The following is a 115,343-nucleotide window of genomic DNA, read 5'->3' on the forward strand; positions in this document are numbered from 1 at the left end:
ACAGATTTGAGTACCTTGATGAACGAAACGTAATGGATTATGGAGCTAAAGGAGACGGGGTCACAGATGATACGCAAGCATTTCATGATGCGATGGCCGAAGGTGGCTATCTCATAAAAGTCCCTGCAGGCGTATTTAGGGTATCTGGCTTGCTCGTTCCTTCGAATACAATGCTGGTTGGAGCGGGTAAAAAAAGGACCATCATCAAGTTATTAGACGATACGCCAGTTGGTCACTCTGTACTCACCAATAGTGATCATACAAATGGTAATGAAAATATCTACATTGGACATTTGACACTGGACTGGAATAAAGATACGCGTCCTGCTGGATGGAAGATCCCTAAGGGGCCCACTTCAAGCTGCTTGCTTTTTGCAAATGTGGATTACTCTTTTGTAGAGCATGTTTTTGCAAAAAATGCCGGCCTTCACGGGTTTGATGCTACAAGCCCTAATTATAACAGACACGGAGAAAATGATGATCCTACCTTTTATCAGCCTGGTGGCTGCAACTTTGTAACCTTCTCATATTGCGAAGCAACAGGCTCTGGCGATGATAATTTCACATGTCACTTTGGAAAGCATACGACTTTCAGTCATTGTCTTTCTTACCATCCGATGGGGTTAAATGATGGGTCTTCAAATACAAACTGTTTTGAAATCGATGATGGCTCTCAGGATGTAATGGTTGATAGCTGCATCGCAATTGGAGGAGTTCGAGGATTTGAAATTAAAGCTCATGATTATGCTCCGGCCGCAAAAAGAGTTCAACTTGTGAACTGCCGCGCCTATGAAAATGCAATTAGTTTTTGCATTCGGCATATAGGACACCACACAGCAAGTGATCCTCAATCAGCATCAGCTCATGACGTTCAGCTGGCTAACTGTATCGCATATAACCCTAAGCCGAGTGATCTGTACAAAGGGGCAGGGCCGAATGCATTGCAAATTTCAGGTTACGATGGCGTCAATGTGGTTAATTTTCATGCTATATGCGATGATTCCTCCATTAACTATAAGGGAAATTCAGTCGTAAGCGTGTATTATAAAGGGCGTCTAATCAATTTAAAGAATATAACGATTCGAGGATTTAAAACTGCTGATAATGATCTTTATATTGTAGGTGGCGACAATTCCGTCGGCAAGGTAATGATTGATGGTGTGACATTGATCGATTCAGCCGAAAAGGGTGTTGTTTTTGGGAGCGGTATGTACGAGTCTGTAGTTAGTAATGTATGGGGGCAAAGATCGCCTAAAAATAACAGTGGTACAGTTGGGATTTTTTCTGTTGACCCTGATCTTAATGTTTCTAATTGTGACTTTTCAGGCTACGAAACAGATTTTAAGATTGGCGGCGTTGTGACGCCGTACTTTTTGTTTAAACATAAAGGAAGCGGGATTATTGGCTCTCGTGATTCCCACGCTACTGGAAATAATAATTTTGTAGCTGGATCTGTTCGAAGCAGAGCAACTGGGGCTGCTCAATCTTCTGTGATAGCCTCATATAATACGATCAATCCGAACTCAGACTCAGTTGCTCTAGGATGGGCAAGTGGGAGCACACCATCCTCATCAAACAGAAAGATAGAATTTCATGCAAAAGATGGAACGATTAAGGCTTCAGGAAGCATAAAAAGTTCCCAAACGTTCTCGGATTACGCTGAATATTTTGAGAGCCTAAGCGGTGAAAAAATTCCGGCAGGAACCCTAGTTACATTGGAGGGTGATAAAATTAGACCTGCAAAAAAAGGTGACTTTATGCTTGGAGTTATTTCTGAAACAGCTGGTGTGATACTTGGTGAGTCAAGCTTCCATTGGTCTGGAAGATACCTGAAGAATGATTTTGGCGGGTATATTTATGAAAAACAGAAAGGTGCCAATGGCCAAATCGTCATGGCGCCTATGGAAAACCCTGATTATAAGCCAGATAAGAACTATGCCTCTAGGGAAGAGAGGGATGAATGGAATGTTGTGGGCCTTGTAGGACAGGTTTATGTAAGATGCGACAGCACAGTAGAAGCCGGAGACTTTATTCAAGCGCATAACAACGGAATTGCTACAAAAACGGTATCTCCTAAACAAAGGTGGCAGGTCATGAGAGTCATCAAAGAGTTCGACAAAAGTAAGGGATATGGAGTGGTTTTAGTTTTTATTCGGTAACATTAAAATGTACAGATTCTAAATAGAGTGCTTAACAATGCACTCTATTTAGAGTTTTAATTAGATTTTAGAAATTTTTCACCGCATTTTTATGAGATTATATTCCTCGCAAAAAGGTCTTCATTTTAAAATTTATCTTTTTCATTATTCCTACGGTTCCAGCAATCTTCCTAATTTATCTAAGTCTATCCAGCACCTCAACTTGAGTAGAGTAAAATCTTTGATATTTTTTAATGAACGCAGATCAGCAGTGAATAGCTCTCGAATAAAAGATAAAGTGATTTTGGTTATAGATAAATTCAGTGCTTTTCTATGCTTTCATAACACTTCATGACAGTAAAATTCTTTCATCAAGCCCTATAAACAATTAAAATAAAAAGTACATATTGCTAAAAGGGGTTTGGAGGCTTTTACATGCAAAAGGCTTTGTCGTTTTTAAAACCACATTCATTGCTGGCGGGAATTGCTCTGATTCTTATGCTGACGGAGCTTGCAGTTGAACTGATGCAGCCTTTATTGATTGCAAAAATCATCGACGATGGGATATTGAAGCAAGATCTGCGGCATGTATGGATATGGGGCACGGTCATGATCGGGCTGACCGTGTTATCCTTTGCGGCGGGGATGCTGAATTCCTTTTATGCCGCCCATGTCAGCCAAAGCTTTTCCTATGATACGAGAAAAGGGCTTTTTCAAAAAATCCAGTCCTTCTCCTATTCCACATTTGGACAGTTTTCGTCCTCTTCTTATATTACAAGGCTGACAAACGACGTCACACAGGTTCAAAATATGATTTTTATGAGTTTGCGGTTTATGCTGCGGGCTCCCTTAATGATTGCAGGCGGCATTGTGCTGTCGCTTGCCGTTAATGTGAAACTCGGCTTTTTTCTGCTTGTGACCATTCCGATCCTGATCTTGTTTTTGCTATGGGTATTAAGGAAAGGCGGGGCACTGTTCCGCTCAGTGCAGAAAAGGCTGGATCAAGTGAACACCATCATGCAGGAAAATTTAATTGCAATCAAGCTGATCAAAGCGCTGCTTCGCGGCAGCCACGAAGTCAAACGATTTATCAAAGCCAACACAAGGCTGATGGAAAAAACGGTTTCGGCCTTTCAGCTTGTGGAATTCACGATGCCTGTACTGATGCTTTTGATGAATCTCTGCATCCTTTTGATTTTGTGGGCGGGGTCCTACAGTATTACGAGCGGAAGCACTCAGGTTGGCGATGTTGTTGCGATAATTAACTACGCAACACGAATTACAGGCGCGCTTTCGATGTTTCCGTTTTTGATTATGATTTTCACCAGGGCGAAGGCTTCAGGGGATAGAATTGGCGAGGTGCTTGAAACAGAAGGCGACGAGCGGGAGGAAGGCATCATATCTGATCGTTTGTCAGGACGGATGGAGTTTCAGCATGTATCCTTTCGCTATCCTGAAATGGACAGAGAAGCGCTCAGGAATGTCTCATTTTCCGCAAAGCCAAGAGAAACGATCGCGATTCTCGGTGCGACGGGCTCGGGCAAGTCCACGCTTTTTCAGCTCATTCCGCGGCTTTATCAGCCGGATTCAGGCCGCATTTACATAGATGAAAAGCCGGTTCAAGATATTCCGGCTGAAGGGCTGCGCAGGCAAATTGGATATGTACCGCAGGAAGTCCTCTTGTTTTCCGGCACAATCAAAGAAAACATCGCTTGGGGCAAAGAAAATGCTTCACTAGATGAAATAATGGATGCGGCCAAACATGCGCAAATTCATGAAACGATTTTGAAGCTCCCAAATGGATATGACACAGTTTTGGGACAAAGAGGCGTCAACCTGTCCGGCGGCCAAAAACAGCGAATTTCCATTGCGCGGGCACTGATTCGAAAACCGGCTATCCTTCTATTAGATGACAGCACAAGCGCGCTTGATCTGCAAACGGAGGCGAAGCTGCTTGAAGCAATCAGCACATACCATTGCACAACTTTGATCATTACACAAAAAATAACCACGGCGATGAAAGCTGATCAGATTTTGCTGCTTGAGGACGGCGAACTGATTGAAAAAGGCACTCACAGTGAGCTGCTTTCTGAATCTCAGTTATACAAGCGCATTTACGAGTCACAATTCGGAAGGGAGGGGAGCGAGTCATGCTAAAAGACATCCGCAAGCCTTTCCAATATCCCAAACTGCCAATTGACAAAAAAGAAGGCGCGAAAAAGCGGGCGAAAGCAAAGGATACAAAGGGCACACTGAGACGAATCTGGTCTTACTTGGCTGAAAGAAAAGGACTGCTCATACTTGTCATGCTGATGGTTGTCATCAGCGCCATATTCGGGCTCCTTGGTCCCTTTGTGATCGGAAAGGCCATCGACCATTTTATCGTCGGGAAAACGGTCAGCGGCTTGATTCCTTTTTTGCTTCTTCTGCTCGCTATCTATATCATTCAGTCCCTGTCGCTTTGGTTTCAAAACTATTGGATGATTACGATCTCGCAGGGCACGGTTTTCAGAATGAGAAGCGAATTGTTCACCCATCTGCATGAGCTGCCGATTCCATTTTTTGATAAACAGCGGCACGGCGAGCTGATGAGCCGGGTGACGAATGACATCGAAAATGTCAGTTCTACCTTAAACACGTCAGTCATTCAAATTTTGTCAAGTGTGATCACCTTTGTCGGGACGATTGCGGTGATGCTGTACATGAGCCCGCTCCTTACATTGATTACGCTGACCATTATTCCGGTGATGGCAGCGAGCCTGAAATGGATCACCAACCGAACGGGAAAGCTGTTTAAAGAACAGCAGAAAAACCTTGGTGATCTGAATGGGTATATTGAGGAATCTGTTTCAGGCGCAAAGGTCATCAAAGCATATTCACGTGAGAAGCAGATTACTGCTGAATTTCTCGAAAAAAACGCTGCACTCAAGACGTCGGGCTTTTGGGCGCAGACGATTTCCGGGTTTATCCCGAAGGTCATGAACTCTTTGAATAACTTAAGCTTTACAATGATAGCGGCAATCGGCGGTTTGTTTGCGCTGAAAGGCTGGATCTCGATCGGCTCCATCGTCGTCTTTGCCGAGTATTCAAGACAATTTACACGCCCTTTAAACGATCTGGCCAACCAGTTTAATACGATGCTGTCCGCAATCGCCGGCGCTGAACGGGTGTTTGACGTGCTTGATGAAAAAGAAGAGCGCGAGGATGAAGAGAACGCCGTGCATCAGCCCATCCAAACAGGCAGCATTGAATTCCGCGATGTGTCCTTCGGTTACGATAAAGGGCAGCAGACACTGAAGCATTTACAGTTTACCGTGCCTGCGGGGCAGTCCATCGCGTTTGTCGGACCGACGGGGGCGGGGAAGACAACCGTCACTAACCTTATCGCCCGTTTTTACGAGCCTAACGATGGAAAAATTTTAATCGACGGTATAGATATTAAAACCCTTACTAGAGCAAGCCTCAGAAAAAACATGGGGTTTGTTCTTCAGGATTCTTTCTTATTTCAGGGAACGATCAGAGAAAACATTCGCTACGGCAGGCTCGATGCTTCTGATCAGGAAGTCGAAGCCGCTGCAAAAACAGCGAATGCCCATAGTTTTATTGAAAGGCTACCAAAAGGGTATGACACCGTGCTGACGCAAAACGGTTCGGGCATCAGTCAAGGACAGAAGCAGTTGATTTCTATAGCGAGGGCGGTGCTTGCCGATCCGGTTCTTCTCATTTTGGATGAAGCGACAAGCAACATTGATACCGTTACAGAAGTCAACATTCAAGAAGCGCTCGCCCGTTTAATGGAAGGAAGAACAAGCGTCATCATTGCCCACAGGCTGAACACCATTCAAAGAGCGGACCAGATTGTGGTGCTAAAAGATGGTGAAATGATTGAAAAAGGCAGCCATGACGAGCTGATTCGGCAAAAAGGATTTTACAGTGACTTATATGAAAGCCAATTTGAGAAATAGACCTTTGTCCTGCACAGAGGTCTTTTTTGTTACAGTTTTATAGTACTTTTATTTCATTTTCGTAAAATGTAACGAAATTACTTGACGTAAACAAGTTATGTATATATACTAGCTTACATTAAGTAAGTGATAACTTTTATCAAGGAGGATAAAATGAATAAATCATTTGAAATTGGCACATTACTTTTAAGGCTTATTACAGGTATTATCTTTTTTGTTCACGGTTTATCAAAGTTTCAGGGAATGGAGGGCACCATCCAATTTTTCGGCAGCATAGGCCTTCCAAGCTTTATGGCGTATGTCATCGCAGCGATTGAACTCATTGGCGGAGTGCTTGTCTTCTTCGGATTGGCTACACGTATTGTCGGTGTACTGTTCGCTCTTACACTGATCGGCGCCATCATCACTGTTAAGCTGAAAGTGCCATTCATGGGCAATGCAGAATTTGATTACCTTCTGCTTTTGACATCCATTCACCTGGCGCTTACTGGAAGTCGATTCCTGGCGCTGGACCCATTTGTGTTTAAAGGAAAAAAGAACGGAAACGTTTCAGCATAAGAAAAGAGGCATGCAGCATGACCAGCATTCATGAGGATACACACATTGGCTATGCCAAACTCACAATTCGCAGTCTGGAGCGTTCGCTTCAGTTCTACTGTAACGTCATCGGTTTTCAAGTCTTAAAAAAGACGGATCGCCAAGCTGAATTAACGGCTGACGGGAAACGCGTACTTCTTATTCTTGAAGAAAATCCGAGCGCTGTCGTCTTGCCTGAACGGTCTGTGACAGGCCTTTATCACTTTGCGATTCTTCTTCCGGACAGGAAGGAACTTGGGATCGCGCTCGCCCGCCTGATTGAACACGGCATTGCTATCGGGCATGGAGACCATGCTGTCAGCGAAGCGCTCTACCTGTCTGATCCTGACGGAAACGGCATTGAAATGTATGCTGACCGCCCCCGCAGCACGTGGCAGCGTGATCTGGAAGGCAACTACGTCATGACGACAACCGCTGTTGACATTGAAGGCCTTCTGGAAGAGGCAGAAGATGAGCGGAAAACATCGCTTCCGAACGATACAATCATCGGACACATTCATCTGCATGTCAGTGATTTGAAAGAAGCAAAGGCGTTTTACACAGATGTACTGGGCTTTGACATTGTCGGAAACTATGCGGGCATGTCCGCCCTCTTCGTTTCAGCCGGGGGGTACCACCATCATATCGGCTTAAACATTTGGGCGGGAAGAAATGCGCCGCCTAAACCGACAAATGCCAGCGGACTAGACTATTACACTGTTGTCCTGCCTCACCAAGAGGAGCTGGTTTTAGTGGCGAACCGAGTCAAACATGCCGGGTATTCGATTGAAGAGACGGAAAACAGTTTTCGTGTGAAAGACCCTGTTTCCGGCGCCTATATTACATTTGTGATTTAACTGCAATCCCCTTGCCGAAAAAACGGCAGGGGGATTTTTTATTTTCCAGAAACTCCTGTCAAAAATGCCCTCAGGCAGGTATGATAAGAAGGGAATTGGGTATCGGGAGTGATGAGCGTGAAGGCTCTTTTTTTTACTAGGATTTTCACCTTAATGGTAAGCTGTTCGGTTTATTTTTTTCTTGTAGAGGATGACAGCTGGTTTGAGTATTTGTTCATCGCTGGCGGTGCGAGTGTATTCTTAGCAAATCATCTCTTATTAAGGGTACAGAAATATGCAATTATTTTTTGTCTAATTGATATTGCAGTTGGCTTTTCGTTCGGTTTCATGTTTCCGGGTACAGGTTTATATATTACATTGCTCAGCCCGGTTGCTGTTACCTTTTTTCTGAAGGGATTTGACCGAAAAACGGTATGGTCTGTCCTGTGTTTTTGTTTTATGATGTGGCTGATTGTTCTATTACGCACATATCATATGCTTGGTGATGAATATGTGATGGATCATTGCATCAGCATGACATTCGTTGTCTTCTGCGGTGTCGTGGGCAAATTAATCCGCAAGCTGTTGGAGGCTCAGGATACGGCAAAACAGCAGTTTCAGGAACTGACGGAGTCCCATCTGGCGCTGTCTGCCGCACATCAGGAGCTCCATTTATATGCGAAGCAAGTTGAAGAGCTGACTGCCATTTACGAGCGGAACAGAATGGCGCGGGAAATCCATGATACAGTGGGGCATAAAATGACGGCCCTTCTTGTCCAGCTGCAGCTTTTGCGTGAATGGCAAAAAAGAGACAGCCAAAAAGCGGATGAGACAGTAGGTGTCTGTGAAACACTTGCCCGTGAAGCGCTTGATGATGTCCGCTTATCAGTACGCACTCTGCAAACTGAAAACGATCCTTCGCTAATCGAATCGCTGAAACAGCTGACAGAGGACTTTTGCAAAAATGCAGGAGTCACAACAGAATTTGCGGTCAGCGGCGATCCTGCAATCATCCCGCTGTCTCTTCATCCGACCCTGATCAGAACGGTGCAGGAAGCACTGACCAATGCCAAACGGCACGGCGGCGCCACAGCTTGTTCGATACAGCTTGCCTGCACAACGGACAGCATCAGCCTTGTCATTAAGGATGACGGCAAAGGCAATCCCGAGGCAGCACTTGGTTTTGGCCTCTTGAATATGAAAAAGCGGGCAGCGGAACATGGCGGAATGATCCGCTTTGAAAGCGAACAGGATCAAGGATTTACTGTGAATGCAGAATTTTCACTTGCCAATAAAAAATGGAGCTTCAGGCCCGTGCAGCAAAAGGAGAGTTTATCATGATTAAGATCATCATTACCGACGATCAGGATATCGTCAGAGAAGGGCTGGCATCCCTGCTCCAGCTCCGAGAAGAGCTCGATGTGATCGCAACGGCGCGAAACGGACAGGAAGCATTCGAAAAGGCGAAAGAGCTGGAGCCGGATATCGTATTAATGGACATCCGCATGCCGGTTTCCAACGGGGTGGAGGGAACAAAATTAATCACAAGCTCGCTGCCCGGTGTAAAGGTTTTGATGCTGACAACCTTTAAGGATTCAGCGCTGATTGCTGAAGCGCTTGAAGAAGGAGCAAGCGGGTACCTGCTGAAGGATATGTCGGCAGATACGATTGTAAAAGCGGTGATGACTGTTCATTCTGGCGGAATGGTGCTTCCGCCGGAATTGACTGCCCAAATGCTGAATGAATGGAAGCGTGAAAAACAGCTGAAAGGAATAAATGAGATAGAAAAACCTAAGGAGCTGCTCGGCCTGACCGAGCGCGAAATCGAAGTTCTGGCTGAGCTGGGGTACGGGCTGAATAACAAAGAAATTGCCGAAAAGCTTTACATTACAGAAGGCACAGTCAAAAACCACGTTTCAAATATTATCAGCAAGCTGGCTGTCAGGGACAGAACCCAAGCCGCCATTTACTCGGTCAGATATGGTGTATCTGTCTTTTGACATATGACGTTTTGCATATACGCTTCTCTGAAAAGGCCTTTTACAGGCCTTTTTTTCATGCCCTATGTTCTATCTGCCGCTACATGCCGCACGCCTTTCCTTCTTCTACAATGGCAATGGATCAAAAAAGGAGTGAGACGACGTGCTGCAAGCAGAAAATATCAAAAAGGCATATGGGAAAAAAACAATCGTGAAAGGTATTTCTTTTTCCCTCCAAAAGGGGGAGTCGTTCGGTCTGCTCGGGCCAAACGGTGCGGGGAAGTCCACAACCATCTCGATGATTTCCGGCCTTGTGCCGCATGACAGCGGGAACATCACGGTGGGCGGCTATGTCATCGGAAAAGAAACGGCCAAAGCGAAACAAAAAATCGGCATTGTTCCGCAGGAAATTGCATTATATCCGACGCTGACGGCTCATGAGAATCTTATGTTTTGGGGGAAAATGTACGGACTTACGCATGGTGAGGCCAAAAAAAGATCGGCAGAGGTCCTTGAATATGTCGGTCTGGCTGAGCGGGCTAAAGATAAGATTGAAACATTCTCCGGGGGGATGAAACGAAGAATCAACATCGGTGCGGCTTTAATGCATAAGCCCGAGCTGCTGATTATGGATGAACCTACTGTCGGTATTGACCCTCAATCGAGAAATCACATTTTAGAAACGGTTAAACAGCTCAACGAAACGGGCATGACGGTGATCTATACGAGTCATTACATGGAAGAAGTTGAGTTTTTATGCGACAGGATCGGGATAATTGATCAGGGGGAAATGATTGCGATTGGCACAAAAACTGATTTGTGCAGCCGCCTTGGGGGCGATACCATCATTCAGCTCACGGTCAGCGGGATCGATGAAGCGTTTCTTTTGGCGATCCGTTCCCTGGCTCATGTGAATGATGTAACAGTCCAAGAGTCAGAGCTCAAAATTGACATTTCTGCGGCCCATCATGAGAAAGTCGTCACAAGTCTGCTTGCTGAAGCCGCTGCTCATCATATAAGCCTGCTGTCTCTTCAGGTGCAGGAACCGAATCTGGAGCGACTGTTTCTGAATCTGACCGGCCGCACGTTGCGGGATTGATGAGGGACGGCCATGAAAAAAAGCATATGGATCGCATGGAAAGATGTGAAAATCAGAATCACGGACAGAAAAGGGTTTATGATGCTTATCCTAATGCCGCTCATCCTAACCTGTATTTTAGGCGCAGCGCTCGGATCAGTTGTTGACGGAGGCAGCCGGATTGATGACATCAAAGTCGGCTACATTCAATCAGACCAGTCAGATGCAGCAAACATGTTTACAAAAGATGTTCTCAAAAAAATGAAGTCGATAAAGGTCACAAAAGCCGGCAGCGAAGACAAGATGAAAAAACTGCTTGATGAAAAGAAAATCGATGTAGGTATCGTCATCCCCAAAAATTGGGAAGCCGGCAAAACCTCAGCTGTTGTTTATGCCGCTCCTGATCAAACATTGAAAACTTCCATCATCGAAACAGCTGCAAGCTCTTTTATAGAGCAATATAAAGCGGTAAAGGAAGCCGCGTCAGCCTCAATGGACTACATCAGCAAAACGGAAGCTGTAAAGCAAGGAAAACTTGACCCTGCACAGTTTGCAGAAAAGCTGGTAAAGACGCTTGAAAAAGAAACAGGTGACAAGCTGACTATTGCAGAAAAATCTGTCGGCAGCAAGGCCGTTACCAGTTTTCAATACTATTCGGCGGCAATGCTTTGCATGTTTATGCTGTTTCATATGACAGTCGGGGCGAAATCGTTTTTACAGGAAAAGGATACGGAGACGCTTGCCAGAATGCTGATGACGCCTGCGCAAAAATCCGTCATTCTCTTCGGAAAATGGTTTGGGACGTATCTGTTTGCCATCATACAATTTTTCATATTTCTGATCGTCACAATCAATGTATTTGGTGTGGACTGGGGCGGTAATCTGCTTTTCGTGAGTGTACTCGGGCTTTCTTACGCCGCAGCTGTATCTGGTATTTCAATGCTGCTCTCGTGCATCAGCGATATGAAAACTGCAGATGCGATAGGCGGCTTCGGCATTCAATTGCTTGCGGTTCTCGGCGGGTCCATGCTGCCGCTGTACCAATTTCCGGACGTCTTGCAGTCTGTATCCAAAGCGGTGCCAAATCGCTGGGCGCTTGACGGCTTTCTTTCTTTAATGGAAGGGGGAGGCTGGGCTGACCTTCAAAAGCCTGTGCTTCTTTTTGCGGCGATCGGCTTTTGTTCACTTGTAATTGGTATCAGACGGCTTCATACAAGATAAGGAGGTACAAAAGGTGAAAAAAATTCTAGCCATTTGCGGCATTGAGCTTTCTCTCATTTTTAAGAAGCCACAGAACTATTTGATCATGTTTGCTGCCCCGCTTTTGCTTACCTTTGTATTTGGGAGTATGCTCAGCGGCAATGATGATAAGGTGCGGCTTGCAATCGTTGATCAGAACGATACGATTCTCTCACAGCATTATATTCGGCAGCTGAAGGCACACGATGATATGTATGTATTCGAAAACATGTCTGAAAGCAAAGCGTCAGAAAAGCTGAAACAAAAGAAAATTGCCGGGATCATCGTCATTTCCCGCTCGTTCCAGACACAGCTGGAAAAAGACAAACATCCTGAACTGATTTTCCGTCACGGCCCTGAGCTGTCGGAAGCGCCGATGGTCAAACAATATGCAGAAAGCACATTGGCAACGCTCAATATTCAGGTGACCGCGGCAAAAACGGCATCGCAGACAGCTGGAGAGAACTGGAAGGCTGCGTATAAAACCGTTTTCGCCAAAAAACATGAAGATACAGTTCCGGCTGTAACACGACAGACGCTCAGTGATAAAAAAGAGGGTGCGGAAGCAAGTGACACAGCCTCCAGAGCAGCAGGGTTTTCCATCCTGTTTGTCATGCTGACCATGATGGGAGCGGCTGGAACCATTTTAGAAGCAAGAAAAAACGGCGTATGGTCCAGATTGCTTACAGCCTCTGTCAGCCGAGCCGAAATCGGTGCTGGGTATGTGCTGTCCTTCTTTGTCATTGGCTGGATTCAATTTGGCATATTGCTTCTCGCAACCCATTGGCTGTTTGGCATCAACTGGGGGAATCCGGCTGCAGTTATTGTATTAGTGTCACTTTTTCTATTGACCGTTGTCGGCATTGGATTGATGATTGCGGCCAATGTCAGAACGCCAGAACAGCAGCTTGCGTTCGGCAACTTGTTTGTCATCGCAACATGTATGGTTAGCGGGATGTATTGGCCGATCGACATTGAACCGAAATTTATGCAATCCATCGCTCAATTTCTTCCGCAAAAGTGGGCGATGAGCGGGCTGACGGAGATTATCGCTAACGGTGCCCGCGTCACAGATATTCTCGGAATCTGCGGCATCTTGCTTGCTTTTGCAGCAATCACTTTCGCAGCGGGGCTGAAAGCGCTCCGAGCCTAAAAAACATCTGCCGTTTAGGCAGATGTTTTTTTGCATGTGGGTACATTCGTATGGGTGCAGCCTGAACTGCGGTTAATCCTTATCTATCATAGCTAAAATTGATTCCAGCCAAGAAACGTAATTTTTCTCCCGCTCCAGCGCTTTCGTCAGCACAAGATAGTGGCCGAAGTCCGGTGAAGAAAATGACATCGGCTCTGCTGAAGCCATAAGCTTTTCATAGCTTCCCTGTAAGTCAGAAAGCTTGGCCTGGCGTTTTTGCAGCTGGTCTTTGAACAAATCAGAAGCCTCCTGGCGCGATAGACAAGAAATGAAATAAGCCTTCAGCATAAATTCATCCTTCACCGTCTCGGGTATCGGCTGGTGGCGGATCAGCCAGTCATGCAGCTCCTGCTTTCCGCTGTCTGTCAGGGTGTACATCTTTTTCTCCAGCTTTGTGCCCTGAATCGTTGTCCGGAACGTGATAAATCCTTCATCCGTCAGCTTTTTGAGCTCAGGGTAAATCTGGCTGTGCTTGGCGCTCCAAAACTGGCCGAGCTCCTCTTTAAAATAACTCGTAATATCGTATCCACTCAATTCGCCTTTTCGCAAAAGCCCTAATATGGCGTATTTTAATACTCTCATGCTATCCTCCGTGTCTGGCTGTTTCGCAAAACAGATGAGCCGGTGCTCAATGTGATTCTAACTGCCTATTCCCCTTATTATAGAAAAGGGAGGAAGGGAACACAACCGGGCTCTTTGGAAATGAAGATAAAAGGTTTGTCAGAAGGTATCCGATTTATCTCCGTCAATATAAAAGAGATTTAAATTTAATTTTCAGAAAAAATATTAACCATATTGATTTTTTATGTATAATAGGAAATTGGTGGTATAAACATTTTAAGGGGGAATAAACGTGAAAAAAGTACTTATGGCATTCATTATTTGTTTATCGCTGATTCTATCTGTTTTAGCCGCTCCGCCGTCTGGCGCAAAAGCTGAATCAGTACATAATCCTGTCGTTCTTGTTCATGGAATAAGTGGTGCATCATACAACTTTTTCGCTATTAAAAACTACTTAATTTCTCAAGGCTGGCAAAGCAACAAACTGTACGCAATTGATTTTTATGATAAAACAGGAAATAACCTAAATAACGGCCCGCAGCTTGCTTCATATGTTGACCGTGTTTTAAAAGAGACGGGGGCAAAAAAAGTAGATATTGTGGCTCATAGTATGGGAGGCGCCAATACGCTGTACTATATTAAATATTTAGGCGGGGGCAATAAGATTCAAAATGTCGTAACGCTTGGAGGGGCTAATGGTTTAGTGTCATCAACGGCGCTGCCGGGTACAGATCCTAATCAAAAGATCCTCTATACATCTATTTACAGTCTCAATGATCAAATTGTCATCAATAGCTTGTCTCGGTTACAAGGAGCGCGAAACATCCAGCTTTATGGCATCGGTCATATTGGCTTGCTCTCTAATAGCCAAGTGAACGGCTATATCAAAGAAGGGCTGAATGGCGGAGGCCTCAATACAAATTAATATCTTCATAAAAAACCTGCAGTCTCCGTTACGGCAGGTTTTTTGCATTTTTCTAGCAATCTCGTCTGAGAAAGATACACCAATAAGCCAGAGGGGTTTATGACCTTAGTCTATCATGCATACGTCAATTTATGACATCAGGCACTTTTTCAAATAGAGCGGACATGTTAAGGTACAACCATCGATTTCTATCAATTTGAAATAAAAGGAGCGCTGTTATGCAAATTAAAGAAATTTTTATGATCCGCTGCATTTCGTGCTTAAGTGTCGTCTTGCTCCATATCATTTCAATGGTCCTGATGCTTCAGGCAGAAGCTCTTGCAGATATTTCTCACACTGTTGATTCTTTCCGAACACTCCTGATGTTCAGCACGCCCGCTTTTATTTTCATCTCTGAATTTTTACTGGCCCGTTCTTATCCTGATGGGGTGCCTGACGGTTTTTTAAAGAAGCGGGGAAAAGTGATTTTTGTTCCTTTTTTATTTATCGCGGCCATCGATGCGCTGCTGATGACCAGTGCGATGGGGGGAGAGGTAACCTTTCTCGCGTTTGTGCAAAAATATCTGGCGAACGTATTCTTAGGAAACTTTATCGGATACTTCATTCTCGTCATCTTTCAATTTTACATGCTGCATATGATGTTTCATGAGTATTTGAAAAAAGCATCGCCGAAATGGGTGCTGTCTATCTCATTTGTGGTGACAGCCGCTTATTTAGGCTATTTCTCCGCAGCCAGCCCGGCTCCTGCTTCTGAAGAGGGCGGGGCATTTCCGTTCTTCTGGGTTCCGTTCGCAGGCTGGCTTTTCTACTTTTGTCTAGCCTACTATTGCGGAAAAGAATACAAGCGTTTTTTAGCGCTGCTGAACCAATACCGCTGGGTGGTGTACGGCGCCGCAATTGCTTCTGGGGCGCTGGTTGTCACTGTTTCTTATGTCGGTGAAATCGGCATGATCAGCTCGAAGCGACCTGATATCATGCTGTATTCAACAAGCATGATTTTCCTGTGTTTTCACTTGTTTTCCAAAATGAAGCATGTGCCGAAAATCATGATGTTTATCAGCAACTATTCCTTTTCGATTTATCTGCTTCATGCTTATTTTATGATTATAGGCTACGTGTTGCTTTTGAATATGCCCGACATTCCTGCCGTACCGGCTGTTCTCCTGCTGTTTGCCGTGTGCACAGCCGGCCCGATTCTGACCTCGTGGGCACTGAATAAATTCAAATACGGGTATTTATTTGTGGGGAAAATTTATCAGCCAAAACAGAAGAAGGTAACAGTCGAAGTGCGTGATCACGCAGGGTGAAAAGCAAGCGGCAGGAGGGCTCCTGCCGCTTGTTGTGTATTAAATCATACAGCATACACAATCTTTTTCTTGTAAAATAAAGGAGAAGCTTGAATAGAAGGGAGAACATGCATGACATCAGTCAATCTAAGCTACCCAATAGGAGAATACAAGCCGAGGGAATCCATATCGAAGGAGCAAAAAGATAAATGGATTCAAGTGCTTGAAGAAGTGCCGGCAAAATTGAAACAAGCTGTAGAGGGCATGACGGACAGCCAGCTTGACACACCGTACCGGGACGGTGGATGGACCGTTCGGCAAGTTATTCATCATCTGGCTGACAGTCATATGAACAGCTATATTCGTTTTAAATTGAGCTTGACGGAAGAGACACCGGCTATCCGTCCGTATGATGAAAAAGCATGGTCGGAGCTAAAAGACTCTAAAACGGCAGATCCGAGCGGCTCACTCGCGCTTTTGCAGGAGCTTCACGGAAGATGGACGGCTCTGCTCCGCACCCTGACGGATCAGCAATTTAAGCGCGGATTTTATCACCCTGATACAAAGGAGATCATTACTCTGGACAACGCGCTCGGCCTGTATGTCTGGCACTCACATCACCATATCGCTCATATTACGGAGCTTTCCAGACGAATGGGGTGGTCTTAACGCTTTTGCCGGCGGAAAGCCGGAATACTGATAGCAGCAATCACCAGAAGTGAGATCACAGCAGCCGCTGCATATAACTGATCATAGCCGCTGGCGACACTCGCATGAATGGCGTCGCTTATCGCGGTTTTGACTTCAGGAACGGGAATGCGTTCGATTTGTTCTTGTAAAGAAGAAACATCAGAACTGTCGATCTCCGGAATGATCTGCATCGCCTTTTCTGAATATCCGCTGTCCGATAAGCGGCTGCTGATCTCATCACCTATTTGGTCAAACCCGGCTGTGATAAAACCTGCATAAAGAGTAGGCGCCAAGGTCAGTCCAATTTGTCTTACTAATGAAAGCGTGCCAAGAGCTGTACCCTTATTTGTTTTTGCCGCTTCTGATACAAGGACGTTCAGCGGAGCGCCTAACAGAAAGCCAAAACCGATGCCAGCGACTACACTAGCGATTACAAACTCCCATTTTTCCGTCACCCAGAGCGGAAATAAAGCAAACCCCGCACATGAGATGATTCCCGAAAGAATAACGGTTTTTACAGGACCTTTTTTGTCGGTAAGCGCTCCGCCAAGCCAAGCGCCGATTCCGGAAGCCAACGCAAGCGGTGTCATCCAATAGCCTGCTTTTGCGGCAGGGACACCCAAATACTGCTCGACATATGATGGGATAAAAATAACTGCCGCCAAGAGCCCCCCGGATAACAAACCGATGATAAGCGTGCGCTGAAACATATGGTTTCGCAGCAGAGAATACGCCAAAATGGGATCGCCTCCTCGCATTTCAACTCTCTTTTCATACGAGATAAGCGCTGCAAAACAAAGTATGCCAAAAATAATACATCCATAAACCTCCGGATTCCCCAAGCTGTGTAAGAGATTTGCCCCGTCAAGGTTCGTCATGCCGTACATCACGGCTAAAATCGACAGGGATAGAAGGAAGATTCCGGCCGTGTCGAGGCGCTTAGCTTCAGGTGCTTTTGTTTCCGCGATAAAGTATGCGCCGAAAACAACCAATAGCACGGCAATCGGCAAATTAATCAAAAATAGCCAATGCCAAGACCCGGTCCAATCAAGCAGAAAGCTTCCGATATTTGGCCCGAGCACAGCGGCCATCCCGTTCATTGCGCCAAGCAGCCCAAGGGCCTTCCCCTGTTTTTCCTTTGGGAGAGTCGCGAGAATGTGAGAGCTGCCGATGATGAAAATCCCGCCGCCTCCAAGCGCCTGAATCAGCCGCGATATCAGAAAGAGCGGGAAGCTTTGGCTCAAAGCAACAAGCAAAGAACCAAGTCCGAACAGGCAAACCTCAATGAGAAAGAGTTTTTTTCTGCCGTAGCGGTCGGAAAGCTTTCCGACGATTGGCACACTGACGCTAAGACCAAGCGTATAAAGGGTAATGCCCCATGATCCCCAGGAAGGAGAAACGGAAAACGACTCGTTTATCGTTGTTAAGGCAGCTGAAATAATTCCGTTATCTAGCGCAGCCATAAATACACCAATCGTAAACAGGCTGATCGCCCACTTTTGGCCTTTCTGCTCTGTTAATGCTTCAGACATATTCATCAACCCCTTTTTATTCATTCAAAGTATATTATTCATTTTAAATGAACTAAATGTCAAATAAAAAAAGCCTGCTCCCGCAGTTTGCGGATGACAGACTTACAGATTTATTCTTTTTTCGCTTTCTCTAATGCTCTTGAAAGGATAGACAGCCCTTCGGAAACAGCCTGCTTTTCTTCAGGGGACAGCAGCTCTAATGAACGCTTCAATTTCAGGTGGCCTTTTTCATACAAACCCCGGAAAATCTTTTTCGCATTCTCTGTCAACTGAACAACTACAGAGCGGCGGTCCTCTTCAGAATGTGAGCGTTTGACAAATCCTGATTTTTCAAGCCGGTCAAGCAGCCCAGTTGTATTGGACAGGGAAGCCCCCATTTTTTCAGCAATGTCGCTCACTTTCAATGTTCCATGGTTGTTTAATAGCATCAGCACCTTCATTTGCGGCATGCTCATATCCAGCTTCATCCACTCGGACACATCACCGAGCCCGGCGGACGTTAAGACTTTCATATAGAGCACCCATATTTCCCGTTCCTCCGATGAAAGAATGTTTTCGTTTAATACTGTTGTATCGTGTAAATTATATTCCATTTCATCACTTCCTCATCATTCACTCCTCTTACCATATTACTCGATTTTCACTCCAGAAAGAAAGTGAGCAGAAACCGCATGCGGGACTTTGTCCGAAAAATAACGGTAGTGTATAATGAGTTGGAGATTATTGGGGGAGAGGATCGAACTAGAATATGATTGGAGAGACCATTGCTGATTAAAAAGAATGCTTTATCAATATTAAAAATCGTTTTTCCTATTGCTGTTTTGCTATTTGTTATTTATCAATCGAAAAAAGAACTGACAAATCTGTCTTTCAAACGTACGCTCATGGTCATCAACGGACTGGAACGAACGGACTTATTCATGCTTGTGTTGATCGGCTTGCTGGCTGTTGCGGCCATGTCGCTGTATGATTACGTCCTGAAATACTCACTGCGCCTATCGATCACAAACGGAAAAGTATTCAGGGTTTCCTGGATCGCCAATTCATTTAATAATGTGCTGGGCTTCGGCGGTTTAGCCGGCGTCGGGTTAAGAATGATGTTATATAAGGAGCATACGAAAGACCATAAGGCACTCGTGAAAGGAATCGCCTGGCTCACATCATCTATGCTGCTCGGATTATCTGTTTTCAGCATTTTCGTCGCTGCGAGAGTGCTGCCAGTGGATGAAGTGATTCATGAAAAGCCTTGGCTATGGGCGGTCGTTATCGGTTTTGCGCTGATATTGCCGCTGTCTTTGGCGGTGTCCAAAATAAAAGACCGCAAAGCTGGGGACGAAGAGAATGCGGATAAAGTGAAAAATCCGATTTTCGCATATATTGGAGCTTCAGTTGTTGAATGGCTCATGGCCGGGATCGTCATCTATTTTGCTTTGTTCGCTATGGGCATTCATGCAGATATCAGGTATGTGTTCGGGGTGTTCGTCATTGCGGCGATCGGAGGAATGATCAGCCTCGTGCCGGGCGGCTTCGGCTCGTTTGACCTTTTATTTTTGCTGGGGATGGAGCAGCTTGGCTATCATCAGGAGGCCATCGTTACTTCTATTGTGTTGTACAGGCTCGCCTACTCATTTATCCCATTTATCTTGGGGCTGTTCTTTGCCGCCGGCGACCTGACGGAAAATACAATGAAGCGGCTCGAAACGAACCCGCGCATCGCACCGGCAATTGAGACGACAAACGTTCTGCTTGTTGTTCAGCGTGCGGTATTAGTGAGAATTTTGCAAGGCTCGCTTTCCCTTATTGTGTTCGTAGCAGGTCTGATTGTCCTGGCCTCAGTTTCCTTGCCGATTGACCGGCTGACGGTTATACCGCACATTCCGCGCCCGGCGCTTTTGCTGTTCAACGGCCTGTCCTTAAGCTCAGCACTCATTCTGCTAATTTTGCCGATCGAGCTTTATAAACGGACAAAACGTTCCTATACGATGGCCATTACAGCGCTTGTCGGCGGCTTTGTGTTCAGCTTTTTAAAAGGGCTTAACATCAGCGCGATATTCGTACTGCCGATGATTATCGTATTGCTTGTGCTATTGAAAAAACAATTTGTCCGCGAACAGGCATCCTATACACTGGGACAATTGATATTCGCTGTGGCGCTGTTTACTGTGGCGCTCTTTAACTACAATCTGATCGCGGGCTTTATTTGGGACCGGATGAAGAAGGTGCTGCGTCACGAATATTTCGTCCACAGCACCTCGCATATTACACATGCAACCATCATGGCGATCATCATTGTGCCGCTGTTCTTCTTTATATTTACAGTGGTCTATCATAAGAGAACGAAACCGATCGGAGAGCAAGCTGACCCTGAGCGTCTTGCTGCGTTTCTTAATGAAAAAGGCGGCAACGCGCTGAGCCATCTTGGTTTTCTTGGAGATAAGCGGTTTTATTTTTCCAGCGATGGGAATGCACTGCTTCTATTTGGGAAAATCGCCAGAAGGCTGGTCGTGCTCGGCGATCCATCTGGCCAAAGAGAATCATTCCCGCTCGTGCTGGAAGAATTTCTAAACGAAGCGCATCAGAAGGGATTCAGTGTTTTGTTCTATCAAATTGAACGAGAGGACATGGCGCTGTATCACGATTTTGGCTACAACTTCTTTAAACTTGGCGAGGAAGCATATGTAGATTTAAATACATTCACCTTGACTGGGAAGAAAAAAGCCGGCCTTCGGGCAATCAATAACCGCTTTGAGCGGGAGGAGTATACTTTCCATGTGGATCATCCCCCATTTTCTGATGCGTTTTTGGAGGAGCTGAAGCAAATCTCAGACGAATGGCTCGGCTCGAAAAAGGAGAAGGGATTCTCGCTCGGATTTTTTGATCCTTCCTATTTACAGAAAGCGCCGATCGCCTATATGAAAAATGCAGAGGGAGAGATCGTTGCATTCGCAAATGTCATGCCGATGTACCAGGAGGGAGAGATATCGGTTGACCTAATGCGCTATCGCGGCGACGCTCCAAATGGCATTATGGACGCATTGTTTATCCGTATGTTTTTATGGGCAAAGGAAGAGGGCTGCACGTCATTTAATATGGGGATGGCACCCTTGGCTAATGTCGGCACTGCCTTTACATCCTTCTGGTCCGAAAGGTTTGCCGCTGTCATTTTTAATAATGTCAGATACATGTACAGCTTCAGCGGCCTAAGAGCCTTTAAAGAAAAATACAAACCGGAGTGGCGAGGGAAATACTTAGCGTATCGGAAAAACAGATCTCTTTCTGTCACCATGTTCCTCGTTACACGTCTGATTGGCAAAAGCAAAAAAGACTCCGTCTAATAAGACGGAGTCTTTTTTTTATTTCGTTTTTAAGAAGTAGGTTTCAATATCATCAAGCAGGTAGTTTGCGGCTTTAATTCCGCCTGCGGTTGTCCATACGACGTCATCGACTTCATGCGCATTACCTGATTTCACGGCCTTTAGGTTTTTCCATAGTGAACTGCTTGTCCACTGATTGGCCCATTTTTCATTTTCCTTTGCATTATCGGCTTTATAAGTGAAATAAAACAGCACATCAGCATCCATATCAGGAATAGATTCTTTACTGTCAGTTGAGAACGTAAATTGGTCCTTTTGTTTCTTGAACAGTTCTACTTGTTTTTCAGGGCGTTTGAAGCCAAGCTGGTCTAAAATAATCCCTGAGAATGAATCGGTATAATAGATTCTTGATTCACCGGATAAAAAGCGTACGACTGAAACGGTTTTGTTTGTCTGGTCGCCCAGCTTGTTTTTTAAATCAGAAACACGTTTATCAAAATCGGCAATGACTTCCTTGCCTTTGTCCGCCTTATTCACCGCGTTGGCGTATAGAGTCAGGTTATCCTTCCAGTTCCCGGCCAAAGATTCAGCAAAAACAGTCGGCGCAATCGCATTTAACTGATCATAAATTTTTTCCTGGCGCACTTTGTTTCCAATAATCAAATCAGGCTTTAATTCTGCGATGGCTTCCACATTCGGTTCCGTTTCAAGACCGACGTTTTTAACACCTTTCATGTCATCTTTCAGATAGTCATACCACGGGTCGCCCTTCCATGACTTTACGGCTCCGACCGGCTTAATGCCAAGCGCTAAGAGCGCCTCTGTTCCTTCATTAGTTAAAACAACAATCCGTTTTGGATTGGCGGGGATGTTGTCTGATGTCCCCATTGCATGTTTGACCGTTCTTGTTTTACTGCTTGACCCCTCGCTGTTGCTTGAACTTTCTGAACTATTACAGGCAGAAAGTACCATAACGGCCATTAAAAATACGAATAGCATGCTGATATGCTTTTTCATCTTTTTCCTCCCGATATTGAAATTCATTATCATTTAGATCATAATAAGCAGTGTTAAGAGTGTCAATCCCTAATTGAGGATTATTCTCAAAAACAAACATTACATAGTAAATAACTAGGAGAATTAGATCATGATCTGCAAAAAGGCATCTTCAAAATGGATTGTGTTAGTATGTCTGATTTTCATTTTACTGGCGGCTGTCTGCGCAAGCGTCGTGTACGGCTATACAGGTACGTCATGGAGACAGGTCTATCAGGCATTTACTTCCTTCAACGGAACAAATGAGCATGTCATCATCAAGGATGTCAGGCTTCCGCGCGCTTTGGTTGCGACAGTCGTCGGCGCCTCGCTTGCAGCCGCAGGCGCTCTCATGCAGGCGCTCACAAAAAATCCGCTTGCGTCACCGGGGATTTTCGGGATTAACGCCGGTGCAGGTTTTTTTATTGTTGCCGGATCGTTTTTTCTGCATATTCAGTCACCTCAGGCATTAGTATGGAGCTCGTTTCTGGGGGCAGCATTTACCGCCGCGATCGTCTATGCAGCAGGCTCGCTTGGGAGGGAAGGGCTGACGCCAATCAAACTGACGCTGGCGGGAGCTGCCATGGCAGCCATGTTTTCTTCTCTGACACAGGGCTTGCTGTCTGTCAACGAACTCGAGCTTGCCCAGGTGCTTTTTTGGCTGACTGGCTCTGTGCAGGGCCGGAGTCTGGATCTGTTGATGACGATGTTTCCATATGCAGCGGCAGCGCTGGTAATCTGCTTCTTTCTCGGCCAAAAAATTAATCTCCTCGTTATGGGAGAAGATGTGGCAAAAGGACTCGGCCAAAAAACAGGCCTGCTGAAATTTGTGATGGCGCTTTGTGTTGTCATGCTTGCAGGGTCCGCTGTCGCCATTGCCGGGCCGATTTCTTTTATCGGCATCATTATTCCGCATTTTGCCCGCTTTGTCGTTGGTAATGATTATCGCTGGGTTCTGCCATTTTCCGCTGTTTTGGGTGCCATTTTGCTTGTTTGCGCGGATATCGGTGCGCGATATATCATTATGCCTCAGGAAGTTCCTGTCGGGGTCATGACCGCCATCATCGGAATGCCTGTGTTTGTGTACATCGCAAGAAGGGGGGCGAAGCTATGAAACTTCGTTTTGGCGTTACTGCGGCTGAAAAGAAAGCATGGATCGTCTTTTTAATTTTACTAGGGTTAACAGCTGCTGTACTCATCATAAGCGCAGGTCTCGGACAAAGGTTTATTCCTCCCTGGGATGTAGCAAAAACATTCTTTGGTGCAGGTTCCAAGCTGGATGAACTGATGATCATGTCGTTCCGCATGCCAAGAATTTTGACGGCTTTATGCGCCGGTGTCTGCTTGGCAGCGGCAGGCGCGATATTGCAGGGGCTCGTCAGAAACCCTCTCGCATCTCCGGATATTATCGGAATAACAGGAGGAGCGGCGGTAGCGGTCGTGCTTTTAATGATGTTCTTCTCAGACCGCAGCAGTTCACTTACGATCAGTCTGTCATGGCTTCCAGCAGCCGCATTTATCGGCGCATCGGCTGTCGGGCTCATCGTCTATTTACTGGCATACAAAAATGGCGCCTCCACATTTCGGCTGGTGCTTATCGGAATCGGATTTTCAATGTCGGCGCAGGCGATGACTACCCTGTTGATGATCAAAGGCCCGATTTACCGGGCATCACAAGCCAATGTATATATCACTGGGTCAGTTTATGGGTCAAACTGGCAGCATGTAAAAATAGCTATTATCTTATCTGTCATTCTCTTATTCATTTGTTTTGTCGCGCTAAAAAATATGAATATACAGGTGCTGGGTGAAGATATTGCGGCGGGTGCAGGAAGCGCTGTGCAGCGAAATCGTTTTTTCTTGCTACTTTTGAGTACGGCACTTACTGGTTGTGCAGTTTCAGTTGCTGGCACAATCGGTTTTGTCGGGCTGATGGCGCCCCATATTGCAAGACGGCTTGTCGGCTCATCTTATGGCGCGCTGCTCCCAGCGTCGGCACTTATTGGAGCTCTGCTCGTTTTAACAGCTGATATCGTCGGCAGAACCTTATTTGCTCCGGTGGAAGTGCCGGCCGGCGTCTTTACAGCGGCTATCGGCGCACCTTATTTTATTTATTTGCTCTATAAAACAAGAAATTCTTAATCGTTACACCCATTTTCTTAAAAAAGAAAATGGGTTTTTTTGATAATGACTGAAGATTCGTAATTATTTTTGCTATACTGACAGAGACATTGATAAAGAAAGGGCGGCAGATGAATGAAAGAAGCAGAGGTATTAAAATATGAAGCATTTACAAGCAGTCCCGGCAAAGGAAACCCCGCAGGCGTCGTTTTGCAGGGAGACGATTATACGGAAGACGAGATGCAGATCATAGCTGAGCGTGCCGGGTATTCAGAAACCTCCTTTATCCGAAAAAGCGAGTCGGCCGATCTTGAACTCCGTTACTTTACACCTGGACACGAAATGAATTTGTGCGGTCATGCGACAGTTGCGTCTCTTTACGCATTATGTGAGAAAGGAATGCTGGAGAGCGGTAAAACGTACAGCATCCAAACGAAAGCGGGTATCCTGCCTGTGAAGATTTCTGAAAAAGATGGCCGTATTCATATCACGCTTGAACAGGCCTCTCCGCAATTCAAACCATTTACAGGCGATCGGAGAAAACTTGCGGACGCACTGGGTATCACCGAAGAGGATTTTCATGAAGACCTTCCGATTGTGTTTGGCAGCACTGGCATATGGACAGCCATCGTTCCGCTTAAATCATTGGAGGCTTCCAAAAAAATGGTGCCAGATAACAAACAATTTCCGGAAGTGCTAATTGATCTGCCAAAAGCTTCAGTCCATCCGTTTACCTTTGAAACCGTTCATCCCGACAGCGACCTGCACGGACGCCACTTTTCATCCCCGTATTCGGGAACGATTGAAGACCCCGTGACCGGCACAGCATCCGGCGTGATGGGGGCTTATATGAAACATTATGGCAATGCCGAGCAGCATAAATTTATCATTGAACAAGGGCAGGAAATTGGAAAAGACGGAAAAGTGGAGATCGAAATGAACGAAGCCGGCGGCCATGTGAAAGTGAACATGACAGGAACAGCCGTTTACTCAGAAACCCGTATTCTTAAAATCTAATACGGATGATTGTTTACAAAAAGATGCACTTTCCGTTATCATTATGAAATGATAATCATTTTCAATTGCATAGGAAGGTGAGACGGTATGCCTCAAACCGAACAAATACATCAGCATTCAGTACTGCGGGACATCATACGCAGCAGAAGATCGATTCGAAAGTTTAAACAAGAGCCAGTACCTTCAGCAGTCATTCTTGACATGCTTGAAACGGCAAAATATGCGCCAAATCACAGAGTGACAGAACCATGGAGATTTATTTACGTTTCCAGTGAGTCAGGTAAAGCGAACCTCATCAATACATTTGCAGCGTTCTCTAAGAAATCCAAGCCGGATATGACAGAGGAAAAGCTTCAAAATTTCAAAAACACACTTGGGCGCGTTCCGGGATTTCTCCTCGTCGTGTTTCAGGAAGATGAAAACGAAAGAGCGCGGGACGACGATTTTGCGGCAACAAGCTCGTTGATTCAAAATCTTCAGCTTCTTGCTTGGGAAAAAGGAATCGGCATGGTTTGGAAAAGCGGAAAAATCCTTTATGACAAAGAAGTCCATCAGGCCTTTGGTTTGCAGGATAATGAGCGTTTCGCCGCCATCATACAAACAGGTTATCCTGACGAGGCGCCGGAAGTGAAAAAACGCACACCGATCCGCGACCGGTTCACTGAAATGTAAAAAACCCCTTGTCTCAAACGGAGACAAGGGGTTTTTCATTAACGAGATTTCTTTTTCGCTCTGTTGTCGGCTGCTTTCGCACGCTCTTGCGCTTCGCGGTCATCTGTATCAGCAAGCTCGGTTGAATATTCTTCGTAAACGCCGTCAGTTTCCCTTTTTAATGCATCGGGAACTTGTGGAAGCTTTTGTTTGTTTTTATCACGGTTTTTGTGGATATGATTTCTGCCCATATCAAATTCCCCCTAAAAAGTGATATCAAACAAAGATAGTATTTGGTTTTAAGGAGCTATGTATTCCTACTTTCGCTTAGCAGCTTTTTCCGCTTTTTTAAATTCGCCTGAATAAAGAACTTCCTGCATTTTTTTCAGGTTGGCGCCTTGCTGGTGCTTCTCCCTCTTTTTTTCCATATAAAGGACCTCCTTCAACCATGTTATTCTTAAGGTTGACGCTTCCTGCTGTTTTTATACAGTCTTTCGGTCCGCTATCAGCTGTGAGAGTGCAAATTCAAGATCCGAATATGTAAAACGAAATCCAGAGGTTATCGCTTTTTTAGGAAGAGCGCGCTGTCCTTTCACAATCAAAAGACTCATTTCACCCAATGCTTTTGATAAAAAGAATTCCGGGACGGGGAGCCAGTGCGGGCGGTGCTTCACCCGTGCAATCGCTTTTCCGAATTGCTTTATGTCCACAGGATTGGGTGCGGTGACATTCATTGGGCCTGAGATGCCGGCGTTTTCCACCGCATATCGGATCATCTGGGCCGCATCCTCGACATGAATCCATGACAGCCACTGCCTTCCCGTTCCAATCGTTCCGCCGGCCAGAAACTTATAGGGGAGAACCATAAGCGGTAAAGCGCCTTTTTCTCCAAGCATCACGCCAAATCTCGCATAAACTGTCCGGATACCCATCGCTTCAATATGCTGTCCTTCCTTTTCCCACAGGTGTGCAGTATGACTGAGAAAATCCTCATCTGACGTTGCAGAATCCTCTGTGAAAGTTTTCTCAAGGCTTGTGCCGTAAATGCCCACGGCACTGGCTTGGATCAATGTCTTCGGCTTCTCCTTCTGTTTCTGAATAAGCCGCTGCACTTCACGCGTCGCATTGATACGGCTGGAGAGAATGTGCTGCTTTGTTTTATTTGTCCAGCGGCCAAAAATCGATTTTCCCGCAAGGTTTATCCAGACATCAATATGAGGAAGTTCCTGCTCCGGGGCGGCTCCTTCCGTCAGCCATTGGACATATGTCATATTTTTTTGTTCAGTTTCCCTTGCGTTTCTTGATAAAATATAAACATGGTGTCCCTGGCGGGTAAGAACGCCTGTCAGATGCTGGCCGAGAAAACCGGTTCCGCCCGTCATTGCGATATTCATGAACATCTCTCCTCATCGTTCTAATAAATATACTTTACCTCATTGTAATAAAAGAAAACGCGTTTCAGGCCTGAGAAGGGAGATTAAGATGCCGTTTATTACAAAAATATCAACGCAAAAAAAGAATACGGAACGCTTCAATATTTTTCTGGATGATAAATACGCCTTCAGTGTGGACGCGGATGTGCTCGTGAAATTTGAGCTCAAGAAGGGAAAAGAACTCGATGATCTTGACATCATTGAGATTCAATACGGCGATGAAGTGAAGAAAGGCTTCAACCGTGCGCTTGACTTTTTATCCTATCGAATGCGGTCGACGAAAGAGGTCGAGGACCACTTAAAGAAAAAAGAAACCTCGCCCCCCGTCATTGCGGAAGTCATCCATAGGCTTAACGATTACAAGTACTTAAACGACCAGGAATTTGCCGCAGCCTATGTCAGCACTCACAAAAAAACAAACGGAAAAGGCCCTGATGTTTTGTTCAGAGAGCTAAGAGCGAAGGGAATTGATGACGATACAATTAAGGAGGCGCTAAGTTCCTTTTCCTTTGAAGATCAGACAAGAGAAGCGGTCAAGCATGTTGAAAAGCTTCTCAAAAAAGATAAAAAGCTTTCGACGAAAGAATTCAAACAGCGCGCCCAGCTGCAGCTTCAGCGCAAGGGCTTCTCATTTGATGTTATCAGCGCGGCGATGGATCAGATTGAATATGAAAATGATGAAGACACAGAGAAAGAAGCGCTGCGCCTTCACGCGGAAAAAGCGTTTAGAAAATACCGCTATGACGGCTCATATGAAAGCGCCATGAAGGTCAAACAATTTTTATTCCGCAAAGGATTCTCACTCGATTTAATCGAGCAATTACTGCAGGAAGAGGAGTACTGAAATGGAGAAACGATACAGTCAAATGACACCTCACGAACTCAATACCGAAATCGCATTACTTTCTGAAAAAGCAAGAAAAGCCGAACAGCATGGAATCATAAACGAACTGGCAGTGCTCGAACGGAAAATTACGATGGCAAAAGCATATTTGCTGAACCCGGAAGATTACTCACCGGGAGAAACATATCGTGTGGAAAACACTGAGGACGAGTTTACCATCAGTTATTTAAATGGCGTTTTCGCATGGGGATACAGGACCTCTTCCCCTCAGCAAGAGGAAGCGCTGCCAATCTCAGTATTGCAAGAAAAAGAATAAAGCGTAACAGGAGGCTGATGATCAGCCTCTTTTTGTTTGCAGCACATTTACACGAATTCTTAAAGAAAAAATCATTGAATTCACTTGAAAAATCTTTTAAGATGAAACTCGTTGTTTTTTAAAATCAAAGGAGGCGATGACGTTGAGTATCAAAAACCCATCTGTAAAATTTATTATATTTGTTCTTATGATTTGTACATTTTCAATCGGCTATACAGAATACGCGGTGATGGGTATTTTGACGTCGATTGCCAATGACTTTCATATACAGGTTTCATCCGCAGGGCTTCTTGTCACGGCTTATGCGGCAAGCGTTTGTTTGACAGGGCCGCTCGTCACCATCATTTCCGTCAAGCTTCCGAGAAAGCCTGTGCTTCTTGGGCTGATGGCGATATTTATCCTTTCCAACCTGATGAGCGCACTGGCGCCGAATTTTGCGGTATTGGCCATTTCAAGAATTTTATCTGCGTCCATTCACGGCGCTTTCTTCGCGATTGCCATGGTATTCGCAAGTGAAATGGTTCCGCCGGAAAAGCGTGCTGCAGCTGCTGCTTCAATGAACGGCGGACTGACAGTGGCTCTAATGCTTGGTGTTCCATTCGGCTCTTATCTCGGAGATGTCCTGAATTGGAGAGCGGTGTTTTCCATCATTACGGCACTTGGTGTCATCGGATTTTTAGGCCTTATGGCTGCCGTGCCGAACAGAAAACCAAAAGTGATCCCAATGCTTATGAATGAGTGGGGTGTTTTTAAACACAAACAAGTGCTGTTTTCCTTCGCGATTACCATTTTAGGCTATTCCGGTGTCTTTATCGCCTACACCTTTATCGAACCCATTTTAAGGCATTCAGCCGGATTCAGCACGGTTGGCATTACAGGTGCTCTCTTTGCGTATGGATTGGGAGGCGTTGCCGGGAATTTCTTTGCTGGAAAGGTACCGCTGCCTTTGCTGACTCGGACGATGATCGGCGTAATGATCGGTTTAATCGGTGTTCTGGCTGTATTTCCTTACATCGCCATTTACCCGGCTGCAGCCATTGTGGCAACGTTCCTATTCGGGGCATGCGCATTCGGCACGCCGCCTCTTCTGCAAACAAAGGTCATTTCCTCATCTGAGGGCGGCACAACCATTGCCGCAGCTGTCAGCGTATCAGCATTTAACCTTGCCAATGCCCTTGGTGCATGGATCGGCGGAATGATTTTAAACGGAACAGGCTCTTATTCCTGGCTGTTTGCAGGAGGTGCGCTTATGACTGCATGCGGACTTGTGCTTTCTACCTTCGCACACTTATCAGAAAAGAAGAGCGTCTACGAATATCAAGTCAATAAAGGGTAAAAACAGCTGCAGTGTATGCAGCTGTTCTTCTTTACCGTTTGCCTGAGGCTCTCATTCTTTCTTGAGGATGCTGATTGATAGATCCGTCAGCACGCTTTGAAGCATAATCGTCCTTTGCTCTCGGTTCACCCTGAAATTTGTTTTCGTTTTCGTAAGGAAATCCTTTTTCTTTATTTCGGACCATGTCATATCCCCCTAGATTCGAGATCAAAAAGTTGCGTCTTTCCAGATGAAGACGTAAGGTTAGTATATGGAGAACACTACGTAATAAAGCGTTATTTTTTTCCTGAAGAAAGGAGACTGCACACATGAATATGTACATTGAGAAACTGACTAATCTGCTTCTGGAAAAGAACGAGATGATCAGCTATATACAGGCAAAAACGTGGGTGGAATTGTTATGGAGCGATTTCGAAGCAACCTATGCAAAAGCCGGACACGCCTATCAAGGTGAAAAAATGACTGAAAAAATCGTCACACAATGGATTGAAAACTATGGCGGCCAGCTCCACCTTTTTCAAAGCTCCCGTAACGACGTGAATGATTACTTAAATCAAAGCAGAGGCCTTTTGCATTAAAAACCTGCCGTTAACGACCGGCAGGTTTTTTCATTTTCTTAAAATTACCTTAACAGGAAGAAATCATAAACAAAACATGTTTCACCAGCCTGTCAATCAGGGAATACCACTTATATCTTGTCAAAATGCGAGGAGGAGCTTTATATGAAAAAGAAACAAGTAATGCTCGCTTTAACAGCTGCCGCAGGACTGGGTTTGACAGCACTTCATTCCGCTCCCGCAGCAAAAGCTGCGCCCCTTCACGACATATCTGTCAGCATGCCATCATCCGATTCTTACATCATAAAAACAGGAAAGCTGAATGTCCGGACTGAGCCAAATCATAAAGGTGACATTCTCGGCACTGTATCATCAGAACAAAAAGTAAAAGTCTATGGATTTGTAAATGCCGATTGGGCTCAAATTCATTTCAAAGGAAAAAAAGCGTATATTTCAACCCACTTTTTAATGAAAACCGCAAGCCAAGCGAAAACAATGAAACAGACAGCCTTCTATGCACCGACGCCCGAAAATGGAAAAGCTAAACAGCTCTCATCTGGAACAGAGGTGACAATACTTGGGTGGGGATTCAGTGAAAACGGCGGATTTGACTTCACTTGGGCGTTCGTGGATTATGGCGGAGTTAAAGGCTATATTCACACAAAGGATTTACAAATGCGATAAAAAGGCAGGCCGAGGCTTGTCTTTTTGCCTATGCATGAAACATTTCTCCTTTCTGCACGTAACAATGAGAAAGGAGATGATGATATGACGGGTTTAGTCGGCGGAGGGCTTATGATCATTGCGGGCATACTGATCAAACTGTTTCCTCCCAAATCGATCAACAGTGTGTACGGATACAGAACGAGACGCTCAATGTCAGATCAAAGATTATGGAATGAAGCGAACCGTTACAGTGCATCATTAATGATCCTGTCAGGCTTGGTGATTGCGGGAATGGGTTTGCTGCTGGGATCAAACTTGTTTATTCTTCAGCTTATCCTGCTGATTGCCGCCTGTGTCATAACATTTATGCTAACGGAGAAAAGGCTGAAAATCATGACGCACAGTCAAGGAGGAGATAGAAGTGGACGGAGTTAAATGCCAGTTTGTCAATACGAACGGAATCACGCTCCACGTTGCAGCCGCAGGACCGGAAGACGGCCCGTTAATTGTCCTGCTCCATGGATTTCCTGAGTTTTGGTACGGCTGGAAAAATCAAATCAAACCGCTTGTTGATGCGGGTTACCGGGTCATTGCTCCTGATCAGCGGGGCTACAATCTCAGTGACAAACCGGAAGGAATTGATTCATATCGGATTGATACATTAAGAGATGATATCATCGGGCTTATTACGCAATTCACTGATGAAAAAGCAATTGTCATCGGTCATGACTGGGGAGGGGCTGTCGCATGGCATTTGGCTTCCACACGCCCGGAATATCTTGAAAAACTGATCGCGATCAATATCCCGCACCCGCACGTCATGAAAACCGTAACGCCGCTTTATCCGCCGCAATGGCTGAAAAGCTCGTATATCGCATACTTCCAGCTCCCCGATATACCGGAGGCATCACTAAGGGAAAATGATTATGAAACATTAGACAAAGCGATTGGATTATCCGACCGTCCCGCGCTTTTTACATCCGAGGATGTCAGCAGGTACAAAGAAGCGTGGAAACAGCCGGGCGCGCTGACAGCTATGCTGAACTGGTACAGAGCCCTCAGAAAAGGAAGCTTGGCAGAGAAACCCTCTTACGAAACAGTACCTTACCGAATGATCTGGGGAATGGAAGACCGCTTTTTGAGCAGAAAGCTTGCTAAAGAGACGGAAAGGCATTGCCCGAATGGACATCTCATCTTTGTTGATGAAGCTTCCCATTGGATTAACCACGAAAAGCCAGCCATCGTCAATCAGCTGATTTTGGAATATCTTAAGAACCAATAAGCTAAAATTTCTCTCCATCCGTCTGTCATAATGGCAGACTTTTTCTGTGCGTTTTTTTCATAGTCTGTTTTAAACATGACAAAATAACATTAAAAATCATGCATGTCACCATAAAATTGTAACAAAAAACAGGTTTAAACGACTTTAAAAAAAGGAATAGCCTTACTGAAGATTTGTGTAAAACTCCCCTAAGGCAATACTTAAAAAGAATAATAAAAAGAAGGTGCCTTAATGAAGCAAGGATTAATCTCGATTATTATCCCGTCTTACAATGAAGGGTATAATGTCAAACTCATTCATGAATCTTTAAAAAAGGAATTTAAAAACATTCATTATGACTATGAAATATTCTTCATAAACGACGGAAGTGTTGATGACACGCTTCAGCAGATCAAAGACTTGGCAGCGACGTGCAGCCGGGTAAAATATATATCTTTTTCTCGAAACTTTGGAAAAGAAGCCGCAATTTTGGCGGGCTTTGAACATGTTCAGGGCGAGGCGGTTATTGTAATGGATGCCGATCTGCAGCATCCGACATATTTGCTGAAAGAATTTATCAAAGGCTACGAAGAAGGGTATGACCAAGTCATTGCCCAAAGGAACAGAAAAGGGGACAGCTTTGTCCGCTCACTCTTATCATCTATGTATTACAAGTTCATTAATAAAGCGGTGGAAGTCGATTTGCGTGACGGTGTCGGTGACTTCAGATTGTTAAGCCGCCAAGCTGTGAATGCACTTTTGAAGCTGAGCGAAGGAAATCGCTTCTCAAAAGGCCTTTTTTGCTGGATTGGCTTTGATCAGAAAATTGTATTTTATGAAAATGTCGAACGAAAAAACGGCACCTCCAAATGGTCGTTCAGCAGTCTGTTTAACTACGGAATGGACGGCGTCGTTTCATTTAATCATAAGCCGCTGAGATTATGTTTTTATACAGGCATTTTCATCCTGCTGCTTTCCATCATTTATATCATTGCCACATTCGTTAAAATTCTGACTAACGGTATTTCTGTGCCTGGGTATTTCACCATTATCTCAGCAGTGTTATTTCTCGGCGGAGTACAGCTGTTAAGTCTTGGAATAATAGGTGAATATATCGGCCGAATCTATTATGAAACAAAAAAACGCCCGCATTATTTGATCAAAGAAGCGAATATCCCGAACAAAGACCTGCCTGAAACGAACGAATTAAAAAGCATGCGGCGTCTGACAAAAATGCACTGAAAATACCAAGCGCCATTGGCAGTGCTTTTTTTGCGTGTCTATTATCTTAAAAGCAAGACTGGAGAATTTATATGAAAAGAAAACATATCATGATCTATGCGGCCAGTTTGCTGGTGTCCGTTCTGGCACACGCTTTTTTTGTGAAAGAATGGGCGGAAGGCAGGTATATGACAGGTCCGGGTGACGGGCTTGCGCAAATGATCGTATTTAAAAAATTATTATTTGACCAATATACACACGGGAATTTTTTCTACAATTATTCATTCGGACTTGGCGGCGGCACATTCAGTCAGCTCGGCTATTATTTTTCTGCGTCTTTTCTTTTTCTTGCTGTGTCTGCCGCTGTTTGGCTGCTTCAAGCCGTCCAGCTGATCGGAGAAGCGGATACGCTTTTTTGGGCAGAGTCAGCTGTTTTTATCAGTATTTTCAAATTGAGCTTGATCATCTTTACGTCCGCTTCTGTTTTTCATTATCTTCTCAAGCACAGGGCGGCATCGTTCACGGGAGCTGTGTTATACGGCGTCTCAATTATTTATTTCCGTCACGAAGCGTATTGGGAATTTTTCACCGATACAATGGTTTGGCTTCCGCTGCTTGTTTTCGGCGCAGAAAAAATTATTAGAGAGCGGCGTCCGGCGTGGTTTATCGTTGCGTGTTCGCTGACGTTAATCAATAACTTTTACTTTGCATACATAAACCTTATATTCATCGGAATCTATGTGCTGTTCAGATGGCTGATCCGTTTGGAACCACATGAAGAGAAAAGATGGATTCAAATCAGATTATTTCTCGTTTCAGGCTTCATTTCTTTTGGCATCAGTGCGGCGGCGTTTGTGCCGGTAGTATACGGTTTTTTAAACAACCTGCGCCCTCCATACAGCCAGAAAATAGAGTGGCTCAATTTCGATGATAATATCTTATTTTCGAGCCGGATCATCATTGTGCCGGCCGCTTTTCTGCTGTTTTTGTTTATGATTTCTTTTTACAAAAACCGTGTGTTTCGTCTCTTTGCCGGGTTGAGCCTGCTGTTTATTCTGTTTCATTTCAGTCCGTATGCGGCAAGCGTCTTTAACGGTTTTTCCGCCCCGCAAAACCGGTTTGAATATGTTCTGGCCTTTACCATTGCAGGAGCAGCTGCGGCTGGTTTGTCACAGCTGTCTGAATTGAAACGGAAAGAACTGCTCCCGGCCGCAGCTATCGTCCTGCTTCTTTACTTGTATCATATCCAAAGGTATAAGCTCGATATATGGAAGCCTGCGAATGAAAGTATTCTATTGCTCTTACTCATGACAATCGCAGCCTTGTTTGCTGCAGCTTTTGCGAAAAAACGGGCAAAAATGGCTGTGTACGGTATAATCATTCTTTCTTCGCTGTTTGTCGCCAACTCCTATCAAAAATACGCGCTCTCAGAAGGCGGCGATTTGGACAGTGTGACAAAAGAATATCTTACAAGTGAGGAATACAGAGGGCGGGAATCATCTGAGCTCATCAGACGTTTACAGAAGGAAGACGATGATCCGCTCATGAGAATCGACTGGATGAACGGGGTCCGCAATAATACGCCAATCATTTACGGATTTAATGGCTTCAGCGCGTATTCCAGCATTTTAAACAAAGATCTGCTGGCCTTCTATTGGAATGATTTAAGCATCGATATGGGCAGGGAAAGCGTCAGCCGTTACGCGTCATTGGGAGACAGGGCGAATTTATACAGCCTGCTTTACGGCAAATATTATATGACCGAAAAAACAAACGAAGCCAGCGTCCCGTACGGCTTCAAAAAGCATTTAGAAACAGAGCATTATGCAGTTTATGAGAATCAGTACATGCTTCCATTCGTCAAAACAGCGGATGCCATATACAGCGAAAGTGAGCTGGACCGATTGCCCGCTCTTGCGAAAGAACAGGCGATGCTGAAAGGAATCATATTAAAAGATCCATCAGGAAAAACGGAGCAGACACCAAAACCGTCCAATTTGATCACCAAGTCGGACATTACCGCAAAACAAGCCCAGTATCAAAACGGGCTGCTAACCGTAACTGGAGAAAACGGAGGAGAGCTGATCATCACCCCGAAACAGCCATCATCCGCTCCGGGAGACTACTATGTCAGCTTTTATTTGAAAAGCAAAGCAAAAGACAGAGGATTTGCGTTAAAGGTAAATGATTATGTCACAACAAGGAAATCGAACAAATCGATATATAAAACCGGAGTAAATAATATAACGGTAAGAGTGCCTAAATCAGGCCATATCTCAATCAATCTTCCGAAAGGAACCTATGAGCTGAGAAACATAGCGCTCTATGAAGAAAATTACCAAACGCTGAAAAACGCTGTAATGCAAAATAAAACAGAGAAAGCAGACAAACTGAATTGGAACAAAAATCGACTGACCTTTGCCTATCATCTGTCAAAAGATCAGTACATCATGCTTCCGATCCCATATGAAAAAGGCTGGGAGCTGAAGATCAACGGAAAAACACAGAAGATCGAAAAAGCGGATTATGCTTTTATAGGCTTCAAGGCGCAAAAGGGAGACAATCACATTGAGCTGACTTACTATCCGCCATACTTCAAAATATCGGCGATCATATCTCTCGTCAGTCTGCTGCTTGCTGTTTTCTATATAAGACGTAAAAAGCCCGGCTCTATATAGAGCCGAGCTTTAATTTTTTCTGAAGTTTTTCTTCGCTGAATATCCATCCCGTATAGGACGAACGAATCGTGAGATCATGGCCGATATGAACAATTGCGACAAACGGATAATGGCCTTTGCTCCGATAACGCAGGTCGATAAATCTCACCTCATAATGATCTTTAAACGTATCCACTTCCCACCGGTATACCGGAGAAAAGGACAGAAACGCCGCGATGTTATCATCCTGCTTTGCCGCATGCATTACATCGGTTTCAGGAACAGGCACCCGATTAAATGTATCCAGAATCACGACATGTCCTTCCATGCTTCTTCCTACATAGAAAGCATGTGCTGTCGTCACTGCGATTCGCCATTGCCTGAATTTCATCGTTGGAGAAATAATAATGCTTTCGATCTCATCATGAATCATCTCATGAAGCTTCCGTTTAATTCTCAGCTGCATGATCAGGCGCACCAAGTAGTAGCCTGCCAATATGATATATAAGCTGAGAAACGTGATGCCGGGACTGCCGCCTGCATACCAAATCGCGATAGCTGCCAGATGGCTGATAAAAATAAACGGATCAAACGTATTAATCAGCCCGAGCGCTACCCATTTTTTCGAAAACGGACGAATGGCTTGTGTTCCATAGGCGTTGAATATATCAACAAAGACATGCAGAACGACTGCCAGCAGTGTCCACAGCCACAGGTGCAGAAAATCAGCCTGAGGATAAAATAAATACAGAATCGCCGGGATGATGACAGACCAAAACAAAACGGCGGGAATTGAATGGGTAAATCCTCTGTGATTCCTTATATAAACAGCATTGTTTTTAAGCTTTAACACAGTATCAATATCCGGAGCCTGAGAGCCCGCAAGCGTTGCGATCATAACAGCGTGAGCCATTGCCGGATCTGATCCGACAACAGGATCAAGCGTCGCAATACCGCCCAGTGCGATGCCCATAACGACATGTGTGCCCGTATCCATAGGTGACCTCCTTGCAGGATGATCCTGCACATTCACTTTGTAAGAAATTCCCCATTTTCATATACCCAATTTTTAAACTGATTCAATCGTTCTCATATGTTTCCGCTTTTTCTTTATTACTATTTAATGTAACATATTATCGTACTGTGCCCTTAGTGTACAACAAAAAACAGTCTAAAGAAAAGCGGGGCGCGAAAGACTGGGGAGAAACACATATGAACGTACTTGAAGACAAATTAAAACAAAAAGACATACAGCAATTTCGCGATGATTTAATCTCATGGTTTGAACGAGAGCAGCGCGTTCTGCCGTGGAGAGAGGACCAAGATCCATATAAGGTGTGGGTATCTGAAGTGATGCTGCAGCAAACGAGAGTAGAGACAGTGATTCCTTACTTTCTCCGGTTTGTGGAACAATTCCCGACAGTGGAAGCGCTCGCTGATGCTGATGAAGAAAAGGTGCTCAAAGCATGGGAAGGGCTCGGCTATTATTCGCGAGTTAGAAACCTGCAAAGCGCGGTAAAAGAAGTGAAACAGGAATACGGCGGCATTGTCCCTCCAGACGAGAAAGATTTTGGCGGGTTAAAAGGCGTCGGCCCTTATACAAAGGGAGCGGTGCTCAGCATTGCCTACAATAAACCCATTCCCGCAGTTGACGGAAATGTGATGCGTGTCATGTCCAGAATTCTTTCTATTTGGGATGATATTGCCAAACCAAAAACAAGAACGATCTTTGAAGACGCCATACGAGCTTTTATTTCCAAAGAAAAACCATCTGAATTTAATCAGGGCTTGATGGAGCTTGGAGCCTTGATCTGTACGCCAAAATCACCCTCATGCCTGCTATGCCCGGTTCAGCAGCATTGCTCAGCATTTGAAGAAGGCACTGAACGGGAGCTTCCGGTAAAAAGCAAAAAGAAAAAGCCCGGGATCAAAACCATGGCCGCGATCGTACTGACTGATGAAGACGGACAAGTGTATATCCACAAACGGCCGTCTAAAGGTTTGCTCGCCAACCTGTGGGAATTCCCTAATCTTGAAACACAAAAAGGGATCAAAACTGAGCGTGAACAGCTCATTGCTTTCTTAGAAAACGAATATGGCATACAAGCTGATATCAGTGATCTGCAAGGTGTAGTCGAGCATGTTTTCACCCACCTGGTATGGAATATTTCAGTGTTTTTCGGTAAAGTAAAACAAGTGTCGGATACCAGCGAGCTGAAAAAAGTAACGAAAGAAGAGCTCGAACAATTTGCGTTCCCGGTGTCACATCAAAAAATCTGGAAGATGGCAGTAGAAGCAGCCGCCATCTCGGCTGCTCCGTAAACCATTCTTAATCGTAAGAGACGCGCGTGCCGTGGCTGTAGTCCGCTTCATTGCGCTTCATTCCGCCGCGCGCTTCAATTTCTTGCGTTAATTCCCGGTATTTTGATTGGCCTTCTTCGTTCAAATAAGGCATAATTTGCTGAAAGGCATGATGAAAATAAGCGAGTTCACTGTTCTTCCAATCTTTTTTGGAAACCATGTTCAATTCGCTCATATCACGTCCGACATACATAACAGAAGACCCCCTTTAAAGTTCTTGCCATTATTGTTTGTGGAAATAAAAGAACTATACGCTACAAGGAGATGAGGAAAAATGGAACAAAATAAATGTGCACTCGTAACAGGAAGCAGCCGCGGTGTCGGAAAAGCGGCCGCGATCAGACTTGCTGAGAACGGCTATAACATCGTCATTAACTATGCACGCAGCAAAAAAGCAGCATTAGAAACAGCGGAAGAAATCGAAAAGCTTGGCGTTAAAGTTCTTGTCGTAAAAGCAAACGTAGGACAGCCTGCAAAAATCAAAGAAATGTTTCAGCAAATTGATGAAACGTTCGGCAGACTTGATGTTTTTGTAAATAATGCCGCATCAGGAGTACTAAGACCTGTCATGGAATTAGAAGAAACACACTGGGACTGGACGATGAACATTAATGCGAAAGCATTGCTTTTCTGCGCTCAGGAAGCTGCCAAGCTAATGGAGAAGAACGGTGGCGGACATATTGTCAGCATCAGTTCATTAGGCTCTATCCGCTATCTTGAAAACTACACCACGGTCGGTGTATCAAAAGCAGCGTTAGAGGCTTTAACCCGTTATCTTGCCGTTGAGCTTTCACCAAAACAAATTATCGTCAATGCTGTTTCAGGCGGAGCGATCGACACAGATGCGCTGAAGCACTTCCCGAATAGAGAAGATCTGCTTGAGGATGCGCGCCAAAATACGCCGGCGGGACGCATGGTCGAAATTAAAGACATGGTTGATACTGTGGAGTTTCTAGTGTCTTCCAAGGCTGACATGATCCGCGGACAGACAATTATCGTTGACGGCGGACGCTCACTGCTCGTTTAAAAATTTTTAAAAAAGAGGAATAGCTATACGATCACCTGCACATTCTAATGACCGTGGAGGTGATAACAATGGCTAACTCAAATAACTTCAGCAAAACAAACGCTCAACAAGTTAGAAAACAAAACCAACAATCAGCTGCTGGTCAAGGTCAATTTGGCACTGAATTTGCTAGCGAAACAAACGCTCAGCAAGTCAGAAAACAAAACCAGCAATCAGCTGGCCAACAAGGTCAATTCGGCACTGAATTCGCTAGTGAAACTGACGTACAGCAGGTAAGACAGCAAAACCAATCTGCTGAACAAAACAAACAACAAAACAGCTAATCACTGAAACAGAAAAAAGCACTTCATCTTCGGGTGGAAGTGCTTTTTTCTGTTTGAAAAACGACAAAACTTGTGGAAGGTCTACAGAATGAGTCAAAGGGTTTGCTTTATGGAGATCGAAATGATTAAAGGAGGAAATGTTTATACTTTCATCAGGCTGAAGGAGGAACCGATGACGGAATTTGAAAAGCTGGTAAGTGAACAGATGAAAACGATGGATAAGCTTCTCGATCTCCAATCAGAGCTCGACCGCTGCAAACAAATTGAGGCGGAACTCCGGCATTTGGAAAGGGATGCAAAGCTGCGTGGGATTCAGGCTGAAATTGCGGTAAAACGGAAACACCTTGCCGATATACAGGATATGTTTCAAAAGCAGACAGAGCAGGTCATTCGTTCATATCGCAGCTCAGAAAAGCCGTCTTCCTTTGTGTAGTGCAGGAATGTGCCATTCCCCGGCCGGAATGGCTCTTTTATTTTCATTTTTCAATTTGTAACGTTATAATAGGTAAAAGACGTTGTCGGTAAGCAAATTTGGACATACTAACTGTAGGGCTTTATAGAAAGTAGGGGAGAAATATGGGCTATCCCAAGGAAGGAGAAACCATTCAAATTCACAGCTATAAGCACAACGGGCTGATTCATAGAATTTGGAATGAGACAACAATCTTAAAAAGTACAGAAATGTGTGTCATCGGAGCCAATGACCGGACGATGGTAACCGAATCAGACGGCCGGACATGGATAACCAGAGAGCCCGCAATCTGTTATTTTCACGCAAGACAATGGTTTAATGTCATCGGGATGCTGAGGGAAGACGGGGTTCATTATTATTGCAACATCAGTTCTCCGTTTGCCTATGATGGCGAAGCAATTAAATATATTGATTATGACTTAGATGTTAAGGTTTTTCCTGACATGACCTACAATATTCTCGATGAAGACGAATATGATGATCATCGGAAAGCCATGAATTATCCAAAAGAAATCGACAGTATTTTAAGAGACTACTTAAATACGCTGCTCCATTGGATTCACCAGCGTCAGGGACCGTTTGCACCCGAGTTTGTCGATATGTGGTATGAACGGTATTTGCGCTACACAAAATAATGGTTACGTAAAAACCTGTTGCGGGGTACAACAGGTTTTTCACATGGGCTCACACACATCATGATAAAGAGAGAGGGGGAATCAACGTGGGGGTTATGAAACGCTACATGCAATTCGTCAAACCTTATAAGAAGCAAATTTTCGTTACAGTGTTAATCGGGATCGTAAAATTCTCCATTCCGCTTGCTCTCCCATTGCTTCTGAAGTACGTAGTTGACGACATTATTCAAGGAGGCGGCACGGCTAGTGACAAAACAACGTCATTGTTCACGATTATGGCGATCATGTTCGCCTTATTTTTAATTTTGCGCCCGCCTGTTGAATATTACCGGCAATATTTTGCCCAGTGGACTGCCAGCAAGGTGCTTTATGATATAAGAGCTAAGCTGTTTGACCATATACAAAAACTGAGCCTGCGTTTTTACGCGAATACAAGAACAGGGGAAGTCATTTCCCGAGTGATTAATGATGTAGAACAAACAAAGGATTTCGTCATCACAGGGCTGATGAATATATGGCTCGATATGCTGACGATTTTGATTGTAATCTCTATCATGCTCACACTGGACATTAAATTAACGCTGATCTCTATCGTTTTATTCCCATTATACGGAATATCAGTGAAGTATTTTTACGGCCGTTTACGAAAGCTGACAAGGGAGCGCTCACAGGCTCTTGCTCAAGTGCAGGGGCATTTGCACGAACGCATTCAAGGCATGCCTGTCATCAGAAGCTTTGCGATAGAAGATCATGAACAGGCTCAATTTAATGAGAAAAACGGTCATTTCTTAGATAAAGCCATCCGACACACGAATTGGAACGCCAAAACCTTTGCGGTCGTTAATACCATTACAGATTTGGCGCCGCTCATCGTCATAGCGTGCGCCGGGTATTTTGTCATTAATGGACCGCTGACAGTCGGAACAATGGTCGCGTTTGTCGGATATATTGACAGAATGTACAACCCTGTTAGAAGGCTGATCAATTCCTCTACAACTTTGACACAGTCAATCGCATCAATGGACAGGGTATTTGAATTTATTGACGAGCCCTACGAACTCACTGACAAACCAAATGCGATAAAGGCCGATCAGATTCGCGGAGGAGTGGAGTTTCAAAACGTTTCGTTTCAATATGAGAAGGACAAAGAAAATATTCTTCATGATGTATCCTTAAAAGTAAATAGAGGAGAAACTGTAGCTCTCGTCGGCATGAGCGGAGGAGGAAAATCAACGCTCGTCAGCCTGATCCCAAGATTTTATGATGTAACAAGCGGCAGACTGCTGATTGATGGGACGGATATTCGCGATTATGAAGCAAGAAGCCTTCGCAACCAGGTTGGTATGGTGCTTCAGGATACCTTTTTATTTAGTGAAACGATTCGGGAAAATATCGCGATCGGCAAGCCTGATGCCACACTTGAAGAGATAATCGAAGCCGCCAAAGCTGCAAATGCCCATGAATTTATCATGAGTTTTCCAGAAGGATATGAGACCCGGGTGGGGGAACGAGGCGTTAAGCTTTCAGGCGGACAAAAGCAGCGGATCTCAATTGCGCGGGTATTCCTGAAAAATCCGCCGCTCCTCATTTTAGATGAAGCTACATCAGCTCTGGATTTGGAAAGTGAGCATTACATTCAAGAAGCGATGGACAAACTGGCGAAGGATAGAACAACTTTTGTTGTCGCCCACCGTTTATCGACAATCACCCATGCGGATAAGATTGTTGTCATGGAAAACGGGACAATCATTGAAATCGGAACCCATGATGAACTCATGGACTATGAGAGCCAATACAAGCACTTATTTACCATTCAAAATTTGAACTAAAACCAATCTTATATCCTTTTAACGAAGGATATAAGATTTTTTTGTATATAAAAAAACCCGGCTGTTTAACCGGGTTACTCTTCTGTTTCTATTTCGCAGTCTTTCGGATGATACGTTTGAAAACTTGTGATAAGTGTTTCTAAATGTTCAAGCTGCTCGCGATATTCCACGGCGCTTGCCATAATATTGAGCATGTTGTAATCAATAAGCTCCTCATCCGTATTCTGCTGATTTTTTAAAAATGACTTTGTTAAAAGCTGCTTATACCGGATGCCTTCTTCAACCGCGTCATCATGCGGCTTGATTTTTCCGACAAACCTCATCAAAATCCGTTCGTGCCAGTAAAGCAGGTAATCAAGTTCTTCAGTCAATGTTTCCTGAAACTCTTCCGGCATATGATAGATCTCGTTTTCCAGACGATGCAGCTTCTTCAATGTATCAAGCGCCCGATTTGCAGTAATAATGGCCTGTCTGAACAGGACAAGCTTTCTTGATTTCACATAAGTCGTTTTCTTAAAGTAACTTCTTTCTTCTTTATATAGAAGATATGTCTGATCAAGCTTGATCATTTTTTCTTTCAGTTTTTCAATATCCTCTTTCAAAATCGAATGCTCTGTCGACTGCCGCATGGACAATCTGATCCACTTCATAATTTCTTCGGTGTTTTCGACGGTATTATGAATCAGTTTTGTTTCGTACTTAGGAGGCAAAAACACAAGGTTGACGATAAAGGAAGAAAGCACCCCTAAGATGACTGTGCTTGTTCTGATCAGCGCGAACATTAAAAAGTCGTCACCGGCAGATTCTAATATCGCAATGACTGTTACAAGAGCAATTGAAATTGTATGTTCAATTTTAAGTTTCAGCATGATTGTAATGACAATAACTGCTGTTAACCCGATCATAATCGGGCTGGGTCCGAAAATAAGGCCGAACACTGTGGCAATCACAGCTCCGATGATATTTGCTTGAACCTGGTCAATAATAATGAGAAAAGAGCGGTAAATCGACGGCTGGATCGCAAATATCGCTGCAATTCCAGCGAAAATCGGCGCGGGAAGCCCGATCCACGAAGCCAAATAAAGAGCAAGTGTAATCGCAATCCCGGTTTTGAAAATGCGGGCACCAAGTTTCATTGGTTTGTGCGTGCATTCCTTTCTATAGTAAATTGTGTGACATAGCAAATGGGCTAATCCTTAAAATTCCCGGTTAGTTTATTTGCTAAACAATTAAGTAATATACAGGGATCGATACAAATATTCAAGCTATTTTTCTAGAAAAAGACCAAAATCTTACACGTTGTTTGATTCCATAAAAAAACAGGAGCCCAAAGCTCCTGTTCAAAGTATCTGATTCTAGTTTTTAAGATGTTTAAAAGCATCCTCGACCGCTGCAAGCGTGTCTTTAATATCCTGCTCTGTATGTGCTGTGGTAATAAACCAAGCTTCATACTTAGAAGGTGCTAAATTAATTCCGCGTTCCAGCATCAGCTTGAAAAACGTAGCGAATGTTTCTCCGTCACTCCGTTCAGCCTGCTCGTAATTTTCCACTTTCTCATCAGAGAAGTATACCGTGAGCGCACCTTTTAACCGGTTGACCGTAATGGTGATGCCGTGTGTTTCTGCGTGCTTCAAAATGCCTTCCTCAAGCATAGCGCCAAGGTGATCAAGCTTTTCATACACGCCTTTTTCTTTGAGCACTTCCAGACAAGCGATGCCTGATAGGATGGAAGCGGGGTTCCCTGCCATTGTTCCTGCCTGATAAGCAGGCCCTAGCGGAGCTACCTGCTCCATGATTTCTTGTTTGCCGCCATAGGCGCCAATCGGAAGTCCGCCGCCGATAATTTTCCCGAGTGCTGTTAAATCTGGTTTCACCTGTAAGAGATCCTGCGCGCCGCCATACATAAAGCGGAAAGCCGTAATGACTTCATCGTAAATAACGAGAGCGCCTGCATTATGTGTCAATTCATTTACTTTTTCTAAGAAGCCCTCTTTCGGCTCGACGATACCGAAGTTGCCGACAATCGGTTCAACGAGAACTGCCGCGATTTCACTGCCCCATTTATCAAGAGCCGCTTTATAGCTATCGATATCATTAAATGGTACTGTGATCACTTCGTTTGCAATGCTTTTCGGTACACCGGCTGAGTCTGGTGTGCCGAGAGTAGACGGGCCGGAGCCTGCGGCGACAAGCACAAGGTCCGAATGCCCGTGATAGCAGCCCGCAAATTTAATGATTTTTGTCCGGCCTGTATATGCGCGAGCCACGCGGATGGTCGTCATAACGGCTTCTGTACCCGAATTGACGAATCTTACTTTGTCCATAGCGGGAATGGCTTCTTTGAGCATCTTTGCAAATGTAACCTCGTGTTTCGTTGGTGTTCCATACAATACACCGTTCTCTGCCGCTTTTTTAATCGCTTCTGTAATATGTGGGTGGGCATGTCCTGTAATAATCGGACCGTACGCCGCTAAATAATCGATGTATTTGTTGCCGTCCACATCCCAAAAATAAGCGCCGCTTGCTTTCTCCATTGCAACAGGAGAACCGCCGCCGACTGCTTTATATGATCTAGACGGGCTGTTTACACCGCCGACAATGTGCTGTAATGCCTCATTGTGAAGTTCAATTGATTTTGTATGCAAGAATAAAAACCTCCTATATCTCCATGCGTCCTTTCTATTGTAGCATGCTTCCGAACAAGAACAATGGCTTCGGGCTTCAGATTCAGCTGAGATGGTTGTAATCCGGACAAGAATTGGATACGCTTAATAAAAAAACATCCGGAGGTAACGTAATGACTATAGAAATCGGACAAAAAGCGCCTGATCTTGAGTTAAAAGGCGATCATGGGGAAACAGTAAAATTATCGGATTATAAAGGAAAGTACATCGTGCTTTATTTTTATCCAAAGGACATGACACCGGGATGTACAACTGAAGCATGCGATTTTCGGGACAGTCACGAAAGCTTCGCCGAACTGGATGCCGTCATTATTGGCGTCAGCCCGGACAGCCAGGAAAAACACGGAAAATTTAAAGAGAAGCATAACCTGCCATTTCTGCTTCTTGTTGATGACGAGCATAAGCTGGCGGAAGCGTTTGATGTGTGGAAGCTGAAGAAAAACTTCGGAAAAGAGTATATGGGAATCGAACGTTCCACTTTTTTAATTGATAAAGAAGGCCGGCTCATTAAAGAATGGAGAAAAGTAAAAGTAAAGGACCATGTAGCCGAAGCGCTTCAAACCCTCAAAGATATGTCGGAAAAGTAAATCTCTATGAGCCTATGCTTACTTTTACCCTGATATCAATTGACAAATTATCGTAGAAAGAGTTACACTAATTATAAACATTACAATGTAAGAATTTTTTTTAGAAGAGAGGTGCATGACGGATGGCTGCACATGAACTAAAAGAAGCCTTAGAAACGTTGAAGGAAACCGGAGTTCGCATTACTCCTCAACGTCATGCGATTCTGGAATATCTCGTTAACTCTATGGCTCATCCAACAGCGGACGATATATATAAAGCTCTGGAAGGGAAATTTCCTAACATGAGCGTAGCGACGGTATATAACAATTTGCGTGTGTTCCGAGAATCAGGTTTGGTAAAAGAGCTCACATACGGTGATGCTTCCAGCAGATTCGATTTTGTGACATCTGATCACTATCACGCGATTTGCGAAAACTGCGGTAAAATTGTGGACTTCCACTACCCGGGCCTTGATGAAGTGGAGCAGCTCGCTGCCCACGTCACGGGCTTCAAGGTCAGCCACCACCGTTTAGAAATTTACGGCGTCTGCCAAGAGTGTTCGAAAAAAGAAAATCATTAAAAATAAGCTGACCGCACGAAACGGTCAGCTTATTTTATTTCGACATTTTCTTTTTATTATAAGACTCATCAAATTCTTTTCCTTCTAATCCCTTATCTAAAGTCAGCGGCTCTCGGCAATGCATGCACATATCGACTCTTCCTAAAACCTTTGTCTCTTTTTCACAGCCCGGACAAATGACGCGAACCGCTTTGGTCGAAAGCATTCCGATCCAAAAGTAAACTACCGTGCTGAGACCGATGGATAAAAGCCCAAGTATCATAAACAAACTAGAAAGCAAAACTGACTCTTTGAAAAAGATCCCGATGTACATAATGATAAACCCAACGAAAACCAAACTTAACGCAAATGTTCTGATTTTATTAATTTTGCTGGAGTATTTCGCCATGTCCATCCCCCTCTGATTTAACTATAGCACAAACCCGATGGGATTTTCTTCATGTTTTCGGTTGAACTGGAATTTACATATGGAGAGTTACTGTGAAATTGTTTATAATAGTTCAATGTGTTTAGAAAAAAGGAATTTCGTTTTAACCATAGAATTGAATCAAATAGAGAATAAAAAAATTTGAACAATTGCATTGGAGGAATAGTGATGGAAAATCTTCTCCGTCCAATTTACCAAGAAAGAGCAAGTCACCCCAATACATTGGCTGTCATTATGATTGAGAGAAGAAACAAAACATCTTCCTTAACAGATAACTTTGATGCAGCTTTGCTGGTGATTGTAAAGGATGCTGATGAGCCAGTTTTTATAAAGCATTATGAATTTGATCATCAAACAGCTTCTTTGCATGTGGTAACAGATTCTCAGATTCAAGAATGGATTTTGCTTGGAACAAATAGAAGAATCATAGATTGGATTGTAAATGGCAGAGTCTTGTTTGACCGTAATGAATACGTAGTTGAACTGATTGACAGGCTGAATACATTTCCGTTTGCCGAACGTAAACTGAAGATCGGACTCGAATACGGCAAATTAATCAGAAGGTATGTTGAAGGGAAAGCTTTTTTTGAAGCCAATCAATTTTTAGATGCCTACAACGCCGTTGTTCATGCGCTGCATCATTTAGCACGTATTGAAGTAATCGACAGAGGATTCCATCCCGAAACCACGGTGTGGAGCCAAGTGCGCCAGATGGAGCCGCAAGTGTACAAGTTATATTCCGAGCTGATTGAAAGTCACGAGAGCCTGGAAAAAAGACTTGAATTATTATTCTTAGCAAATGATTTTCTCATCCATTCCAAAGCCGAGATCGGTTCGGCGCATCTTTTCGAAGTAATGAAAGAAAAAGACATTTGGCAATTCGGTGAGCTTCTTCAACATCATGACCTAAAGCACTTTACCCAAGATCTTGGCGTTATGCTTGATTACTTGACAGAAAAGGGACTTATCAACGTCTGCCAGATAGAAACGAAAGGACAGGCTGTCTATCACCGAGGATATTCTTTTAAAAAAGGTGTTGACTCTGATTCTTGACCGTGTTATATTATTAAACGTCGCTGATGCGCTTCTGAGAAAACAAGCTCACAGCGGCGGGAAAATAAATCAAAAAAACATTTGACAAAAGAAAGTCAAAATGTTATATTAATAAAGTCGCTTCAACAAGAAGTGAAAATGATCTTTGAAAACTAAACAAGACAAAACGTACCTGTTAATTCAGTTTTTAAAAAATCGCACAGCGATGTGCGTAGTCAGTCAAACTAGGGCCTGCATGACGCAGGTCACACAGGTGTCGCCGCAGGAAGCGGTGGACTTAACCTGTGATCCATTTATCGGAGAGTTTGATCCTGGCTCAGGACGAACGCTGGCGGCGTGCCTAATACATGCAAGTCGAGCGGACAGATGGGAGCTTGCTCCCTGATGTTAGCGGCGGACGGGTGAGTAACACGTGGGTAACCTGCCTGTAAGACTGGGATAACTCCGGGAAACCGGGGCTAATACCGGATGGTTGTTTGAACCGCATGGTTCAAACATAAAAGGTGGCTTCGGCTACCACTTACAGATGGACCCGCGGCGCATTAGCTAGTTGGTGAGGTAACGGCTCACCAAGGCAACGATGCGTAGCCGACCTGAGAGGGTGATCGGCCACACTGGGACTGAGACACGGCCCAGACTCCTACGGGAGGCAGCAGTAGGGAATCTTCCGCAATGGACGAAAGTCTGACGGAGCAACGCCGCGTGAGTGATGAAGGTTTTCGGATCGTAAAGCTCTGTTGTTAGGGAAGAACAAGTACCGTTCGAATAGGGCGGTACCTTGACGGTACCTAACCAGAAAGCCACGGCTAACTACGTGCCAGCAGCCGCGGTAATACGTAGGTGGCAAGCGTTGTCCGGAATTATTGGGCGTAAAGGGCTCGCAGGCGGTTTCTTAAGTCTGATGTGAAAGCCCCCGGCTCAACCGGGGAGGGTCATTGGAAACTGGGGAACTTGAGTGCAGAAGAGGAGAGTGGAATTCCACGTGTAGCGGTGAAATGCGTAGAGATGTGGAGGAACACCAGTGGCGAAGGCGACTCTCTGGTCTGTAACTGACGCTGAGGAGCGAAAGCGTGGGGAGCGAACAGGATTAGATACCCTGGTAGTCCACGCCGTAAACGATGAGTGCTAAGTGTTAGGGGGTTTCCGCCCCTTAGTGCTGCAGCTAACGCATTAAGCACTCCGCCTGGGGAGTACGGTCGCAAGACTGAAACTCAAAGGAATTGACGGGGGCCCGCACAAGCGGTGGAGCATGTGGTTTAATTCGAAGCAACGCGAAGAACCTTACCAGGTCTTGACATCCTCTGACAATCCTAGAGATAGGACGTCCCCTTCGGGGGCAGAGTGACAGGTGGTGCATGGTTGTCGTCAGCTCGTGTCGTGAGATGTTGGGTTAAGTCCCGCAACGAGCGCAACCCTTGATCTTAGTTGCCAGCATTCAGTTGGGCACTCTAAGGTGACTGCCGGTGACAAACCGGAGGAAGGTGGGGATGACGTCAAATCATCATGCCCCTTATGACCTGGGCTACACACGTGCTACAATGGACAGAACAAAGGGCAGCGAAACCGCGAGGTTAAGCCAATCCCACAAATCTGTTCTCAGTTCGGATCGCAGTCTGCAACTCGACTGCGTGAAGCTGGAATCGCTAGTAATCGCGGATCAGCATGCCGCGGTGAATACGTTCCCGGGCCTTGTACACACCGCCCGTCACACCACGAGAGTTTGTAACACCCGAAGTCGGTGAGGTAACCTTTTAGGAGCCAGCCGCCGAAGGTGGGACAGATGATTGGGGTGAAGTCGTAACAAGGTAGCCGTATCGGAAGGTGCGGCTGGATCACCTCCTTTCTAAGGATATTATACGGAATATAAGACCTTGGGTCTTATAAACAGAACGTTCCCTGTCTTGTTTAGTTTTGAAGGATCATTCCTTCGAAACGTGTTCTTTGAAAACTAGATAACAGTAGACATCACATTCAATTAGTAATACAAGATATCACATAGTGATTCTTTTTAACGGTTAAGTTAGAAAGGGCGCACGGTGGATGCCTTGGCACTAGGAGCCGATGAAGGACGGGACGAACACCGATATGCTTCGGGGAGCTGTAAGCAAGCTTTGATCCGGAGATTTCCGAATGGGGAAACCCACCACTCGTAATGGAGTGGTATCCATATCTGAATTCATAGGATATGAGAAGGCAGACCCGGGGAACTGAAACATCTAAGTACCCGGAGGAAGAGAAAGCAAATGCGATTCCCTGAGTAGCGGCGAGCGAAACGGGATTAGCCCAAACCAAGAGGCTTGCCTCTTGGGGTTGTAGGACACTCTGTACGGAGTTACAAAGGAACGAGGTAGATGAAGAGGTCTGGAAAGGCCCGCCATAGGAGGTAACAGCCCTGTAGTCAAAACTTCGTTCTCTCCTGAGTGGATCCTGAGTACGGCGGAACACGTGAAATTCCGTCGGAATCCGGGAGGACCATCTCCCAAGGCTAAATACTCCCTAGTGACCGATAGTGAACCAGTACCGTGAGGGAAAGGTGAAAAGCACCCCGGAAGGGGAGTGAAAGAGATCCTGAAACCGTGTGCCTACAAGTAGTCAGAGCCCGTTAACGGGTGATGGCGTGCCTTTTGTAGAATGAACCGGCGAGTTACGATCCCGTGCAAGGTTAAGCAGAAGATGCGGAGCCGCAGCGAAAGCGAGTCTGAATAGGGCGCATGAGTACGTGGTCGTAGACCCGAAACCAGGTGATCTACCCATGTCCAGGGTGAAGTTCAGGTAACACTGAATGGAGGCCCGAACCCACGCACGTTGAAAAGTGCGGGGATGAGGTGTGGGTAGGGGTGAAATGCCAATCGAACCTGGAGATAGCTGGTTCTCTCCGAAATAGCTTTAGGGCTAGCCTCAAGGTAAGAGTCTTGGAGGTAGAGCACTGATTGGACTAGGGGCCCCTACCGGGTTACCGAATTCAGTCAAACTCCGAATGCCAATGACTTATCCTTGGGAGTCAGACTGCGAGTGATAAGATCCGTAGTCGAAAGGGAAACAGCCCAGACCGCCAGCTAAGGTCCCAAAGTATACGTTAAGTGGAAAAGGATGTGGAGTTGCTTAGACAACCAGGATGTTGGCTTAGAAGCAGCCACCATTTAAAGAGTGCGTAATAGCTCACTGGTCGAGTGACTCTGCGCCGAAAATGTACCGGGGCTAAACGTATCACCGAAGCTGCGGACTGTTCTTCGAACAGTGGTAGGAGAGCGTTCTAAGGGCTGTGAAGCCAGACCGGAAGGACTGGTGGAGCGCTTAGAAGTGAGAATGCCGGTATGAGTAGCGAAAGAGGGGTGAGAATCCCCTCCACCGAATGCCTAAGGTTTCCTGAGGAAGGCTCGTCCGCTCAGGGTTAGTCGGGACCTAAGCCGAGGCCGAAAGGCGTAGGCGATGGACAACAGGTTGATATTCCTGTACCACCTCCTCACCATTTGAGCAATGGGGGGACGCAGGAGGATAGGGTAAGCGCGGTATTGGATATCCGCGTCCAAGCAGTTAGGCTGGGAAATAGGCAAATCCGTTTCCCATAAGGCTGAGCTGTGATGGCGAGCGAAATATAGTAGCGAAGTTCCTGATTCCACACTGCCAAGAAAAGCCTCTAGCGAGGTGAGAGGTGCCCGTACCGCAAACCGACACAGGTAGGCGAGGAGAGAATCCTAAGGTGATCGAGAGAACTCTCGTTAAGGAACTCGGCAAAATGACCCCGTAACTTCGGGAGAAGGGGTGCTCTGTTAGGGTGCAAGCCCGAGAGAGCCGCAGTGAATAGGCCCAGGCGACTGTTTAGCAAAAACACAGGTCTCTGCGAAGCCGTAAGGCGAAGTATAGGGGCTGACGCCTGCCCGGTGCTGGAAGGTTAAGAGGAGCGCTTAGCGTAAGCGAAGGTGCGAATTGAAGCCCCAGTAAACGGCGGCCGTAACTATAACGGTCCTAAGGTAGCGAAATTCCTTGTCGGGTAAGTTCCGACCCGCACGAAAGGCGCAACGATCTGGGCACTGTCTCAACGAGAGACTCGGTGAAATTATAGTACCTGTGAAGATGCAGGTTACCCGCGACAGGACGGAAAGACCCCGTGGAGCTTTACTGCAGCCTGATATTGAATGTTGGTACAGCTTGTACAGGATAGGTAGGAGCCTTGGAAACCGGAGCGCCAGCTTCGGTGGAGGCATCGGTGGGATACTACCCTGGCTGTATTGACCTTCTAACCCGCCGCCCTTATCGGGCGGGGAGACAGTGTCAGGTGGGCAGTTTGACTGGGGCGGTCGCCTCCTAAAAGGTAACGGAGGCGCCCAAAGGTTCCCTCAGAATGGTTGGAAATCATTCGCAGAGTGTAAAGGCACAAGGGAGCTTGACTGCGAGACCTACAAGTCGAGCAGGGACGAAAGTCGGGCTTAGTGATCCGGTGGTTCCGCATGGAAGGGCCATCGCTCAACGGATAAAAGCTACCCCGGGGATAACAGGCTTATCTCCCCCAAGAGTCCACATCGACGGGGAGGTTTGGCACCTCGATGTCGGCTCATCGCATCCTGGGGCTGTAGTCGGTCCCAAGGGTTGGGCTGTTCGCCCATTAAAGCGGTACGCGAGCTGGGTTCAGAACGTCGTGAGACAGTTCGGTCCCTATCCGTCGCGGGCGCAGGAAATTTGAGAGGAGCTGTCCTTAGTACGAGAGGACCGGGATGGACGCACCGCTGGTGTACCAGTTGTTCTGCCAAGGGCATCGCTGGGTAGCTATGTGCGGACGGGATAAGTGCTGAAAGCATCTAAGCATGAAGCCCCCCTCAAGATGAGATTTCCCATTCCGCAAGGAAGTAAGATCCCTGAAAGATGATCAGGTTGATAGGTCTGAGGTGGAAGTGTGGCGACACATGGAGCTGACAGATACTAATCGATCGAGGGCTTAACCATATTTTTGAATGATGTCACACCTGTTATCTAGTTTTGAGAGAATAAGTTTTTCAAAAAAACACTTGATTTTCTCAAGAATACATAGTATAATGTTAAATGTCACTGAAATTGTCTGGTGATGATGGCGAAGAGGTCACACCCGTTCCCATGCCGAACACGGAAGTTAAGCTCTTCAGCGCCGATGGTAGTCGGGGGTTTCCCCCTGTGAGAGTAGGACATCGCCAGGCAGACTTCATTCCGCAGTAGCTCAGTGGTAGAGCTATCGGCTGTTAACCGATCGGTCGTAGGTTCGAATCCTACCTGCGGAGCCATTATTGGAGAGCTGTCCGAGTGGTCGAAGGAGCACGATTGGAAATCGTGTAGGCGGTCAACTCCGTCTCAAGGGTTCGAATCCCTTGCTCTCCGCCACTGATACTTATACATAATTACAATTGAAAGTCTGGGCCCGTTGGTCAAGCGGTTAAGACACCGCCCTTTCACGGCGGTAACACGGGTTCGAATCCCGTACGGGTCATTATATGATGGAGGATTAGCTCAGCTGGGAGAGCATCTGCCTTACAAGCAGAGGGTCGGCGGTTCGAGCCCGTCATCCTCCACCATTATATCATCGCGGGGTGGAGCAGTTCGGTAGCTCGTCGGGCTCATAACCCGAAGGTCGCAGGTTCAAATCCTGCCCCCGCAACCAAATTTTAAAATGGTCCGGTAGTTCAGTTGGTTAGAATGCCTGCCTGTCACGCAGGAGGTCGCGGGTTCGAGTCCCGTCCGGACCGCCATTTGAATACTTAGGCTCGGTAGCTCAGTTGGTAGAGCAACGGACTGAAAATCCGTGTGTCGGCGGTTCGATTCCGTCCCGAGCCACCACCTATGCCGGTGTAGCTCAATTGGTAGAGCAACTGACTTGTAATCAGTAGGTTGGGGGTTCAAGTCCTCTTGCCGGCACTGTTTTTTAAAAATTTAATGTGGAGGGGTAGCGAAGTGGCTAAACGCGGCGGACTGTAAATCCGCTCCCTCAGGGTTCGGCAGTTCGAATCTGCCCCCCTCCATCATTTATAGGGGCATAGTTTAACGGTAGAACAGAGGTCTCCAAAACCTCCGGTGTGGGTTCGATTCCTACTGCCCCTGCCAAATTTATGACATCTTGAGATTATGGCGGTTGTGGCGAAGTGGTTAACGCACCAGATTGTGGCTCTGGCACTCGTGGGTTCGATTCCCATCAATCGCCCCATATTATCATTGGGCTATAGCCAAGCGGTAAGGCAACGGACTTTGACTCCGTCATGCGTTGGTTCGAATCCAGCTAGCCCAGTCTCACTTTTTATATCAACTGCATATAATGTATTAAGTCCATTAAAAATGCGGAAGTAGTTCAGTGGTAGAACACCACCTTGCCAAGGTGGGGGTCGCGGGTTCGAATCCCGTCTTCCGCTCCAATTACGGCGGCATAGCCAAGTGGTAAGGCAGAGGTCTGCAAAACCTTTATCCCCGGTTCGAATCCGGGTGTCGCCTTCTTATTGCCGGGGTGGTGGAATTGGCAGACACACAGGACTTAAAATCCTGCGGTAGGTGACTACCGTGCCGGTTCAAGTCCGGCCCTCGGCACCAATTTTACTTACATGGTAAGTTGAATTGGTGTTTGTGTTTTATCATTATAACTAATCATATTAATGATCTACATAAGTAGATCATTTTTTTAATGCTTTGATTTATCATAACAAGTTAAGTTCCGAGGCCTATTATAAAGCGGCTGTATAGCTAGTCTTTCAACACTTTTATTTTATATTTCCATAAAAACTTTTTTGAAATACGTTGACACTTTATGAGATCCATGATATATTTATATTCGTCGGTTAGATACGACGTAAAACTTGCCGGTGTGGCGGAATTGGCAGACGCGCACGACTCAAAATCGTGTTCCTTCTGGAGTGTCGGTTCGACCCCGACCACCGGTATACTGAAAAACCCGTTTCTTAACAGAAACGGGTTTTTATTTTTTATTAAAGAAAAGGAGCCGAGGCTCCTTTTTATACTTACTCAGCGTATTGGTCTAGGATCTCTTCTAGCACCTCTTCTAGCTCTTCTGTATCTTCAAGCTCTGATTGGCTGAAACGGACGCGTACAAGCTGTTCTCCGTCATTATACATCTCTTCCAACCACCCTCGGAGTCCTCTTGCTCTGCGGTCGACTTCGAAAATGATTTCCAAACCGTCTTCGTCTAAAAGGAAAATGAGCTCTAATTCATCAAGCATCTGACGATAATATCCGGAAGTCGGAACGAATTCGAATTCTTGAACGAACGGAAGACGACGCTGGAAGTAGGGCGCTTGTTCGCAGTCTGCTTCGTTAAGATGGAAGCCCAGGTTTTCGATTGCTTCAAGCACATTTTCAATCCAAGGGTGCGCTTCAACGAAAATGCGGTCATGATCGGATTTATCGATACCGCCTTGAATGTCAAGGTCTGTCACCACGGCAACCTCTACTTTCCCTACAGTGATCGGCGTATCTAGAGGCAGAGTGAATGTGAACGGAAATTGATGCTCTTCACCAGGCTGAATGGTAAATGAACCAGTGACCCGGAAAGAATGAATTGTAGCGTATTTCCGGTGCTCTTCATCGTCTTTTACAATGACATACCGTGTACTAAGCTGTAAATCGATATAACGGATGTCCTGAGCGATTTTTCCGCCTTTGACATGTACCGTTCCCCGTACTTCTTCTCCAGGAAAATATGCGTCTTTCTCTAAAATAGTATCAACTTTTGCTGCTCCAATTCCGGCACTTGCCGCAAGCTTCTTAAAAAGTGACATGTTAGATCTTCCCCTTTTTCTTTTTTCTCAACAGATATACGTAAGAAGGAGGAAAAAAGATTCATCTGATTCATACTTTTTTCCTATTATTCGTCTCGGCCTAGGGACAGACTAAGAATAATATTGAAAATAAAGGAGTGGATGGAAGTGAATAAAGAAAGTTTGGTTGCAGATGAATTACACAGAATGTTTTTGGCTGGTGAGCTGCAAATCACAGTAGAGGAGGATATAAACAGTATTTCCGAAAGGCTGAGAAACGGTGATCTCAGTTTAGACCGATTAAGCGGTGAAGACGTGTTTATAAAAGAAACGGTAAATGAGGCTTTAAGAAGAGTGGAGCAATAAAAAAGAGACGGCATCTCATCTTTGAGATCCCGTCTCTATTTGTGGTCTTTGCTGTAAGATAAAAGCGAATCGATTTGGAATTGCTCACCCGAGCCACCCCTTTTCTAACAGAAGATCTGACAGTTCATCATGGAGATAAACAGCTGTATCTAATTGATCATGCAATGCTCTTCTGATGTGGGGATTTTCGGTTGCTGTTGTTGCGACAGTGTATTTGTTAATGCTGGTTTTTATTGTTGTTAACAAATCAAGAATATCTTTGGGACAAAGACTTTGTTCAATGGGAAACCACCTCCTTTGTTTTTTTAGCAGCTCCTGATAAGAAAGTATTTGGCTTTGTTTCTTGCTTCTATACAAAATGCTATAATAAGCAACAAATTTTGTTGGGGGGTGTGATGATGAAGCAGATTATTGCGATGGGGGGCGGGGGTTTTTCGATGGAGCCGGATAATTTGTCCCTCGATCAATATATCCTCAATCAATCAAAACGAGAGCAGCCTCGTATTTGTTTTTTGCCGACGGCGAGCGGAGATTCCCAAAACTATATTCAGCGGTTTTATCATGCATTTCAAACATTGGATTGCGTGCCGTCTCATTTATCTTTGTTTAAGCCACCATCATCAGATTTAGCTTCTTTTGTTATGGAAATGGACGTGATTTATGTTGGCGGGGGAAATACGCGGAATTTACTTGTTATGGAAAGAGTGGGGGCTGGACCATATTCTCAGGGAAGCATGGAAGAACGGTGTGGTTGTAGCTGGAATAAGTGCCGGTGCGATCTGCTGGTTTGAAGAAGGGGTGACAGATTCAGCCGGACCGCTGACAAGTTTGAAAAGTTTAGGTTTTTTGCAAGGGAGCTTTTGTCCCCATTATGACGGGGAAAAGGATCGGAGACCGGCATACCACCAGCTGATATCTAACAAGTTCTTATGCAGTGGCTATGCAGCGGATGATGGGGCTGCTCTCCATTTCATAAATGATCAGCTGTTTCAGACTGTGAGTTCAAGGTCGGGTGCAAAGGCATATCGGGTGATGATGGCTGAACATGAAATAGCTGAAATCCCGTTGCCGGTCAAATATTTAGGGTGAAATTGGCTGAATATTATCTATATTCCTCTTTTTTTCAGATTGATTTTATGATAAGATGAGTGCGAAATCAATAGTTACTGGGGGTGCCCGCTTTCGGGCTGAGAGAGAAGGCAAGCTTCTTAACCCTTTGGACCTGATCTGGTTCGTACCAGCGTGGGGAAGTAGAGGAATTGTTTTTGTTATTGTCTTGCTGGGCAATAATATGTTTCTTTCTGACTGTAACCGGGTTCATTTATATGAATCCGGTTTTTTGTGCTGGTTATGGGCTTGATTTTGTCCTTTCAAACGTAGAAAGGGGAAGGAAAAGTAATGCAAAACAATTCAGTGCAGCAAGCCAACATTTCCATTATGTCAAGTTTTTCAGGCAGCAAGAAGGTATACGTGGAGGGTTCTTCTTCGGACATCCAAGTGCCGATGAGGGAGATTGCATTGAGTCCGACGACGGGATCGTTCGGCGAAGAGGAAAACGCGCCTGTGCGTGTCTATGATACAAGCGGACCGTATACGGACCCTGAAGTAACCATTAATATTCAAGAAGGATTAAAGCCGCTCCGCCAAAAATGGATCACAGAGCGCGGTGACGTGGAAGAGTATGAAGGTCGGGCTATAAAACCAGAAGATAACGGTTATAAAAAAGCAAAACCAAACGTAAGCTATCCAGGATTAAAGCGGAAACCGCTGAGGGCGAAGGCAGGTCAAAATGTCACACAAATGCACTATGCAAAAAAGGGGATCATTACACCTGAGATGGAATTTATCGCCATTCGTGAGCATGTGTCTCCTGAATTCGTCAGAGACGAGGTAGCCAGCGGCCGGGCGATTATTCCTTCAAACATTAATCACCCTGAAAGTGAGCCAATGATTATCGGCCGGAATTTTCATGTGAAGATTAATGCAAATATCGGGAATTCAGCGGTTACGTCATCCATTGAAGAAGAAGTGGAAAAAATGACGTGGGCCATCCGCTGGGGGGCGGATACGATGATGGATCTCTCTACCGGAAAAGATATTCATACGACGCGTGAATGGATTATCCGCAATTGCCCCGTGCCTGTGGGAACTGTTCCGATTTATCAGGCGCTTGAAAAAGTAAACGGCGTAGCTGAGGATTTAACGTGGGAGATTTATCGTGATACGCTAATCGAGCAGGCAGAGCAGGGAGTGGATTATTTTACGATTCACGCGGGTGTTTTGCTTAGGTATGTACCGCTGACTGCCAAACGGACAACTGGTATCGTGTCACGCGGGGGAGCGATTATGGCGCAGTGGTGTCTGGCTCATCATCAAGAAAGCTTTTTATACACACATTTTGAAGAAATATGTGAGATTATGAAAATGTATGATATTGCTTTCTCTCTTGGGGATGGTTTGCGTCCCGGATCAATTGCTGATGCCAATGACGAAGCGCAGTTTGCTGAATTAGAGACGCTTGGAGAGCTGACGCAAATTGCCTGGAAGCATGATGTTCAGGTGATGATTGAGGGTCCTGGCCATGTTCCGATGCATAAAATCAAAGAGAATGTCGATAAACAAATGGACATTTGTAAAGAAGCGCCTTTTTACACATTGGGGCCGTTGACAACGGATATTGCTCCGGGATATGACCATATTACTTCAGCGATCGGAGCGGCGATGATCGGTTGGTACGGGACAGCAATGCTTTGTTATGTAACGCCGAAGGAGCATTTGGGGCTGCCAAATCGTGATGATGTTCGTGAAGGAGTCATTACATATAAGATCGCTGCGCACGCTGCGGATCTTGCAAAAGGGCATCCCGGAGCACAAACCCGGGATGATGCGTTATCGAAAGCCCGTTTTGAATTCCGCTGGCGGGATCAGTTTAATTTATCTCTTGATCCGGAGAGAGCCCTTGAATACCATGATGAAACTCTGCCTGCTGAAGGAGCAAAAACCGCTCACTTTTGTTCCATGTGCGGTCCGAAATTTTGCAGCATGAGAATTTCACAGGATATTCGGGATTATGCGAAGAAAAACGATCTCAGTGAAGCAGAAGCCATAAATAAAGGATTAAAAGAAAAAGCAAAAGAGTTTGTCGATACGGGAAGCAATTTATATCAATAAAAAAGATGAAGATGGAGAATGCTCCATCTTCATTTTTTTGAAAAACAGAGAGCGTCGAAGCGGAGGAATACTCTGTTCAAAGCGGAAAACATTTTCTGGATCATATTTCGTTTTGACACGGCGGAGTCGTTCAACGTTTTCGCCGTAATATGTTCTTGGCCAGTTTCTGATTTTGATATCTGGCCAATTTACGTAGTCTCCCATCGTTTAACTCGAAAGTCCGGATCATCCCGTGTCACGATACGTCCGGTCAATTTTGTCTTTTCCACACACCCACATCTCTTTCTCTCGTATTCTAGTTTCTCTAGCTTATGCGTCAGGGGATAAGAGTGTATAAGGAAAAAGCGGGGATGCAATCTGATATAGTATCAATACCCTCAAAAAATAGTTGACAGGTCGGTATTGTATGAATTAACATGGTCAGTACAAATTTTTCAAATTTATCGCGCTGATCGGGACACCGAAGGCTCTTATCTTTTAGATAAGGGCCTTTTTTGTATGAAAAAGGAGGGATTATTGATGGGAGTCAAAAAAGAAAAGGGGAGAAAACGATTCAGGAAGCGAAAAACCTACGGGAATCAGATTTTGCCGCTTGAGCTGCTGATTGAAAAAAACAAACGAGAGATTATAAACAGCGCGGAACTCATGGAAGAAATTTATATGAAGATTGATGAGAAGCATACGCAATGTGTAACTAAATATAAAAAAACCCGCTGACTACAGCGGGTTTTTGCATTTCTCCATTAAGCATCTTTTTTAATCGGCAATCCAAGGCCTTCTGCCACGCGTTTTCCGTATTCAGGATCCGCTTTGTAGAAGTGCTCGATTTGGCGCAGCTTGATTTCTTCTTTTTCTACCGGCTTCATAGCATTAACGATATTTTCAACAAGGCGGGTACGTTCATCTTCACTCATTAAACGATACAGATCACCGGCTTGAGTGTAGTGATCGTTGTGATCGTAGCTTACGCTGTCAGCGATACCTTGTACCGGATATGCTGCTTGCTTATCCTCAGGTGACTCTTTTGGACCGCCGAAGCTGTTAGGCTCGTAATACACAGATCCGCCGCCGTTATCATCAAAACGCATTTGCCCATCACGCTGATAATTGTTTACTTTGTTGCGTGCGCGGTTGATTGGCAGCGCTTGATGGTTTGCACCGACACGGTAGCGGTGTGCATCATGATAAGCAAAAAGTCGGCCTTGAAGCATTTTATCCGGTGAAACATCAATACCAGGCACGAGGGTTCCAGGTGAAAATGTCGCTTGTTCTACCTCTGCAAAGTAGTTTTCCGGATTTCTGTCTAGAACCATGCGTCCGACCTCGATTAACGGGTAGTCTTTTTGAGACCAAACTTTTGTGACATCAAACGGATCGAAACGGTACGTATTTGCATCTTCTAAAGGCATGATTTGCACATATAGTTTCCATGCAGGATAATCACCGTTTTCGATTGCGTTGAAAAGGTCTTCTGTATGGTAATCAGGGTTTTCACCGGCAATTTTTGCTGCCGTATTGACATCAAGGTTTTTCACGCCTTGTTCTGTTTTAAAGTGATATTTAATCCATACGCCTTCGCCTTCGGCATTTGTCCATTTGAATGTATGGCTTCCGAAGCCGTGCATGTGGCGAAGTGTCGCAGGAATTCCGCGGTCAGACATCAGGATTGTCACTTGGTGCAGTGACTCTGGTGAAAGTGACCAGAAATCCCATACAGCCGTAGGGTTTTTCAGGTGTGTTTTTGGATCTCTTTTTTGTGTATGGATGAAATCAGGGAACTTAATCGCATCGCGGATAAAGAATACAGGCGTATTGTTGCCGACGATGTCGTAGTTTCCTTCTTCAGTATAAAATTTAACAGCAAATCCGCGCGGATCGCGAACTGTGTCAGCAGAGCCAAGTTCACCGGCAACTGTTGAGAAACGGATGAACAACGGTGTGCGTTTGCCGACTTCAGAAAGGAAAGCGGCTTTCGTGTATTTTGTTACGTCGTTTGTCACTTCAAAATATCCGTGTGCGCCTGCTCCTTTGGCGTGAACAACACGTTCAGGAACACGTTCTCGGTTGAAATGGGCCAATTTTTCGAGTAAATGTACATCTTGAATTAAAGTTGGTCCGCGAGAACCGGCAGTCATTGAGTTTTGATTATCTCCAACCGGAGCGCCCCAGCTAGTTGTCAGTTTATTTGAACTCATGTTATCACCTCTTGGAATTTATAAGAACATAATATCATCTCTAAGTAAAAAGTCAATATTATTTTATAATTATTATAAAATAGTTATCTCTATTAATCGATATCTAGTATCGAAAGTGTTGAAAAACCTTGTTGTAACAGCTTTTTATGACACTTAATAATTTTTGGAGAAATAATTTTTCCTTCTCTATTTGCGAAACAAGCAGAGTAAGTGATAAACAAGGATATCAAAAATCGTATTTAAAAAAGAGTTGACATATCGGAATAATTTGAATTAACATGTTATTCAAACAAAAAAACAATTGGGCAGCTGATCGGACCGCCGAAGGCTCTCATCTCTACAAGAACAGAGATGGGGGCCTTTTTGTTTTTTTGAAGGCGGGGTTGGCAGAAAGAGAGGGATAAAAGTGGCTGTGACCATCAGCATCAAAGAAAAGGCATTTGTTCAAGAGGGCCGCAAAAACACGGTCTTAGAGAACATAGAATTATCAATCGCACCAGGCGAATTTCTAACGCTTATCGGACCGAGCGGGTGTGGAAAAAGCACCCTGTTAAAGATTATTGCAGGGCTTGATTCTGAATATGACGGGAGTGTTGAAATTAACGGCCGCAGCGTAACAGCTCCGGGTATTCAGCAAGGATTTATTTTTCAGGAACACCGCCTCTTTCCTTGGCTGACTGTTGAGCAGAATATTGCAGCCGACTTGAATTTGAAGGACCCAAAAGTCAAACAAAAGGTGGATGAACTGATCGAGATTGTCAGATTGAAAGGATCGGAAAAAGCATATCCGCGCGAGCTGTCAGGCGGCATGTCACAAAGAGTAGCCATCGCCCGGGCCCTGCTGCGGGAGCCTGAGGTGCTGCTTTTAGATGAACCGTTTGGTGCACTCGACGCTTTTACAAGAAAACACCTGCAGGACGTGCTGCTGGATATATGGAGGAGGAAAAAAACAACGATGATTCTCGTGACTCATGATATAGATGAATCTGTTTATTTAGGAAATGAGCTTGCGATCCTTAAGGCCAAACCGGGGAAAATCCATAAGCTGATGCCCATTCAGCTGGCGTATCCGCGAAACCGGACGACTCCGGATTTCCAGGCGATCAGACAGAGAGTGCTGTCGGAATTCGAGAAAACAGAAGATTTGGAGTACGCAGAAGGATCAGGGATATAGAAAGGGCGGAAGCGGAAATGAAAAAAGGACTCATTGTATTGGTAGCCGTTATTTTTCTGCTCGCAGGCTGTGGAGCAAATGGAGCCAGCGGTGACCACAAACAATTGAAGGAAATTCGTATTGGTATTCAGCAAAGCTTAAGCCCGCTTTTGATCGCAAAGGAAAAAGGCTGGTTCGAAGATGCATTTGAAAAAGAAGGCATCAAAGTGAAATGGGTGGAGTTTCAAAGCGGTCCGCCCCAATTTGAAGGCCTTGCGGCAGACAAACTTGATTTTTCTCAAGTCGGTAATTCGCCTGTGATCGCTGGACAGGCGGCAGGCATTGACTTTAAAGAAATCGGTTTGTCTCAGGACGGCTTGAAAGCAAACGGCATCCTTGTCAATCGAAACAGCGGCATTCAAGACGTTAAGGACTTAAAGGGGAAGAAAATTGCAGTCGCCAAAGGCAGCAGCGGGTTTGATTTTTTGTATAAAGCGCTTGATCAAGTGGGGTTGTCAGCTAACGATGTGACAATTATTCAGCTTCAGCCTGATGAAGCAGCTTCCGCATTTGAAAACGGATCTGTTGATGCCTGGTCCATTTGGGAGCCGTACTTGTCCTTAGAAACAATGAAACACGGGGCAAAAATCCTTGTGAACGGAGAAAGCACAGATTTATATTCACCGGGTTTTACTTTAGTAAGAACAAAGTTTTCAGAAGAGCATCCAGACGAAGTGGTCCGTTTTCTGAAGGTGTTTAATAAAGCCGTTGTATGGCAAAAGGAACATCTGGATGAAGCAGCGGACTTATATTCTGACATTAAAGATCTCGATAAAAAGGTCGTCGAAAATGTGCTGAAAAATACTGAGCCACTTAATGAGATCATCAGTGACGACATTGTGAAAGCACAGCAGGAAACAGCAGATTTTCAATTTCGAACAAAGGCGATAGATAAGAAGATTGATGTGAAGGATGTTGTCGATAACACTTTTATCAAAAAAGCATTAAAGGAACATTCCTCAGGAGGTGATCAATGATGAAAGCAGAGGCTGCGGGCTCGCTGCCCAAAACGAATGCGGAAGCGGTGCGAAAAAAGCCCGGAAGGAAGAGATACGGCTGGATGAAGGGGCTTTTACTGCCCGCTGTCATCATTGCCATCTGGCAGGTCATCGGCGGGCTGGGGGTTGTGTCTGCTACAGTGCTGCCTACACCTGTTACGATTGTTCTGACCTTTAAGGAGCTTATTTTGTCCGGCGAACTGTTCGGCCATCTGCAAATCAGCATTTATCGGGCGGCGCTTGGTTTTTTGCTTGGCGCGGGGCTTGGATTGATGATCGGGATTTTGGCCGGATTTTCCAAACGGACGGAGCTGTATCTTGATCCGTCGTTGCAAATGCTTAGAACCGTACCTCATCTGGCCGTCACGCCGCTGTTTATTTTATGGTTCGGATTTGACGAAGTATCTAAAATTTTGCTGATTGCGCTCGGTGCCTTCTTTCCTGTCTATATCAATACGTTTAACGGCATCCGCGGGGTTGACGCGAAGCTGTTTGAAGTCGCCCGGGTGCTTGAATTTAAATGGCATCAGCAGATATTCAAAGTGATATTGCCGGCAGCCCTGCCCAATATATTGCTAGGCATTCGCTTATCGCTCGGCATTGCATGGCTCGGGCTCGTTGTGGCAGAGCTGATGGGCTCAAGCTCGGGAGTCGGCTATATGATCATGGATGCGAGACAGTTTTCACAAACGAATAAAGTCTTTGCAGGGATTATCATTTTTGCAGTGGTTGGAAAGCTGACGGATTCCTTCGTCAGGCTGCTTGAACGAAAGCTGTTAAAGTGGAGAAACAGCTACGAAGGATAAAAGATATAAAGGGGAGATGAATATGGAAATTCTTTGGTTTATACCGACTCATGGAGACGCGAGATATTTAGGATCTGAAAGTGATGGACGGACTGCGGATCATCTTTACTTTAAACAAGTCGCCCAGGCGGCAGACAGGCTGGGATATACAGGAGTTCTTCTGCCAACGGGAAGATCGTGCGAGGACCCGTGGCTTACAGCTTCGGCACTGGCAGGAGAAACAAAGGACTTAAAGTTTTTAGTCGCGGTAAGACCTGGTTTAATGCAGCCTTCTCTGGCAGCCAGAATGACATCCACCCTAGACCGCATTTCAGACGGCCGGCTGCTGATCAACGTTGTGGCAGGGGGCGATCCGTATGAGCTGGCAGGCGATGGCCTGTTTATCAGCCATGATGAGCGCTACGAGGCAACAGACGAATTTTTAACCGTTTGGCGGAGACTTTTGCAGGGAGAAACGGTTTCCTATGAAGGAAAGCATATAAAAGTGGAAAACAGCAATCTGCTTTTCCCGCCGCAGCAAGAGCCGCATCCGCCCATCTATTTCGGTGGTTCGTCACAGGCTGGAATTGAAGCTGCCGCAAAGCATACAGACGTGTACTTGACATGGGGTGAGCCGCCTGAACAAGTAAAAGAAAAGATAGAAAGAGTCAAAAAGCAAGCGGCAAAAGAAGGGAGATCCGTTCGATTTGGCATTAGGCTGCATGTCATTGCCCGTGAAACTGAACAAGAGGCATGGGAAGCGGCAGAGCGCTTGATCAGCCACTTAGATGATGACACCATTGCCAAAGCGCAGGCAGCTTTGAGCCGTTACGACTCTTCAGGCCAGCAGCGGATGGCCGTCCTTCATCAAGGCGATCGGACGAAGCTTGAAATCAGCCCGAATCTGTGGGCGGGGATCGGCCTGGTCAGAGGAGGGGCAGGAACAGCTCTTGTCGGTGATCCGCAGACGATTGCCGACCGGATAGCGGAGTACCAGGCACTCGGCATAGAATCGTTTATATTCTCCGGCTATCCGCATTTAGAAGAAGCGTATTATTTTGCAGAGCTTGTATTTCCGCTTTTGCCGTTTGAAAATGATCGGACGAGAAAGCTTCAGAACAAAAGGGGAGAAGCGGTAGGAAACACTTATTTTGTCAAAGAGAAAAATGCATGAGTTTAACTAAAATACAGCCCCCCGAACATGGTATGATATTCAAAAAAAGGGGGCTTTTTTTCTGAAAACATTGAGAAGCGCGGCAGTCATTTGCCTCATAGCTATGCTGTCAGCATGCGGACATTCAAAACAGATGGAAATCAAAGCGGCGGACATATCAGATCTTGAAAAAAACAGAATGGATGTCGCAGCTTCACAGGCATTCACTGCCGAAGCCGTCAATATCGGTGAAGGTATTTCTTCAGCTGACATGTACATCGAACATTATCAAAAGGGAAAGCTTGTTGAGAGGTTTGGACCGGTTCGTGCAGATTATTCAGAGGAAAAAACTGATACCATACAATTTGTTTATTTTGAGAATGAAGAGGGGGAAGGAAAGAATAAACATACCACCATTCATTTTGGCATTGTGGATAAACAGGGAACTATAGCGGCTGATTCATCGGTGAAACGCGACGATAGCACAACACAGGAAATGACTCAGAATATTTCATCGCCGGAACCGATTACTTTCGAGAAGCCTGCTTTGATCGGCAGCAGTATTAGAGGGACTGACGAGACAATGCACACCTCTGAACATAAAAAAGAGCTCATTAAGCATCAAGATGCGTTACTGTATTATGTGGAATTGCATCATTAGAATGGGCGGCTTCAGGCCGTCTGTTTTACAAAGCGGTATGCTTGCTTTTTTGAATGGTGCATGATACATTTTAAATCGTAACAATTTCGATTTAAAGGGAGGCTATGTGACTTGGCTAAAAAATCAAAAGTGGCAAAAGAGTTAAAACGCCAACAGCTTGTTGAGCAATACGCTGGTATTAGACGCGAGTTGAAGGAAAAAGGAGATTACGAGGCACTCAGCAAGCTGCCAAGAGATTCAGCACCGGGAAGGCTTCACAACCGCTGCATGGTAACGGGGCGCCCGAGAGCATATATGAGGAAGTTTAAAATGTCCAGAATCGCTTTCAGGGAGCTGGCCCATAAAGGCCGGATTCCCGGTGTGAAAAAAGCAAGCTGGTAAGAAAAAACTCCGGCCGATTACAGCGCGCCGGAGTTTTTTTCGTTTTTCTTGAAAGAGATGACGTAGGAAAGGTGCTGGATGATCATGATGATAAACACAATAATAATAGGGAAAAACGGAATGCGCGATTGAAATAGCGGATAAAAAATGAGAAGAACCGCTGCGGCAGGCAGCGAGAAGTAGACAGCGATATATGACGCGCGACATGCTTTTGCCGTCATCATCTGCTCTCTTTCATCCTGCTCTTCAAACTCATCAGGCAGAAGTAGCTGCTTTCTGGCAGGGCGGCTTTTTTTCTGTAAGTACAAATAAACCGCAGACGCCGCAACAAACAGAATAAAGGGAGTGAGGTTTAAATCAAATACCATCCCGCCGCTCTTTGTGCCGAAAAAAGATGCTATGCCTTCTGAGGCTTCAAAGTATGAAATCAGCGCCCAGCATGCAAGGCCAAATAAAACAAGGTGAAAAGCTGCTTTTGTTTTCATGCTCATCTTAGTTTTCCTCCTCTAACCAAAAGACATCCTCCATTTTCATGGAGAAGGCTTTGCAGATTTTCAGTGCTAACAGCAGTGAGGGAACATAATCGCCTTTTTCAATCGCTGCCACAGTCTGTCTTGTGACGCCGACCGTTTCTCCGAGTTTTTCCTGAGAATAGCCGAAGCGTGCCCTCAGCTCTTTTACTTTATTTTTCATCATGACGTCTGTCCCCTTCACAATCTCGATTGATTATATTGTATAGTATACTTAACATTATGTAAATGGTACTTAACAACTTTACAAAAAGATAACTTTTTTTCGACAAAATTTTTATATTCCCTTGACGAAAAATAAATAAACATGTAATATAAAAAAAGTCAGAGCGGTACTGTTGCTGACAATCACAAATGCGGGTGTAGTTTAGTGGTAAAACCTCAGCCTTCCAAGCTGATGTCGTGAGTTCGATTCTCATCACCCGCTCCATACATACGTTATTAACGCAGTGTTTCGTTTCTCAGATAAACGAAGTATTGCGTTTTTTTATGTGAAAAAGAACACGGTATTCGTGTTCTTTTACGTAAGCCAATGTACTGTATGGGTGCCGCCGTGAATTTGTTCAAACATTTTCGTTAATGATGATAAGAGGTTAACAGCGCTGCTATTCTCAATCGATGGCGGGAAAAAAATGATTTGCAGCATATTCTTAGTCTCGTTTGAAACGGGATAGTGGTTGACGCTGTTTTTGAAATCGCCAAAAATGCCGTTTTCATCAGAGAAAAGCAGTATGTTTTCTTTTTCTCCCAATGAGATCCGGACCGGCTCATGAAGCTTTCCGGCATCATAAATCATAATAGGCAGAGAATATTTTAATGCGAAAAAATCGATTGTGTCATGGGCCGAGTCTTTACTTTCCATGAATTGTTCCTTGGATATCGGGACCAGCATGTCCTCCATTGGGGTTGTTTCTCCCTCAAATGAAGGGTTAAGCTGTTTAAAGAGTTTCTGCCATTCCTTGACGAAGGATTCATCGGATATACCGCCGTCCGCATAGTCGAAAAACAAGGATTCTTGAAACAGGCGGAGTCTGCCTTTCAGCATTTGCGGTGAGGAGCCGACTTCGATATTCTCATAAATGACAGCAGCTGCATGTAAGCCGGCCGCACGTTCAGTAATAACAGAATCAAGTTTGATATTCACTAGCATTCACTCCAGTTACGTGATATCAACCTATTATAAACGCTGTATCGTTTTATCACAAAGAAAGGAGGCTGTGCAAAACATGAACGTTTATCAGCTCAAAGAAGAATTAATTGAATACGCGAAAAGAATTGGCGTGGACAAGATTGGTTTTACGACCGCTGATACTTTTGACAGTTTAAAAGACCGTTTGATTCTTCAAGAATCACTCGGCTATCTCTCCGGCTTTGAAGAGCCGGATATCGAAAAAAGGGTGACGCCGAAGCTTCTTTTGCCGAAAGCGAAATCAATAGTGGCAATTGCTCTCGCATATCCTTCCAGAATGAAGGATGCGCCGAGAAGCACGAGAACTGAGCGCAGGGGCATTTTTTGCAGAGCCTCCTGGGGAAAAGACTATCATGATGTGCTGAGGGAAAAGCTTGATCTGCTGGAGGATTTTCTAAAAAGCAAGCATGAGGATATCAGAACGAAGTCAATGGTTGATACAGGTGAATTGTCTGATCGCGCCGTTGCGGAACGTGCCGGAATTGGATTCAGTGCGAAAAACTGTATGATCACAACACCCGAGTATGGCTCTTATGTGTATTTGGCGGAAATGATCACAAATATCCCTTTTGAGCCTGATGTGCCGATTGAAGATATGTGCGGGTCCTGCACGAAATGCTTGGACGCCTGTCCGACGGGAGCACTGGTTAATCCCGGGCAGCTTAATGCGCAGCGCTGCATCTCTTTTCTGACCCAGACAAAAGGATTTTTACCTGATGAATTCCGGACAAAAATCGGAAACCGCCTGTACGGGTGCGATACGTGCCAAACGGTATGCCCTCTCAATAAAGGGAAGGATTTTCATCTTCATCCGGAAATGGAGCCTGATCCTGAGATTGCCAAACCGTTATTGAAGCCGCTTTTGACCATCAGCAATCGGGAATTTAAGGAGAAATTCGGGCATGTCTCAGGTTCTTGGCGCGGAAAAAAACCGATTCAGCGAAACGCCATTCTCGCGCTTGCGCATTTTAAGGATGCTTCCGCACTGCCTGAATTGACGGAACTGATGCACAAGGATCCGCGTCCTGTCATCAGGGGGACAGCCGCATGGGCAATCGGAAAAATCGGAGACCCCGCATACGCGGAAGAGCTTGAAAAAGCGCTGGAAAAAGAGAAGGATGAAGAGGTAAAGCTGGAAATTGAAAAAGGAATTGATTTGCTAAAAGCTTCAGGCATGACTAAACGAGGCTTGTCCTGACATACGTATAGAGCAGAAGGAAAAAACACTTGAGATCATCCAAGTGTTTTTTCTCTATAAAAAAGTATGGCGGGTGGGGTGAGCTTGAAGCACATTTTAGAACAATTAGCGGAGGAGCGGCTGGGCTTTCTGGTTAACGGGCATGCTATGAGACAGGAGTCTCAAGTCGGAGACCTTAAAGTCATGGAGCGTAAGAAAAAGCTTCTGGAAAAACGTAAAGTTGACATCATAAAAGCGAAAGCAAAGGCCGTGATTAATCATGTGCGGGTTGAGGATGACGGAACGACCTGCCTTTCGTATACCATTCATTACGAATACGTGTGTAAGGAACAAGATGACAGCTTGTATATAGAAGAGCACATAGAGGAGCGAATGGCTTTCCTGTATGATCACATTTTGATTAGTGATCAGGAAATTGCGAAAAAGCCGGCTGGATTTCATGAAGGGACCAGTATTATTGACTATTCTGAAGCTGAAGAGGAAAGAGAAGCGTTTGGCAGGGCTTTTCAATACGATCGTCTCGGCGCTGTCCAATATGCCGAGAAATTTTGGAACAAGCGCAATCCTGCTTATAAAAATTTCAGCGATAACTGTACAAATTTTATTTCTCAGTGTCTTCATGCAGGAGGCGCGCCGATGCGCGGTCATCCGAACAGGGGATCAGGCTGGTGGATGAAACAAAGCTCATGGAGCTACAGCTGGACGGTGGCTCACTCTATGAAAATGTATTTGTCGAATTCAAAGGCCGGACTGCGTGCGGTGCGGGTGAAATCAGCGGAAGAACTGATGCCGGGCGATGTGATTTGCTATGACTTCGAAGGAGACGGCCGGTTTAATCATACAACGATTGTCGTGGCAAAGGACAAAGGCAATATGCCGCTTGTCAACGCCCAGACTTATGACAGCAGGATGAGGTATTGGTCATATGAGGATTCTACGGCATACACGCCGTCAATACGATATGCCTTTTTTCATATCGTTGATGATACGACAAAAGAGTAATTAATGTTATAATGATGGGCGGATAAGAAAAACAGAGGTGAACATTGTGGCATTACATGTCGTTTTATATCAACCAGAAATTCCCGCTAACACAGGGAATATTGCACGTACTTGTGCAGCAACCAATACAACGCTACACCTGATTCGTCCGCTCGGCTTTTCAACGGATGATAAAATGCTGAAGCGTGCCGGACTCGATTATTGGGAGTTTGTTAACGTTGTGTATCATGATTCGTTAGAAGAATTGTTTGAGGCATATAAAAAAGGCAAGTTTTTCTTTATTACAAAATTTGGCCAGCAGCCTCATACATCATTTGATTACACTGATCTTGACGAGGATTATTTCTTCGTGTTCGGAAGAGAAACAAGCGGTTTGCCAAAGGATTTAATTCAAAATAATATGGACCGCTGCCTGCGTCTTCCGATGACAGAGCACGTCAGATCGTTAAATCTGTCCAATACTGCCGCGATTCTTGTTTATGAAGCGCTGCGCCAGCAAAATTACCGTGATTTAAAATAGTGAAAAAACCCGCTCATCGATGATGGGCGGGTTTTTTTGCGGATGTTGAAATGCTTTGTTTCGTTTTTGGGCTTAACAACGTAACAGTGTTATGTTACAATGTACCCAACAAAGGAGCTGGACTTATGGAAGAACAATTAATCTCTAAAAAAGAATTACTTGAAAGAACATCGATTTCATACGGTCAGCTGTATCGATGGAAGCGGAAAAACTTAATACCTGAGGAATGGTTTATTCGTAAATCCACATTTACAGGGCAAGAGACGTTTTTTCCGAGAGAGGAGATTTTAAAACGTATATCAATGATTCAAAAGATGAAAGAAAATTTGTCTTTGGATGAAATGAGGGAAATGCTGTCGCCGAAAATGAAGGATGTCAGCATGACCGCTGATGAATTGCTTCATAAAGGTTTGGTTTCAAGGCCTGCTCTTGAAGCCTATTCAGAAGACGGAGGAAGTCCGGTTTTTTCATCCAGCGATTTGCTTTCGCTATATGTGCTTGAGGGACTGCTGCAGTCTGGAAATGTCAGCCTTGCAGAAGCAAAAATGGCTGCAGAGGTATTAAAGAAGCATGATAATGAAGAGATTGAAAAACAGACGGAGCTGATTGTGCTCCGCAAGCTCGGTGTCACAACTTGTTTTATAGCGGCTGCGGCGGACAGCATTTTGTTTGAATCATCCGTAAAGGTTGTGGAACGGGTAGATTTATTAAAAGCTTCAGAGGAATTAAAAACAACATTTATGCAGGAGGGCCATCGATGGATGTAGTGGAAAAGCTGGTGATAAACGGATCAGGAAGTTCAAAGGGAGGAACATTTCAATCTGTTGAGATTAATGGCAGCGGGACAGTGGCCGGGGACGTGGAGTGTGATACTTTTTCTTTTAATGGAAACGGAAAAGCGGACGGCAGCGTCAAAGCGAAAGCGGTAACCATCAGCGGTTCAGGAAAGATACATGGAGACGTTGAAGCAGAATCTATCCGGATGAATGGCACTGGTTTTATTCAAGGAGAGGTATCTGCAAAACAATTGAAAATCGCTGGATCATCAACATTTTGCGGCACTGTCAAGGCTGATGGAATTGACATTAGCGGAAAAGCTGTCATGGAAGCAGATTGTGAAACAGAAACCTTTCAATCAGAAGGGAAATGCAAAATCAGCGGGCTTTTAAATGCAGACCAGGTGATCATTAAGCTTTCTGCAGGGGAAAGCTATGCGCGGGAGATCGGCTGCCGCCATCTTCAAGTGACCTGCAGAAAAGGAATGCTGACATTGCTCAGATTGATGCCGCAGCCTGTTCTAACAGCAGAGCTGATCGAAGGTGACGTGATTGAATTGACAAATACAAAGGCGAAAACCGTGCGCGGTAATAAAGTGGTCATCGGCCCGGATTGCCAGATTGAAACCGTCGAATACAGTGGGGACTATACCTGTGATCCAAGCGCGTCGGTTGAAACATCCACAAAGTTGTAAGGAGGATCGTAATGGAGACAACAAAACTGGGAAATTTAAAATTATATGGCGCTGGGCATGCCGCAGGAGGCGCGTATCACAATGTCAGCATCAAAGGAGAAGGTGTAGTTGGAGAAGGGCTGTCTGCTGTAGGCTGCCGCATATACGGAACGGGCCTTTTTCTCGGAAAAGCAGAGACTGAGCGGCTGCGTGTGCTCGGAGAAAGTGAATGTAAAGGCGATCTGACAGCCGGCAAAATCAATATATATGGGACAATGAAAGTCAGCGGCTCACTTCAATTTGATCGATTCAATCTGAAAGGCCAGACTGAAATTGGCGGGAATATGACTGGAGAATCCTGCGATGTGAAAGGGAAGCTTAGCGTAAAAGGTGATTGTGAAACAGAAATGTTCCATGTCACAGGCTGTGTTGATGTATCGGGGTTATTAAATTCGGGTGAGATCAAGCTGGGATTGAGCCATGATATAAGCCATGTGCAGGAAATCGGCGGAACAACAATTACAGTGAAAAGACGCGCGAGTTTTTTTTATCGGAAGAAAGTGAAGCTGATCGCCGATGTCATAGAAGGCGATCGGGTTTATTTGGAGAATACCGAAGCGGCAGTTGTCAGGGGAAAAGAAGTGATCATCGGGCCGGGATGCAGTATCGGAACAATTGAGTACGAAAACAAATATGAATGCGATCCGCATTCACAGATTAAAGAAAAAACAAAACTGTAAAACATTGTTCTGTTATACAAAAAGGGTGCTCTTTCAGGAGCACCCTTTTTTATTCTTTTCCAGGCTTGCTTTCGTATCCTGCGGTAAAAATTGATACTAAAAAAGTGACAATGACACCCATCATGATGATTGTTTTCACCGTCTCTCCCCCTCTTCAATTTTTCCGTGCTGTCCGAGTCTGGATGATTCTGTATTTTTCTTTATTATGAACGGTCGCGGTCTGCCTTGTCAACGATGTATAAGTATCTTTATTTTTAAGAAACCAAAGCATGTATCACGGGATGGCGGCATAGATTGTATCAAAGTACCTTATTTGCATAGTGTATCAAACATGATAGAGGAGGTCCTTATGGATATATTAAAGAAAATTGAAAAGTACAGAGAGGAAGAGCAGCGGCTGAAATGGGAAGGAACTTTCGCCGATTATTTGGAGATTATTAAAGAAAATCCGATGGTCGCGCAATCTGCTCATTCTCGAGTTTTTAATATGATAAAAGACAGCGGGATAGAGGAGATTGACGGACGCAAGAAGTACAGTTTTTTTGACCGCGAGCTGTTCGGGCTTGAAGAATCTCTGGAGCGTCTTGTGGAAGAGTATTTTCATCCGGCTGCCAAACGTCTAGATGTCAGAAAGCGGATTCTATTGCTGATGGGGCCTGTGAGCGGCGGTAAATCCACGCTGGTCACAATGCTTAAAAAAGGTCTCGAAGCGTACACGCTGACAGATAATGGCGCTGTATATGCGATTAAAGGCTGCCCGATGCACGAGGACCCTCTACATTTAATCCCCCATCATTTACGCGATGACTTTTACAGGGAATACGGCATTAGAATAGAAGGAAGTCTTTCTCCTTTAAATGTCATGAGGCTGGAGGAAGAGTACGGAGGAAGAATTGAGGATGTGAAGGTGGAGCGCATCTTCTTTTCAGAAGATAAGCGTACGGGAATTGGAACATTCAGTCCCTCTGATCCGAAATCTCAGGATATTGCCGATTTGACGGGGAGTATTGATTTCTCAACAATCGCCGAGTACGGTTCAGAATCAGATCCGCGTGCTTACCGGTTTGACGGAGAGCTGAATAAAGCGAACCGCGGGATGATGGAGTTTCAGGAGATGCTGAAATGTGATGAGAAATTTCTCTGGCATTTGCTTTCCTTGACACAGGAAGGGAATTTTAAAGCTGGGCGGTTTGCGTTAATTTCTGCTGATGAGCTGATCGTGGCTCACACGAATGAAACGGAGTATCGCTCATTTATTTCTAATAAAAAGAATGAAGCCCTGCACTCAAGAATCATCGTGATGCCGGTTCCTTATAATTTAAAAGTGTCTGAGGAAGAGAGAATTTATGAAAAAATGATTGCAGAAAGCGATGTGGCGGATGTTCATATTGCCCCGCATACGTTGAAGGTCGCCGCGATGTTCTCAATCCTTACCCGGTTAAAAGAGCCGAAGCGGTCGGATATTGATCTGGTCAAGAAAATGAGACTGTATGATGGAGAAAGTGTGGAAGGATATAATTCTGTCGACGTTGAGGATATGAAAAAAGAATATAATGATGAAGGCATGAGCGGCATTGATCCGCGGTACGTGATCAACCGGATTTCTTCAACGATTATCAGAAAAAATATGGAATCGATTAATTCTCTCGATGTCCTTCGTTCCTTAAAAGAAGGTCTTGATCAGCACCCATCAATTTCAAGCGAGGACAGGGAGCGGTATTTGAATTTTATTTCTGCCGCCCGCAAGGAATATGACGACATTGCGAAAAAGGAAGTTCAAAAAGCGTTTGTGTATTCATATGAAGAATCAGCAAAAACACTTATGGACAATTACCTCGATAACGTAGAGGCTTATTGCAATAAAAACAAGCTTCGTGATCCTTTGACAGGAGAGGAAATGAACCCTGACGAAAAGCTGATGAGATCCATCGAAGAGCAGATCGGCATTTCGGAAAACGCCAAAAAAGCGTTCCGCGAAGAAATTTTAATCCGCATCTCAGCCTATGCGAGAAAAGGCAAGCGGTTTGATTACAATTCCCATGAAAGACTGCGTGAAGCTATTCAGAAAAAGCTGTTTGCTGATCTGAAGGATGTCGTTAAAATTACGACCTCAACAAAAACGCCGGATGAGCAGCAGCTGAAAAAGGTAAATGAAGTCGTGGCCCGTTTAATTGATGAGCACGGCTACAACTCGACGAGCGCCAATGAGCTGCTGAAATATGTCGGCAGCCTGCTGAACCGATAAGCAACGTGACCCGTCCGAATAGGGCGGGTTATTTTGTCCCATTTTCTAAATAGTTTGTCAATTAAACATGCATATGTGCATATGATGAATATAAATCTTTTCAAAAGACTTGTTTCATAATCTGGCACAAGCCGGAATACGTATGTATCACGACCACAAATGGTTAAGGAGGGGAATTCATGTCCCAAAATGACAGCGGCCATTTTTTGATTTCTGAGGAAAACTGGTCCCTCCATCGCAAAGGCTTCGATGACCAGCAGCGCCACCAGAAAAAAGTGCAGGAAGCGATCAAAAACAATCTTCCGGACCTCGTAACTGAGGAAAGCATTATTATGTCTAATGGAAAAGATGTAGTGAAGATCCCAATCCGTTCACTTGATGAGTATAAAATCCGTTATAACTATGATAAAAATAAACATGTAGGGCAAGGAGACGGCGAGAGCCAGGTTGGAGATGTTGTGGCCCGGGATGGATCAGACAAAAAACAAGGGCCTGGAAAAGGGCAGGGTGCCGGTGATCAGGCAGGCGAGGATTATTATGAAGCGGAAGTTTCATTAATGGATTTAGAAGAAGCGCTTTTTAAAGAATTAGAGCTTCCGAATCTCCAGCAAAAAGAGCGGGACAATATCATTCATACAGATATCGAGTTTAATGATATCCGTAAAACAGGGTTAACCGGTAATATTGATAAGAAAAGAACGATGATGTCAGCCTTTAAACGAAACGCAATGTCAGGAAAACCGTCGTTCTACCCAATTTATCCGGAGGACCTGAAATATAAGACGTGGAATGACATCACAAAGCCCGAATCAAAAGCCGTCGTTTTAGCCATGATGGATACAAGCGGCAGTATGGGGGTTTGGGAAAAATACATGGCCAGAAGCTTCTTTTTCTGGATGACCCGTTTTTTGCGGACAAAATACGAGACTGTGGAAATTGAATTTATTGCCCATCATACAGAAGCAAGAGTGGTCTCGGAGGAAGATTTTTTCTCAAAGGGAGAAAGCGGCGGAACCATTTGTTCTTCCGTATATCGGAAGTCGCTTGAGCTTATTGATGAAAAGTACAATCCCGCCCGCTATAACATTTACCCGTTTCATTTTTCTGACGGTGACAACCTGACATCTGATAACGCGCGCTGTGTGAAGCTGGTCAATGATATTATGAAGAAGGCCAATCTGTTTTGCTACGGCGAGGTCAATCAGTACAACAGGCATTCAACGTTAATGTCTGCATATAAAAATGTAAAAGATGAGAAATTTAAGTACTATATTTTAAAACAGAAATCTGATGTTTTTCAGGCTCTAAAGAACTTTTTCAGAAATGAAGAGTCTGGTGTAAGCCATCAATTTTCGTAATGAAAAGCCCATTTCAGGGCTTTTTTTTATTTAATAAAAGCAAGAAAACGCTTGCGAAAAAAATACGGGAGAAAAAGAAATTTTTCCTTTGACAAATCTTCTTTCATTTATTAATATTTTATCTTGTGAACTATTATTGAGGAATGAGGTGAAAAGGAGTTGACTGAATCAGAACGTGCTTTGCTCACTTTTGAACAGCTCTTCGATACGTCTCGGGCGATATATAAAAAACAGAAGAAGATATTGGAGATTGTGCTTGAGCCTTTTGATATTACAGTCCTTCAATATTTGCTGATGTTTAAAATTCATCAAAGCGGAAGCACCCCGCTAAGCAAGCTGGCAATGTCGCTTGATCTTAAGCCTGCTTCTGTGACGCGGATGACAGATATTCTGTATAAGCGCCAATTGATGAATCGATATGACAGTCCGGATGACCGCCGTATCGTCATGATTCAGTTAACCGAAGAGGGGGAAGAACTGATAGAAAAAGCCGCTGTGCAATATGCAAAAATGGGTGCTGGCTTGTACCAAAAGCTTGATACCTCCCAGCTGCAGTATTTGCGCAAACTAGCCGGAAGCTTAACGAAGCTTGCTGAAGGCTGTTCAGAAAAAAGCGGTAATTAAAAACTTCTCACATATTTTCACCAGCTTTCCGCAAAATGATAGAGGATGAAACGAAAGGAGAAAACAAAATGAACAGAGGACGTTTAATTCTGACCAACATTATCGGTTTGATTGTTGTTCTTGCAATTATAGCTGGAGGTGCTTACTACTATTATCAAAGCACAAACTATGTAAAAACAGATGAAGCAAAAGTAGCGGGCGATATGGCTGCTATTACTGCTCCAGCAGCAGGTAAAGTATCTGACTGGGATCTGGACGAAGGAAAAACAGTGAAAAAAGGCGACACAGTTGCAAAAATCAAAGGTGAACAAACTGTTGACGTAAAATCCATTATGGATGGCACAATTGTGAAAAACGAAGTGAAAAACGGACAAACCGTACAAGCTGGTACAACAATTGCACAAACGATTGACATGGACAACCTATACATCACAGCAAATATTAAAGAAACAGATATTGCGGATATTGAAGTAGGAAATAGTGTAGACGTAGTAGTTGACGGAGACCCTGATACAACATTTGACGGTACTGTAGAAGAAATTGGCTATGCGACTAACTCAACTTTTGATATGCTTCCATCTACAAATTCAAGCGGAAACTACACAAAAGTAACACAAAAAATTCCTGTGAAAATTTCAATCAAAAACCCATCTGATAAGGTGCTTCCTGGAATGAATGCATCTGTTAAAATTTCTGAGTAAAACAGATCAGTCATCAAACCATGAAAGGAGGTTGTCTTAGATGGCTACAGGCAAAGAAAAAAATGCAAAAAACCCTATGTCATTGCTGATTGTGCTAATGGCGGGTTTATTTTTGGCAATCCTAAACCAAACACTGCTTAATGTTGCAATGCCGCACTTAATGACTGAATTTGGCGTAAGTGCAACGACGATTCAGTGGCTTACAACAGGTTACATGCTTGTTAACGGTGTATTGATTCCGTTATCTGCTTTCCTGATTACACGATTTGGCCAGCGGAGTCTCTTTCTCGTCGCGATGTTTTGTTTTACGCTCGGTACGTTAGTCTGCGGTATCGCGCCTAACTTCTCTACAATGCTGATCGGCCGTTTGATTCAGGCCGTGGGCGGAGGTATCTTGCAGCCGCTCGTTATGACAACCATTCTGTTAATTTTCCCGCCTGAAAGCAGGGGGAAAGGAATGGGGATTTTCGGGCTAGCGATGATGTTTGCTCCAGCGGTCGGCCCGACTCTTTCCGGATGGATTATTGAGCATTATACATGGCGCATTATGTTTTACGGACTTGTGCCGATCGGCGCAATTGTAATCATTGTGGCTTTCTTCATCTTTAAAAATATGGTGGAGCCGCAAAAAATCAAACTCGATACTCTTGGCGCAATCCTCTCGATTGTCGGATTCGCCTCCTTATTATACGGGGTCAGTGAAGCCGGATCTGACGGCTGGACCGACCCGATTGTATTGTCTACAGTTATTATCGGAGCCATTGCAATTGTTGCTTTTGTTGTTCAGCAATTGCGTCATGATGATCCGATGCTTGATTTCAGAGTGTTTAAATATGACATTTTCTCACTCTCGAGTGTCATTAATATCATTATAACAGTGGCACTTTACACTGGTATGTTCCTTTTACCGATCTATCTGCAAAACCTGGTCGGCTTTACGGCGCTTCAATCCGGTCTGCTTCTGCTTCCGGGTGCGATCGTTATGCTGATTATGTCACCGATCTCAGGTATTTTGTTCGATAAATTCGGACCGAGACCGCTTGCGATTATCGGGCTTCTCGTGACAGTGGTAACAACATATCAATACACGCAATTGACAATTGATACACCATATACACACATCATGCTGATCTATTCAATTCGTGCATTTGGTATGTCTCTCTTAATGATGCCAGTCATGACAGCCGGGATGAACCAGCTTCCTGCCCGTCTGAACAGCCACGGAACGGCGATGAGCAACACGCTTCGCCAAATCAGCGGATCAATCGGAACAAGTTTAATTACGACGATTTATACAAACCGGACGACATTCCATTATTCACAAATTGCAGATAAAACAAGCACGGCGGACCCGAACTTCCTCCATGCGTTCCAAAATGCAGTTTCGAATTTAATGGTGAATATGAATGTGTCTTATGATACGGCGAAAACATATGTGTACTCACATATTTATAAACACGCGTCACTCGATTCCAATGTCATGGGGATAAATGATGCCTTTATGTGGGCAACCTTATTCTGTGTAGCAGGTTTGATTTTAAGTATCTTCCTGCGTGACGTCAGAAAAGATAAATTGCGTAAGAAGAAAAAAGAGGAGCTTTCATTACTTCCTGCTCCAAAAGAAGCTAAGGAATCTTAATCTGTACAGGGAGGTTTCCTGAATGAAAATTTATGTAGTGTATGATAGTGAAGGCGAACATACTAAAGTGCTTGCAGAAGCGATTGCTGAAGGCGCGAGAGAAAACGACGCGGCTGAAGTGTTCATCGACCATGTAGATCAGGCTGATATCCGCAAGCTTAAAGATATGGATGCGATTATTTGGGGATGCCCAGGGCATTTCGGAACAATCAGCTCCGGTCTTAAAACTTGGATCGACAGACTTGGCTACTTGTGGGCTGAAGGCGAGCTGATCAACAAAGTCGGTGCTGTCTTCTGCACAACGGCAACAACACACGGCGGCTTGGAAATGACAATGCACAATTTAATCACGCCGATGTTCCACCAAGGCATGATTGTTGTCGGACTGCCTGGCAACGTGCCTGAAAACGCACTTTATGGCTCTTATTACGGAGCAGGTGTCACTTGTCCGGTAGACAGTGATGAGTTAATGTCTGAGGAAGGTATTCAGCTTGGACGCGCGTTGGGAAGACGTGTCAGCCAAGTCACAGGAAACCTAACAGCAGGACAGTAAGGAGAGGTTGAAATGGCCATTATTATAGCAATAATTGCTGCTGTCATTGTCATTGCGGCCCTTATTACATTTAACGTCCGCAACGCCTCACCTGGACCTGAGAAGCAAGAAGCAACCGATAAAATCGCACCTCCAGAAGAGGAAAAAAACGAAGCGCATTACCCTGCTGAAGCAAGGGCTGCCGAGCATACGCCATCCGTTGTCAAAAACGATTCTCCAAAAGAGAAGCGTGACACAATGGGTGATAATATTTACAGGCAGGCGCTGCAAAAGTTTAAGCATTCTGATGAAGTTCATGCAGAAGAAGAGGTCACTGAGGAAAGTGACAAAATGCAGGACCGCAGCTATCGTGATGCGCTGCTCTCTATGAAAAATAAGAAAAAGTAATGAAAAAGGCAAATCCGTTTACTCATGCGGGTTTGCCTTTTTTGCTGTTTCCATCAATTCGGTTTTTATCAAATAAATCCATGGAATATGTTGTATTCCATCTTGATCTAGTGTACTATGTTACTCATACACCGAGGGTTTTTTCCGGGAGGTAAAGACATGAATTCTTTTTTAGGTTTATTAAAGAAAGATATCAAGCTTTCAAGAATGTGGCTGCTAGTATGGATATGCGGAATCATTTTCTTATTGGGAACAGGCCATATTATAGCTTCTCGCACGAAAGAACCTCTAGTCATTTTTGGTTTTTTTGTTGCAGTTGCTTTTTTTCTGCTTTTCTTATCTCCTGTTTTTGTGTTTTATCACCTTCGCAAGGAAGGGAAATCACAGCTTTGGCTGTACAATCCAAATGGCGGCTTATGGCTGTTTTCTTCTAAATTGGCAGCATCTTTGCTCTATCAATTTGTGATTCAGTTGGCATTAACAGCCTATGGCATATGGATGTATCATATGCTCTCTGTAAAAAATCTGCTGGAGCATCAAGTTGATATAACGAGTACAGTGGCTTTGCTGAATATGTATGGGCTTATTTCTTCGTTAGATATGTCAGTAACAGTCATTGTGTTTTGGACTGTTTTTCACTCTCTCAGAAATTGGCGCGGAATGCGGTGGGCTGCGATGGTTCTGTTGGTCGCAATGTGGTTATTCTTCGATGAATACATCATAAGCCCTTTGGTTGAATCTCAAAAGCATTTCTGGCCTGTAACAGTCTATTGCAATTTTGATTTCCACTTCCACAATGTTTGGAGATTGGAACTAAAACCTATCCATCTGTCTGTGCTAGGGTTTCCTATTGCTATAGTCATCACATTCTTGCTGCTCATCATGGCTTCAAAACTGCTTGATCGTAAAGTAGAGGTGTAAATATGGACAATCAATTCCAATCCTCGAAACCGATTTATCTGCAGATCGCTGATCAGATCTTTTATAGGCTGGTCAGGAAGGAGCTGCTCCCAGGAGACAAGCTTCCTTCAGTAAGAGAAATGGCGATTCAAACTAAAGTAAATCCCAATACAATTCAAAGAACTTACAGTGAGATGGAAAGGCTGGGTATTGTGGAGACAAGAAGAGGTCAAGGGACGTTTATTGCGGAAAAAGCAGAAATCGTAGACGAGCTGAAAGACAAGCTGACACGAGAGGTGCTGGAAGGCTTTGTCAAGCAAATGAAAGAGCTGGGGCTAACGAAAGAAGAAATGTTAGAAGGGATTAAAACATTCACAGAGGGAGGCTAAAATGGAAATCAAGCTAGAACATGTATCAAAAAAATACGGCCGCCATACGGCCGTCAATGATGTGTCAATCACCCTATCATCCGGACGGATTTATGGCCTGATCGGACCGAACGGCAGCGGCAAGTCAACGACCCTGAAAATGATGGCTGGCCTTCTGTTTCCGACTTCAGGATTTGTAAAAGTTGATGAAGAGCAGGTTACGAGAGAAATGGTGCGTCAAACGGCTTATCTTACTGAGCTTGATATGTTTTATCCGCATTTCACTGTTAAAGATATGGTGAATTTTTATCAGTCGCAGTTTCCTGATTTTCATACAGAACAGGTTTATAAGCTATTGAATGAGATGCAGCTGAATCCGGAAAAAAAGATCAAAAAGCTATCAAAAGGAAATCGGGGCAGGCTGAAAATCGTTCTTGCTTTAGCGAGACGGGCAGACGTCATCTTGCTTGATGAACCTTTTTCCGGGCTTGATCCGATGGTCAGGGATTCCATCGTAAACAGCCTTGTGTCGTACATTGATTTTGAGCAGCAGATTGTCGTGATCGCGACACATGAAATTGATGAAATTGAGACTTTGTTAGATGAAGTAATCATCCTCGCCAATGGAGAAAAAGTTGCGCAGCGTGAAGTAGAAGATATTCGTGAACAGGAAGGCATGTCTGTTTTGCAATGGTTTAAATCAAAAATGGAAGTTTGCTAGAAAGAGGAGGAATATGATGAAAACAGTGTTGGAATTGAAAAACGTGACTAAAAACATCAGAGGCCGAACGATCATTGATGATCTCAGTTTTACGATTCGTGAAGGCGAGGTATTCGGTTTTTTAGGACCAAACGGAGCGGGGAAAACGACAACCATCCGGATGATGGTGGGGTTAATGAAGCTGTCGAAAGGTGATGTCCTCATTTGCGGCCAATCAATTACGAAAGAATATGCCAAGGCGATTAAGCATATCGGAGCGATCGTTGAGAATCCCGAGCTGTATAAATTTTTGAGCGGATATAAAAATCTCCAGCAATTCGCAAGGATGGTCAAGGGTGTCACGAAGGAAAAAATTGATGAAGTTGTTGAACTGGTCGGTTTAACAGACAGAATCCACGACAAGGTGAAAACATATTCTCTGGGGATGAGACAGCGTCTTGGCTTGGCACAATGCCTTCTGCACGATCCGAAAGTGCTGATTTTGGATGAACCGACAAACGGCCTTGATCCGGCGGGGATCAGAGAAATCAGAGATCATTTAAAGAAGCTGACCCGAGAAAGAGGAATGGCTGTCATCGTTTCAAGCCACCTGCTGTCAGAAATGGAACTGATGTGTGATCGAATTGCGATTCTGCAAAAAGGAAAGCTGATCGATATTCAAAATGTAAAAGATGAAAACATTGATGAGAACGATACATATTTCTTCCAGGTTGAGCAGCCGAATGAAGCCGCTGCTGTTTTAAATCAGTACGATTTGCTGAGTAAGACAAATGGTGTAGAAATCAAACTGGCTAAAGAAGAAGTCCCTGCGGTTATTGAATTGCTGGTGATGCAGCAAATCCGTATTTATGAGGTCAAGGTCATAACAAAATCATTAGAGGACCGTTTCTTAGAAATGACAGGTGAAACAAAAGAGGAGGTTCAGCATGCTTAATTTGATTTATAATGAGTGGCTCAAAATTTTCAGCCGTGCCGGAACATGGGTGATGATCGGAATTCTGGGGCTGACAATGGTTGGATTTGCATTTTTGGCGAATCATTTTTCTGCTGGTGAATCAAATTCCCATTGGAAACAAGAACTTCAAGCACAAAACGCCGAATTAAAGAAAGAAATCAAAGAAGATCCTTCACTGAAAGATGGGTATAAAGAAACAATCACACTCAACGACTATCGCATCGAGCATAATATCCCTAGTGACACGGGCTATACGGCATGGTCTTATGTAACGGATTCGGCAAACTTTACCATCCTTACCGGTCTGTTTACTATTATCATCGCGGCCGGAATTGTCGCGAACGAATTTAATTGGGGAACGATTAAGCTATTAATGATTCGGCCGCTCAGCCGTTTTCAAATTTTGCTGTCCAAATATATTACAGTTCTCCTCTTTGGGCTCCTATTGCTGTTGATTTTATTTATCGGTTCTACTTTATTAGGGTTGATCTTCTTCGGGACGGGTGGTGAAACCGCCGTGAACATTCATTTAATCTATAAGGATGGCCATGTCATTGAGCAAAACATGATGGGGCATTTGGCCACAACGTATCTTTCTGAATCCGTCTCGGCTTTAATGGTGGCGACGATGGCGTTTATGCTGTCTGCGGTATTCAGAAACAGCTCTCTTGCGGTTGGTTTTTCCATCTTCTTGTTGGTTGCCGGTACGACTGCAACTGCATTTATTGCAGCGAAATTTGACTGGGCAAAGTATATATTGTTTGCTAATGTCGACTTGACTCAGTATGTGGATGGCACACCGTTAATAAAAGGGATGACTATGACGTTTTCTCTCGTCATGCTGGCGATCTACTTTATCATCTTCCTGTTGCTTGCTTTCGGAATCTTCATGAAGCGGGATATTGCAAACTAATAAAAAAAGCTGTTTTGCTTATGCAAAACAGCTTTTTTGTCAAAATAAAAACTGCAGGTTTGCACCTGCAGTTTTTCATATCAATTTATGCTTACGCTTCTTTAGTAACGTTAGCAGCTTGTGGTCCGCGGTTTCCTTCAACGATTTCAAAAGAAACAGCTTGGCCTTCTTCTAAAGTTTTGAAGCCTTCGCCTTGAATAGCAGAGAAATGAACGAATACATCGTCTTGACCTTCTACTTCGATGAATCCGAAACCTTTTTCAGAGTTGAACCATTTTACTTTACCTTCTAACATGAAATTTCCTCCTAAAGCGATCATAACGCTTAAATTCACTATTCTTGCTCTTAACAAACTTTCAAGACGAAAACTCTTACAAAACTTTCTTCTTAAAGATAGTTCGAACAAAAATAATTACCTTTACTCTACCAGTAATCTTCGGAAAAAACAACTGCTTATTGAAACTTTTTTCGGAAAATACCATATTTATTTTTCAATTTGATATTTATTTGCGGAAATTCATCTGCTTTCTCGATATGTGATCATACGTTTGCCTTAGTATTTCTTCATTTTGGGAAGATAAGTAATAGGAATTGACAACCTTATTGGATATGAGTAAGGTAAAAGTTAATCAATATTACAAATGACAACGTTTATCAACTAAGAGAGCGTATGATTTTTATGTCTGATATTGCTTGCATGCTCTAATACATAGATAGGAGTATGGTCACAATGAAAAAGTGGCTTATATGCAGTTTTGTCCTTGTTCTTCTCGTTTCATTTACTGCATGTTCACCGTCTGCAGAACATGAATCGATAAAAATCGGGATTGCTGAGTCTGACGGGGCAATATGGAACTATATTGCTCAAAAGGCTGAAGAGGCAGGGCTGGATATTCAGCTGATCCCTTTTTCTGATTATGCGGAGTCTGATATCGCACTTGCTAACAAAGAAATTGATGCCAACGCCTTTCAAACCATTTCATATTTTCAGTCGTTCACTCAAAAATACAAACTTAATTTGGCACCGCTCGGAACGACTTACATAACGCCCATGGGCATTTATTCAAAACGATATGACCGAATCCTAGATATACCGCGAGGAGCTGTCGTTTCTGTTCCGGATAAAGCGTTCGATTTTGGCAGGGCGCTTACGGTGCTCCAGGAAGCGGGTTTGCTAACGCTGAAAAACGGATTTAACGGAACAGGTTCAGTTGATATGATTAAAGATAATCCGAGACACCTGAAATTAAAAGCTGTCCGGCAACAGGATGCAGTAAGCGGTGCCGACGTGTTTGTCATGAAACCATCAGAAGCAAAAAAAGCGGGCCTGAACCCGAAAAAGCATACGCTAAAGAGCGGCGGACCCATGTCTGGGGAAGAGATGAATTTGATTGTTGTCAGAGCGGAGGATCAAGATCGGGAAGCGCTGCAAACCATTCTTGAGCTTTATCAAGCTGATGATACAGCGGCATTTATAGAAAAAGAATATCAGGGAGATCTTGTCCCGGCTTTTCTGCCTTTGAAACGTCTTTCAGATTGGAAGAATGAATTCGAACATTGAATTCATTCTTTTTTTTCTGAAAAACACACTCTGTTCCGTCCCGTTTCTTTCGCTTTGTAAAGCATTTGATCGGCAAGAATGGGCAAGGATCCTGGCTGTTCCGTATTATTGGGGTAATGAGCGGCCCCTAGTGATATCGTAACTGAAAGCTCTTCGCCGTTTGTTAATACAATCGGTGCATCACTTACAGTGCTCCTGATCCGTTCAGCGATCCGGGCAGCTTTATCAAGAGAACAGTTCGGCAGGAGAACGGCAAATTCTTCACCGCCGATCCGAGCGGCAGGATCAGTATTTCGGATGCTCTGCTTCAGACGTAACCCCAGCTCTTTGAGCACCTGATCTCCTTCATGATGGCCATATTGGTCATTGATGGTCTTAAAATGATCGATATCCATATAAATCAGTGCAAATTGAAAATGCGGGGTATCGGCCGCCTGCTGATACAGAGCTTTTGTGGTTTCTTCAAACTTTCTTCGGTTATACACGCCTGTTAAAAAGTCAAAGTGCGCCTGAAACTTATATTGTTTAAAAAGAAGATGTGCATTTGTTTCATGATCAATAATATATAAACTGAGCATGCCGCCCGCTATTGATATGATCCAAAAATACAAATGAAGTTCGTATGAATGTAAATCTATAAGAAAATAAAAGGAAAAGGAGATCAAGCTATTTGTGATTATTAAAAGATAGAAAGCATGTTTTAGTTGAACTTTTTTTCTTCTAGAAACAATGAGTGACGGGATGGCAGCGATACAAATGATAATAACCGAGTATAGTGCAGATGTGTTCATTGTAATCAGCAAGCGGCCTGCAGTGATCATGGCCAGGGCCGTTGCCGTTGAAACCCAGCCTCCATAAAGAGCGGCAATCATAATAGGGATATTTCGAAGATCAATAATTGAATGCTGATAGGTAAATCCAAAAACCATCAGAATAACCCCGAGCAAACCGCAGGCCAGTCCCTTAACAGCTTGAAAGGATATGCTGTCTTTTTTATGTACTAGCCTTTCTTTAAACAGGTGGGTGAAGAGATAATTAAATGTGATTAAAATGGTCAAATTTACAAACAGTTCTTTCAGCAATATTATCACCCTTATATAAGGTACTAAAGATGGAAGGGAAAGAAAAGAACAAAAAAGGCATTATATAAGGTTTTTTTACTTGAATTGATAAGTTAAAATAATTCGCACTTGACCCATCGGAATTAGTGTAATATAGTAAATGAGAAAATTTGAAGGGAGAGTTTACCTGCTTTGGAGACTTTACTGGTTGTATTACATGTATTTATTTTATTTTTACTTATCTTAGGGCTCTTTGTTATGCAGAAAAAACATGTTTCCTTCTCTAAACGTGTATTTACTGCGCTGGGGCTGGGAATTGTATTCGGATTTGCGCTTCAGCTGATTTACGGCCCGACTTCTAATATAGTCATTCAAACAGCCGACTGGTTTAATATTGCCGGGGGCGGATATGTCAAATTGCTTCAGATGGTTGTTATGCCGCTCGTCTTTATTTCGATTCTCGGCGCATTTACAAAGCTGAAGCTGACAAAAAATCTTGGAAAAATCAGCGGTTTGATTATTGGGATTTTAGTAGCAACAACAGCTGTTGCTGCAGCTGTCGGTATCGCGTCCGCACTTTCATTTGATCTGCAGGCGATTCAGGTTGACCAAGGAAGTACAGAGCTTTCACGGGGACAGGAGCTTCAGCAGAAATCAGAGGATATGACAGCGAAAACGCTGCCGCAGCAGATTGTTGAACTGCTGCCTGGAAACCCGTTTTTAGATTTCACGGGAGCTAGACCGACTTCAACAATCGCTGTCGTTATTTTTGCCGCTTTCCTTGGAGTGGCATTCCTTGGAGTAAAACACAAACAGCCGGAACAGGCAGAAACATTTAAAAAACTGGTTGATGCCGTTTATGCCATTGTTATGCGTGTTGTCACACTCATTTTGAGACTGACGCCTTATGGGGTGCTGGCCATCATGACAAAAACGATTGCCACGAGTGATCTTGACAGCATTTTAAAACTGGGCATGTTCGTGATTGCTTCATATGCCGCGTTAATCACTATGTTTATCATTCATTTGCTGCTGCTGACGTTCAGTGGCTTGAATCCGGTGATTTATTTGAAAAAAGCGGTGCCTGTACTTGTATTTGCATTTACGTCAAGGTCTAGCGCAGGTGCTTTACCGCTGAATATTAAAACACAGAGAAGCATGGGTGTACCGGAGGGAATCGCAAACTTTGCCGGTTCGTTCGGTCTTTCGATCGGCCAAAATGGATGTGCCGGCATTTATCCTGCGATGCTGGCGATGATGATTGCTCCGACTGTCGGCCAAAATCCATTTGACCCGGTGTTTATTATCACTGTTATCGCAGTCGTTGCCATCAGCTCCTTCGGTGTTGCCGGAGTCGGCGGCGGAGCCACATTCGCGGCGCTTCTTGTTTTATCATCATTAAACATGCCTGTCGCGCTCGCTGGTTTGTTAATCTCAATTGAACCGTTAATCGACATGGGGCGTACTGCTTTGAATGTCAGCGGAAGCATGACATCCGGTCTTATTACAAGTAAGGTCACAAAGGAAATTGATCAAGGGGCATTTCATGATCAATCCAGAGTGATTGAAGCTGAAGAAGCGTAACATATGAAAACGTGTAATCCGACAGGGATTACACGTTAATAAGACCCATGAACCTTGTAATATAAAGGTTTCATGGGTTTCTTTTTCTCATTTTTGGGGAAGATCAGCCGGCATTGCTGATCAATGGATTGATTTAATTGAAATGAAAATTGCTTTTTTAACGAGTATTCATGGTATCTTGGAAGACGCCAACTAATCTGAGGCACACATAAAAGATTCCTGCTAGACGATGAGTATCCAAATCTAATTCAATCGTGCTTCATTGAATTAAAAAAGTTCATAATGAACCTCTTCGCATTATTTTTCTATTAACATTGAATACTTTCGATACACTTTATAGAAACTGGCCGCAAATAAAACAACCATAAGGGCGGGAAGCGACCTCAAAAGAGCAAATGGAGTTTCAAATAAAAATGCTTTCCAAAACCATTCACCTTTCATACTCCAAAGACCTTCAGTTAAATATAAACCTGAATCCTTATAGATCATATAAGAAAAAAACAAACACATGAAACCTAAACCAGAAGAATAATTCATCAATCTTTTATAATAATTACTCTTTGATTGGCGATCCGAGAAGATTTCATTTTGACCATCATCTTCTTTTTGCCAATATCGAATCCCACTAAGCCAAGGGCCATTTATATAATTCCAACCGAAGTCTTCATATATCGCTTTGTAATCTTTGAACTTTTTCTTTGGTAAAATATCTTGGTAATCCAGTCTGATCACATATCTCTTGTCGGTTTTTACGAAAGTGTATATTCCTAATCCACTAATATTTGTACAACGATAGCCTTTTTGTAATTGCTCGTTCAGCCATTGTTCCTCTTTTTCAATATCAAAAAACATCTTAAATTTCTTCATTCGATTCACTTCCTTCGTACAAGGATAAAATATGCAATAACCTATCTTGTTCCATTTTTAAAATGGCGCTTCCTTCTTCAGTTATCATGTAAACTTTTCTCCGGCCTGACTCTCCAACAGGTTCAATCCAACCATGCTTATTCAAGTTTTCAATTGCACCGTATAATGTACCCGCTGCTAAAATAACAGTACCGTTACTTATCTTTTCTATCTTCTGCATTACGGCATAGCCATGGAGCGGCTCACGCAGAGCTAATAAAATATAATGCATGGTTTCAGACAATGGTAATAATTTGTGTTTCATATCTGCACCCTCTATTCAGTTCGACTATATAGTTCAACTTAATAATAATGTAATACAGTTCAACTGAATAGTCAACAGTATTTTCCAACGCTCGAGTAAATTCTAAATGTTGAGTGTTGAAGCAAGAAACAAAATGAATAGTGTTCTGTCCTTTTCAGCTTGATGAGGGAGCTAATAATGAATCGATAAAGATTGCTTCGGATAGAGTGGCAGCATAAACAAAAAAATCCTTCAAACGTTCTCATTGAACGAAAGAAGGATTTTTTTAGCTCATCAATTGCACTCAAAAACAGGCGGGGAAATATAGAAAATTTAAAAGAAAAAACCACCTTAAAGGGCAATATAATTAACTATTTGAGCCCTTATGCAATCTGACAGGTTACACGTTTTTTTAACGGCCGGGTTCTAAGTCCTCCAACATTTCCATCATCGTGTTGTCGTCCATGACATTCATTGCGCTTTGTTCAAAATGGATGGGTTCAGCATAATGCGGCTGTCTTTTTTTCGCGGCTGTCTCAGTTTGCCTAGTTTGAGACTGTGTATGCTGATGCTGTGGTTGCTGCTGTCCTGCGTGCTGGTGCTGACGGCCATTTTGCCGCTGGCTTTGATGCTGCGAACGGTCCTGGTTATCACCGCTGCCGCCGCCAAATGCTTGTTTGACTATGTTTCCTACATTAGAAGCATCAAACGTGTTATTTTCTGAATTTCGTCTGTTCATTTGTCCTGTGATAAACCCGCTGATTCTGTGGCGGATCTGAGGTGATAATGCAGCAATAAGCATAGTTGATCCTATGATCAATGCTGCGGGGCTGATTCCTCTTCGCTGGTTGAACAACATGATCCCTCCTTTGCAGTGTATTCATATTTTCCCCCTCATTAGACAAATTAACCGTTATATTTCCCGGGAAAGCATTTCCTCCAGATTTGCATGCATAATTAAAGCCAGTTAGAAAAACCTATACGTAAAGTGATAAAGGAGGAATTCACATGCTTGGAAAAAAACAAGTTCTTGCGTCTGTGCTTCTTATCCCTTTGCTTATGACTGGCTGCGGTGTGGCCGACCAAGGTGAGGGCAGACGTGATAATAATGATGTAAGAAATGTAAATTATCGAAATCCGGCCAATGACGATATGCGCAATGTAAACAACCGGGATAATGTTGACAACAATGTTACTGATAATGTCAATAACAATAACAATCGTGTAAATGACGATAATAACAACGACCGGAAACTCGAGGTTGCTGATGAAGCAGCTGATAAAGTAACAGTCCTAAAAGAAGTAAAACATGCCGATGTCATTGTTGCTGGAAATCAAGCTTACGTTGCAGTCGTTTTAACTAATGGAAATAAAGGTGCAGTAGAAGACAATTTGAAGAAAAAAATAGCCAAAAAGGTAAGATCTACTGACAAAAACATTGATAATGTTTACGTTTCAGCTAACCCTGATTTTGTAGAGCGTATGCAAGGATATGGAAAGCGCATTCAAAATGGTGACCCAATCGCCGGATTATTTGATGAATTTACACAAACTGTACAGCGCGTATTCCCTAACGCTGAATAAATAAAAAAAGCCGCACAATTTGTGCGGCTTTTTCTTTGCGTTAATGACACACTGCGAACTCAGGCTGCATAGAGTAAAAATAAAAAGGTACAAGACGGACCGGCTCAGGGAGGGAGACGTTTGCGGGATGGCATAGGAAAGCGTGCGGCATCCGCTCTATTCCTGTGCGGAGTCCTTGTGATGCTGGCTGTAAGCTCAGCCATCGTATCAAGCGCGATGTATATCCTGTCTTTTCCAGGTCAGGCATCTGGAATAACAAAAGAACAAGTGACGAAGCACATGAAGAAAGAGTCATTCAAACAGGCCGATATTTATTACACTTCTAAGGAAAAGTCCTTACTGCCATTGATGAAAGAAACGCTTGAATATGCGGTCAGTATTAATCAGATTATGATTGGAGATTCGAATCAAAAGCCTATTGACATTATTTTTTTTCCTAATGAAAAACAGATGGAGGCTTACTCCGGTTTATTGGATGTAGTTGGTTTTTATTCTGAGCGGGAGCAGTTGATTGGACTGTTGCCTGAAGAGAAAAAGAAACTGTTAGAAGGGGACGAGGTAGCGGTTTATTTGTACCAGAGATTGTTGATTCATGAATACTCGCACCATGCGTTTCATCAGAAATTGAAGGAGCTTGAGACGGATCCCGATGAGTTTCCGTTATGGTTTCATGAAGGGTTAAGTGAGTGGATTGCGAACTATGAATTGCTCATAGATCCGATCACGTTTTCTGTCGTGCCCTTTGACCGTTTGCAGACTGATCGAGACTGGCAGGAAGCCAGAGCCGAATATGACACTGATGTCTATTTGCAAAGCTTTTATATGATCGATGAGCTGACCGGCAAATACGGGAAAGACATTATTTCAGAAATGATTAAGGAAACAGCAAAAAAAGGGGACTTTGAAAAAGGGTTTAAATCAGCAACAAAGGAAAGTCTTGATCATTTTGAAAAGGATTTTAAGAAGAAATTTGAAAAAAACAGTGCGGCATTGGATAGTATCTATCCAATGCCTTTGTTATTAGTGAAGTCCTTGCTGACCTATTCCGCCTTGTGTCGGAGGCATTTGTCCTTGGGCAGGGGCGAATGAATTTCTCAGCTGTTCCATATCCTGCGCATCAAGCTGAGGAACCTGGTAATAGCCGTGTTTGTTTTGGTATAGGAAAATTTCAAATGCCATTTCAACATACTCCTGAATTTGCGCAGACAGTACGCGTCTTACGGCCGGATTTGTCATTTCCAGAGAAGCCATCGTCAGCATAGAAGCTTGTGCTTTAATCGCGCAAAGCATTTGTCGGCTGATGATGCTGTCATCAATATCATTCATGGATTGAACAGGTTTTTTAGGCTGTGACGGCTGCATGCCGTAAACAGTCTGATTGTCTTCCTTCATCATATAAGTTGCTGTTTTTTGTGAAGGTTCGCTTCCTGTTTTGAAGCATTCTGCAGTTATATTGTATTGAGATGTGATGAATTGATGTTGACGATCAAGGATGTTTAATAATTCTTGATCCTTACAGAATTGTCTCAGCATCATAAACTGATCAAGCACAGTAAGTGTTCCGGAAAGCACCTCATGCATATCAAACATTTCATGTCCGCCATGGTTTTTATGCGGTTTGCCAGGAATACCTTTGTTCATTTGGGATTGCTGCTGCTGATTGAACTGATCCAAACCGAATTCCTCCTTTTTTTTCAGATCAGCTGTATTTTGTGTCAGTCTGCCGCTTATTATGCAGAAGCCTGAAAGGAATTATATGCTGTCTGTCGAAATGATAGACAGACAAAGTCATTGTCATTATGTGTATATTAAGGGAGGAAATATGATGAGGCGTATTCTGCATATTGTGTTGATCACGGCATTGATGTTCTTAAATGTAATGTACACGTGCGAAGCTGTAAAAGCAGCTGAACCGCAGCAGCCTATATCAGTTGAGAAGGCAATACAGCAAAAAGAAGGACAGGCGCTTATCGAAGGATATGCAGTCGGCCAGGCTGTTTCCCCACTGCATTATAAGTTGACAAGTCCTTTTTCAAATGATTATAATGTCGCGCTGGCAGACCGTAAAAACGAGACATCGCCTGATCACATCCTTCCTGTGCAAATCCCCTCCGCCTTCAGAAGCCAATTTGGGCTGCAAACCAATCCGCTTCTTCTTGGGAAAAAGATAACGGTTCAAGGAAAGCTTGAAAATTACTTTAACACGACAGGACTTAAAAACGTTCAGTCGATGAACGTAACCGATGACACGAAAACTCCGCCGGCTGAACAGCCAGTGACCATAAATGAAGCACGGGGAAGGCTGAATGAAGAAGTAACGATAAAAGGGATCATTACAGCTGATCAAAACGCAATCGGAGGCGGGAAGCTGTCGACCTTTTTGCAAGATGAAACCGGAGGCATTAACATTTATTCGCCATCCCCTGAACAATTTCCCGAATTAAAAGAGGGTATGGATGTCACGGTGACAGGGAAAATCACGTCTTACCAGGGGCTGAAAGAAATCGTTCCAAGCTCATCAGGCATCAAAATCAACCAGTCAAATCAATCCCTCCCCGCCCCCAAACACTTAACAATCAATGAACTTATTAACGGCAGCCTAGGTGATCAGTATGAAGGACGCCTTGTGAAACTAACCGCTTTTGTTTCCTCAATTCCAAGTTCTCCTGCCGGCGGCGGTTACAATGTAACAATGATTGATGACGACCATCATGCAATGACGCTCCGGGTTATGAATGAAACAGGGGTGATAGACGAGCTTGATGAGGGCAAATGGTATGACTTTACCGGTGTGTTAAGCAGATACCAAACCTTTCAGCTGCTTCCGCGAAAATCGGCTGACCTGAAGCTGCTTGAAGAGCAGCCTGCACCTCCGTCTGCGGAGGGAGAATATGAAGGGATTGTTGACCGGGTCGTTGACGGCGATACCATTCATCTCAAATCTCCGGTGCTTGGCACGACAAAAATCCGGTTTGTAAATGTAGATACACCCGAAACATATCACACACCAAAAAATGACGCAGATGAAAATCAATTAAGATTTGGCAAAAAAGCATCTGACTATCTAAAAACGGTTCTGTCCCCAGGTGATAAAATTACTGTCAAGGTCGGAAGTGAAGCCAAGGACAGCTATGGCAGACTTCTCGGACAAGTCATAACCGAATCAGGATCAAACGTGAACTTAGAGCTTGTGAAAAATGGATATGCTCCGACGTATTTTATTTGGCCGGTTGACAATGAAGAGGATTACCAGCAGTTTCAGGCCGCAGTAGCCACTGCAAAAAAAGACCAAAAAGGAATCTGGAATGAAAACGATCTGCTCATGGAAATGCCGTTTGAATTCAGAGCCAGAGAGCAAAGGAAAGGCTTGACAAGATATGTAGGGGATTCGTCGAATAAAACATATGTGCAGCCAGCTGACTGGAAGAAGGTAGCTGTGGAAAACAGAATTTTCTTCGCTTCAGCAAGTGAAGCGGAGAGCGCGGGATATAAAAAAAGGCAAACGGCACCTCAAGAACATGTGCCGCTTAGAATTCTCAGCATGAATGATTTGCATGGCAAAATTGATCAGCAATATGAGCTTGATCTTGATGGAAATGGAACTGTAGACGGCACGTTTGGACGCATGGATTATGCCGCCGCATATTTAAAAGAAAAAAAGGCTGAAAAGAAAAACTCGCTGATTGTGCACGCAGGAGATATGATCGGCGGAAGCTCTCCAGTTTCCTCTCTTCTTCAGGATGAACCGACTGTAGAACTGATGGAGGACATCGGATTTGATGTCGGAACCGTGGGAAACCACGAATTTGATGAAGGCACGGATGAACTGCTGAGGATCTTAAATGGCGGTGATCATCCGAAAGGCACAAGCGGTTATGATGGACAGAACTTTCCCCTTGTATGTGCCAATTGTAAAATGAAATCAACTGGAGAGCCCTTTTTGCCGGCTTATGACATCATAAATGTGGAGGGCGTACCCGTTGCTTTTATCGGAGTTGTCACACAGTCGGCAGCTGGCATGGTTATGCCTGAAGGAATAAAAAATATCAAGTTTACAGATGAAGCAACAGCGGTGAATAAGGCGGCCAAAGAGCTGAAGAAAAAAGGCGTGAAGGCCATCGCGGTTCTCGCACATATGTCAGCTGAACAAAACGGCAACGCCATTACCGGTGAGTCCGCTGATCTTGCAAACAAAACAGATTCTGAAATTGACGTGATTTTTGCCGCGCATAATCATCAGGTTGTTAACGGTGAAGTGAATGGAAAACTGATTGTTCAAGCGTTTGAATATGGAAAAGCGATAGGTGTCGTTGATGTAGAGATCGATAAAACGACAAAAGACATTGTCAAAAAGTCCGCGGAAATCGTATATGTTGATCAAAGTAAAATCGAACCGGATGTCAGCGCGTCAGACATTTTAAAGAAATACGAAACAATTGCGGAACCGATTATCAGCGAGGTAGTCGGCGAAGCCGCTGTTGATATGGAAGGGGGGGATTCAAATGACGGCGATACACCTCTTGGAAACCTGATTGCGGATGGTATGAGAACTGCCATGAAAACGGATTTTGCCCTTATGAATGGCGGCGGCATACGTGAAGCGCTGAAGAAGGGCCCAATTACGTGGGGAGATCTTTACAATATTCAGCCATTTGGAAATGTGTTAACGAAGCTTGAGATTAAAGGAAAAGATTTAAGAGAGATTATCAATGCTCAAATCTCGCCGGTTTTTGGGCCTGACTACAGCATCAGCGGGTTTACGTATACGTGGGATAAAGAAACCGGAAAAGCAGTTGATTTAAAAATGGCAGATGGCACCGAGATCCAGCCCGATGCCACATATACATTGACTGTCAACAACTTTATGGCGACGGCGACAGGGACCAAATATCAGCCAATCGGACTGCTGGGAAAAAATCCGGTGACAGGGCCTGAGGATTTGGAAGCGACAGTTGAGTACGTGAAAAGTTTTGATGAGCCAATTGCGTATACAAAAGAGGGAAGAATTAAGCTTGCTGAAGCCAGTGATATTGAAGACCCTGTAACAGAAGACCCTATTACGGAAGAGCCTGGAGATGATCCGGTGACGGAGGATCCGATTAAAGAGGATCCAAGGCCAGGTGAAGATTTGCCTGATATAAAAGAAACTCCGGGAACAGCACCGGTTCATCAGCTGCCGCCTTCAGCCATTTCGAGATTCAATGAAATACCAATCAACAACACAAAAAACGCTGATACTGCTAATAGCATCAGCACATTGCCGTTACGAAACGAGGGCGGGGAAAGCGGGTCTGAGCATCCGCTTCCAGATACATCAGCAAACTACTATAACTTTATCGTAATCGGTGCGGCGGTGACATTGTCAGGAACTTATCTATATGTCAGAAGAAAAAGGAGCGCCTCCAGAACGTGAAAAAAGTTATTCCACTATTCATCATTGCTGCCGGCCTATTGATCGCAGGCTATGGAGGCTTTAAATTGATCGATACGAATATGAAAACAGAACAGACATTAAAAGAAGCAAAACTGGCGGCTGAAAAGCCGCAGGAACTTTTGGGGACGAAAAATAGCACAGATCAAGCAAAGAACAAAGCATCATTTAAGCCTGAGACCGGCCAAGCGAGCGGCATTTTGGAAATACCGAAAATCAATGCAGAGCTTCCGATCGTGGAGGGCACTGATGCTGATGATTTAGAAAAAGGTGTCGGGCATTACAAGGACAGCTATTATCCTGATGAAAACGGACAAATTGTGCTGTCGGGGCATCGGGATACCGTGTTTCGCCGGACGGGAGAGCTGGAAAAGGGGGATCGGCTCCGCATTCTCCTGTCATATGGAGAATTCACATATGAAATTGTAAAAACAAAAATTGTCGATAAGGATGACACATCTATTATCACGCTCCAGCATGAAAAGGAAGAGCTGATTCTGACGACCTGTTATCCGTTTTCATACGTCGGAAATGCCCCGAAGCGCTATATTATATATGGAAAACGAGTGACTTAAAAAGCCGAGGCAGTGCCTGCGGCTTTTCTTCATGAAAAATATGTGCGACAAAGGTTTTTCATATCAGCAGGGAAAGGGGCTTCAGCAACTATGAGCTCGTCTGTTATCGGGTGAACCGCTTGTACTTTATTGGCGTGCAGTGCCTGCCTGTTTAGCAGCTTGCTCCCGCCTCCGTAAAGCGAGTCTCCTGTCAACGGATGGCCGAGGCTCGCCAGATGAACACGGATTTGGTGTGTTCTGCCTGTTTCCAGCTCTAATTCAACGAGCGACAGCCGTTCTTTCGCATTGCTGGCCATTACCTTGAAATGAGTGACGGCTGTTTGCCCGCCTGGTGAAACCCGGCGTCTTGTCGGGTGTGATCGGTCTCTGCCGATTGGTGAATTAATTGTCCCTTTTTTCGTCCGTAGCTTACCTTCAGCGATGGCGGTATACGTACGCTTCAGCGTCTTTTTCTCTAACTGCTGGTCTAAGATGGCGTGTGCCAAACGATGCTTGGCAAAAACGATAGCGCCAGATGTATCCTGATCAAGACGATGGACGTGGCGCACCTTACATGTTTCGCCATTTATCTGATAATGATACGCGATCAAATTAGCCAGTGTGCCGGTCTGCCCATCCTCATTCGGATGCGTCGCGATGCCAGCGGGTTTATTGACGATGAGCATATGATTGTCCTCATATAAAATATCAAGCTCGCCATACTCCGGAATGACCGAAGATGCTTCACTTTCCTGAAGATCAATGAACACACGGTCTCCCTTTTTTACAATCATATTGTTTAAGACGGATTCGTGATTGACCTTTATCTGTTGATGGGACATCCAGTCTTGTATCACTGGTTTAGAAGCTTTGAGCGCTGTTTTGAGTACGGAAAACAGCCATTGGCCGTCCTGTTTTTCATTGATGAGGATCTCAAGCCCTCTGCCTTTTTGGTTCATGTTAAATGGCTCCTTTTCGAAGCGGAAGGCTGCTGTTTCTCATAGGAAACACTTACCTTAGCTTTCGCGTTTTTTTCTGTGCTATTCTTGAGTAAGACTTAGGATATTCGATGGCAAGAAAGGTGATTGACGTGAGAATTGTGAACGCAGCAACTGCAGAACAGGAGAGCTTTATCAAGGAGCTGTCTATGGAGCTGATCCATGATGTATTTCCTCTTTATTTCTCCGAACTGGACATTCAGCGCTTTAAAAAGAAAGGCGTTCTGTCTTTAAATAACCATTATTACCAAGGAACATTAAAAGAAGCATTTCAAATTATGGCTTGTCTGCAAATGATACATATTATCCTGACCAAGCCTTCGCCGCACTCTGATTTGAGTGATCAGGCGATTTTTGAAAAAAACAGCAAGATGCTGAATGATTTTGGGATTTATTTTCCGTTTGCTTTTTCTGACTTTCAAAAGAAGACTAACAAAGCCTTTTTCGGTCAAAGAAGGCTGATATAATCATGTGGCAAGAGCTTTTCTATTTTTAGAAAAGCTCTTTTTGTATCAGAGAAATCATATCATAAAACCTTTCCTCTAACTCCCTTTTTAAACGGCTCGTGTCTGAACATACTAATGATTGAAAGGGGTGCTGACAATGAGTTCAGTTAAAGATACAATGACAACGCAGGTGGCAACCGTTTCTCCGAATCAAACGATTCAGGAAGCGGCTTCTCTAATGAAACAGCATAACGTCGGGGCGATCCCCGTTGTAGAGCAAGGTGTTTTAAAAGGAATGCTGACTGACCGTGACATTGCATTAAGAACTACAGCTCAGGGCCGTGATGGCCAGACACCCGTTTCAGAAGTGATGTCAACAGAACTCGTATCAGGAAACCCTAATATGAGTCTGGAAGACGCGTCGCAGCTGATGGCCCAGCACCAAATCCGCCGCCTTCCTATTGTAGATCAAAACAATCTAGTCGGGATCGTTGCGCTTGGAGACCTGGCAGTCAATCAGATGTCGAACGAGTCTGCGGGATCAGCGCTGACAAACATTTCTCACCAAAACATTCATTAATAAGAAAGAGCTTGCAGTGTGCAGGCTCTTTCTTCACATAAAACCTTACTTTTTGAAAGCAGACTTGTTTCGGGGTATAGTTGAGTGTATACATATGTCTCAATTCGGACTAAAGGAGTTGTACCCAGTGATTAAAGCGTTAATTTTTGATTTTGACGGGCTTATTCTAGATACAGAAACACACGAATATGAGGTTCTTCAGGAAATATTTGAAGAGCACGGCTCAGTGCTGCCGCTATCTGTCTGGGGGAAGGTCATCGGAACTGCTGCGGGTTTCCGGCCATTTGACTATTTAGAAGAGCAGATCGGGAAAAAGCTGAACCATGAAGAGCTCACACAATTGAGAAGAGAGCGGTTCGCCAAACGCATGGAAACAGAAAAAGCGAGACCTGGTGTCGAAGCGTATTTGAATGCGGCAAAGGATTTAGGCTTAAAAATAGGCCTTGCCTCCAGCTCTGATTATAAATGGGTTTCCGGCCATTTGAAGCAAATCGGCCTGTTTGATGATTTTGAAGTTATTCAAACGGCTGATGATGTGGAAGAGGTGAAGCCGAATCCTGAACTCTATTTATTGGCGGCAAAGAACCTCGGGGTATCGCCAGCGGAATGTCTCGCGTTTGAGGATTCTGTCAATGGTTCGATTGCTGCGAAACGTGCAGGCATGAAGTGTGTCATTGTCCCGAATAAAGTAACGGGTACCTTGATGTTTGAAGACTATGATCACAGGCTTGAATCAATGACGGAGATGGAGCTCGCCCTATTGCTTGATCATCTGAACTCACAAAACTAGAAAGGAGCGAGTAGGTTGTCTGAGAAATTAGATTTGACCCGGTTTGAAAAGAAAATGGTTATCCGCAATATCGAAGAGAAAGACATCGACAAGATTATCGATCTTCAAAAGGACTGCTTTCCAGGAATGGAGCCTTGGAAGCGGGAGCATTTAATCAGCCATTTGGAGCATTTTCCAGAAGGGCAGTTTTGTGCAGAATTCGAAGGTGAAATTATCGGTTCGTGCTCAAGTCTCCTGATTAACTTTGATGAATATGATGACCGTCATACATGGCAGGACATTACAGATGACGGTTATATCACCAACCATAATCCTGACGGCTTGAATATGTATGGAATTGAAGTCATGGTGGACCCGAAGTACAGACGAATGAAGATTGGCCACCGTTTGTACGAGGCGAGAAAGGACTTAGCCAGACGCTTAAACCTGAAAAGCATCATCATAGGCGGACGGATTCCAAACTATCACAAATATGCAGAGGAAATGACAGCGAGAGAGTATGTTGAACAGGTGACACGCCACCAAATTTACGATCCGGTTCTTTCTTTTCAGCTGATGAACGGCTTTACCCTTATGCGAATTAACCCGAACTATCTCCCGGATGATACAGCTTCGATCAAGTATGCGACGCTGATGGAATGGAATAATGTGGATTATCTACCGCAGCAGACAAAACGCTATTATAAATCGGCGTTCCCTGTTAGAATTTGTGTGATCCAATACGAAATGAAGAAAATTTATTCCTTTGAGGAATTTGCGAATCAAGTAGAATACTATGTCGATGTTGCTTCCGATGCAAGATCTGATTTTGCGGTGTTCCCGGAAATTTTTACAACCCAGCTGATGTCCTTCCTTGAGGAACGGTCACCGAGCTTGGCGGTGCAGAGAATTACCGAGTATACAGAAGATTACATCAGCCTGTTTACTGACTTGGCTGTGAAGTATAACGTCAACATTATCGGCGGATCTCATTTCGTCGAAGAGGAAGGCAAGATCTATAATATCGCTTACCTGTTCAGACGGGACGGAACGATCGAGAAGCAATACAAACTCCATATTACGCCGAATGAACGCAAATGGTGGGGGATCAGCGCAGGAGACCAAGTTCGCGTGTTTGATACGGACTGCGGGAAAATCGCGATCCAGATCTGTTATGACATTGAATTTCCTGAGCTTGCCCGGATTGCGGCTGATAAAGGAGCCAAAATCATCTTTACGCCATTTTGTACAGAAGACCGTCAAGGCTATCTGCGTGTCAGATACTGTTCGCAGGCTAGAGCGGTTGAAAATCAAATTTATACGGTTATCTCTGGAACGGTCGGAAACCTTCCGCAAACGGAAAACATGGATATCCAATACGCCCAGTCAGGCATCTTTGCCCCGTCTGATTTTGAATTCGCTCGTGACGGCATTGTCGGCGAAACAAACCCGAATATTGAAATGGTCGTCATCGGCGATGTTGACCTGGAAATTCTCAGAAGACAGCGCCAAAACGGTACAGTGCGCCAGCTAAAAGACAGACGGCGTGATATTTATCATATTCAATATAAAAAATAATTCCCAAAAAACCCGCCTGAATTGGCGGGTTTTTTAAAACAAAAGCGTAATTGTTTAGGTGCTATCTTTAAAATAAAAGTAGGTAGTGGAGGTGCCTTATGGAGTTTCTGTATTTTCGCCATTTCCTATATCATACAGAAAACGGCTAGGCTTCACATTGCTATTGCAATGGCTGTCCAAGTTGTTTCGAGTGCGACCTTTATCAGTACGATGCTGAGCATTGCCACTTTGCCTGTTTTGCTTTGGAAGCTGCATCCTCTTTCTTCTTGAGAAAGGGGATGTTTTATTATTTACGCGGTTTATTGACTCTGACCCGGTCTGGCTTTATATTGAAGGCAGGGAAATCATCACCAAGACATCACATAAAGAGAAGGTCTGTTTCAATTGAATTGGCATTATAGGGAACGCTAATGAAATGGAGATGATGGGGATGGAAAACATTCAGCAAAATCAGGGATTAAAGCAAAAAGATGAGCAATTTGTGTGGCATGCCATGAAGGGAGCGCATCAAGCGGACAGCCTGATAGCCCAGAAGGCCGAGGGGGCCTGGGTAACCGACATAGACGGACGCCGCTATTTGGATGCGATGTCCGGTTTGTGGTGCGTCAACATTGGTTACGGCAGAAAGGAGCTTGCGGAGGCTGCCTATGAGCAACTAAAGGAGCTGCCTTACTACCCGTTAACGCAAAGTCACGCACCCGCAATTCAACTGGCGGAAAAGCTGAATGAATGGCTTGGCGGCGATTATGTTATCTTTTTTTCCAACAGCGGATCGGAAGCAAACGAAACTGCTTTTAAAATTGCCCGCCAGTACCATCTGCAAAACGGCGACCACAGCCGTTATAAATTCATCTCAAGATATCGGGCATACCACGGCAATACATTGGGAGCGCTCTCAGCTACCGGACAGGCGCAGCGGAAATATAAATACGAGCCTTTGAGCCAAGGGTTCCTGCATGCAGCTCCGCCAGATATATACCGGAATCCTGATGATGCAGACACGCTTGAAAGCGCAAATGAAATCGACCGCATCATGACATGGGAATTAAGCGAAACGATTGCCGGGGTCATTATGGAGCCCATCATTACAGGCGGAGGCATCCTAATGCCGCCGGACGGATATATGAAGAAGGTGGAGGACATTTGCCGGCGCCACGGAGCCCTTTTGATTTGCGATGAAGTGATCTGCGGGTTTGGACGGACAGGCGAGCCGTTCGGGTTTATGCACTACGGTGTGAAGCCTGATATCATTACGATGGCAAAGGGAATCACAAGCGCGTATCTGCCATTGTCAGCGACTGCTGTGAAACGGGACATTTTCGAAGCGTATCAGGGGGAAGCTCCTTATGACCGTTTCCGCCACGTGAACACGTTCGGCGGAAGCCCGGCTGCCTGTGCCTTGGCGTTGAAAAACCTGCAAATTATGGAGGACGAACAGCTGATTCAGCGATCCCGCGATCTTGGAGCAAAGCTTTTAGGTGAGCTTCAACCTCTGAGAGAACATCCGGCAGTCGGAGATGTTAGAGGAAAAGGGCTGCTGATTGGAATCGAACTCGTCAAAGATAAATTGACTAAAGAGCCGGCTGATGCCGCCAAAGTAAACCAAGTGGTTGCGGCGTGCAAAGAAAAAGGGCTGATCATCGGCAAAAACGGCGATACAGTCGCCGGCTACAACAATGTCATCCAGCTTGCGCCGCCATTTTGCCTGACAGAAGAGGACCTTTCCTTTATCGTGAAAACGGTGAAAGAAAGCTTTCAAACGATATAATATAAAAGTGATTTATTAAAGGAGCACATGATGAGTTTTCACAACCAGCCGATTTTACCGGCTATTCGCAATATGAAGCAATTTGATGAGTTTTTGAACAGTTCGTTCTCTTACGGTGTTATTCTTGATATTCATCTTGGCCAGCTGAAGGGCGTGATCAAAGAAGCGCAAAAGCACGGAAAGAACATGATGGTGCACGTCGATCTCATTCAAGGGATTAAGCATGACGAATACGGTGCGGAATTTATATGTCAGGATATCAAGCCCGCTGGGATTATTTCCACAAGATCGAATGTGATTGCCAAAGCGAAGCAGAAGAAAATTTATGCCATTCAGCGCCTGTTTTTGCTTGATACAAGCGCGATGGAAAAAAGCATGGAGTTTATCGGCAAGCATAAGCCTGACTTCATCGAAGTGCTTCCCGGCATCGTTCCGTCACTCATTCAGGAAATAAAAGAGAAAACAGGGATTCCCATCTTTGCCGGGGGTTTCATCCGTACGGAAGAGGATGTAGAGCAGGCATTGAAAGCGGGGGCTGTAGCTGTCACAACATCTAATACCAAATTGTGGAAAAAATATGAAAACTTTTTGACGGAAAGTGATTGACACCGCTTTCATGCACTGATACAATTGCACTAGGTTAATACATTGTGATGGAGAACTCGGAGACCACAGCAGCTCTTTACGGCAAATGTTTATGCACCCGTAAAGCGGTTTGTTGTGGTTTTTTTATTCTCTTCTTCTCTATCATGCTTTTTAATCGTGACTTTAGGAGGAATGTGCTATGACAGCATTTTGGGGAGAAGTCATCGGTACGATGCTGCTTATCATTTTTGGTGCAGGTGTTTGTGCAGGTGTCAATTTAAAGAAATCGCTTTCATTCCAGTCTGGCTGGATTGTTGTTGTATTTGGATGGGGATTGGGTGTTGCGATGGCGGCATACGCGGTTGGCGGCATCAGCGGTGCCCATTTGAATCCGGCGCTAACGATAGCGCTTGCATTTGTAGGAGATTTTCCTTGGAAAGAGGTTCCGGTTTATATTGCGGCGCAAATGATCGGAGCGATCATCGGTGCGGTGATTATCTATCTGCACTACCTCCCGCACTGGAAGTCAACGGATGATCCCGCTGCCAAGCTGGGTGTTTTCTCAACAGGGCCCAGCATTCCGCATACATTTGCAAACGTTTTAAGCGAAGTGATTGGGACATTTGTCCTTGTGCTTGGAATCTTGGCCATTGGGGCAAATCAATTTACAGAAGGACTTAATCCTTTAATCGTCGGTTTCCTCATTGTAGCAATCGGTATTTCTCTGGGAGGCACCACCGGCTATGCTATCAATCCTGCACGTGACTTAGGTCCGCGGATAGCCCACGCTTTTCTTCCGATTCCGGGGAAGGGCTCATCAAACTGGAAATACGCATGGGTTCCGGTAGTCGGCCCGATTTTAGGCGGATCATTCGGCGGTGTATTTTACAACGCTGCATTTAAAGGGCACATCACAAGCAGCTTCTGGATTGTAAGCGTTATATTGGTTGTGGTATTGTTAGGACTCTATGTTTATACGAAATCACATTCTGCTAAAACATTATCAAATTCTAAATATATTTAATCAAAGGGGAGACATCTTATGGAAACGTACATTTTATCCTTAGATCAGGGGACGACAAGTTCAAGAGCGATTCTGTTTAATAAAGAAGGCAAAATTGTCCACTCTGCTCAAAAGGAATTTACACAATACTTCCCGCATCCTGGCTGGGTTGAGCATAATGCCAATGAAATTTGGGGCTCTGTCCTCGCGGTTATCGCCTCAGTCATCTCTGAATCAGGAATCAGCGCTTCTCAAATTGCCGGCATCGGCATCACGAACCAGCGCGAGACGACGGTTGTGTGGGATAAAGATACAGGAAGTCCTGTCTATAATGCAATCGTTTGGCAGTCCAGACAGACGTCCGGCATTTGTGAGGAACTTCGTGAAAAAGGATATAATGATAAATTCAGAGAAAAAACTGGGCTTTTAATCGATCCATACTTCTCCGGCACGAAGGTGAAGTGGATTTTAGACAATGTGGAAGGCGCGAGAGAAAAAGCGGAAAAAGGCGAGCTGCTGTTTGGAACGATTGATACGTGGCTCATTTGGAAAATGTCAGGCGGAAAAGCGCATGTGACCGATTACTCCAATGCCTCAAGAACACTGATGTTTAATATTTACGATTTAAAATGGGACGATGAACTGCTCGACATTCTAGGCGTACCGAAATCCATGCTCCCTGAAGTGAAGCCGTCCTCTCATGTGTATGCGGAGACTGTTGATTATCACTTCTTCGGAAAAAATATCCCGATTGCTGGAGCGGCAGGTGACCAGCAGTCCGCGCTGTTCGGCCAGGCATGCTTTGAAGAAGGCATGGGGAAAAACACATACGGCACAGGATGTTTCATGCTGATGAATACCGGGGAAAAAGCAATTAAGTCCGAACACGGGCTTTTGACAACAATTGCTTGGGGCATTGACGGAAAAGTGAACTATGCGTTAGAAGGAAGCATTTTTGTCGCTGGCTCTGCCATCCAGTGGCTTAGAGACGGATTGAGAATGTTCCAGGACTCTTCGCTTAGCGAATCTTATGCAGAGAAAGTGGATTCAACTGACGGCGTGTATGTTGTTCCGGCCTTTGTCGGACTGGGCACGCCTTACTGGGACAGTGATGTGCGCGGTTCGGTTTTCGGCCTGACAAGAGGGACAACAAAAGAGCACTTTATCCGTGCGACACTGGAGTCATTGGCTTATCAGACAAAAGATGTGCTTGACGCAATGGAAGCAGATTCAAACATTTCATTAAAGACGCTTCGTGTAGACGGAGGAGCTGTGAAAAACAATTTCCTAATGCAGTTCCAAGGAGACCTGTTGAATGTTCCTGTGGAGCGCCCGGAAATTAATGAAACGACTGCACTTGGCGCGGCTTATTTGGCGGGTATCGCTGTGGGATTCTGGAAGGACCGTTCTGAAATCGCGAACCAGTGGAATCTGGATAAACGGTTTGAGCCTGAATTAGAAGAAGAAAAACGAAATGAGCTGTATAAAGGCTGGCAAAAAGCCGTGAAAGCAGCTATGGCTTTCAAATAAAGTAATACTATGGTATAATGGTTACAAGTTAATAAGAACGGTCCTGAGATGAGGAGAGACCACAGCACCAAAGTGTAAGCATGCACTTTGGCTGTTGTGGTCTCTTTTTCTATTTACCGTGACAACAAGGAGGAAACGTAATGATGAAACATCAATTTTCAAGTCTTGAAAGAGATCGCATGCTGACAGACATGACGAAAAAAACATATGACCTATTTATTATCGGAGGAGGAATTACAGGAGCCGGAACAGCTCTTGACGCGGCATCAAGGGGAATGAAGGTCGCACTAAGCGAAATGCAGGACTTTGCGGCGGGAACATCAAGCCGATCAACGAAGCTGGTACATGGCGGCTTGCGCTATTTAAAACAATTTGAAGTGAAAATGGTCGCTGAGGTAGGAAAAGAGCGGGCGATTGTGTATGAAAACGGCCCGCATGTCACTACACCGGAATGGATGCTGCTGCCGTTTCATAAAGGCGGCACATTCGGTTCATTTACAACATCTATCGGGTTACGAGTGTATGACTTCCTTGCAGGTGTGAAAAAGTCAGAACGAAGAAGCATGCTTACAGCAAAAGAAACGCTGCAAAAAGAGCCTTTGGTAAAAAAAGACGGCTTAAAAGGCGGCGGGTACTATGTGGAATACCGCACTGACGATGCGAGACTGACCATCGAAGTCATGAAGGAAGCGGTGAAATTCGGGGCAGAGCCTGTGAATTACTCCAAAGTGAAGGAGCTTCTTTACGAAAAAGGCAAAGCCGTCGGCGTATTAATTGAAGATGTGCTGACAAAGAAAGAATATAAAGTGTATGCGAAAAAAATTGTCAATGCTACAGGCCCTTGGGTCGATCAGCTCAGAGAAAAAGACCATTCGAAAAACGGAAAGCATTTGCAGCATACAAAAGGCATTCACCTTGTATTTGACCAGTCTGTCTTTCCGCTGAAACAGGCTGTATATTTCGATACACCTGATGGCCGGATGGTATTTGCGATTCCTCGTGAAGGCAAAACATACGTGGGAACAACAGACACTGTTTACAAAGAGGCGCTGGAGCATCCGCGGATGACAACGGAGGATCGTGATTATGTCATCAAATCAATCAATTACATGTTCCCGGAACTGAATATCACTGCGAATGACATCGAATCCAGCTGGGCGGGGCTGCGTCCGCTGATTCATGAAGAAGGCAAAGATCCTTCTGAAATTTCACGGAAAGACGAGATTTGGACATCTGACTCAGGCCTGATCACCATTGCCGGCGGAAAACTGACTGGATACAGAAAAATGGCGGAGCACATCGTTGATCTTGTCCGTGATCGCTTAAAAGAAGAGGGCGAAAAGGATTTTGGACCATGTAAAACGAAAAACATGCCAATCTCTGGCGGGCACGTCGGCGGTTCGAAAAATCTTATGTCCTTCGTTACCGCGAAAACAAAAGAAGGAATTGCAGCCGGTTTATCAGAAAAAGACGCAAAACAGCTTGCGATCAGATACGGCTCTAACGTAGATCGCGTCTTTGACCGGGTAGAAGCGCTGAAAGATGAGGCCGCGAAACGCAACATTCCGGTTCATATTCTTGCTGAGGCAGAATACAGTATAGAAGAAGAGATGACTGCAACTCCTGCTGACTTCTTTGTCCGCAGAACGGGACGTTTATTTTTTGATATCAATTGGGTAAGAACATATAAAGATGCCGTTATTGATTTTATGAGCGAGCGATTCCAATGGGATGAGCAGGCGAAAAACAAACATACAGAAAACCTCAACAAACTTTTACACGATGCGGTCGTACCGCTTGAGCAATAAATCATAACGGGCTGTCTGCAGCCCGTTATTTCTTTTTACGTGCCGAAAGTGCCAGATCTCAGGTTATCAAGTGACAGAGGCACCCGCTTCATATAAAATAATGGCATAAGCTGATACATAGGAGGACGAATATGACTTGGAGAAAGAGCTATGAACGCTGGAAACAGACAGAACATTTAGATCCGGAATTAAAAGAGCGCCTTATTGAATTAGAAGGAGATGAACAGGCCCTTGAGGACTGTTTCTATAAAGACCTTGAATTCGGTACCGGCGGAATGCGCGGGGAAATCGGCGCCGGGACAAATCGGATGAATATTTACACTGTGCGCAAAGCATCGGCCGGGTTTGCGGCATACATCTCGAAGCAAGGTGAGGAAGCGAAAAAACGGGGCGTTGTCATTGCTTATGATTCCCGCCATAAATCTCCGGAGTTCGCGATGGAAGCGGCAAAAACACTTGCGACACAAGGCATCCAAACATACGTGTTTGATGAGCTTCGCCCGACGCCAGAGCTGTCATTCGCTGTCAGACAGCTGAACGCTTATGGTGGAATTGTGGTAACGGCAAGCCATAACCCGCCTGAATATAACGGCTACAAAGTATACGGGGATGATGGCGGCCAGCTGCCTCCAAAGGAAGCGGACATCGTCATTGAGCAGGTAAACGCGATTGAAAATGAGCTGACGATCACAGTGGACGAAGAAAATAAGTTAAAAGAAAAAGGCTTAATCAAAATCATCGGTGAAGATATTGATAAAGTTTATACAGAAAAACTGACGTCGATTTCTGTACATCCTGAATTATCGGAAGACGTAGATGTAAAGGTTGTTTTCACACCGCTGCATGGAACTGCAAATAAACCGGTCAGACGCGGACTTGAAGCACTCGGCTACAAAAATGTAACGGTTGTCAAAGAACAGGAACTGCCGGATTCAAACTTCTCCACTGTTACATCGCCAAACCCGGAAGAGCATGCGGCATTCGAATATGCCATTAAGCTTGGGGAGGAGCAGAATGCAGATATTCTCATCGCGACAGATCCTGATGCTGACCGCCTTGGCATCGCGGTGAAAAACGATCAAGGCAAATATACAGTGCTGACAGGAAACCAAACCGGAGCGCTGCTGCTTCATTACCTGCTTTCTGAAAAGAAAAAACAAGGTATCCTGCCTGATAACGGTGTTGTTCTCAAAACGATCGTCACAAGCGAAATCGGCCGTGCTGTAGCTTCTTCATTCGGCCTTGATACGATTGATACGCTGACAGGCTTTAAGTTTATCGGTGAAAAGATTAAGGAATACGAGGCATCAGGCCAGTATACCTTCCAATTCGGTTATGAAGAGAGCTACGGTTATTTAATCGGGGATTTTGCCCGCGATAAGGACGCCATTCAGGCTGCGCTTTTGGCAGTTGAAGTTTGCGCGTTCTATAAAAAACAGGGAATGTCATTGTATGAGGCGCTCATCAATCTCTTTAACGAGTATGGTTTCTATCGTGAAGGGCTGAAATCCCTGACGCTGAAAGGCAAACAAGGAGCAGAGCAAATTGAAGCGATTCTTGCTTCCTTCAGACAAAATCCGCCGCAGAAAATGGCGGGCAAACAGGTTGTCACAGCAGAAGATTACGCTGTAAGCAAACGGACGCTTCTGACTGAAAGCAAAGAAGAAGCCATCGACTTGCCAAAATCAAATGTATTGAAATACTTCCTGGAAGACGGGTCTTGGTTCTGTCTTCGTCCTTCAGGAACTGAGCCGAAGGTGAAATTTTATTTCGCCGTAAAAGGGTCATCTTTGGAAGACAGTGAACAGCGTCTTGCCTCCCTTTCTGAAGATGTAATGAAGACGGTGGATGAAATTGTTGAGTCAACAGCAAAATAATTCAAGTATGAGCTGGGTCATTGTAAATGATCCGGCTTTTTCTTTTTCTCATCCAAAAGTCTGAAAGAAAATCATCCTACAAGTGAAGTAATGAAATACAAAAAACTGGTATAATCTTAAATACAAGATCAATGCCGGAGTGAGAAACGTGAGCAAAACGAGGATGGAAAAATTAAAAACGCTGAAAACGATTGCGGAAACCTTAAATCAAGGGCACGATATCAAAGCAACACTGGATGAGGTTTTAAAAGAGTTGCTGAGTCTGACAAACCTTCAATCCGGATGGATTTTTCTGATCGAAGAAGATGGGTCTTATACGTTAGCGGCCGACGCTTATCTGCCCCCGGCTTTAAGCCGCAAGGAAAAAGTGCTGATGTGCGAAGGGGAGTGTTACTGTCTGACGAAATTCAATAACGGAGGGCTTAGAAAGGCTGCAAATATCATGAACTGCAAACGCATCGAATCAGCAGAAAACCTGCATTGTTTTGACACAGAAGGGATTACGCATCATGCAACTGTGCCTTTAGAAGACGGGGACAGAAGATTCGGATTGTTAAATGTAGCGGCGGCCGGAAAAACCATGTTTGATGAGGAAGAGCTGCATTTACTCGAGTCTGTCGCCTTTCAGATCGGAACGGCAATCCAGCGTATGAGGCTTTCTGAATATCAACAAAAAAATGCTCTTTTAATGGAGCGTAACCGCCTCGCTCAGGAGCTTCACGATTCAGTCAATCAAATGCTGTTTTCCGTCAGTTTAACTGCCAAAGCTGCGAAGACACTAACAAAAGATGAAAATTTACAGCAGATGATTGATTTCATCCAAAACCTATCACAGGACGCGCTCGCAGAAATGAAAGCGTTAATTTGGCAGCTTCGCCCCGGAGGATTGGAAAAAGGGCTGGCTGAAGCCATTAAAAGCTATGGTGCGCTCATTGGATTGAAGATCATTTTTACACAAAAAGGCTGTCCTGTTCTGACTGATGAGCAGGAGCATATGCTATGGCGTGTCGTACAGGAAGCTTTAAATAACTGCAAAAAGCATGCCGGAACGGATACGGCGTATGTTAGTCTGACTGCTTCTTTGTGCCATGCGAAGCTGGATATCATCGATCATGGGGCAGGATTTCGCTATGAAGCGCATGCCGGTCTGCCTTCACTTGGCATAAAAGGTATGAAAGAGCGAGCGGAAAAAGCCGGAGCTAAGTTTTGGATTGAGTCAGCGCTTGGAACTGGAACAAAGCTGTCCATCAGGCTTCCGCTAACAAGCCGAAAAGGAGGGGCGGTATGAAAATTGTAATTGCTGATGATCATCATGTTGTCAGAAAGGGTCTGCGTTTTTTCTTTGCCACCCAGGATGATATTGAAGTTGTCGGAGAAGCTGCAACCGGAATAGAAGCTCTCCGTGTCATCGAAGAGACAAAGCCGGATCTTGTGCTAATGGATCTGTCTATGCCCGAGATGGACGGCATTCAAGCCATTAAAAAAGCAATACAGCAATTTCCGGAGACGAATATCATTGTGCTAACGAGCTACTCTGATCAGGAGCACGTCATCCCCGCGCTTCAGGCAGGCGCGAAGGCGTATCAATTAAAGGATACGGAGCCCGAGGAATTGGTGAAAACACTAAGACAAGTGCATGCTGGCGAATACAAGCTTTCTAAAGCTATTATGCCCCATGTGCTGACACATATGAAAAATCAGCACGACCCGGAAAAAGAAAAATACTATCAATTAACAAGAAGGGAAAAAGACGTTCTGACTGAAATAGCAAACGGGAAAAGCAATAAAGAAATCGCAGCAGCCTTGTTTATTTCAGAAAAAACAGTAAAAACCCATGTATCGAATCTTTTAGCAAAACTTGAAGTGGCCGACCGCACGCAAGCAGCGCTTTTCGCAGTGAAATATAATCTGAATGGAGAGATCTCGAAATGAACATGTTAGTCATAAATGGCACGCCTAGAAAACATGGCAGAACAAGAATTGCAGCATCCTATATTGCAGCTCTGTATCACACGGATTTGATTGATCTAAGCGAGTTTGTATTGCCCGTTTTTAACGGTGAAGCGGAACAATCTGAACTGTTGAAAGTACAGGAGCTTAAGCAACGCGTTACGAAAGCGGATGCGATTGTATTATTATCGCCTGAATATCACAGCGGCATGAGCGGCGCTTTAAAAAATGCCTTGGATTTTCTAAGCAGCGAACAATTCAAATATAAGCCCGTTGCATTATTGGCAGTAGCGGGAGGCGGAAAAGGCGGCATCAATGCGCTGAACAATATGAGAACTGTGATGCGGGGTGTCTACGCCAATGTCATTCCGAAGCAGCTGGTGCTTGATCCGGTGCATATTGATGTTGAAAATGCTACAGTGGCTGAAAACATTAAGGAAAGCATAAAAGAGCTTGTCGAAGAACTCAGCATGTTCGCAAAAGCAGGAAATCCCGGCGTCTAAACGCCGGGATTTGTTTATGTGAGAAGGGCTATTTGATCTTCATAAGTCAGCTCTGTGGCATGATCAATATATCGGAGAAGGGAATACAGCATCTTTTCTAAAACGGCGTAATCCTGTTCAAAATGATACGCATGCAGAAAATGCTCAATTCGTTTTGATAACAAATCGTCCTCTGTACGCACCATTAAAATTAATAAATTATCCCATTGAGAACGATGGGTGTAATAAAGCGCTTTATCGTAATCGGCATAATCCATGAATCGCTTCTCCTTTCTTGGGTGAGAAGTTCATGATTAGTTTATGCCGCATCCTCTGTTATTGACGGGGCAAAACTTGCCGTCTGCGTCAGTAAAGGGGTAGCAATATGAGGGAGACATAAAATCAAAATGCCTGAATGAAGATATCGCTTTTGGTAAACCTATGAGGGAATATATTCTGGGTACAGGAGACTGAAAAAATGAAATCCCTGCCGTATACCATCGCGCTTCTTTTTTGCGGATTGATTATCGTGTCAATGGCTGCAAAAGGTCATTCAACGGACACAGACGAGTCCGTTCAAAAGTGGGAACAGCTTGCCTGGAGCAAAATTCAGGATGAATATAAGGGCGCTTCATTTTCTGATTATGCTTATATGGGGCGTACAGAGGTGAATGATCAGCAGACGAAAGATGTCTTTCGGGTGACAGTCAGACAGAAAGATGACACTTTTTCTGTTCGGGCCGAAGTCTATTTTTATCCGGTGACAAATCATATGATCAGCATCAACGTCTTTAGGCTCTAATAAAAAACTGTACAGCCGTTAAGGCCGCACAGTTTCTGTTTTTAGAAATATCGTTTTGCACCGAGATAGCGCTGTTTCCAGTAAGAGTTGTTCATATTGGAAATGACAACTCCGGAATCGTTGGCATTTATGAATTCCCCGTTGCCTAGGTAAATTCCGACGTGGGAAGGGCCGGCTTTATATGTTGTAAAGAAAACAAAATCTCCGACAGCAGGCTGGCTAACTGATTTCATTGTGTTCCAATATCCCGCTGCCGTTAATCTAGATACGGATGTGACTTTGTTCAGTACATAGTAAATGAATCCGCTGCAGTCAAACCCGGACGGTGTCGTGCCTCCCCAGCGATACGGAACCCCAAGCTGCGCTTTAGCGGCCGAAATCATTGTGTTAATCTTCGCACTCGTTGAGCTGGTGGTGTTTGAAGAACCGGATGAAGACGATGATGAAGCTTTTCCGGAAATGACCAGCTTTTGGCCAACCTGCAAGACATCCGTTTTTAAATTGTTTTTCTCACGAATCTGCTGAGCTGTTACATTAAATTTTTGTGCAATCACCCATAAGGAATCACCGCTTTTCACCGTGTATGTAGTCGTCGTGCCGGAGCTTGCATTTGACGAAGAAGAAGACGACGATGAAGAGCCTGAAGATGCTTTACCTGTCAGCTTCAATACTTGTCCAACGTAAAGCACATCTGATTTCAGATTGTTGATATTTCGGATTTGCTGTACAGTCAGGTTATAGTTGTTTGCGATTTTCCAAAGTGAATCACCGCTTTTAACGGTATATTTAGTTGTTGCTGAAGTTTGGTTCGATTTGGATGAATTGTCTTTAGAAGACGTATCAGAGCCGCTTGATTTTGTTTTCAACACCTGATTCACGTAAATGGTGTCTGATTTTAAGTTGTTCAAGACCTTCAACTCAGCGATGGACATATTGACTTTGTTTGCAATTTTCCAAAGTGAATCTCCAAGCTGCACCTTATATGTTCCCGTAGAAGATGAAGAACTTGAACTCTTATTAGAACTGTTTTTTGAACTGGAGCTTGAACTCTTATTAGAGTTGCTTTTTTTACTGGAACTAGAGCTTGAAGAAACTGTACCGGACACCTTTAATTTCTGCCCAGCACGAATTAAATCGCTGCTTAGTCCGTTTAATTTTTTCAGTTCCTGCACGGTCATTTTAAACTCATTTGCGATCAGCCAAAGTGAATCTCCGCTT

The 115,343-nt window shown here is 44.4% G+C and carries 112 protein-coding genes, 17 tRNA genes, 3 rRNA genes, 4 pseudogenes and 1 riboswitch (2 of these 137 only partly in view); of the genes and pseudogenes, 107 read left to right on the top strand and 29 right to left on the bottom strand.

Annotation, left to right across the window (positions count from 1 at the left end; all coding sequences use genetic code 11):
• From QF06_RS02975 to lnrN, 10 genes are all read left to right on the top strand, one after another.
• Window positions 1–2,159, top strand: the 3' portion of a protein-coding gene (locus QF06_RS02975) for a peptidase G2 autoproteolytic cleavage domain-containing protein (RefSeq protein ID WP_043940076.1). It extends 175 nt beyond the left edge of the window; the window shows 2,159 of its 2,334 coding nt (coding positions 176–2,334); its start codon lies off the left edge, out of view; the stop codon is at window positions 2,157–2,159.
• Between the two features lie 414 nt (window positions 2,160–2,573).
• A complete protein-coding gene (locus QF06_RS02980; protein ID WP_041851165.1) occupies window positions 2,574–4,295 on the top strand; it encodes an ABC transporter ATP-binding protein in 1,722 nt (573 codons plus the stop codon).
• Entirely contained in the window at window positions 4,289–6,103 is a 1,815-nt protein-coding gene (locus QF06_RS02985; protein WP_041851164.1) for an ABC transporter ATP-binding protein, read from the top strand. The genes QF06_RS02980 and QF06_RS02985 overlap by 7 nt, the downstream gene beginning before the upstream one ends.
• A gap of 153 nt (window positions 6,104–6,256) precedes the next feature.
• Window positions 6,257–6,661 carry a DoxX family oxidoreductase CatD gene (gene catD, locus QF06_RS02990; protein WP_041851163.1) on the top strand — a complete coding sequence of 135 codons (405 nt, stop codon included), beginning with the start codon at window positions 6,257–6,259 and terminating at the stop codon, window positions 6,659–6,661.
• A gap of 17 nt (window positions 6,662–6,678) precedes the next feature.
• Window positions 6,679–7,536, top strand: a complete 858-nt coding sequence (gene catE, locus QF06_RS02995) for a catechol 2,3-dioxygenase (RefSeq protein WP_043940077.1) — start codon at window positions 6,679–6,681, stop codon at window positions 7,534–7,536.
• 117 nt (window positions 7,537–7,653) lie between these two features.
• Window positions 7,654–8,856: a sensor histidine kinase gene (locus QF06_RS03000; RefSeq protein WP_021481181.1), complete on the top strand. Its 1,203-nt coding sequence runs from the start codon at window positions 7,654–7,656 to the stop codon at window positions 8,854–8,856.
• Window positions 8,853–9,515 carry a two-component system response regulator LnrK gene (gene lnrK / locus QF06_RS03005; protein ID WP_032726622.1) on the top strand — a complete coding sequence of 221 codons (663 nt, stop codon included), beginning with the start codon at window positions 8,853–8,855 and terminating at the stop codon, window positions 9,513–9,515. Before QF06_RS03000 ends, lnrK begins: the two co-directional genes overlap by 4 nt.
• Window positions 9,516–9,657: 142 nt before the next feature.
• Window positions 9,658–10,593, top strand: coding sequence for a linearmycin resistance ATP-binding protein LnrL (gene lnrL, locus QF06_RS03010; protein WP_041851158.1), 936 nt, complete (start codon window positions 9,658–9,660; stop codon window positions 10,591–10,593).
• 12 nt (window positions 10,594–10,605) lie between these two features.
• Window positions 10,606–11,793: a linearmycin resistance permease LnrM gene (gene lnrM, locus QF06_RS03015; protein WP_043940079.1), complete on the top strand. Its 1,188-nt coding sequence runs from the start codon at window positions 10,606–10,608 to the stop codon at window positions 11,791–11,793.
• Window positions 11,794–11,806: 13 nt separating this feature from the next.
• Complete coding sequence (gene lnrN, locus QF06_RS03020) at window positions 11,807–12,964, top strand: linearmycin resistance permease LnrN (protein WP_041851156.1); 1,158 nt, start codon at window positions 11,807–11,809, stop codon at window positions 12,962–12,964.
• A gap of 72 nt (window positions 12,965–13,036) precedes the next feature.
• Here lnrN and padR read toward each other — a convergent pair whose 3' ends face one another.
• Entirely contained in the window at window positions 13,037–13,585 is a 549-nt protein-coding gene (padR, locus tag QF06_RS03025; protein WP_003233588.1) for a transcriptional regulator PadR, read from the bottom strand.
• A gap of 271 nt (window positions 13,586–13,856) precedes the next feature.
• Between padR and estB the strand changes: the two genes are divergently transcribed.
• From estB to bstA, 3 genes are all read left to right on the top strand, one after another.
• Window positions 13,857–14,489, top strand: coding sequence for an esterase EstB (gene estB / locus QF06_RS03030; RefSeq protein ID WP_003243184.1), 633 nt, complete (start codon window positions 13,857–13,859; stop codon window positions 14,487–14,489).
• A gap of 218 nt (window positions 14,490–14,707) precedes the next feature.
• The gene (locus QF06_RS03035) at window positions 14,708–15,796 is read left to right on the top strand and encodes an acyltransferase family protein (protein WP_041851155.1); all 1,089 of its coding nucleotides are present in this window, start codon (window positions 14,708–14,710) and stop codon (window positions 15,794–15,796) included.
• Between the two features lie 111 nt (window positions 15,797–15,907).
• Window positions 15,908–16,444: a bacillithiol transferase BstA gene (bstA, locus tag QF06_RS03040; RefSeq protein WP_043940080.1), complete on the top strand. Its 537-nt coding sequence runs from the start codon at window positions 15,908–15,910 to the stop codon at window positions 16,442–16,444.
• On the opposite strand, the gene QF06_RS03045 is transcribed toward bstA, so the two are convergent.
• Window positions 16,441–17,997 carry an MFS transporter gene (locus QF06_RS03045; protein ID WP_043940081.1) on the bottom strand — a complete coding sequence of 519 codons (1,557 nt, stop codon included), beginning with the start codon at window positions 17,995–17,997 and terminating at the stop codon, window positions 16,441–16,443. The two genes, bstA and QF06_RS03045, sit on opposite strands and share 4 nt — an antisense overlap.
• 110 nt (window positions 17,998–18,107) lie before the next feature.
• On the bottom strand, window positions 18,108–18,590 hold the full coding sequence (locus tag QF06_RS03050; RefSeq protein ID WP_003233577.1) for a MarR family transcriptional regulator: 483 nt from the start codon (window positions 18,588–18,590) through the stop codon (window positions 18,108–18,110).
• Window positions 18,591–18,761: 171 nt separating this feature from the next.
• Here QF06_RS03050 and mprF point away from each other — a divergent pair, with 171 nt between their 5' ends.
• Window positions 18,762–21,332, top strand: coding sequence for a bifunctional lysylphosphatidylglycerol flippase/synthetase MprF (mprF, locus tag QF06_RS03055; protein WP_041851151.1), 2,571 nt, complete (start codon window positions 18,762–18,764; stop codon window positions 21,330–21,332).
• A gap of 18 nt (window positions 21,333–21,350) precedes the next feature.
• Here mprF and QF06_RS03060 read toward each other — a convergent pair whose 3' ends face one another.
• Window positions 21,351–22,328, bottom strand: a complete 978-nt coding sequence (locus QF06_RS03060; RefSeq protein ID WP_014476203.1) for an ABC transporter substrate-binding protein — start codon at window positions 22,326–22,328, stop codon at window positions 21,351–21,353.
• A gap of 130 nt (window positions 22,329–22,458) precedes the next feature.
• Here QF06_RS03060 and QF06_RS03065 point away from each other — a divergent pair, with 130 nt between their 5' ends.
• The 4 genes from QF06_RS03065 (at window position 22,459) to QF06_RS03080 (ending at window position 26,156) form a co-directional block, all read left to right on the top strand.
• Window positions 22,459–23,460: a FecCD family ABC transporter permease gene (locus QF06_RS03065; protein WP_003233570.1), complete on the top strand. Its 1,002-nt coding sequence runs from the start codon at window positions 22,459–22,461 to the stop codon at window positions 23,458–23,460.
• A complete protein-coding gene (locus QF06_RS03070; protein WP_003233568.1) occupies window positions 23,457–24,488 on the top strand; it encodes a FecCD family ABC transporter permease in 1,032 nt (343 codons plus the stop codon). Before QF06_RS03065 ends, QF06_RS03070 begins: the two co-directional genes overlap by 4 nt.
• Window positions 24,489–24,602: 114 nt before the next feature.
• Window positions 24,603–25,484, top strand: a complete 882-nt coding sequence (locus QF06_RS03075) for a PhzF family phenazine biosynthesis isomerase (protein ID WP_041851150.1) — start codon at window positions 24,603–24,605, stop codon at window positions 25,482–25,484.
• Window positions 25,485–25,571: 87 nt separating this feature from the next.
• A complete protein-coding gene (locus tag QF06_RS03080) occupies window positions 25,572–26,156 on the top strand; it encodes an NAD(P)H nitroreductase (RefSeq protein ID WP_015252518.1) in 585 nt (194 codons plus the stop codon).
• A gap of 38 nt (window positions 26,157–26,194) precedes the next feature.
• Here the strand turns inward: QF06_RS03080 and QF06_RS03085 are convergent, their stop codons facing one another.
• The 3 genes from QF06_RS03085 to QF06_RS03090 form a co-directional block, all read right to left on the bottom strand.
• The gene (locus QF06_RS03085) at window positions 26,195–26,386 is read right to left on the bottom strand and encodes a YfhD family protein (RefSeq protein WP_041851149.1); all 192 of its coding nucleotides are present in this window, start codon (window positions 26,384–26,386) and stop codon (window positions 26,195–26,197) included.
• A 66-nt stretch (window positions 26,387–26,452) separates the two neighbouring features.
• Window positions 26,453–26,563 (bottom strand): YfhE family protein, encoded by a 111-nt coding sequence (locus QF06_RS20910; protein ID WP_003223230.1) that lies wholly within the window; start codon window positions 26,561–26,563, stop codon window positions 26,453–26,455.
• A gap of 54 nt (window positions 26,564–26,617) precedes the next feature.
• Window positions 26,618–27,529 (bottom strand): TIGR01777 family oxidoreductase, encoded by a 912-nt coding sequence (locus QF06_RS03090; RefSeq protein WP_041851148.1) that lies wholly within the window; start codon window positions 27,527–27,529, stop codon window positions 26,618–26,620.
• Between the two features lie 88 nt (window positions 27,530–27,617).
• On the opposite strand from QF06_RS03090, the gene recX reads away from it, so the two are divergent.
• From recX to QF06_RS03105, 3 genes are all read left to right on the top strand, one after another.
• Window positions 27,618–28,412 (top strand): recombination regulator RecX, encoded by a 795-nt coding sequence (gene recX, locus QF06_RS03095; RefSeq protein WP_029726844.1) that lies wholly within the window; start codon window positions 27,618–27,620, stop codon window positions 28,410–28,412.
• 1 nt (window position 28,413) lies between these two features.
• Window positions 28,414–28,728, top strand: coding sequence for a YfhH family protein (locus tag QF06_RS03100; protein ID WP_003244592.1), 315 nt, complete (start codon window positions 28,414–28,416; stop codon window positions 28,726–28,728).
• Between the two features lie 142 nt (window positions 28,729–28,870).
• Window positions 28,871–30,064: an MFS transporter gene (locus QF06_RS03105; protein WP_003243500.1), complete on the top strand. Its 1,194-nt coding sequence runs from the start codon at window positions 28,871–28,873 to the stop codon at window positions 30,062–30,064.
• 31 nt (window positions 30,065–30,095) lie between these two features.
• Here the strand turns inward: QF06_RS03105 and QF06_RS03110 are convergent, their stop codons facing one another.
• Window positions 30,096–30,248, bottom strand: a complete 153-nt coding sequence (locus tag QF06_RS03110) for a small, acid-soluble spore protein K (RefSeq protein WP_003223241.1) — start codon at window positions 30,246–30,248, stop codon at window positions 30,096–30,098.
• A gap of 124 nt (window positions 30,249–30,372) precedes the next feature.
• Between QF06_RS03110 and QF06_RS03115 the strand changes: the two genes are divergently transcribed.
• The 6 genes from QF06_RS03115 (at window position 30,373) to QF06_RS03140 (ending at window position 36,447) form a co-directional block, all read left to right on the top strand.
• Window positions 30,373–30,642, top strand: coding sequence for a YfhJ family protein (locus QF06_RS03115; protein WP_003243789.1), 270 nt, complete (start codon window positions 30,373–30,375; stop codon window positions 30,640–30,642).
• 144 nt (window positions 30,643–30,786) lie between these two features.
• Window positions 30,787–31,305 (top strand): SH3 domain-containing protein, encoded by a 519-nt coding sequence (locus QF06_RS03120; protein WP_015252515.1) that lies wholly within the window; start codon window positions 30,787–30,789, stop codon window positions 31,303–31,305.
• Between the two features lie 84 nt (window positions 31,306–31,389).
• Window positions 31,390–31,722 (top strand): SdpC immunity protein SpdL, encoded by a 333-nt coding sequence (gene spdL / locus QF06_RS03125; protein ID WP_003242803.1) that lies wholly within the window; start codon window positions 31,390–31,392, stop codon window positions 31,720–31,722.
• Window positions 31,709–32,569, top strand: coding sequence for an epoxide hydrolase EphM (gene ephM / locus QF06_RS03130; RefSeq protein WP_014479220.1), 861 nt, complete (start codon window positions 31,709–31,711; stop codon window positions 32,567–32,569). Before spdL ends, ephM begins: the two co-directional genes overlap by 14 nt.
• A 231-nt stretch (window positions 32,570–32,800) precedes the next feature.
• On the top strand, window positions 32,801–33,790 hold the full coding sequence (locus QF06_RS03135; protein WP_003244113.1) for a glycosyltransferase family 2 protein: 990 nt from the start codon (window positions 32,801–32,803) through the stop codon (window positions 33,788–33,790).
• Window positions 33,791–33,861: 71 nt separating this feature from the next.
• On the top strand, window positions 33,862–36,447 hold the full coding sequence (locus QF06_RS03140; protein WP_041851147.1) for a YfhO family protein: 2,586 nt from the start codon (window positions 33,862–33,864) through the stop codon (window positions 36,445–36,447).
• Here QF06_RS03140 and QF06_RS03145 read toward each other — a convergent pair.
• Window positions 36,440–37,423 (bottom strand): metal-dependent hydrolase, encoded by a 984-nt coding sequence (locus QF06_RS03145; protein WP_014476212.1) that lies wholly within the window; start codon window positions 37,421–37,423, stop codon window positions 36,440–36,442. The two genes, QF06_RS03140 and QF06_RS03145, sit on opposite strands and share 8 nt — an antisense overlap.
• Before the next feature lie 215 nt (window positions 37,424–37,638).
• Between QF06_RS03145 and mutY the strand changes: the two genes are divergently transcribed.
• On the top strand, window positions 37,639–38,748 hold the full coding sequence (gene mutY / locus QF06_RS03150; protein ID WP_015252513.1) for an A/G-specific adenine glycosylase: 1,110 nt from the start codon (window positions 37,639–37,641) through the stop codon (window positions 38,746–38,748).
• Window positions 38,749–38,755: 7 nt separating this feature from the next.
• Here the strand turns inward: mutY and QF06_RS03155 are convergent, their stop codons facing one another.
• Window positions 38,756–38,980 (bottom strand): hypothetical protein, encoded by a 225-nt coding sequence (locus QF06_RS03155; protein WP_003233542.1) that lies wholly within the window; start codon window positions 38,978–38,980, stop codon window positions 38,756–38,758.
• Window positions 38,981–39,061: 81 nt separating this feature from the next.
• Between QF06_RS03155 and fabL the strand changes: the two genes are divergently transcribed.
• The 5 genes from fabL (at window position 39,062) to QF06_RS03180 (ending at window position 43,073) form a co-directional block, all read left to right on the top strand.
• Window positions 39,062–39,814, top strand: a complete 753-nt coding sequence (fabL, locus tag QF06_RS03160; RefSeq protein ID WP_003223262.1) for an enoyl-[acyl-carrier-protein] reductase FabL — start codon at window positions 39,062–39,064, stop codon at window positions 39,812–39,814.
• 68 nt (window positions 39,815–39,882) lie between these two features.
• A complete protein-coding gene (sspE, locus tag QF06_RS03165) occupies window positions 39,883–40,137 on the top strand; it encodes a gamma type acid-soluble spore protein SspE (RefSeq protein ID WP_014476214.1) in 255 nt (84 codons plus the stop codon).
• A 172-nt stretch (window positions 40,138–40,309) separates the two neighbouring features.
• On the top strand, window positions 40,310–40,570 hold the full coding sequence (locus tag QF06_RS03170; protein WP_031315502.1) for a YgaB family protein: 261 nt from the start codon (window positions 40,310–40,312) through the stop codon (window positions 40,568–40,570).
• Between the two features lie 143 nt (window positions 40,571–40,713).
• Window positions 40,714–41,244: a nucleoside tri-diphosphate phosphatase gene (gene ntdP, locus QF06_RS03175; RefSeq protein WP_003223272.1), complete on the top strand. Its 531-nt coding sequence runs from the start codon at window positions 40,714–40,716 to the stop codon at window positions 41,242–41,244.
• 86 nt (window positions 41,245–41,330) lie between these two features.
• On the top strand, window positions 41,331–43,073 hold the full coding sequence (locus QF06_RS03180) for an ABC transporter ATP-binding protein (protein WP_041851146.1): 1,743 nt from the start codon (window positions 41,331–41,333) through the stop codon (window positions 43,071–43,073).
• Between the two features lie 74 nt (window positions 43,074–43,147).
• Here the strand turns inward: QF06_RS03180 and QF06_RS03185 are convergent, their stop codons facing one another.
• Window positions 43,148–44,209, bottom strand: coding sequence for an aromatic acid exporter family protein (locus QF06_RS03185; protein ID WP_003233537.1), 1,062 nt, complete (start codon window positions 44,207–44,209; stop codon window positions 43,148–43,150).
• Window positions 44,210–44,428: 219 nt separating this feature from the next.
• Window positions 44,429–45,718, bottom strand: coding sequence for a glutamate-1-semialdehyde 2,1-aminomutase (locus tag QF06_RS03190; RefSeq protein ID WP_015715541.1), 1,290 nt, complete (start codon window positions 45,716–45,718; stop codon window positions 44,429–44,431).
• A gap of 152 nt (window positions 45,719–45,870) precedes the next feature.
• Between QF06_RS03190 and bcp the strand changes: the two genes are divergently transcribed.
• Window positions 45,871–46,344 (top strand): thioredoxin-dependent thiol peroxidase, encoded by a 474-nt coding sequence (gene bcp, locus QF06_RS03195; RefSeq protein ID WP_003233532.1) that lies wholly within the window; start codon window positions 45,871–45,873, stop codon window positions 46,342–46,344.
• A 122-nt stretch (window positions 46,345–46,466) separates the two neighbouring features.
• Complete coding sequence (gene perR, locus QF06_RS03200; RefSeq protein ID WP_003223285.1) at window positions 46,467–46,904, top strand: peroxide-responsive transcriptional repressor PerR; 438 nt, start codon at window positions 46,467–46,469, stop codon at window positions 46,902–46,904.
• 34 nt (window positions 46,905–46,938) lie between these two features.
• On the opposite strand, the gene QF06_RS03205 is transcribed toward perR, so the two are convergent.
• The gene (locus QF06_RS03205; protein ID WP_014113119.1) at window positions 46,939–47,292 is read right to left on the bottom strand and encodes a YgzB family protein; all 354 of its coding nucleotides are present in this window, start codon (window positions 47,290–47,292) and stop codon (window positions 46,939–46,941) included.
• 207 nt (window positions 47,293–47,499) lie between these two features.
• Between QF06_RS03205 and QF06_RS03210 the strand changes: the two genes are divergently transcribed.
• The 20 genes from QF06_RS03210 to QF06_RS03305 all read left to right on the top strand — a co-directional run bounded on the left by QF06_RS03210 (window position 47,500) and on the right by QF06_RS03305 (window position 55,274).
• Window positions 47,500–48,384: a nucleotidyltransferase-like protein gene (locus QF06_RS03210; RefSeq protein ID WP_003243727.1), complete on the top strand. Its 885-nt coding sequence runs from the start codon at window positions 47,500–47,502 to the stop codon at window positions 48,382–48,384.
• 293 nt (window positions 48,385–48,677) lie between these two features.
• Window positions 48,678–50,227 (top strand): 16S ribosomal RNA (locus QF06_RS03215).
• A 170-nt stretch (window positions 50,228–50,397) separates the two neighbouring features.
• Window positions 50,398–53,325, top strand: a 23S ribosomal RNA gene (locus QF06_RS03220).
• A 111-nt stretch (window positions 53,326–53,436) separates the two neighbouring features.
• Window positions 53,437–53,552, top strand: a 5S ribosomal RNA gene (gene rrf / locus QF06_RS03225).
• Together the 16S, 23S and 5S rRNA genes with 16 tRNA genes alongside form the textbook arrangement of a ribosomal RNA operon.
• 9 nt (window positions 53,553–53,561) lie before the next feature.
• Window positions 53,562–53,636 (top strand) — tRNA-Asn (locus QF06_RS03230).
• 5 nt (window positions 53,637–53,641) lie between these two features.
• Window positions 53,642–53,733, top strand: a tRNA-Ser gene (locus QF06_RS03235).
• A gap of 34 nt (window positions 53,734–53,767) precedes the next feature.
• Window positions 53,768–53,839 (top strand) — tRNA-Glu (locus QF06_RS03240).
• A gap of 9 nt (window positions 53,840–53,848) precedes the next feature.
• Window positions 53,849–53,924, top strand: a tRNA-Val gene (locus QF06_RS03245).
• Between the two features lie 9 nt (window positions 53,925–53,933).
• A tRNA-Met gene (locus QF06_RS03250) sits at window positions 53,934–54,010 on the top strand.
• Window positions 54,011–54,021: 11 nt separating this feature from the next.
• A tRNA-Asp gene (locus QF06_RS03255) sits at window positions 54,022–54,098 on the top strand.
• A gap of 12 nt (window positions 54,099–54,110) precedes the next feature.
• Window positions 54,111–54,186, top strand: a tRNA-Phe gene (locus QF06_RS03260).
• Window positions 54,187–54,191: 5 nt separating this feature from the next.
• Window positions 54,192–54,264 (top strand) — tRNA-Thr (locus tag QF06_RS03265).
• A 22-nt stretch (window positions 54,265–54,286) separates the two neighbouring features.
• A tRNA-Tyr gene (locus tag QF06_RS03270) sits at window positions 54,287–54,368 on the top strand.
• An 8-nt stretch (window positions 54,369–54,376) separates the two neighbouring features.
• A tRNA-Trp gene (locus tag QF06_RS03275) sits at window positions 54,377–54,450 on the top strand.
• A gap of 24 nt (window positions 54,451–54,474) precedes the next feature.
• Window positions 54,475–54,550: transfer RNA gene (locus QF06_RS03280), tRNA-His, on the top strand.
• Between the two features lie 9 nt (window positions 54,551–54,559).
• Window positions 54,560–54,631, top strand: a tRNA-Gln gene (locus QF06_RS03285).
• Between the two features lie 49 nt (window positions 54,632–54,680).
• Window positions 54,681–54,755 (top strand) — tRNA-Gly (locus QF06_RS03290).
• Window positions 54,756–54,760: 5 nt separating this feature from the next.
• Window positions 54,761–54,831, top strand: a tRNA-Cys gene (locus QF06_RS03295).
• Between the two features lie 7 nt (window positions 54,832–54,838).
• Window positions 54,839–54,927: transfer RNA gene (locus tag QF06_RS03300), tRNA-Leu, on the top strand.
• A gap of 265 nt (window positions 54,928–55,192) precedes the next feature.
• A tRNA-Leu gene (locus QF06_RS03305) sits at window positions 55,193–55,274 on the top strand.
• A 78-nt stretch (window positions 55,275–55,352) separates the two neighbouring features.
• Here the strand turns inward: QF06_RS03305 and spo0M are convergent.
• Complete coding sequence (spo0M, locus tag QF06_RS03310; protein ID WP_041851055.1) at window positions 55,353–56,129, bottom strand: sporulation control protein Spo0M; 777 nt, start codon at window positions 56,127–56,129, stop codon at window positions 55,353–55,355.
• A gap of 141 nt (window positions 56,130–56,270) precedes the next feature.
• Here spo0M and QF06_RS03315 point away from each other — a divergent pair, with 141 nt between their 5' ends.
• A complete protein-coding gene (locus tag QF06_RS03315; protein WP_041851054.1) occupies window positions 56,271–56,474 on the top strand; it encodes a hypothetical protein in 204 nt (67 codons plus the stop codon).
• Window positions 56,475–56,558: 84 nt separating this feature from the next.
• On the opposite strand, the gene QF06_RS20915 is transcribed toward QF06_RS03315, so the two are convergent.
• The gene (locus tag QF06_RS20915) at window positions 56,559–56,831 is read right to left on the bottom strand and encodes a spore coat protein (protein ID WP_010886449.1); all 273 of its coding nucleotides are present in this window, start codon (window positions 56,829–56,831) and stop codon (window positions 56,559–56,561) included.
• A 41-nt stretch (window positions 56,832–56,872) separates the two neighbouring features.
• On the opposite strand from QF06_RS20915, the pseudogene QF06_RS03320 reads away from it, so the two are divergent.
• Both QF06_RS03320 and thiC read left to right on the top strand, forming a co-directional pair.
• Window positions 56,873–57,563, top strand: a pseudogene (locus tag QF06_RS03320) (Type 1 glutamine amidotransferase-like domain-containing protein).
• A 69-nt stretch (window positions 57,564–57,632) separates the two neighbouring features.
• Window positions 57,633–57,740, top strand: a riboswitch (TPP riboswitch).
• Window positions 57,741–57,872: 132 nt separating this feature from the next.
• Complete coding sequence (gene thiC / locus QF06_RS03325; protein ID WP_015715545.1) at window positions 57,873–59,645, top strand: phosphomethylpyrimidine synthase ThiC; 1,773 nt, start codon at window positions 57,873–57,875, stop codon at window positions 59,643–59,645.
• Here thiC and QF06_RS03330 read toward each other — a convergent pair.
• Window positions 59,634–59,852, bottom strand: a pseudogene (locus tag QF06_RS03330) (BBE domain-containing protein); the annotation flags it as partial. The gene thiC and the pseudogene QF06_RS03330 overlap by 12 nt on opposite strands.
• Window positions 59,853–60,164: 312 nt before the next feature.
• On the opposite strand from QF06_RS03330, the gene senS reads away from it, so the two are divergent.
• On the top strand, window positions 60,165–60,362 hold the full coding sequence (gene senS, locus QF06_RS03335) for a transcriptional regulator SenS (RefSeq protein WP_003245192.1): 198 nt from the start codon (window positions 60,165–60,167) through the stop codon (window positions 60,360–60,362).
• Window positions 60,363–60,388: 26 nt separating this feature from the next.
• On the opposite strand, the gene katA is transcribed toward senS, so the two are convergent.
• Window positions 60,389–61,840, bottom strand: coding sequence for a catalase KatA (gene katA, locus QF06_RS03340; protein ID WP_014476225.1), 1,452 nt, complete (start codon window positions 61,838–61,840; stop codon window positions 60,389–60,391).
• 406 nt (window positions 61,841–62,246) lie between these two features.
• Between katA and QF06_RS03345 the strand changes: the two genes are divergently transcribed.
• The 6 genes from QF06_RS03345 (at window position 62,247) to rpsN (ending at window position 67,031) form a co-directional block, all read left to right on the top strand.
• Window positions 62,247–63,014 (top strand): ABC transporter ATP-binding protein, encoded by a 768-nt coding sequence (locus QF06_RS03345; RefSeq protein ID WP_041851052.1) that lies wholly within the window; start codon window positions 62,247–62,249, stop codon window positions 63,012–63,014.
• Between the two features lie 17 nt (window positions 63,015–63,031).
• Window positions 63,032–64,030, top strand: coding sequence for an aliphatic sulfonate ABC transporter substrate-binding protein (locus QF06_RS03350; protein ID WP_041851051.1), 999 nt, complete (start codon window positions 63,032–63,034; stop codon window positions 64,028–64,030).
• Window positions 64,027–64,857 (top strand): ABC transporter permease, encoded by an 831-nt coding sequence (locus QF06_RS03355; RefSeq protein WP_080332603.1) that lies wholly within the window; start codon window positions 64,027–64,029, stop codon window positions 64,855–64,857. The genes QF06_RS03350 and QF06_RS03355 overlap by 4 nt, the downstream gene beginning before the upstream one ends.
• 22 nt (window positions 64,858–64,879) lie before the next feature.
• Entirely contained in the window at window positions 64,880–66,010 is a 1,131-nt protein-coding gene (gene ssuD / locus QF06_RS03360; protein ID WP_003245787.1) for an FMNH2-dependent alkanesulfonate monooxygenase, read from the top strand.
• 103 nt (window positions 66,011–66,113) lie between these two features.
• Window positions 66,114–66,650, top strand: a complete 537-nt coding sequence (locus tag QF06_RS03365; RefSeq protein WP_003245073.1) for a hypothetical protein — start codon at window positions 66,114–66,116, stop codon at window positions 66,648–66,650.
• A gap of 111 nt (window positions 66,651–66,761) precedes the next feature.
• The gene (gene rpsN, locus QF06_RS03370; RefSeq protein ID WP_041851050.1) at window positions 66,762–67,031 is read left to right on the top strand and encodes a 30S ribosomal protein S14; all 270 of its coding nucleotides are present in this window, start codon (window positions 66,762–66,764) and stop codon (window positions 67,029–67,031) included.
• A 17-nt stretch (window positions 67,032–67,048) separates the two neighbouring features.
• On the opposite strand, the gene QF06_RS03375 is transcribed toward rpsN, so the two are convergent.
• Window positions 67,049–67,522: a lipoprotein gene (locus QF06_RS03375; RefSeq protein WP_003245008.1), complete on the bottom strand. Its 474-nt coding sequence runs from the start codon at window positions 67,520–67,522 to the stop codon at window positions 67,049–67,051.
• Between the two features lies 1 nt (window position 67,523).
• Complete coding sequence (locus QF06_RS03380) at window positions 67,524–67,724, bottom strand: helix-turn-helix transcriptional regulator (RefSeq protein ID WP_009966860.1); 201 nt, start codon at window positions 67,722–67,724, stop codon at window positions 67,524–67,526.
• 193 nt (window positions 67,725–67,917) lie between these two features.
• On the opposite strand from QF06_RS03380, the gene QF06_RS03385 reads away from it, so the two are divergent.
• Window positions 67,918–67,991: transfer RNA gene (locus QF06_RS03385), tRNA-Gly, on the top strand.
• A 90-nt stretch (window positions 67,992–68,081) separates the two neighbouring features.
• On the opposite strand, the gene QF06_RS03390 is transcribed toward QF06_RS03385, so the two are convergent.
• A complete protein-coding gene (locus QF06_RS03390; RefSeq protein ID WP_052500186.1) occupies window positions 68,082–68,705 on the bottom strand; it encodes a B3/B4 domain-containing protein in 624 nt (207 codons plus the stop codon).
• 82 nt (window positions 68,706–68,787) lie between these two features.
• On the opposite strand from QF06_RS03390, the gene queG reads away from it, so the two are divergent.
• From queG to QF06_RS03480, 19 genes are all read left to right on the top strand, one after another.
• Window positions 68,788–69,948: a tRNA epoxyqueuosine(34) reductase QueG gene (queG, locus tag QF06_RS03395; protein WP_041851049.1), complete on the top strand. Its 1,161-nt coding sequence runs from the start codon at window positions 68,788–68,790 to the stop codon at window positions 69,946–69,948.
• A gap of 66 nt (window positions 69,949–70,014) precedes the next feature.
• Window positions 70,015–70,950 (top strand): amidase domain-containing protein, encoded by a 936-nt coding sequence (locus QF06_RS03400; RefSeq protein WP_015252502.1) that lies wholly within the window; start codon window positions 70,015–70,017, stop codon window positions 70,948–70,950.
• A 37-nt stretch (window positions 70,951–70,987) separates the two neighbouring features.
• Window positions 70,988–71,470 (top strand): tRNA (uridine(34)/cytosine(34)/5-carboxymethylaminomethyluridine(34)-2'-O)-methyltransferase TrmL, encoded by a 483-nt coding sequence (gene trmL, locus QF06_RS03405; protein WP_010886453.1) that lies wholly within the window; start codon window positions 70,988–70,990, stop codon window positions 71,468–71,470.
• 125 nt (window positions 71,471–71,595) lie between these two features.
• Window positions 71,596–72,237 carry a YhbD family protein gene (locus tag QF06_RS03410; protein ID WP_033883013.1) on the top strand — a complete coding sequence of 214 codons (642 nt, stop codon included), beginning with the start codon at window positions 71,596–71,598 and terminating at the stop codon, window positions 72,235–72,237.
• A complete protein-coding gene (locus QF06_RS03415; RefSeq protein ID WP_041851048.1) occupies window positions 72,228–72,941 on the top strand; it encodes a bactofilin family protein in 714 nt (237 codons plus the stop codon). The genes QF06_RS03410 and QF06_RS03415 overlap by 10 nt, the downstream gene beginning before the upstream one ends.
• An 11-nt stretch (window positions 72,942–72,952) precedes the next feature.
• Window positions 72,953–73,660: a polymer-forming cytoskeletal protein gene (locus QF06_RS03420; protein ID WP_041851047.1), complete on the top strand. Its 708-nt coding sequence runs from the start codon at window positions 72,953–72,955 to the stop codon at window positions 73,658–73,660.
• Window positions 73,661–74,009: 349 nt separating this feature from the next.
• Window positions 74,010–75,905, top strand: coding sequence for a serine/threonine protein kinase PrkA (gene prkA / locus QF06_RS03425; protein ID WP_003233433.1), 1,896 nt, complete (start codon window positions 74,010–74,012; stop codon window positions 75,903–75,905).
• A gap of 179 nt (window positions 75,906–76,084) precedes the next feature.
• The gene (yhbH, locus tag QF06_RS03430; RefSeq protein ID WP_003233432.1) at window positions 76,085–77,263 is read left to right on the top strand and encodes a sporulation protein YhbH; all 1,179 of its coding nucleotides are present in this window, start codon (window positions 76,085–76,087) and stop codon (window positions 77,261–77,263) included.
• A 159-nt stretch (window positions 77,264–77,422) separates the two neighbouring features.
• A complete protein-coding gene (locus QF06_RS03435) occupies window positions 77,423–77,887 on the top strand; it encodes a MarR family transcriptional regulator (protein WP_003233431.1) in 465 nt (154 codons plus the stop codon).
• 35 nt (window positions 77,888–77,922) lie between these two features.
• Window positions 77,923–78,588: a biotin/lipoyl-containing protein gene (locus tag QF06_RS03440; protein WP_014476241.1), complete on the top strand. Its 666-nt coding sequence runs from the start codon at window positions 77,923–77,925 to the stop codon at window positions 78,586–78,588.
• Window positions 78,589–78,628: 40 nt separating this feature from the next.
• Window positions 78,629–80,227: an MFS transporter gene (locus QF06_RS03445; protein ID WP_003233429.1), complete on the top strand. Its 1,599-nt coding sequence runs from the start codon at window positions 78,629–78,631 to the stop codon at window positions 80,225–80,227.
• Window positions 80,228–80,249: 22 nt separating this feature from the next.
• A complete protein-coding gene (locus QF06_RS03450; protein ID WP_003233428.1) occupies window positions 80,250–80,780 on the top strand; it encodes an NAD(P)H-dependent oxidoreductase in 531 nt (176 codons plus the stop codon).
• Between the two features lie 12 nt (window positions 80,781–80,792).
• Window positions 80,793–81,167: a hypothetical protein gene (locus QF06_RS03455; protein WP_041851046.1), complete on the top strand. Its 375-nt coding sequence runs from the start codon at window positions 80,793–80,795 to the stop codon at window positions 81,165–81,167.
• Window positions 81,167–81,322, top strand: coding sequence for a hypothetical protein (locus QF06_RS20920; protein WP_080332601.1), 156 nt, complete (start codon window positions 81,167–81,169; stop codon window positions 81,320–81,322). Before QF06_RS03455 ends, QF06_RS20920 begins: the two co-directional genes overlap by 1 nt.
• Before the next feature lie 4 nt (window positions 81,323–81,326).
• Complete coding sequence (locus tag QF06_RS03460; RefSeq protein WP_003245465.1) at window positions 81,327–82,088, top strand: hypothetical protein; 762 nt, start codon at window positions 81,327–81,329, stop codon at window positions 82,086–82,088.
• Window positions 82,089–82,090: 2 nt separating this feature from the next.
• Window positions 82,091–82,456, top strand: coding sequence for a GntR family transcriptional regulator (locus QF06_RS03465; RefSeq protein WP_003233424.1), 366 nt, complete (start codon window positions 82,091–82,093; stop codon window positions 82,454–82,456).
• A 1-nt stretch (window position 82,457) separates the two neighbouring features.
• A complete protein-coding gene (locus QF06_RS03470; RefSeq protein ID WP_003233423.1) occupies window positions 82,458–83,156 on the top strand; it encodes an ABC transporter ATP-binding protein in 699 nt (232 codons plus the stop codon).
• A 16-nt stretch (window positions 83,157–83,172) separates the two neighbouring features.
• Window positions 83,173–84,090 carry an ABC transporter ATP-binding protein gene (locus QF06_RS03475; protein WP_041851045.1) on the top strand — a complete coding sequence of 306 codons (918 nt, stop codon included), beginning with the start codon at window positions 83,173–83,175 and terminating at the stop codon, window positions 84,088–84,090.
• On the top strand, window positions 84,083–85,024 hold the full coding sequence (locus tag QF06_RS03480; protein WP_041851044.1) for an ABC transporter permease: 942 nt from the start codon (window positions 84,083–84,085) through the stop codon (window positions 85,022–85,024). Before QF06_RS03475 ends, QF06_RS03480 begins: the two co-directional genes overlap by 8 nt.
• A gap of 91 nt (window positions 85,025–85,115) precedes the next feature.
• Here the strand turns inward: QF06_RS03480 and cspB are convergent, their stop codons facing one another.
• Complete coding sequence (cspB, locus tag QF06_RS03485; protein WP_003224086.1) at window positions 85,116–85,319, bottom strand: cold shock-like protein CspB; 204 nt, start codon at window positions 85,317–85,319, stop codon at window positions 85,116–85,118.
• Between the two features lie 435 nt (window positions 85,320–85,754).
• On the opposite strand from cspB, the gene QF06_RS03490 reads away from it, so the two are divergent.
• A complete protein-coding gene (locus tag QF06_RS03490; protein WP_041851043.1) occupies window positions 85,755–86,585 on the top strand; it encodes a MetQ/NlpA family ABC transporter substrate-binding protein in 831 nt (276 codons plus the stop codon).
• A 2-nt stretch (window positions 86,586–86,587) separates the two neighbouring features.
• Here QF06_RS03490 and dgcK read toward each other — a convergent pair whose 3' ends face one another.
• A complete protein-coding gene (gene dgcK / locus QF06_RS03495; RefSeq protein ID WP_015383186.1) occupies window positions 86,588–87,667 on the bottom strand; it encodes a diguanylate cyclase DgcK in 1,080 nt (359 codons plus the stop codon).
• A gap of 171 nt (window positions 87,668–87,838) precedes the next feature.
• Between dgcK and tcyP the strand changes: the two genes are divergently transcribed.
• A complete protein-coding gene (tcyP, locus tag QF06_RS03500) occupies window positions 87,839–89,230 on the top strand; it encodes an L-cystine transporter TcyP (protein ID WP_003244685.1) in 1,392 nt (463 codons plus the stop codon).
• 91 nt (window positions 89,231–89,321) lie between these two features.
• A pseudogene (locus QF06_RS22315) lies at window positions 89,322–89,423 on the top strand (hypothetical protein); the annotation flags it as partial.
• Window positions 89,424–89,527: 104 nt separating this feature from the next.
• Here the strand turns inward: QF06_RS22315 and QF06_RS03505 are convergent.
• The 3 genes from QF06_RS03505 to QF06_RS03515 form a co-directional block, all read right to left on the bottom strand.
• A complete protein-coding gene (locus QF06_RS03505; RefSeq protein ID WP_041851042.1) occupies window positions 89,528–90,097 on the bottom strand; it encodes a DUF2812 domain-containing protein in 570 nt (189 codons plus the stop codon).
• On the bottom strand, window positions 90,084–90,401 hold the full coding sequence (locus tag QF06_RS03510) for a PadR family transcriptional regulator (protein WP_021479686.1): 318 nt from the start codon (window positions 90,399–90,401) through the stop codon (window positions 90,084–90,086). The genes QF06_RS03505 and QF06_RS03510 overlap by 14 nt, the downstream gene beginning before the upstream one ends.
• Before the next feature lie 391 nt (window positions 90,402–90,792).
• Window positions 90,793–91,239, bottom strand: a complete 447-nt coding sequence (locus QF06_RS03515) for a hypothetical protein (protein ID WP_038829229.1) — start codon at window positions 91,237–91,239, stop codon at window positions 90,793–90,795.
• A gap of 149 nt (window positions 91,240–91,388) precedes the next feature.
• Between QF06_RS03515 and QF06_RS03520 the strand changes: the two genes are divergently transcribed.
• Both QF06_RS03520 and QF06_RS03525 read left to right on the top strand, forming a co-directional pair.
• A complete protein-coding gene (locus QF06_RS03520; protein WP_043940083.1) occupies window positions 91,389–91,964 on the top strand; it encodes a YhcN/YlaJ family sporulation lipoprotein in 576 nt (191 codons plus the stop codon).
• 120 nt (window positions 91,965–92,084) lie between these two features.
• Window positions 92,085–93,053, top strand: coding sequence for a hypothetical protein (locus QF06_RS03525; protein ID WP_043940084.1), 969 nt, complete (start codon window positions 92,085–92,087; stop codon window positions 93,051–93,053).
• On the opposite strand, the gene QF06_RS03530 is transcribed toward QF06_RS03525, so the two are convergent.
• Window positions 92,985–93,638 carry a spore coat protein gene (locus QF06_RS03530; RefSeq protein WP_043940085.1) on the bottom strand — a complete coding sequence of 218 codons (654 nt, stop codon included), beginning with the start codon at window positions 93,636–93,638 and terminating at the stop codon, window positions 92,985–92,987. The genes QF06_RS03525 and QF06_RS03530 overlap by 69 nt on opposite strands.
• Window positions 93,639–93,720: 82 nt before the next feature.
• Here QF06_RS03530 and yhcR point away from each other — a divergent pair, with 82 nt between their 5' ends.
• Entirely contained in the window at window positions 93,721–97,377 is a 3,657-nt protein-coding gene (yhcR, locus tag QF06_RS03535; protein ID WP_082044603.1) for a sortase-dependent nonspecific endonuclease YhcR, read from the top strand.
• Window positions 97,374–97,970, top strand: coding sequence for a sortase SrtA (srtA, locus tag QF06_RS03540; protein WP_003233407.1), 597 nt, complete (start codon window positions 97,374–97,376; stop codon window positions 97,968–97,970). Before yhcR ends, srtA begins: the two co-directional genes overlap by 4 nt.
• A 29-nt stretch (window positions 97,971–97,999) precedes the next feature.
• Here srtA and QF06_RS03545 read toward each other — a convergent pair whose 3' ends face one another.
• Window positions 98,000–98,908: an RluA family pseudouridine synthase gene (locus QF06_RS03545; RefSeq protein ID WP_003233404.1), complete on the bottom strand. Its 909-nt coding sequence runs from the start codon at window positions 98,906–98,908 to the stop codon at window positions 98,000–98,002.
• A gap of 110 nt (window positions 98,909–99,018) precedes the next feature.
• On the opposite strand from QF06_RS03545, the gene QF06_RS03550 reads away from it, so the two are divergent.
• The 14 genes and pseudogenes from QF06_RS03550 to yhdA all read left to right on the top strand — a co-directional run bounded on the left by QF06_RS03550 (window position 99,019) and on the right by yhdA (window position 113,344).
• On the top strand, window positions 99,019–99,414 hold the full coding sequence (locus tag QF06_RS03550) for a YhcU family protein (RefSeq protein ID WP_003233401.1): 396 nt from the start codon (window positions 99,019–99,021) through the stop codon (window positions 99,412–99,414).
• A 136-nt stretch (window positions 99,415–99,550) separates the two neighbouring features.
• Window positions 99,551–99,973, top strand: a complete 423-nt coding sequence (locus tag QF06_RS03555) for a CBS domain-containing protein (protein WP_003245462.1) — start codon at window positions 99,551–99,553, stop codon at window positions 99,971–99,973.
• Window positions 99,974–100,100: 127 nt separating this feature from the next.
• On the top strand, window positions 100,101–100,763 hold the full coding sequence (locus QF06_RS03560; protein ID WP_043940087.1) for an HAD family hydrolase: 663 nt from the start codon (window positions 100,101–100,103) through the stop codon (window positions 100,761–100,763).
• 15 nt (window positions 100,764–100,778) lie between these two features.
• Window positions 100,779–102,320, top strand: coding sequence for a bifunctional GNAT family N-acetyltransferase/carbon-nitrogen hydrolase family protein (locus QF06_RS03565; RefSeq protein ID WP_032725279.1), 1,542 nt, complete (start codon window positions 100,779–100,781; stop codon window positions 102,318–102,320).
• Window positions 102,321–102,488: 168 nt separating this feature from the next.
• Window positions 102,489–102,590: pseudogene (locus QF06_RS22320) on the top strand (AEC family transporter); the annotation flags it as partial.
• A gap of 145 nt (window positions 102,591–102,735) precedes the next feature.
• Entirely contained in the window at window positions 102,736–104,088 is a 1,353-nt protein-coding gene (locus QF06_RS03570; RefSeq protein ID WP_074794171.1) for an aspartate aminotransferase family protein, read from the top strand.
• A 27-nt stretch (window positions 104,089–104,115) separates the two neighbouring features.
• On the top strand, window positions 104,116–104,694 hold the full coding sequence (gene glpP / locus QF06_RS03575) for a glycerol uptake operon antiterminator GlpP (RefSeq protein WP_003233388.1): 579 nt from the start codon (window positions 104,116–104,118) through the stop codon (window positions 104,692–104,694).
• 178 nt (window positions 104,695–104,872) lie between these two features.
• On the top strand, window positions 104,873–105,697 hold the full coding sequence (gene glpF / locus QF06_RS03580; protein ID WP_003233386.1) for a glycerol uptake facilitator protein GlpF: 825 nt from the start codon (window positions 104,873–104,875) through the stop codon (window positions 105,695–105,697).
• Between the two features lie 18 nt (window positions 105,698–105,715).
• The gene (gene glpK, locus QF06_RS03585; protein WP_003233384.1) at window positions 105,716–107,206 is read left to right on the top strand and encodes a glycerol kinase GlpK; all 1,491 of its coding nucleotides are present in this window, start codon (window positions 105,716–105,718) and stop codon (window positions 107,204–107,206) included.
• Between the two features lie 140 nt (window positions 107,207–107,346).
• Window positions 107,347–109,014, top strand: a complete 1,668-nt coding sequence (gene glpD, locus QF06_RS03590) for a glycerol-3-phosphate dehydrogenase (protein ID WP_041851039.1) — start codon at window positions 107,347–107,349, stop codon at window positions 109,012–109,014.
• Between the two features lie 131 nt (window positions 109,015–109,145).
• Window positions 109,146–110,891, top strand: a complete 1,746-nt coding sequence (gene pgcA / locus QF06_RS03595) for a phospho-sugar mutase (RefSeq protein ID WP_041851038.1) — start codon at window positions 109,146–109,148, stop codon at window positions 110,889–110,891.
• 148 nt (window positions 110,892–111,039) lie between these two features.
• The gene (yhcY, locus tag QF06_RS03600; protein WP_041851037.1) at window positions 111,040–112,179 is read left to right on the top strand and encodes a two-component system sensor histidine kinase YhcY; all 1,140 of its coding nucleotides are present in this window, start codon (window positions 111,040–111,042) and stop codon (window positions 112,177–112,179) included.
• Window positions 112,176–112,823 carry a two-component system response regulator YhcZ gene (gene yhcZ, locus QF06_RS03605; RefSeq protein WP_041851036.1) on the top strand — a complete coding sequence of 216 codons (648 nt, stop codon included), beginning with the start codon at window positions 112,176–112,178 and terminating at the stop codon, window positions 112,821–112,823. The genes yhcY and yhcZ overlap by 4 nt, the downstream gene beginning before the upstream one ends.
• A complete protein-coding gene (yhdA, locus tag QF06_RS03610; protein ID WP_003244703.1) occupies window positions 112,820–113,344 on the top strand; it encodes an FMN-dependent NADPH-azoreductase in 525 nt (174 codons plus the stop codon). Before yhcZ ends, yhdA begins: the two co-directional genes overlap by 4 nt.
• A 14-nt stretch (window positions 113,345–113,358) precedes the next feature.
• On the opposite strand, the gene QF06_RS03615 is transcribed toward yhdA, so the two are convergent.
• The gene (locus QF06_RS03615) at window positions 113,359–113,601 is read right to left on the bottom strand and encodes a YhdB family protein (protein ID WP_003233373.1); all 243 of its coding nucleotides are present in this window, start codon (window positions 113,599–113,601) and stop codon (window positions 113,359–113,361) included.
• A gap of 200 nt (window positions 113,602–113,801) precedes the next feature.
• Between QF06_RS03615 and QF06_RS03620 the strand changes: the two genes are divergently transcribed.
• Window positions 113,802–114,125 carry a YqzG/YhdC family protein gene (locus QF06_RS03620; protein WP_041851035.1) on the top strand — a complete coding sequence of 108 codons (324 nt, stop codon included), beginning with the start codon at window positions 113,802–113,804 and terminating at the stop codon, window positions 114,123–114,125.
• A gap of 41 nt (window positions 114,126–114,166) precedes the next feature.
• Here QF06_RS03620 and lytF read toward each other — a convergent pair whose 3' ends face one another.
• Window positions 114,167–115,343 carry the 3' portion of a peptidoglycan endopeptidase LytF gene (gene lytF / locus QF06_RS03625; protein ID WP_041851034.1) on the bottom strand. The gene runs 290 nt beyond the window's last position, so 1,177 of the gene's 1,467 nt are visible here — the last part of the coding sequence; the start codon falls outside the window, past its right edge — the gene reads right to left on this strand; its stop codon occupies window positions 114,167–114,169.

It is taken from the genome of Bacillus sp. YP1, assembly GCF_000877815.1.
Classification (GTDB): domain Bacteria; phylum Bacillota; class Bacilli; order Bacillales; family Bacillaceae; genus Bacillus; species Bacillus subtilis.

What these genes read in the sequence shown, in the direction of transcription:
- QF06_RS03520 (WP_043940083.1), top strand. Translation starts at nt 91,389, where the DNA reads ATGCTTGGAAAAAAACAAGTTCTTGCGTCTGTGCTTCTTATCCCTTTG.
- QF06_RS02980 (WP_041851165.1), top strand. Translation starts at nt 2,574, where the DNA reads ATGCAAAAGGCTTTGTCGTTTTTAAAACCACATTCATTGCTGGCGGGA.
- cspB (WP_003224086.1), bottom strand. Translation starts at nt 85,319, where the DNA reads ATGTTAGAAGGTAAAGTAAAATGGTTCAACTCTGAAAAAGGTTTCGGA.
- QF06_RS03475 (WP_041851045.1), top strand. Translation starts at nt 83,173, where the DNA reads ATGAAAACAGTGTTGGAATTGAAAAACGTGACTAAAAACATCAGAGGC.
- QF06_RS20920 (WP_080332601.1), top strand. Translation starts at nt 81,167, where the DNA reads ATGAAAAAGGCAAATCCGTTTACTCATGCGGGTTTGCCTTTTTTGCTG.
- QF06_RS03145 (WP_014476212.1), bottom strand. Translation starts at nt 37,423, where the DNA reads ATGGATACGGGCACACATGTCGTTATGGGCATCGCACTGGGCGGTATT.
- spo0M (WP_041851055.1), bottom strand. Translation starts at nt 56,129, where the DNA reads ATGTCACTTTTTAAGAAGCTTGCGGCAAGTGCCGGAATTGGAGCAGCA.
- QF06_RS03400 (WP_015252502.1), top strand. Translation starts at nt 70,015, where the DNA reads ATGGCGGGTGGGGTGAGCTTGAAGCACATTTTAGAACAATTAGCGGAG.
- glpP (WP_003233388.1), top strand. Translation starts at nt 104,116, where the DNA reads ATGATGAGTTTTCACAACCAGCCGATTTTACCGGCTATTCGCAATATG.
- yhcR (WP_082044603.1), top strand. Translation starts at nt 93,721, where the DNA reads ATGCTGTCTGTCGAAATGATAGACAGACAAAGTCATTGTCATTATGTG.
- QF06_RS03510 (WP_021479686.1), bottom strand. Translation starts at nt 90,401, where the DNA reads ATGAAACACAAATTATTACCATTGTCTGAAACCATGCATTATATTTTA.
- QF06_RS03490 (WP_041851043.1), top strand. Translation starts at nt 85,755, where the DNA reads ATGAAAAAGTGGCTTATATGCAGTTTTGTCCTTGTTCTTCTCGTTTCA.
- glpK (WP_003233384.1), top strand. Translation starts at nt 105,716, where the DNA reads ATGGAAACGTACATTTTATCCTTAGATCAGGGGACGACAAGTTCAAGA.
- QF06_RS03050 (WP_003233577.1), bottom strand. Translation starts at nt 18,590, where the DNA reads ATGGAATATAATTTACACGATACAACAGTATTAAACGAAAACATTCTT.
- QF06_RS03355 (WP_080332603.1), top strand. Translation starts at nt 64,027, where the DNA reads ATGATGAAAGCAGAGGCTGCGGGCTCGCTGCCCAAAACGAATGCGGAA.
- catD (WP_041851163.1), top strand. Translation starts at nt 6,257, where the DNA reads ATGAATAAATCATTTGAAATTGGCACATTACTTTTAAGGCTTATTACA.
- yhcZ (WP_041851036.1), top strand. Translation starts at nt 112,176, where the DNA reads ATGAAAATTGTAATTGCTGATGATCATCATGTTGTCAGAAAGGGTCTG.
- QF06_RS03620 (WP_041851035.1), top strand. Translation starts at nt 113,802, where the DNA reads ATGAAATCCCTGCCGTATACCATCGCGCTTCTTTTTTGCGGATTGATT.
- queG (WP_041851049.1), top strand. Translation starts at nt 68,788, where the DNA reads ATGAACGTTTATCAGCTCAAAGAAGAATTAATTGAATACGCGAAAAGA.
- QF06_RS03045 (WP_043940081.1), bottom strand. Translation starts at nt 17,997, where the DNA reads ATGTCTGAAGCATTAACAGAGCAGAAAGGCCAAAAGTGGGCGATCAGC.
- yhbH (WP_003233432.1), top strand. Translation starts at nt 76,085, where the DNA reads ATGTCCCAAAATGACAGCGGCCATTTTTTGATTTCTGAGGAAAACTGG.
- QF06_RS03210 (WP_003243727.1), top strand. Translation starts at nt 47,500, where the DNA reads ATGGAAAATCTTCTCCGTCCAATTTACCAAGAAAGAGCAAGTCACCCC.
- QF06_RS03035 (WP_041851155.1), top strand. Translation starts at nt 14,708, where the DNA reads ATGCAAATTAAAGAAATTTTTATGATCCGCTGCATTTCGTGCTTAAGT.
- prkA (WP_003233433.1), top strand. Translation starts at nt 74,010, where the DNA reads ATGGATATATTAAAGAAAATTGAAAAGTACAGAGAGGAAGAGCAGCGG.
- QF06_RS03440 (WP_014476241.1), top strand. Translation starts at nt 77,923, where the DNA reads ATGATAGAGGATGAAACGAAAGGAGAAAACAAAATGAACAGAGGACGT.
- QF06_RS03350 (WP_041851051.1), top strand. Translation starts at nt 63,032, where the DNA reads ATGAAAAAAGGACTCATTGTATTGGTAGCCGTTATTTTTCTGCTCGCA.
- QF06_RS03450 (WP_003233428.1), top strand. Translation starts at nt 80,250, where the DNA reads ATGAAAATTTATGTAGTGTATGATAGTGAAGGCGAACATACTAAAGTG.
- thiC (WP_015715545.1), top strand. Translation starts at nt 57,873, where the DNA reads ATGCAAAACAATTCAGTGCAGCAAGCCAACATTTCCATTATGTCAAGT.
- QF06_RS03090 (WP_041851148.1), bottom strand. Translation starts at nt 27,529, where the DNA reads ATGAATATCGCAATGACGGGCGGAACCGGTTTTCTCGGCCAGCATCTG.
- QF06_RS03415 (WP_041851048.1), top strand. Translation starts at nt 72,228, where the DNA reads ATGGATGTAGTGGAAAAGCTGGTGATAAACGGATCAGGAAGTTCAAAG.
- glpD (WP_041851039.1), top strand. Translation starts at nt 107,347, where the DNA reads ATGATGAAACATCAATTTTCAAGTCTTGAAAGAGATCGCATGCTGACA.
- QF06_RS03080 (WP_015252518.1), top strand. Translation starts at nt 25,572, where the DNA reads ATGCCTCAAACCGAACAAATACATCAGCATTCAGTACTGCGGGACATC.
- QF06_RS03120 (WP_015252515.1), top strand. Translation starts at nt 30,787, where the DNA reads ATGAAAAAGAAACAAGTAATGCTCGCTTTAACAGCTGCCGCAGGACTG.
- QF06_RS03380 (WP_009966860.1), bottom strand. Translation starts at nt 67,724, where the DNA reads ATGAAAAATAAAGTAAAAGAGCTGAGGGCACGCTTCGGCTATTCTCAG.
- QF06_RS03170 (WP_031315502.1), top strand. Translation starts at nt 40,310, where the DNA reads ATGACGGAATTTGAAAAGCTGGTAAGTGAACAGATGAAAACGATGGAT.
- QF06_RS03100 (WP_003244592.1), top strand. Translation starts at nt 28,414, where the DNA reads ATGGAGAAACGATACAGTCAAATGACACCTCACGAACTCAATACCGAA.
- QF06_RS03460 (WP_003245465.1), top strand. Translation starts at nt 81,327, where the DNA reads ATGAATTCTTTTTTAGGTTTATTAAAGAAAGATATCAAGCTTTCAAGA.
- katA (WP_014476225.1), bottom strand. Translation starts at nt 61,840, where the DNA reads ATGAGTTCAAATAAACTGACAACTAGCTGGGGCGCTCCGGTTGGAGAT.
- senS (WP_003245192.1), top strand. Translation starts at nt 60,165, where the DNA reads ATGGGAGTCAAAAAAGAAAAGGGGAGAAAACGATTCAGGAAGCGAAAA.
- QF06_RS03470 (WP_003233423.1), top strand. Translation starts at nt 82,458, where the DNA reads ATGGAAATCAAGCTAGAACATGTATCAAAAAAATACGGCCGCCATACG.
- QF06_RS03455 (WP_041851046.1), top strand. Translation starts at nt 80,793, where the DNA reads ATGGCCATTATTATAGCAATAATTGCTGCTGTCATTGTCATTGCGGCC.
- QF06_RS03465 (WP_003233424.1), top strand. Translation starts at nt 82,091, where the DNA reads ATGGACAATCAATTCCAATCCTCGAAACCGATTTATCTGCAGATCGCT.
- fabL (WP_003223262.1), top strand. Translation starts at nt 39,062, where the DNA reads ATGGAACAAAATAAATGTGCACTCGTAACAGGAAGCAGCCGCGGTGTC.
- QF06_RS03555 (WP_003245462.1), top strand. Translation starts at nt 99,551, where the DNA reads ATGAGTTCAGTTAAAGATACAATGACAACGCAGGTGGCAACCGTTTCT.
- QF06_RS03545 (WP_003233404.1), bottom strand. Translation starts at nt 98,908, where the DNA reads ATGAACCAAAAAGGCAGAGGGCTTGAGATCCTCATCAATGAAAAACAG.
- QF06_RS03480 (WP_041851044.1), top strand. Translation starts at nt 84,083, where the DNA reads ATGCTTAATTTGATTTATAATGAGTGGCTCAAAATTTTCAGCCGTGCC.
- bcp (WP_003233532.1), top strand. Translation starts at nt 45,871, where the DNA reads ATGACTATAGAAATCGGACAAAAAGCGCCTGATCTTGAGTTAAAAGGC.
- QF06_RS03115 (WP_003243789.1), top strand. Translation starts at nt 30,373, where the DNA reads ATGAATATGTACATTGAGAAACTGACTAATCTGCTTCTGGAAAAGAAC.
- recX (WP_029726844.1), top strand. Translation starts at nt 27,618, where the DNA reads ATGCCGTTTATTACAAAAATATCAACGCAAAAAAAGAATACGGAACGC.
- QF06_RS03420 (WP_041851047.1), top strand. Translation starts at nt 72,953, where the DNA reads ATGGAGACAACAAAACTGGGAAATTTAAAATTATATGGCGCTGGGCAT.
- QF06_RS20910 (WP_003223230.1), bottom strand. Translation starts at nt 26,563, where the DNA reads ATGGAAAAAAAGAGGGAGAAGCACCAGCAAGGCGCCAACCTGAAAAAA.
- perR (WP_003223285.1), top strand. Translation starts at nt 46,467, where the DNA reads ATGGCTGCACATGAACTAAAAGAAGCCTTAGAAACGTTGAAGGAAACC.
- ssuD (WP_003245787.1), top strand. Translation starts at nt 64,880, where the DNA reads ATGGAAATTCTTTGGTTTATACCGACTCATGGAGACGCGAGATATTTA.
- QF06_RS03365 (WP_003245073.1), top strand. Translation starts at nt 66,114, where the DNA reads ATGCTGTCAGCATGCGGACATTCAAAACAGATGGAAATCAAAGCGGCG.
- QF06_RS03615 (WP_003233373.1), bottom strand. Translation starts at nt 113,601, where the DNA reads ATGGATTATGCCGATTACGATAAAGCGCTTTATTACACCCATCGTTCT.
- QF06_RS03205 (WP_014113119.1), bottom strand. Translation starts at nt 47,292, where the DNA reads ATGGCGAAATACTCCAGCAAAATTAATAAAATCAGAACATTTGCGTTA.
- pgcA (WP_041851038.1), top strand. Translation starts at nt 109,146, where the DNA reads ATGACTTGGAGAAAGAGCTATGAACGCTGGAAACAGACAGAACATTTA.
- QF06_RS02985 (WP_041851164.1), top strand. Translation starts at nt 4,289, where the DNA reads ATGCTAAAAGACATCCGCAAGCCTTTCCAATATCCCAAACTGCCAATT.
- QF06_RS03060 (WP_014476203.1), bottom strand. Translation starts at nt 22,328, where the DNA reads ATGAAAAAGCATATCAGCATGCTATTCGTATTTTTAATGGCCGTTATG.
- QF06_RS03075 (WP_041851150.1), top strand. Translation starts at nt 24,603, where the DNA reads ATGAAAGAAGCAGAGGTATTAAAATATGAAGCATTTACAAGCAGTCCC.
- QF06_RS03375 (WP_003245008.1), bottom strand. Translation starts at nt 67,522, where the DNA reads ATGAGCATGAAAACAAAAGCAGCTTTTCACCTTGTTTTATTTGGCCTT.
- QF06_RS03070 (WP_003233568.1), top strand. Translation starts at nt 23,457, where the DNA reads ATGAAACTTCGTTTTGGCGTTACTGCGGCTGAAAAGAAAGCATGGATC.
- QF06_RS03550 (WP_003233401.1), top strand. Translation starts at nt 99,019, where the DNA reads ATGGCAAGAAAGGTGATTGACGTGAGAATTGTGAACGCAGCAACTGCA.
- QF06_RS03445 (WP_003233429.1), top strand. Translation starts at nt 78,629, where the DNA reads ATGGCTACAGGCAAAGAAAAAAATGCAAAAAACCCTATGTCATTGCTG.
- mutY (WP_015252513.1), top strand. Translation starts at nt 37,639, where the DNA reads ATGAACGTACTTGAAGACAAATTAAAACAAAAAGACATACAGCAATTT.
- catE (WP_043940077.1), top strand. Translation starts at nt 6,679, where the DNA reads ATGACCAGCATTCATGAGGATACACACATTGGCTATGCCAAACTCACA.
- QF06_RS03315 (WP_041851054.1), top strand. Translation starts at nt 56,271, where the DNA reads ATGGAAGTGAATAAAGAAAGTTTGGTTGCAGATGAATTACACAGAATG.
- bstA (WP_043940080.1), top strand. Translation starts at nt 15,908, where the DNA reads ATGACATCAGTCAATCTAAGCTACCCAATAGGAGAATACAAGCCGAGG.
- yhdA (WP_003244703.1), top strand. Translation starts at nt 112,820, where the DNA reads ATGAACATGTTAGTCATAAATGGCACGCCTAGAAAACATGGCAGAACA.
- sspE (WP_014476214.1), top strand. Translation starts at nt 39,883, where the DNA reads ATGGCTAACTCAAATAACTTCAGCAAAACAAACGCTCAACAAGTTAGA.
- QF06_RS03135 (WP_003244113.1), top strand. Translation starts at nt 32,801, where the DNA reads ATGAAGCAAGGATTAATCTCGATTATTATCCCGTCTTACAATGAAGGG.
- QF06_RS03410 (WP_033883013.1), top strand. Translation starts at nt 71,596, where the DNA reads ATGGAAGAACAATTAATCTCTAAAAAAGAATTACTTGAAAGAACATCG.
- QF06_RS03065 (WP_003233570.1), top strand. Translation starts at nt 22,459, where the DNA reads ATGATCTGCAAAAAGGCATCTTCAAAATGGATTGTGTTAGTATGTCTG.
- lnrM (WP_043940079.1), top strand. Translation starts at nt 10,606, where the DNA reads ATGAAAAAAAGCATATGGATCGCATGGAAAGATGTGAAAATCAGAATC.
- QF06_RS03515 (WP_038829229.1), bottom strand. Translation starts at nt 91,239, where the DNA reads ATGTTGTTCAACCAGCGAAGAGGAATCAGCCCCGCAGCATTGATCATA.
- QF06_RS03110 (WP_003223241.1), bottom strand. Translation starts at nt 30,248, where the DNA reads ATGGTCCGAAATAAAGAAAAAGGATTTCCTTACGAAAACGAAAACAAA.
- QF06_RS03570 (WP_074794171.1), top strand. Translation starts at nt 102,736, where the DNA reads ATGGAGATGATGGGGATGGAAAACATTCAGCAAAATCAGGGATTAAAG.
- ntdP (WP_003223272.1), top strand. Translation starts at nt 40,714, where the DNA reads ATGGGCTATCCCAAGGAAGGAGAAACCATTCAAATTCACAGCTATAAG.
- QF06_RS03505 (WP_041851042.1), bottom strand. Translation starts at nt 90,097, where the DNA reads ATGAAGAAATTTAAGATGTTTTTTGATATTGAAAAAGAGGAACAATGG.
- padR (WP_003233588.1), bottom strand. Translation starts at nt 13,585, where the DNA reads ATGAGAGTATTAAAATACGCCATATTAGGGCTTTTGCGAAAAGGCGAA.
- QF06_RS03185 (WP_003233537.1), bottom strand. Translation starts at nt 44,209, where the DNA reads ATGAAACTTGGTGCCCGCATTTTCAAAACCGGGATTGCGATTACACTT.
- QF06_RS03085 (WP_041851149.1), bottom strand. Translation starts at nt 26,386, where the DNA reads ATGGGCAGAAATCATATCCACAAAAACCGTGATAAAAACAAACAAAAG.
- spdL (WP_003242803.1), top strand. Translation starts at nt 31,390, where the DNA reads ATGACGGGTTTAGTCGGCGGAGGGCTTATGATCATTGCGGGCATACTG.
- glpF (WP_003233386.1), top strand. Translation starts at nt 104,873, where the DNA reads ATGACAGCATTTTGGGGAGAAGTCATCGGTACGATGCTGCTTATCATT.
- QF06_RS03155 (WP_003233542.1), bottom strand. Translation starts at nt 38,980, where the DNA reads ATGTATGTCGGACGTGATATGAGCGAATTGAACATGGTTTCCAAAAAA.
- lnrK (WP_032726622.1), top strand. Translation starts at nt 8,853, where the DNA reads ATGATTAAGATCATCATTACCGACGATCAGGATATCGTCAGAGAAGGG.
- QF06_RS03140 (WP_041851147.1), top strand. Translation starts at nt 33,862, where the DNA reads ATGAAAAGAAAACATATCATGATCTATGCGGCCAGTTTGCTGGTGTCC.